The sequence below is a fragment of the Halosimplex halobium genome, assembly GCF_051414055.1.
Lineage (GTDB): Archaea > Halobacteriota > Halobacteria > Halobacteriales > Haloarculaceae > Halosimplex > Halosimplex halobium.
The window spans coordinates 1-96,055 of record NZ_JBLKNX010000020.1 but is presented as its reverse complement, the minus strand read 5'-3'; the positions used below and the strand labels follow the sequence as shown (position 1 = coordinate 96,055).

General features: G+C 57.2%; 83 protein-coding genes and 3 pseudogenes. 43 read left to right on the top strand and 43 right to left on the bottom strand.

What is annotated here, in order from left to right:
• Positions 1–222 (top strand): transposase (locus ACMGFG_RS19835; RefSeq protein ID WP_436932046.1); only part of this gene is annotated, 222 nt, incomplete at its 5' end.
• A gap of 14 nt (positions 223–236) precedes the next feature.
• Here ACMGFG_RS19835 and ACMGFG_RS19830 read toward each other — a convergent pair.
• A complete protein-coding gene (locus ACMGFG_RS19830) occupies positions 237–515 on the bottom strand; it encodes a hypothetical protein (RefSeq protein ID WP_436932045.1) in 279 nt (92 codons plus the stop codon).
• A gap of 222 nt (positions 516–737) precedes the next feature.
• Here ACMGFG_RS19830 and ACMGFG_RS19825 point away from each other — a divergent pair, with 222 nt between their 5' ends.
• Positions 738–1,082, top strand: coding sequence for a hypothetical protein (locus tag ACMGFG_RS19825; RefSeq protein ID WP_436932044.1), 345 nt, complete (start codon positions 738–740; stop codon positions 1,080–1,082).
• Between the two features lie 129 nt (positions 1,083–1,211).
• Here the strand turns inward: ACMGFG_RS19825 and ACMGFG_RS19820 are convergent, their stop codons facing one another.
• From ACMGFG_RS19820 to ACMGFG_RS19790, 7 genes are all read right to left on the bottom strand, one after another.
• On the bottom strand, positions 1,212–1,586 hold the full coding sequence (locus ACMGFG_RS19820; RefSeq protein WP_436932043.1) for an HNH endonuclease: 375 nt from the start codon (positions 1,584–1,586) through the stop codon (positions 1,212–1,214).
• Positions 1,587–2,088: 502 nt separating this feature from the next.
• Entirely contained in the window at positions 2,089–3,582 is a 1,494-nt protein-coding gene (locus ACMGFG_RS19815) for an AAA family ATPase (protein WP_436932042.1), read from the bottom strand.
• 188 nt (positions 3,583–3,770) lie between these two features.
• Entirely contained in the window at positions 3,771–5,654 is a 1,884-nt protein-coding gene (locus tag ACMGFG_RS19810; protein WP_436932041.1) for a hypothetical protein, read from the bottom strand.
• Entirely contained in the window at positions 5,654–7,954 is a 2,301-nt protein-coding gene (locus ACMGFG_RS19805; protein ID WP_436932040.1) for a VirB4 family type IV secretion system protein, read from the bottom strand. Before ACMGFG_RS19805 ends, ACMGFG_RS19810 begins: the two co-directional genes overlap by 1 nt.
• Before the next feature lie 6 nt (positions 7,955–7,960).
• Complete coding sequence (locus ACMGFG_RS19800; RefSeq protein WP_436932039.1) at positions 7,961–9,556, bottom strand: cell division protein CdpA domain-containing protein; 1,596 nt, start codon at positions 9,554–9,556, stop codon at positions 7,961–7,963.
• On the bottom strand, positions 9,557–10,012 hold the full coding sequence (locus ACMGFG_RS19795; RefSeq protein WP_436932038.1) for a PrgI-related protein: 456 nt from the start codon (positions 10,010–10,012) through the stop codon (positions 9,557–9,559).
• 211 nt (positions 10,013–10,223) lie between these two features.
• Complete coding sequence (locus ACMGFG_RS19790; protein WP_436932037.1) at positions 10,224–10,823, bottom strand: hypothetical protein; 600 nt, start codon at positions 10,821–10,823, stop codon at positions 10,224–10,226.
• A 332-nt stretch (positions 10,824–11,155) separates the two neighbouring features.
• Between ACMGFG_RS19790 and ACMGFG_RS19785 the strand changes: the two genes are divergently transcribed.
• The 4 genes from ACMGFG_RS19785 to ACMGFG_RS19770 all read left to right on the top strand — a co-directional run bounded on the left by ACMGFG_RS19785 (position 11,156) and on the right by ACMGFG_RS19770 (position 15,088).
• Entirely contained in the window at positions 11,156–11,524 is a 369-nt protein-coding gene (locus tag ACMGFG_RS19785; RefSeq protein WP_436932036.1) for a hypothetical protein, read from the top strand.
• 184 nt (positions 11,525–11,708) lie between these two features.
• The gene (locus ACMGFG_RS19780) at positions 11,709–13,973 is read left to right on the top strand and encodes a hypothetical protein (RefSeq protein WP_436932035.1); all 2,265 of its coding nucleotides are present in this window, start codon (positions 11,709–11,711) and stop codon (positions 13,971–13,973) included.
• 45 nt (positions 13,974–14,018) lie between these two features.
• Positions 14,019–14,522 (top strand): hypothetical protein, encoded by a 504-nt coding sequence (locus ACMGFG_RS19775; protein WP_436932034.1) that lies wholly within the window; start codon positions 14,019–14,021, stop codon positions 14,520–14,522.
• Positions 14,519–15,088: a DUF192 domain-containing protein gene (locus ACMGFG_RS19770; RefSeq protein WP_436932033.1), complete on the top strand. Its 570-nt coding sequence runs from the start codon at positions 14,519–14,521 to the stop codon at positions 15,086–15,088. Before ACMGFG_RS19775 ends, ACMGFG_RS19770 begins: the two co-directional genes overlap by 4 nt.
• Before the next feature lie 171 nt (positions 15,089–15,259).
• On the opposite strand, the gene ACMGFG_RS19765 is transcribed toward ACMGFG_RS19770, so the two are convergent.
• On the bottom strand, positions 15,260–15,655 hold the full coding sequence (locus tag ACMGFG_RS19765; RefSeq protein WP_436932032.1) for a CopG family ribbon-helix-helix protein: 396 nt from the start codon (positions 15,653–15,655) through the stop codon (positions 15,260–15,262).
• Between the two features lie 103 nt (positions 15,656–15,758).
• Here ACMGFG_RS19765 and ACMGFG_RS19760 point away from each other — a divergent pair, with 103 nt between their 5' ends.
• Entirely contained in the window at positions 15,759–16,553 is a 795-nt protein-coding gene (locus ACMGFG_RS19760; protein ID WP_436932031.1) for a hypothetical protein, read from the top strand.
• 132 nt (positions 16,554–16,685) lie between these two features.
• Here ACMGFG_RS19760 and ACMGFG_RS19755 read toward each other — a convergent pair whose 3' ends face one another.
• On the bottom strand, positions 16,686–16,946 hold the full coding sequence (locus tag ACMGFG_RS19755) for a hypothetical protein (RefSeq protein ID WP_436932030.1): 261 nt from the start codon (positions 16,944–16,946) through the stop codon (positions 16,686–16,688).
• 192 nt (positions 16,947–17,138) lie between these two features.
• Between ACMGFG_RS19755 and ACMGFG_RS19750 the strand changes: the two genes are divergently transcribed.
• The 3 genes from ACMGFG_RS19750 (at position 17,139) to ACMGFG_RS19740 (ending at position 24,509) form a co-directional block, all read left to right on the top strand.
• Positions 17,139–17,486 (top strand): TrbC/VirB2 family protein, encoded by a 348-nt coding sequence (locus ACMGFG_RS19750; RefSeq protein WP_436932029.1) that lies wholly within the window; start codon positions 17,139–17,141, stop codon positions 17,484–17,486.
• Positions 17,487–17,795: 309 nt separating this feature from the next.
• On the top strand, positions 17,796–21,881 hold the full coding sequence (locus ACMGFG_RS19745) for an ATP-binding protein (RefSeq protein WP_436932028.1): 4,086 nt from the start codon (positions 17,796–17,798) through the stop codon (positions 21,879–21,881).
• Positions 21,882–22,409: 528 nt separating this feature from the next.
• Complete coding sequence (locus tag ACMGFG_RS19740) at positions 22,410–24,509, top strand: phage NrS-1 polymerase family protein (RefSeq protein WP_436932027.1); 2,100 nt, start codon at positions 22,410–22,412, stop codon at positions 24,507–24,509.
• A gap of 45 nt (positions 24,510–24,554) precedes the next feature.
• On the opposite strand, the gene ACMGFG_RS19735 is transcribed toward ACMGFG_RS19740, so the two are convergent.
• On the bottom strand, positions 24,555–24,737 hold the full coding sequence (locus ACMGFG_RS19735) for a hypothetical protein (RefSeq protein ID WP_436932026.1): 183 nt from the start codon (positions 24,735–24,737) through the stop codon (positions 24,555–24,557).
• Positions 24,738–25,191: 454 nt separating this feature from the next.
• On the opposite strand from ACMGFG_RS19735, the gene ACMGFG_RS19730 reads away from it, so the two are divergent.
• Positions 25,192–26,796, top strand: a complete 1,605-nt coding sequence (locus ACMGFG_RS19730) for a hypothetical protein (protein WP_436932025.1) — start codon at positions 25,192–25,194, stop codon at positions 26,794–26,796.
• Positions 26,797–28,313: 1,517 nt separating this feature from the next.
• Here the strand turns inward: ACMGFG_RS19730 and ACMGFG_RS19725 are convergent.
• The 5 genes from ACMGFG_RS19725 to ACMGFG_RS19705 all read right to left on the bottom strand — a co-directional run bounded on the left by ACMGFG_RS19725 (position 28,314) and on the right by ACMGFG_RS19705 (position 33,443).
• Positions 28,314–28,754 carry a DUF555 domain-containing protein gene (locus ACMGFG_RS19725; RefSeq protein ID WP_436932024.1) on the bottom strand — a complete coding sequence of 147 codons (441 nt, stop codon included), beginning with the start codon at positions 28,752–28,754 and terminating at the stop codon, positions 28,314–28,316.
• Positions 28,755–29,165: 411 nt separating this feature from the next.
• Positions 29,166–30,992, bottom strand: a complete 1,827-nt coding sequence (locus tag ACMGFG_RS19720; protein ID WP_436932023.1) for a hypothetical protein — start codon at positions 30,990–30,992, stop codon at positions 29,166–29,168.
• A 454-nt stretch (positions 30,993–31,446) separates the two neighbouring features.
• Positions 31,447–31,977 carry a PIN domain-containing protein gene (locus ACMGFG_RS19715; RefSeq protein ID WP_436932022.1) on the bottom strand — a complete coding sequence of 177 codons (531 nt, stop codon included), beginning with the start codon at positions 31,975–31,977 and terminating at the stop codon, positions 31,447–31,449.
• Between the two features lie 9 nt (positions 31,978–31,986).
• Positions 31,987–32,721 (bottom strand): DUF7437 domain-containing protein, encoded by a 735-nt coding sequence (locus ACMGFG_RS19710; RefSeq protein ID WP_436932021.1) that lies wholly within the window; start codon positions 32,719–32,721, stop codon positions 31,987–31,989.
• 29 nt (positions 32,722–32,750) lie between these two features.
• Positions 32,751–33,443: a nucleotidyltransferase domain-containing protein gene (locus tag ACMGFG_RS19705; RefSeq protein ID WP_436932020.1), complete on the bottom strand. Its 693-nt coding sequence runs from the start codon at positions 33,441–33,443 to the stop codon at positions 32,751–32,753.
• A 288-nt stretch (positions 33,444–33,731) separates the two neighbouring features.
• Here ACMGFG_RS19705 and ACMGFG_RS19700 point away from each other — a divergent pair, with 288 nt between their 5' ends.
• Positions 33,732–35,468: a hypothetical protein gene (locus tag ACMGFG_RS19700; protein WP_436932019.1), complete on the top strand. Its 1,737-nt coding sequence runs from the start codon at positions 33,732–33,734 to the stop codon at positions 35,466–35,468.
• Between the two features lie 335 nt (positions 35,469–35,803).
• Here ACMGFG_RS19700 and ACMGFG_RS19695 read toward each other — a convergent pair whose 3' ends face one another.
• Positions 35,804–37,294 carry an orc1/cdc6 family replication initiation protein gene (locus ACMGFG_RS19695; RefSeq protein WP_436932018.1) on the bottom strand — a complete coding sequence of 497 codons (1,491 nt, stop codon included), beginning with the start codon at positions 37,292–37,294 and terminating at the stop codon, positions 35,804–35,806.
• 914 nt (positions 37,295–38,208) lie between these two features.
• On the opposite strand from ACMGFG_RS19695, the gene ACMGFG_RS19690 reads away from it, so the two are divergent.
• The 6 genes from ACMGFG_RS19690 to ACMGFG_RS19665 all read left to right on the top strand — a co-directional run bounded on the left by ACMGFG_RS19690 (position 38,209) and on the right by ACMGFG_RS19665 (position 45,461).
• Positions 38,209–38,736 (top strand): hypothetical protein, encoded by a 528-nt coding sequence (locus ACMGFG_RS19690; RefSeq protein ID WP_436932017.1) that lies wholly within the window; start codon positions 38,209–38,211, stop codon positions 38,734–38,736.
• 69 nt (positions 38,737–38,805) lie between these two features.
• Positions 38,806–39,792, top strand: a complete 987-nt coding sequence (locus ACMGFG_RS19685) for a transcription initiation factor IIB (RefSeq protein WP_436932016.1) — start codon at positions 38,806–38,808, stop codon at positions 39,790–39,792.
• A 256-nt stretch (positions 39,793–40,048) separates the two neighbouring features.
• Positions 40,049–41,059 carry a DNA polymerase sliding clamp gene (locus ACMGFG_RS19680; protein WP_436932015.1) on the top strand — a complete coding sequence of 337 codons (1,011 nt, stop codon included), beginning with the start codon at positions 40,049–40,051 and terminating at the stop codon, positions 41,057–41,059.
• A gap of 50 nt (positions 41,060–41,109) precedes the next feature.
• A complete protein-coding gene (locus ACMGFG_RS19675; RefSeq protein ID WP_436932014.1) occupies positions 41,110–41,979 on the top strand; it encodes a DUF6166 domain-containing protein in 870 nt (289 codons plus the stop codon).
• A 289-nt stretch (positions 41,980–42,268) separates the two neighbouring features.
• Positions 42,269–43,789, top strand: a complete 1,521-nt coding sequence (locus tag ACMGFG_RS19670; protein ID WP_436932013.1) for a hypothetical protein — start codon at positions 42,269–42,271, stop codon at positions 43,787–43,789.
• Positions 43,790–43,925: 136 nt separating this feature from the next.
• Complete coding sequence (locus tag ACMGFG_RS19665) at positions 43,926–45,461, top strand: AAA family ATPase (protein WP_436932012.1); 1,536 nt, start codon at positions 43,926–43,928, stop codon at positions 45,459–45,461.
• A 120-nt stretch (positions 45,462–45,581) separates the two neighbouring features.
• Here the strand turns inward: ACMGFG_RS19665 and ACMGFG_RS19660 are convergent.
• Positions 45,582–45,722, bottom strand: a pseudogene (locus ACMGFG_RS19660) (IS6 family transposase); the annotation flags it as partial.
• A gap of 179 nt (positions 45,723–45,901) precedes the next feature.
• Here ACMGFG_RS19660 and ACMGFG_RS19655 point away from each other — a divergent pair.
• Entirely contained in the window at positions 45,902–47,083 is a 1,182-nt protein-coding gene (locus ACMGFG_RS19655; RefSeq protein WP_436932047.1) for an RNA-guided endonuclease InsQ/TnpB family protein, read from the top strand.
• 33 nt (positions 47,084–47,116) lie between these two features.
• Complete coding sequence (locus ACMGFG_RS19650) at positions 47,117–47,542, top strand: hypothetical protein (RefSeq protein WP_436932011.1); 426 nt, start codon at positions 47,117–47,119, stop codon at positions 47,540–47,542.
• A 79-nt stretch (positions 47,543–47,621) separates the two neighbouring features.
• Here ACMGFG_RS19650 and ACMGFG_RS19645 read toward each other — a convergent pair.
• Positions 47,622–48,299 (bottom strand): annotated as a pseudogene (locus tag ACMGFG_RS19645) (IS6 family transposase).
• Positions 48,300–48,396: 97 nt separating this feature from the next.
• Between ACMGFG_RS19645 and ACMGFG_RS19640 the strand changes: the two are divergent.
• The 8 genes from ACMGFG_RS19640 (at position 48,397) to ACMGFG_RS19605 (ending at position 57,273) form a co-directional block, all read left to right on the top strand.
• Positions 48,397–49,653: a hypothetical protein gene (locus ACMGFG_RS19640; RefSeq protein WP_436932010.1), complete on the top strand. Its 1,257-nt coding sequence runs from the start codon at positions 48,397–48,399 to the stop codon at positions 49,651–49,653.
• Between the two features lie 143 nt (positions 49,654–49,796).
• A complete protein-coding gene (locus ACMGFG_RS19635; protein WP_436932009.1) occupies positions 49,797–50,564 on the top strand; it encodes a hypothetical protein in 768 nt (255 codons plus the stop codon).
• Positions 50,565–50,566: 2 nt separating this feature from the next.
• Positions 50,567–51,265: a hypothetical protein gene (locus ACMGFG_RS19630; RefSeq protein ID WP_436932008.1), complete on the top strand. Its 699-nt coding sequence runs from the start codon at positions 50,567–50,569 to the stop codon at positions 51,263–51,265.
• A gap of 343 nt (positions 51,266–51,608) precedes the next feature.
• A complete protein-coding gene (locus ACMGFG_RS19625) occupies positions 51,609–54,518 on the top strand; it encodes a VWA domain-containing protein (protein WP_436932007.1) in 2,910 nt (969 codons plus the stop codon).
• 137 nt (positions 54,519–54,655) lie between these two features.
• Positions 54,656–55,660 (top strand): hypothetical protein, encoded by a 1,005-nt coding sequence (locus ACMGFG_RS19620; protein WP_436932006.1) that lies wholly within the window; start codon positions 54,656–54,658, stop codon positions 55,658–55,660.
• 74 nt (positions 55,661–55,734) lie between these two features.
• Positions 55,735–56,037 carry a hypothetical protein gene (locus ACMGFG_RS19615; RefSeq protein ID WP_436932005.1) on the top strand — a complete coding sequence of 101 codons (303 nt, stop codon included), beginning with the start codon at positions 55,735–55,737 and terminating at the stop codon, positions 56,035–56,037.
• 73 nt (positions 56,038–56,110) lie between these two features.
• A complete protein-coding gene (locus ACMGFG_RS19610) occupies positions 56,111–56,425 on the top strand; it encodes a hypothetical protein (protein WP_436932004.1) in 315 nt (104 codons plus the stop codon).
• Positions 56,426–56,874: 449 nt separating this feature from the next.
• Positions 56,875–57,273 (top strand): hypothetical protein, encoded by a 399-nt coding sequence (locus tag ACMGFG_RS19605; protein WP_436932003.1) that lies wholly within the window; start codon positions 56,875–56,877, stop codon positions 57,271–57,273.
• Positions 57,274–57,454: 181 nt separating this feature from the next.
• Here the strand turns inward: ACMGFG_RS19605 and ACMGFG_RS19600 are convergent, their stop codons facing one another.
• The 5 genes from ACMGFG_RS19600 to ACMGFG_RS19580 form a co-directional block, all read right to left on the bottom strand.
• The gene (locus ACMGFG_RS19600; protein WP_436932002.1) at positions 57,455–57,853 is read right to left on the bottom strand and encodes a cupin domain-containing protein; all 399 of its coding nucleotides are present in this window, start codon (positions 57,851–57,853) and stop codon (positions 57,455–57,457) included.
• A gap of 57 nt (positions 57,854–57,910) precedes the next feature.
• A complete protein-coding gene (locus ACMGFG_RS19595; protein ID WP_436932001.1) occupies positions 57,911–58,918 on the bottom strand; it encodes an aldo/keto reductase in 1,008 nt (335 codons plus the stop codon).
• A 145-nt stretch (positions 58,919–59,063) separates the two neighbouring features.
• The gene (locus tag ACMGFG_RS19590; RefSeq protein WP_436932000.1) at positions 59,064–59,915 is read right to left on the bottom strand and encodes an aldo/keto reductase; all 852 of its coding nucleotides are present in this window, start codon (positions 59,913–59,915) and stop codon (positions 59,064–59,066) included.
• Between the two features lie 51 nt (positions 59,916–59,966).
• Complete coding sequence (locus tag ACMGFG_RS19585) at positions 59,967–60,644, bottom strand: helix-turn-helix domain-containing protein (protein ID WP_436931999.1); 678 nt, start codon at positions 60,642–60,644, stop codon at positions 59,967–59,969.
• Between the two features lie 379 nt (positions 60,645–61,023).
• On the bottom strand, positions 61,024–61,353 hold the full coding sequence (locus ACMGFG_RS19580) for a DUF7344 domain-containing protein (RefSeq protein ID WP_436931998.1): 330 nt from the start codon (positions 61,351–61,353) through the stop codon (positions 61,024–61,026).
• Between the two features lie 395 nt (positions 61,354–61,748).
• Here ACMGFG_RS19580 and ACMGFG_RS19575 point away from each other — a divergent pair, with 395 nt between their 5' ends.
• Positions 61,749–62,195: a hypothetical protein gene (locus ACMGFG_RS19575; protein ID WP_436931997.1), complete on the top strand. Its 447-nt coding sequence runs from the start codon at positions 61,749–61,751 to the stop codon at positions 62,193–62,195.
• 202 nt (positions 62,196–62,397) lie between these two features.
• The gene (locus tag ACMGFG_RS19570; RefSeq protein ID WP_436931996.1) at positions 62,398–62,748 is read left to right on the top strand and encodes a hypothetical protein; all 351 of its coding nucleotides are present in this window, start codon (positions 62,398–62,400) and stop codon (positions 62,746–62,748) included.
• Positions 62,749–63,227: 479 nt separating this feature from the next.
• Here the strand turns inward: ACMGFG_RS19570 and ACMGFG_RS19565 are convergent, their stop codons facing one another.
• Both ACMGFG_RS19565 and ACMGFG_RS19560 read right to left on the bottom strand, forming a co-directional pair.
• Positions 63,228–64,031 carry a DUF6036 family nucleotidyltransferase gene (locus ACMGFG_RS19565; RefSeq protein ID WP_436931995.1) on the bottom strand — a complete coding sequence of 268 codons (804 nt, stop codon included), beginning with the start codon at positions 64,029–64,031 and terminating at the stop codon, positions 63,228–63,230.
• Positions 64,028–64,954, bottom strand: a complete 927-nt coding sequence (locus ACMGFG_RS19560) for a helix-turn-helix transcriptional regulator (RefSeq protein ID WP_436931994.1) — start codon at positions 64,952–64,954, stop codon at positions 64,028–64,030. Before ACMGFG_RS19560 ends, ACMGFG_RS19565 begins: the two co-directional genes overlap by 4 nt.
• A 137-nt stretch (positions 64,955–65,091) precedes the next feature.
• On the opposite strand from ACMGFG_RS19560, the pseudogene ACMGFG_RS19555 reads away from it, so the two are divergent.
• Positions 65,092–65,343 (top strand): annotated as a pseudogene (locus ACMGFG_RS19555) (hypothetical protein); the annotation flags it as partial.
• Between the two features lie 50 nt (positions 65,344–65,393).
• On the opposite strand, the gene ACMGFG_RS19550 reads toward ACMGFG_RS19555, so the two are convergent.
• The gene (locus ACMGFG_RS19550; RefSeq protein WP_436931993.1) at positions 65,394–65,837 is read right to left on the bottom strand and encodes a hypothetical protein; all 444 of its coding nucleotides are present in this window, start codon (positions 65,835–65,837) and stop codon (positions 65,394–65,396) included.
• A 106-nt stretch (positions 65,838–65,943) separates the two neighbouring features.
• Here ACMGFG_RS19550 and ACMGFG_RS19545 point away from each other — a divergent pair, with 106 nt between their 5' ends.
• The gene (locus tag ACMGFG_RS19545) at positions 65,944–66,303 is read left to right on the top strand and encodes a hypothetical protein (protein WP_436931992.1); all 360 of its coding nucleotides are present in this window, start codon (positions 65,944–65,946) and stop codon (positions 66,301–66,303) included.
• Entirely contained in the window at positions 66,303–66,929 is a 627-nt protein-coding gene (locus tag ACMGFG_RS19540; protein WP_436931991.1) for a DUF8129 domain-containing protein, read from the top strand. The genes ACMGFG_RS19545 and ACMGFG_RS19540 overlap by 1 nt, the downstream gene beginning before the upstream one ends.
• A gap of 637 nt (positions 66,930–67,566) precedes the next feature.
• On the opposite strand, the gene ACMGFG_RS19535 is transcribed toward ACMGFG_RS19540, so the two are convergent.
• From ACMGFG_RS19535 to ACMGFG_RS19500, 8 genes are all read right to left on the bottom strand, one after another.
• On the bottom strand, positions 67,567–67,986 hold the full coding sequence (locus ACMGFG_RS19535) for a DUF8160 family protein (RefSeq protein WP_436931990.1): 420 nt from the start codon (positions 67,984–67,986) through the stop codon (positions 67,567–67,569).
• Positions 67,983–68,780 carry a ParA family protein gene (locus ACMGFG_RS19530; RefSeq protein ID WP_436931989.1) on the bottom strand — a complete coding sequence of 266 codons (798 nt, stop codon included), beginning with the start codon at positions 68,778–68,780 and terminating at the stop codon, positions 67,983–67,985. The genes ACMGFG_RS19535 and ACMGFG_RS19530 overlap by 4 nt, the downstream gene beginning before the upstream one ends.
• Before the next feature lie 421 nt (positions 68,781–69,201).
• Positions 69,202–70,335: a tyrosine-type recombinase/integrase gene (locus ACMGFG_RS19525; protein ID WP_436931988.1), complete on the bottom strand. Its 1,134-nt coding sequence runs from the start codon at positions 70,333–70,335 to the stop codon at positions 69,202–69,204.
• Between the two features lie 361 nt (positions 70,336–70,696).
• A complete protein-coding gene (locus ACMGFG_RS19520) occupies positions 70,697–72,094 on the bottom strand; it encodes a transposase (RefSeq protein WP_436931987.1) in 1,398 nt (465 codons plus the stop codon).
• A gap of 360 nt (positions 72,095–72,454) precedes the next feature.
• A complete protein-coding gene (locus ACMGFG_RS19515; RefSeq protein WP_436931986.1) occupies positions 72,455–73,363 on the bottom strand; it encodes a cation diffusion facilitator family transporter in 909 nt (302 codons plus the stop codon).
• 496 nt (positions 73,364–73,859) lie between these two features.
• Entirely contained in the window at positions 73,860–75,188 is a 1,329-nt protein-coding gene (locus ACMGFG_RS19510) for an AI-2E family transporter (protein ID WP_436931985.1), read from the bottom strand.
• A gap of 127 nt (positions 75,189–75,315) precedes the next feature.
• Positions 75,316–76,074 (bottom strand): mechanosensitive ion channel family protein, encoded by a 759-nt coding sequence (locus ACMGFG_RS19505; protein ID WP_436931984.1) that lies wholly within the window; start codon positions 76,072–76,074, stop codon positions 75,316–75,318.
• Between the two features lie 362 nt (positions 76,075–76,436).
• Entirely contained in the window at positions 76,437–77,765 is a 1,329-nt protein-coding gene (locus tag ACMGFG_RS19500; protein WP_436931983.1) for a metallophosphoesterase, read from the bottom strand.
• A gap of 570 nt (positions 77,766–78,335) precedes the next feature.
• On the opposite strand from ACMGFG_RS19500, the gene ACMGFG_RS19495 reads away from it, so the two are divergent.
• The 4 genes from ACMGFG_RS19495 to ACMGFG_RS19480 all read left to right on the top strand — a co-directional run bounded on the left by ACMGFG_RS19495 (position 78,336) and on the right by ACMGFG_RS19480 (position 82,743).
• Positions 78,336–78,806, top strand: a complete 471-nt coding sequence (locus ACMGFG_RS19495) for a DUF1269 domain-containing protein (RefSeq protein ID WP_436931982.1) — start codon at positions 78,336–78,338, stop codon at positions 78,804–78,806.
• Positions 78,807–79,105: 299 nt separating this feature from the next.
• Positions 79,106–80,764 (top strand): MFS transporter, encoded by a 1,659-nt coding sequence (locus ACMGFG_RS19490; protein ID WP_436931981.1) that lies wholly within the window; start codon positions 79,106–79,108, stop codon positions 80,762–80,764.
• Between the two features lie 61 nt (positions 80,765–80,825).
• The gene (locus tag ACMGFG_RS19485) at positions 80,826–81,710 is read left to right on the top strand and encodes a mechanosensitive ion channel family protein (RefSeq protein ID WP_436931980.1); all 885 of its coding nucleotides are present in this window, start codon (positions 80,826–80,828) and stop codon (positions 81,708–81,710) included.
• 412 nt (positions 81,711–82,122) lie between these two features.
• The gene (locus ACMGFG_RS19480) at positions 82,123–82,743 is read left to right on the top strand and encodes a helix-turn-helix transcriptional regulator (protein WP_436931979.1); all 621 of its coding nucleotides are present in this window, start codon (positions 82,123–82,125) and stop codon (positions 82,741–82,743) included.
• A gap of 201 nt (positions 82,744–82,944) precedes the next feature.
• Here ACMGFG_RS19480 and ACMGFG_RS19475 read toward each other — a convergent pair whose 3' ends face one another.
• Together ACMGFG_RS19475 and ACMGFG_RS19470 are read right to left on the bottom strand one after the other, a co-directional pair.
• A complete protein-coding gene (locus ACMGFG_RS19475; RefSeq protein ID WP_436931978.1) occupies positions 82,945–83,358 on the bottom strand; it encodes a DUF5518 domain-containing protein in 414 nt (137 codons plus the stop codon).
• Between the two features lie 1,078 nt (positions 83,359–84,436).
• Positions 84,437–85,012, bottom strand: a complete 576-nt coding sequence (locus ACMGFG_RS19470; RefSeq protein ID WP_436931977.1) for a hypothetical protein — start codon at positions 85,010–85,012, stop codon at positions 84,437–84,439.
• A 587-nt stretch (positions 85,013–85,599) separates the two neighbouring features.
• On the opposite strand from ACMGFG_RS19470, the gene ACMGFG_RS19465 reads away from it, so the two are divergent.
• Together ACMGFG_RS19465 and ACMGFG_RS19460 are read left to right on the top strand one after the other, a co-directional pair.
• Positions 85,600–85,818, top strand: coding sequence for a hypothetical protein (locus ACMGFG_RS19465; protein WP_436931976.1), 219 nt, complete (start codon positions 85,600–85,602; stop codon positions 85,816–85,818).
• A 192-nt stretch (positions 85,819–86,010) separates the two neighbouring features.
• Positions 86,011–86,355 carry a DUF7344 domain-containing protein gene (locus ACMGFG_RS19460; protein ID WP_436931975.1) on the top strand — a complete coding sequence of 115 codons (345 nt, stop codon included), beginning with the start codon at positions 86,011–86,013 and terminating at the stop codon, positions 86,353–86,355.
• Between the two features lie 96 nt (positions 86,356–86,451).
• Here ACMGFG_RS19460 and ACMGFG_RS19455 read toward each other — a convergent pair whose 3' ends face one another.
• The 3 genes from ACMGFG_RS19455 to ACMGFG_RS19445 form a co-directional block, all read right to left on the bottom strand.
• The gene (locus ACMGFG_RS19455) at positions 86,452–87,120 is read right to left on the bottom strand and encodes a DUF2238 domain-containing protein (protein ID WP_436931974.1); all 669 of its coding nucleotides are present in this window, start codon (positions 87,118–87,120) and stop codon (positions 86,452–86,454) included.
• The gene (locus ACMGFG_RS19450) at positions 87,120–87,722 is read right to left on the bottom strand and encodes a hypothetical protein (protein ID WP_436931973.1); all 603 of its coding nucleotides are present in this window, start codon (positions 87,720–87,722) and stop codon (positions 87,120–87,122) included. The genes ACMGFG_RS19455 and ACMGFG_RS19450 overlap by 1 nt, the downstream gene beginning before the upstream one ends.
• Positions 87,723–88,128: 406 nt before the next feature.
• On the bottom strand, positions 88,129–88,710 hold the full coding sequence (locus ACMGFG_RS19445; protein WP_436931972.1) for an HdeD family acid-resistance protein: 582 nt from the start codon (positions 88,708–88,710) through the stop codon (positions 88,129–88,131).
• 701 nt (positions 88,711–89,411) lie between these two features.
• Here ACMGFG_RS19445 and ACMGFG_RS19440 point away from each other — a divergent pair.
• Entirely contained in the window at positions 89,412–91,088 is a 1,677-nt protein-coding gene (locus tag ACMGFG_RS19440; RefSeq protein ID WP_436931971.1) for a transposase, read from the top strand.
• A gap of 271 nt (positions 91,089–91,359) precedes the next feature.
• Here ACMGFG_RS19440 and ACMGFG_RS19435 read toward each other — a convergent pair whose 3' ends face one another.
• Both ACMGFG_RS19435 and ACMGFG_RS19430 read right to left on the bottom strand, forming a co-directional pair.
• A complete protein-coding gene (locus ACMGFG_RS19435) occupies positions 91,360–91,749 on the bottom strand; it encodes a DUF8115 family protein (protein WP_436931970.1) in 390 nt (129 codons plus the stop codon).
• The gene (locus ACMGFG_RS19430) at positions 91,742–92,608 is read right to left on the bottom strand and encodes a ParA family protein (RefSeq protein WP_436931969.1); all 867 of its coding nucleotides are present in this window, start codon (positions 92,606–92,608) and stop codon (positions 91,742–91,744) included. The genes ACMGFG_RS19435 and ACMGFG_RS19430 overlap by 8 nt, the downstream gene beginning before the upstream one ends.
• Positions 92,609–92,936: 328 nt before the next feature.
• Here ACMGFG_RS19430 and ACMGFG_RS19425 point away from each other — a divergent pair, with 328 nt between their 5' ends.
• Positions 92,937–94,112: a hypothetical protein gene (locus tag ACMGFG_RS19425; RefSeq protein ID WP_436931968.1), complete on the top strand. Its 1,176-nt coding sequence runs from the start codon at positions 92,937–92,939 to the stop codon at positions 94,110–94,112.
• 56 nt (positions 94,113–94,168) lie between these two features.
• Here ACMGFG_RS19425 and ACMGFG_RS19420 read toward each other — a convergent pair whose 3' ends face one another.
• Complete coding sequence (locus ACMGFG_RS19420) at positions 94,169–94,756, bottom strand: DUF8102 family protein (protein ID WP_436931967.1); 588 nt, start codon at positions 94,754–94,756, stop codon at positions 94,169–94,171.
• A gap of 86 nt (positions 94,757–94,842) precedes the next feature.
• Between ACMGFG_RS19420 and ACMGFG_RS19415 the strand changes: the two genes are divergently transcribed.
• Together ACMGFG_RS19415 and ACMGFG_RS19410 are read left to right on the top strand one after the other, a co-directional pair.
• Positions 94,843–95,571: a DUF3800 domain-containing protein gene (locus tag ACMGFG_RS19415; RefSeq protein ID WP_436931966.1), complete on the top strand. Its 729-nt coding sequence runs from the start codon at positions 94,843–94,845 to the stop codon at positions 95,569–95,571.
• 276 nt (positions 95,572–95,847) lie between these two features.
• Positions 95,848–96,055, top strand: a 208-nt coding sequence (locus ACMGFG_RS19410; protein WP_436931965.1) for a helix-turn-helix domain-containing protein, incomplete at its 3' end; no start/stop codon positions are given.

Below are 96,055 nucleotides of genomic sequence, written 5' to 3'. Positions count from 1 at the left end.
TACTTCCAGGCGTCGGCCGTCACGGACCTGGCGGCCCGTGACGACCTCGCCTTCGTCACGTTGCCGGCGTATTCGCCGGAACTCAATCCTGTCGAAGAGTGCTGGCGACAACTCCAAGACGCTCTCAGCAACCGGTTCTTCGACTCGCTTGAGCAACTGACCACCGCGATCGATACCGCTCTCGACCAGCTGTCGCTCCCAAAAGTGAGTAATTACTTCTGACGAATACTATAGGATTAGAACAGCAGCTGGGTGACCGGCGTGCCGATATTCTCGTTGAGTTTCCACAGCCTCGGTTCCCTGAGGGCCGGGGCATCGGCGTCGAAGTACAGCACAAACACGAGGACAAGGATGTCGACGCAGTAACCGCTGAGTACCTCGCTGCAGAGTACAGCGTACTCTGGTTGGGAGAAGAGGACTTCTCCGGATTCAACGTCGATCTCTCTGGCATTCTCCCGACCTGGCCTCACGCGGTCCAACACGACTTCAGCGACGGGTATCACGGCGTCATCCACTGGCTCCGACAATCAAAGCCAGCCAATCCTTCGATAGACGTCGTCCTCCCGCGAGAATATTTAGCTGAACACAGCGAGGGTCTGCGTCGAGCATGGGAGTACGGGAAGTTCGATCAGGGAGGCCAATCGGACTGGAATGACCTCGGATTCTGGTGGTTGAGTGCCTCGTATGACCCGTACCAGAAGTGATTCAAACTCACCGAGACGCCTGACGGGAGGACGATGCTTCAACTCGGGAAGCAGGTCCGCGGTACTGAACATGTTCTCGCTCCAGTTCAGACTGGACACTCTCGGAATCGGGGGAAGGTTCACAGCTTGGCTTACGAGGTGGACTCAGCAGATACCTCCGCTGGCGAATGGGCAGATATCGAAAAGGCGTGGCTGGAAACCGGATTACAGAGCACTTCAGTTATCTTCAAACTCGTTGCAACCCCGAGCGGGGAGCTCGCTCTTTCGCTGGGAAAGTACAAGGAACACAGTGACGACGGCGAGTTTATTACCGTCTCTACGGAGAACAACCGCAACCTCAAGGACAACCTCCACGAACTCGCCGATCATCTAGGTTAAACCCACTATCCCGTTGTCACGATCTGTGGAAGTCGCTATAATCCCGACAGCGCCGCACCTTCCGGGAATGGTGAAACCAAACCTCCAGCCGAGCGCGTCTCAAGAACGCTCTCCTTTGATTCCCGACTTTCAGAAGAGCCAGCGAACAATGCGCATAAAGATGTTACCCGCCCTTCGAAGAATACGGATGCCGTTGTATCCGCGGTTCTCGTAGTTGCGCCCGGTAGGGTGGCCGTGGGCCCGATCATGACAGGATTGACAAACAGTCGCGAGGTTCTCAAGGTGATTCCCACCGCCACGATTTAGAGGGATCTGGTGGTGTGCATGAAGAACAGCGCCACCATCGCCGGCGTGCGGGCCACTACGAACCCCGCAGTGCTGGCACGTGTAGTTGTCCCGTTCATACACAGCCTTTCGGCGGAAATCCCAGTCAGGCGGATAATTACCATCGTAGGTTCCCGGGTCATCCCATCGAGCGCTCACTCTAGAGCCACGACCGAACATTACTCAGAACGCGTCTCCGCTTCTTTCGTCCCTGGCTGTACAGACTCGGCTTTCAGCTCCATGAGATGGTCTATGGCTTCGAGATACGGTCTGAGTTGTGCATAGTGGATTTCGTGTGACCCTCGGAGTACCTTCATGACGTTCAACAATACGCGGCGATCAGCCATAAATCAGCTATCGGAATCAGCGCCTCAGAAGCCTAACACGGAATTTTCCCACACATCACCCCCACATCCGAATCGGACACACCCATTATCGAAGCGAAAGTACATTCGGGGAGGCTGGGAGAATCGACTGATGGGGAATTAGGCCCTGTACGGCTTCCTGAAAATTCGTGATCGGACATCCTACGCTACGTTATACCAGTATTGCTCCTACTTGTAGCGTAGGAGAATACTGTCCGACGCTACAGAGCCTTCACCGAACGGTTCTGATGCAAGTCACGAGCTCAGCCGTGCGTGTTATACGGATTATCCATATAGTCCGAAGCGAATTTGCGAGGCTACTGATATCCTCGACTCTGATCGCCGAAGTTCGGAAGAGAAGATGTCTGCGATTGGTTCGACTCGGACTCCTCAGCAAGTCTCTCCCCAGGAGGAAAGTCTTCGCGAGTTATCGTCTCGGCATCCCGGGTGGCCGCGTTTCGTCGTGCCTCGAGTACGAGTTCTTCGAGTTCAGCTCCGGTGAGCCCTCTATTTTGAGCCCCAAGAGCAGCGAGTTCCTCTCCGGAGAGCGACGAGGGTACTCCTGCAAGATGGATCTCTAAGATAGCGTGTCTGGTCTCTTCATCAGGCAGGTCGATTTCGAAGTGAGTGGCGAGACGACCGGGACGAAGGATGGCGGGATCGATATCTCCCGGTCGGTTCGTCGCCGACACGACGATTGCCTCTCGGCCCTCACGACTCAGCTGTGCAAGGAATTCGGAGGTCACCTTCCTGTCCTCGACGTGGGAACTAAGGTCAGAGACGTCCCGTGCGCCGAACAGGTGCTCAGCCTCGTCGAGAAAGATAACACATCGCCCGATCGAATCCGCCTCATCGAACAGCGCTTTGATCTGCTCACTGCTCGCGTTGATCCAGCGGCTCGTGACATCACCAGGCGAGAGCTCGAGGAAAGGAGCACTCAACTCTCCAGCGAGTGCCCGAGCAAACATCGTCTTTCCTGTGCCAGGAGGACCGTAGAACATGATGCCTCGAGCAGGTTCGATCCCGAACCGAGAGAAGCGGTCGTCGTCAGCTCCGGCCGACCGGATCGGTTCGATCACCTTGGAATCTAACTCGCTCTTGATTTCGTAGTAGCCACCGATATCGGCGAATTCGGTGTTCGAGTATTGCCAATCGTAGGAATACTGATCGAGAGCGGCAGAAGAAAGCCGGTGATCCGACGCTCCGACAGGTGATGCAGACCGGTTGTGAGATGCGGATTCGGCGGGGTGATGAGTTTCTAGATTTCCCGTTTGGAGGGAGGGCGTAGCGGACTGATCCGACGAGTCCGGGGCGGGAAGTTCAGCGGGGACGGGGTCAGGTTCTTCGGTGTCGGTTTCTGCAAAGGCGTAGAGTGCAGACACGAGATACGCGCCGACGAACTGGCAGCCAACCGTTGCAGCAACGAAGAAGGGCCCAACGAAAGCGGGGATCTCCTCAGAGCTGGAACTGACGACCCCCATCGTTACGAGGGTGCCAAGAGCGACTACGATGGTAGACAAGGCAGCCCCCACACCAATTGGAGCAAAGAGGTAATGACCGAAATAGAGCAGAATGAGCGAGCAAACGACGAAGAGGACGCCATAGATGAAGAATCCCCCCATGCCCGACAGCTCTGAATTAAATACCTGTGGAGCCGCCCACCAGCCCCAGATAGCGACGACTACAGTAATTCCCAGGGCTTCGGTGGCCCGTCCCAGGCGACCGTACTCGTCGAGAGAGGCCTTCCCTTTGTAGTATAGATACGCGTAGTCGGCAAGCAGATAGAGCGCTGTGGAGGCGATGAGTGACATGAGGGCGTTGAAGGCTTTCTTGTAGGCGTCTTCTCGGGTGTCGGTCTCGTACTACAACGCACCGAGAGTAGAGATTCGTGTGATGTTCAGTATACGTTGTGTTGATATTTAAACTCGCGTAGAGAGGTGTGTACTGGCCGATATCAGGGGTATTCCAGTGGCGTCAGGCTCAGTTGCCCGTTGGGGCGCTATTTATCGCCTCCATCCACGAGATCACTGTTCGCCGCACCAGCTTGTCCTGAAGCGACCATTCCGAACTCGTCGAGAGTGTGGTTTGGACTTCGGGAGCGGCCGGTGCTGCCCCCGCTCGGGCCAATCAGCGGCTTTGCGGCGTTTTGACCGATCGAATACGCGAGGTAGGAATTTCCACTGGCGCCACCGACGAGCGCACCAGTTCCAGTACGGACCGCAGTCGAACCTGCTCGAGCCCCTACCGTAGTACTCGTTTTCACACCTTCTTTCCCGTAGTGAGCCGCTGTATGGGCCTTTTCGAGTCTATCGAGTGTAGACTCCTTCGCAGCGACGTCCGCATCTGCTTCCTGTTTCTCGGAGCCGGCCCTTTGGACCTCTTCAGAAAGGTTCACCTGGTGTTCCTGACCGCTCTCTCCCTGGTAAGAAGCCATCGTTGCGCCCGTCTCTCGGTCCGTGTAGACGTCCGCCTCTGAGCTCTCCGCAGGCGACTCAGGGAGGATCTCGTAATCGTTCGCCTGATCAAGGTCCAGCGTCTGTTCGTTAACCGCCTTCGTGACGAATTCGCTTTTCGCCTGAACCTGAGAGGCCACTTCTCTCGCCCCGTCGAGATTCGACCGAGCGGTACCGGTATCCAATCTCTTTCGGGCGTTCTCGACTGTCTTCTTGACAGTCCCGCTCCCAGGCATCTTCTGTGCCCCCCGGTTCACCGCTTTGGACGCAGCACCTTTCATCGGGCTTGCGAGACGGTTCGCCAGCCCAGAACCGCCAGCTCCAGGAGTCGCGCTCGCTGCACCACTGCCAGAAGCTCCAGCCGCACCTGACGCGCCTGCACCGGTGCTAGCGCCTGCGGCACCACTAGCCCCACCAGCACCGCCACTAGCTGCCGCGCTTCCACTGCCAGCAGCTGCACCGCCGCCACTACCTCCACCACCAGCGATCGCAGCACCACCGACACCACCAGTAACGGCCGCGCCGGCGAGAGCAGCTACCGCAATCGTGGCTTTAGAAGCGGCCTCACCAACGCCCAAGGGCTGTCCAGCCCAGGAGACCATCTTCCAGACGGTAATGATCAAGACGATCGGGAACATGAGGATAAGGACGAGCTCCGCAAACTGGAGCCCGACATTTCCGATAGCGCCGTTTCCTATCGTTTGCAGGATTCCGCCTTGTTCGAGGACCTGGAAGGTCAAGACGACGATCGCAATGATCGGGCCGCCAAGCAGCGAAAACAATCCCATCCGCAAGAACGTCGCCCCCACGTCTCCGGCCGCCTTGAGCGGACCACGTCCCAAGAACCAGATGACGGCAAAGAACGGAGTTCCGATAAACGCCATCCAGACCATAAACCACCGAAGGAGGAGGAAGAATATGGATAGGAGCAGCGCAAGCAGCGCCAAGATCGCGGAGACAACTGAGACTATGAACTCCAACGCGAACGAAGTCGTCGTTAGACTTGCCCCCGTGAGATCGTTCCCGTATCCGTAGTTGAGCGACCCTGGGTCTGGGTCGAGGTCCAGGATCGCGACCGTCACAGCGTTCGTCGCGTCAATCGCGAACCCCCATGCAGGCTGGGAGATCCCGACGAAGAAGATCACCATCACGACGCGAACGGCCATCTCCATGAGGCCCCCTTCACGGTCTTCGCTGAACGGCCAAGCGATGAGGGAGACGGCGATAGCGATAGGAAGAAGGACCATCGAGATCTCGAAGACGCCGTCCCAAGCGGCACCCGCGTTTGCTGAATCGTAGGGATTCGGAATCCGGAGGAGACCTTTGATTAGCTCGTCAGTCAGCGCCGTCGACAGCTCGTTTGCGATGTCCTCAGTGAGATGTTGGAAGAACCCCCAGAACGCCTCAGCGATGGCGTCGGCGAGTCCCATCACCGATCACCGGACACTGGCGCTTCGGAAGAATCCGATCCGGAGGATGGCGTCCCGAGATCGTCGAATTGCTGGGCGAACTTGCCGGAGAGTTCTATATCTAGGTCGCGGTTCGCCACCTCCGGCATGTCAGTGAGGTCCGGAGTCGAGTCACTGGTGTGGTCAGGTCGAATTACGTTCTCCGTCTTCTCGATGTACTCCCACGGGTCGAGGTTATTGTCGATCACATGATGCTCGAACTCACCCGAGTGGACCTCCAGACGACGTCGTCCGTGTCTCGTCGTCGAAAGGAGGCAGCCGGAGTAGCCGGACTCCTGGCCCCGTGGCGCCGATTGGAGGAATTTCACTTCGGCAGGCGAGAGGTCGAAGTACTCCTTCGTCACGTCGGCCACGGACTGCGCATAGAAGAGCATCTTGATGTCACAGTTTTCGTAGACCTCGCGACGCTCTTCGGTCCGGAGGAATTCGTGGGCTGTCTGGCTCATCAGCGTCAGACCGGCGTCGTAGTGGCGAGCGTGACGGATGAAGAGGTTGATCAGGTCGCGCGTCGACGCGCGACCAAGCAGGTAATGAGCCTCGTCGAAGGTAACGTCGAAGCGACTTGGGGAGCGTTTGGCTTCGAGATAGGCCCACTGGAGCATGGAGTGAAGGATCAACGGCATCTCACCCGTATCGGCGAAGGAACTCATGTCCATCACGACGAGTCGGGAGTTGAGGTCCAGGTTCGTCTGCCCGTTCAGGTTGTGGTTGATACCGCCAGGCTTGAACGACTCGAACTTCGGCTCAAGCGCCTGTGCCACCTCTCTGTGAGTGTCAGAGGGAGTGAAGACGGCCTTCGGAACGGAGACGTGCGTATCCGTGATGGGTTCTCCATCCTCCGAGAGGACGCCGAGTTCCTGGAAGTGGCCGATTTCGGCTGGGCTGGCAACACCTTTCTCGACGGCCTCGAACAACCCACCAGCCGAGATGACCTGGACACCACGGATCAGGTCATCGATGACTGGCGATTCATTCGTGTACGTGTCGTAGTCGCCGAGGACGACCCCCTTGGAGAGGTACGCATAGTGGGCTGCCTGGATCGCCATCCCCTCTTCGGCTGCTGGGAGTCCCCCGCGTTCTTCGTAGTGAGTATTGAGCATCTCGACGACAGACCGAACCGTGAGTGGATACGTATCCTCACTCGCACCGACTCCCTCTGCAGGTGGCTCGATATCCATCGGGTTGACCTTCTGAGCCCCACCGAACCGGATCACCTCTCCTCCCAGTTTTTCCGCGAAGAACGGATAGTCGTCGCCCGCGGGGTCGAACAGCACGCATTGTACATCAGGTTCCGCAAGCAGACGTCGATAGATTTCTAGCTTCCGGGCGTAGCTCTTTCCTGACCCGGTCTTCCCCGAGATCACGGCGCCGAATCCGGAGTGGGCATAGCGGTCGAGAATGACCGGACGCGAGGTGTCGTCGAACCCCAGAAGAATACCTTCCTCGTCGTAGATCGGTGGCTCGACGAGGTTGAACAGCGTCCCCAGAGCTTCGAGCTGGATGGGGTGGACGTTCTTGATTGTGTCTGTCGCGAGCGGGACGATACTCCCGTTAGCGTCGATCTGCTGGTGGCGCAGGACGGTCGTCTCGACGTCCTGTTCTGCCAGTATGCTGTCGACCCGCTCGCGCATCGCCTCTAGTTCGTCCCGAGAGTCCGCAACGAGTTCGATATAGATCGCGATGTCGTAGATTTTGGTCGTTCCTCTGATTACGTCCTGCAGGATTCGCAGGAGGTCATCGCGCTCGAGTTCATCCTGGTGCGTATCGGTTCTCCCTTTTCGAGACTTGAGCGTAAGGGCAGTCGTGGTTTGCGTATAGCGGCGTTGGAGTTGCTTGCGAACCTTCGCGGGGTCTCGAGGGTTAATGTGAAGCGAAAGCCGGAGGTTGACGTCCGCCAGGGTGAGCGGGACGAGCCAACCCAATCCCACTTTTCGCGGGAACCCGGTAACCGTCAGGATTTGACTCAGTCTTTCGTCCCGAACCTGGAATTCTGGGTGTCGATCCATCGCTCGAGGCGCGACGAGTTTCTTGTCGAGATTCTCGCGTTCTTCGAGAGATTCGACAGCTGAAACGAGCGGTAACTCGTCTGACTGAAGCTGATAGGCCGCCCACTCGATATTCCGCCGAGTGGCTTCTTGATCCAGAAGTTCGAGGTAGTCGATGGCCGTCTGCGTCTGTTCTCCGGAGAGATCGTCGATCGGGATTCGTTCAGACTCCTCGTCGGGCGTATTCGTTCCGAATAGTTTGTCTAATGGGTTCATGTGTCCTCAGATCCGCTCCTCGTCCGCGTCCGCCCCAGCGTCCGTCTCCTCGGTAGATTCCGATGCTGCCTGTTCGATGGCTTCTGTCCCGCTACTGTCGTCATCTGAGACGCCTTCATCGCTGCGTGATTCGGGACCTCTCGTTGCTCCAGACTGGTCACCTTCGTCGGGTTCGTCGCGATTGACGCTCTGGGCCTCTTGGCCGCCATCAGGAGCGACTTCAACAGAGGCCAGATGTGAGAGGTCGAGCTGACGACGGGAGCGGACCGCTAACCCGATCCCAGCGACCAAGAAGAAAACACCGACGGCGTACACTTCGACCGTAAAGGTGGTGAGCTCGGGATTCGAGAAGTTCCAATCGGCGGGGTAGGCGTCGACAAAGAATTTCGTCGCGACGCCGGCTATAACGAGCCCGACACCTCCGAGAATCTTCGCGACCCTCCCCGTGGGAAGGAGAATAATGAGACCCATAAATAACGCAGGCAGACTCGCCATGCCACCAGCGAACGCTGCCGTACGAACCACCCAGTAGGTGTCACTCCCACGGGTTGCTCCTTCCATCGTCCAGACGAACGCACCGAGAGATCCGAGGCCGATGGCGACACTCAGTAGCGACAGAAGTACGCCCGCGTATATCGACGCTGGAACAACCGGACGACGCCCGTATCCGACAGGACCGATGTTCCGAGCATACCAGCGGAGGATACGGTCCTTCGAAACTCTGTCTACGAGTTCCGGATGTGCATACCCGCCCTCTTCGACCGGCACAAGCGAGTCTACGTCGGAATCCAGCTCAGGTTCAGGGCAGGTCTCAGAGACGCGCTCGAACCTCTCTTCCTCGTCGACATCTTGCTCGTCCTCGTCAGTAGTTGCTTCTTCAGCGTCGATCGCAGCAGCGTCCTCATCTGGTCCAATGAACGCTCCTTGTGTGAACGAGATTGGCGGTTTTTCACCGTGATAGACCTCGTACAGAACTTCGAGAACCGACGCCCTGGTGTCGAGGATTGTCGTCGTCACCTGCGTCTGGGGGAGCTTCGAAGCGACGCGCTGGGCGCGTGCCTGGACCTCTTCGAGGAACGCTGGTTCGTCCTCGACGATCTCCTCCCCACCGCCAGGAAGCATCGAACGAATGGTGTCCATGAAACCGTCGTCGAAGTCCTCGTTCTTCGGGACCGAAACCGCGACGTAGAAGTCCCGGTCGCGAATCTCGGCAACCTCGATGATGTTCCGAAGCCACTGAGCGTGATAGTAGCGCCCGTAGTCCAGAAGCGGTGATTCGTCGAGGGAGTCGTCGTCATCCTGCTGTCTGTCGTTTGGTCCGATAACTGGGTCATCGTACCCCTCGAATCGGCTGAGATACGGCTCCGGATCGTAGACCGTCGTCATCGAGAGGATCTGCGTCGGGAACTTTAACCCCCGTAAGTACGTCAGGAAGGACACGTACAAGCTTTCGCGACGCTCTTCGGAAAGGATAAGCCAATCACGAGGCTCGACTTTGATCAGCATCGCGTAACTCGTCGGAGTTTCGACGATGCCGCCATCACGGACGTTTTTGAAGTCCATGAGATCGAGCGTCGACCCCGTTGAGTGGAATTCACTCATCTATGCATCCCCAGTCCCAGCTGGCCCATCGGGAGTAACGAGGTCCTCATCCAGTCCGAGCGGATCGGGGTTCGAAGGAGTGGCTCCTTCGGCCGATTCAGCGTCTTCGCTATCCACTACTGTGAGCCAGACATCTTCAGGTGAGCTGGTCACGAGTCCGTTTTCCCCCTCCTCGGGAGGTTTCCAGATGTAGTGCGTCTGCCCCCGGTAGTGCCGGAGGAGTGCGCCGGCGAATCGGAGCGGCTGTTGACCCGGTGGAGTCTGCTTGTAAATCACCGCGCCGATGATGACACCGACCACGACTAGCGGGAGGGTTATGATCAGCGGGAGTCCGATAGCGTAGAGAATCAAGCATGGGACGACGGGTGGCCCCATCGACTCGGCGAGTTTGCGAGCTGAGACGCCCAGAACCTTCGAGGCTAACAGGTGGGAGGCCATCGGGATGTCCTGCGTCATCGCTGTTCACCGGCCACGTCTGGTTGACTTTCAGCGGTCCTATCGCCGCAACCCGCGGTGGGCTCCTGCAGCCAGCCCTGCTCGGAAACCAGCAATCGCTGTTCGGCTTTGAGCATTAGCCCCCGCCAGGTCAACCCGAGATCGTCTCGAACAGCGTCCAACCACGCGTACTGGTCGCTGTCAGCGATCTTGATCCGAGTTCTGTGCGCACTCACGCGATATCCCCCTCGTTGGGTTCGAGCGCGTACTGGTCGTAATCGCAGTAAGGATCGACCGGATCTCCGCTACCTTGGGGTTCTACCTCTCCGGTCTGAGGGTCTTCCACGCGAGGGGGTACTGCTGCAGACCGGACCGGGTCTCTATCCCGACAATCGTTCGCTTGTTCGTTCCACCGTCGATACAGCCGATTTCGGGAGTGGTCTGATTCGATCTCAGGATCCGGCTGCTCGATTTCAGTTTGCCCGATACCTGAACTCGACCGAGTCTCTTCCTCAGAGACGGTGTCAGTTTCTTCCTCGTCAGATAGCCTGCTACTGAGCTCATGGTCGGAATTACTCCGGTCTATCGTCTGTTCACGCAGTTCCGAACGAAGTGAGACGCGTTCGGGCGCCATGCCCTCGTATTCGCCCGGAGTGTTCTGGTTCGCGAGTTCGGGGTTGAGTTCGAAGAGTGCCTGGAGCAGATCCAGGCTCTCAGCGTTTTTTGCGCCCTCTAGAAGGACTCCCCGCCATAGCAGCCCGTGCCTGTCTCGGAGATCCCGAAGGCGTTCGTATTCTTCTCTGGAGTGCCAGTCAATCTGGATTTCGTGCATAGGAGGGTGTCCTCTGTAGGCATGAGTGGGAAAGAACTCCCGAGCAGGACTCGCCAATCGAGGAGAATGGGTAGGTGCCTCTGAAAGGGGGTCCGCTACCACGTATTCCACCAATTGGAGACGCGAGAAACCATCTGTTCGAACAGAACAGTGGTTTTGCTCAGGGCTTTCCATCGGCGCTGGATACGCCAGTGTGGGATAAGCACTTTTCAGAATTAGAACATTTGAAACACTTACAACCGTTTCAATTTTGGAGTGTATATGGGTTCAGACACCGATTTTCCGGATAGCTCAGCCATCGCCAGAGTAGAAATGCGATGGAACCACCTCCTATGTTCACACCAGAAATTCTCGAGATTGGTGGGGTGTTCGTCCCTATCGGTGGGTCGATCACTCACACCGAACTCGATACACTGTGGCTTCTCGACGTAGCCCTTGCACAGTCTGTCGATATCCTGCTTCAATCGGGACTATCGAGTGACCTCCTCGATGCAGTCCAGGTTCCCGCCTGGGTCGGAATGGCTATGAAAAAACTCGGCCTCGTCGTCCTGATCCTCGGAACGATCGGGTATTTCATGAGCCCTAGTCTCCGCGGCCGTCGGCGGAGCTTCCAATTCGCAGTAAGCGGCCTGTTTCTCACTATCTTTGGAATCGCATTCGTCCCACTCCAGAACCTGATCGCATATGTCCTCAATGGGTGATTCAGGTGGGCGGAGAGGAGGAGCCAACGTCTGGAAGAGAGCGGGACGTATTCTCCCGGTTCTTCGGAACGTTGGAGCGCAGCTCGAGCCAAGGTCTACAGCTCTCCTGAAGTCGGTCGTTGGAGTGGGAGCCAGGAACCGGTCGCGGTGCGTCGATATCTTCGTGGCATCGGTTGTTTCGGTAATGCTCATCCTCGATTCGTTTTCGGCGGTCGTTTCGGCCGACGACATTGGCCCTCTCTATACCGTTCCGACCGCGAGCCCTGGAGACGACACTACCTACGATGAAACATATCGCGTGCTCGCGAGTAATGACGAGGACCTCGACCCGGATGACGTCAGCTACGGAGGCTACTTTGAGTCGGATTTCCCGTATGAACCCGTCTCCCTCGGTGTTACTGCGCACGATCCCTCGCAAGTGCTTCGCTACGCAGCTACGACTGACCTCTATCGTACACAGGCCTCTGAGCTCGAACACGTCCCGTATGCCGACCAATGGGTCCCGTATTCAGAGTGGGATCCCGACGGGTCGAAAATCAGCTTCTGGAGGGTTCACGAGCTCAACGCCTACGACGGGCCTCCCGACAATTCGGGGGAATGGTTCGTCCGGACGACAAACCAGTACGGAGACTGGAGACCCGTCTACAATGCGGAAGTGACCTGGAACTCGACGGCAGAGGAACCAGAACTCGCCAACCCCGACGAGGCCCTCGTTCACGACGTCCAGACGGAGTCGACCATCGCCCGGGTAAACCACGTGACCGACCAATACCGTGCATACTCGGACGATCCCACACGGGCAGCAGTTCCGATGAACCACGGAACGGAGCTCTTCCCGACGTTCAGTGGAGCATCGGTTCCACTCCGCTTCGGGCGAGGCAACGCTGATACCGTGAACGACGCGTGGGTCGGCGTTGCGAATGTCGCTGATGGTGCTTGGTATCGCGGTCGCTACGTGGTCGGAGACGCCATCATCGCCGCGTACGTGCCTCACGACTACCGAGCCGTCGTCCCGGAGGACTTCAGCCGTGACCGGACCTGTACCAAGACGCACACCCACACTCGGTTAGTCCTCAACGAGACCACTGGGAACTGGACCGAGGAGGAGTACACAGAAACACACCAATACCCGAAAACGCAGTGGGCAGAGTTCGAACTCGTCGACTCTGAAGCCGAGGTGACCAACGTCACGTTAGATGCCCCGTGGTTCAGCGGGAATTCGAGCTTCATCGACGTCGGGGACTCCGGAGTCTGGCTCAGTCTTGAACCGGGTTCGACAGGCTCTCTGGACTTCCCTCCGGGAGACTACAATCTCACCGCTCAGTACACCGTCAGAAACGAAATCCGGACCGACTGGGGCGTCACGAGCAATCGCTGCAACGAGTGGGACCGTACGACGACGAGAAACTACACCGTGTCCAGAAACTACACTGTGCCGGTGACAGTGACCACCTGGGATGCAGAGGACCTTCAGGTCGACGTCTTCGTCGCTGACAGCCCGGGCCGAGACCGCGTCAACATTTTCTGGGCCGGTAACCAGGATCTCCCAGCGAACCCCTGGGAAGAAATCGAGCTCGTGATCGGCGAGAAGGTCGTCACCATCAACTCCCCGTGGCGGTTCTACGACGTCTCACGGAACACCGAGGTGCAGGTCCGCACGGGCGATCCGGACGATTTGGAGACACATCCAGTCACGCATTCCTACAATGACCGCTGGCCGGCGATCCATCATTCGGTCGTGAGCGTGGCTAACGTCACGATACAGCACCCAGAAGCCTTCAGAAACCAGGAGTACCTGTTCTGGGAAGATATCGATTCAGCACCCGCGATGGGGATCCCAGCGACCGATCTTCCGGACGGGATAGACGATACGGACAACGCGTATCCAACCACCGTCTACAGTGGGCTCGTCGGCGACATCAGGAGTAGCGACCTCCACACAGCCGAACCCGTCTCGATGGATGTGACCAGTGTCTTCGGTGGAGGGGTTGGCTCCACTACCCTTACAGTTGAGCCGATGGCTACGGCGAGTTTGACCATCGTAGACTCGAGTCCTTCTCCAGACGGCGAGGGACACGAGATGACCGTCCGGTTGGTTGATTCGAGCGATGATCCCATCCAGGGCCGTGAAATCACCGTCGCAGCACGTACCGAACAGACCTACGTAACTGACTCTGACGGAGAAGTGACGTTCAGTTATGACGGCTATCTAGCTCGGGTCATCTACGAGGGCGATGTCTGGTACACCCCTGGAGAACCGTTCTACGATGAAGACCAGTTATTCTACGTTCCACCCGTGTCCGCCGAGGTTTTCGCGCCGGTCGGGACGATCGGGGAGTACCTAGCCGCCTCTATCAACAACACGCTTCTCGTTGTTGAGTGGATCGCTCTCGGGCTCTTCGCCCTCTGGTGGGTCCGGCGGCACAATGCATCGAGGAGAGGAGCGTGAGAGCTCCGATGCCGCAGCTCTCCACCCAGCTAATCGAGGACACTCATGTCTGATCCCGCTGCGTTAATCGACCCCGCATTCGCTCTCTACGAGCTGGCCGACGTCGCCGGTCGATACGGGACGCTAATCGCGATCGTCATCGGCGTTATCGGGTGGGCGACAGCCTCAGATAACCCACAGCGCCTCGCTCGGTTTCGGGGGATGGCTATCGGAGGCACATTCGGATACCTCCTAATCATCAGCGTCGACGTGATCTACGAGGTGCTGCGATTCATTCTGGGGACTGAGTTCCTCCCCTCGGATTGGCCCTACGGGGTCATCACCGGAACCGGATTGAACGACCTCACCCTTCTCTCGACCGCCCTGAGTGGAGTTCTTCACAGTTTAGGGCTGGCGGTCTTCATCGTCGGCGTCACTCTCTGGGCGTTCGGGAAACCAGGCTCGATGGCCGGGACAGGGGGTCGCCGTGCAACGACGATGGGCCTCGTACTGGTCGGTGCGAGTATTGGCGGGAACGTGGTCGGGGTATTCGCTGGGGTCATACTGTGATTCCCGAAGAACTCGGAATAGGACAAAGGTCCCAGAGGAGGCATATCTCAGCCCTCCGCGAAGCACTCACTGTTCGGCGTCTAGCAGTCCTAGCCCTCGTGCTCTTCGGCCCGCTGGCCGGAGTCGTCAGTCACGAGGTCTATCTCGATCTCACGATCCCCGGTCACGCTACCGCAACCATCGCCGACGTGGATGGAGCACCGCTCGCTCAAGTGAGCGGGAAGGTAGCGGGGACGTGGCACAAACGATACGTCGGTCTAAGCGATTCAGAATCTCTCGAACCCGGAGAAGGCCTGTTCTTCGCACATCCGAAACAGGGACAGCACAGCTATGTTATGCGAGAGATGGGCTTCCCAATCGATATCGTCTTCATCAACACCGAGGGAGAAATCACGACAATTCATCACGCCCCGATCGAGGAGCCGCCGTACACTGAATACACCGGCGTGGCCAAGTACGTCCTCGAGGTTCCATACGGGTGGACATCGGAGAACTCAGTGACTGTCGGCGACCAGATCGAGATCGAATGGAGACATCGCAGATCGTCACCTCTTTCGTCGATATGATGTGATTTTCCTTCCCTCTATGACATATACAAGTGGATTCACTCCAGACGGAGCTACTGCTTGATTCTAAGGTGCTATAGAACAGTTCTCATAGCCTTCGCCGCGAGCCAAATTCGCACAGTACAGGTGAAGAACATAGCGAATGTCCTTTCAGAGGATTCTGGCAGCTCGTCACTCCTCGCCGTCCCGGATGACCATCACCTTGACCCGGTTGACGCCGTCAAAGTCGCGGAGTCGGTAGGTGAGGGTGCGTACCTGCTCGGCTTCCCCCCGACAAAATAGTGATTCGAGGCACCACTCCCCTTGGTGCGTATGACTCGTGTTGAGGATAACATCTTGATATTCGTGTTGGACTGCGTGGAGTTCCTGTATCACCTCGTGGTGGCGATAATCGAACGCGATGAGCGCGACGATCTCCCCGCTTGTCGCTTCAAGTCGGGAGTGTGACTCGATGTACTCCAGCATCGCTTCTCTGACTGCCCGTGACCTGTTTTCGAGATCCTGTTCTTGCCAGACCCGGTCGAACTCTTCGACCACGTCGTCGGGGATACTGAAACTCGTTCGCATAGGTACTGGCTCGTCGTGGCTCTACAAGAGGGTCTCGTATGACGATGTACCTGTTTCGGTATTAACAACCGTTATCCACGTCGGTAGCAGATTCCTGGTCAGGATGTTACACGGCGAAGCACTCGGTCTCCTCCTCGGGGCAGTTGCCCTGGGCGCCGTTCACGGCATCGAACCGGGTCACGGGTGGCCCGTTGCTGCCTCATACGCCCTCGACCAGACGAACAAGTGGGCGTACGGGTTCGCCGCGAGTCTCATCATCGGCGTCGGCCACCTTATCAGCAGTATCGCGATGGTGGGAGTGTTCTTCTACGCGAAAGACTACTTCAACCTCACGCAGGTCAACGAACCGATGACGATACTCGACGGCATCCAGATCGGCGGGCCAGTCAGTCTCGTTGCGGGCGTCCTGCTCATCGGGCTCGGTGTCCGGGAGTACTCCCACGGACATTCCCACGCCAGTCACGATGCTGACCATCACGGCCACGATCATCAACACAACTCAGACGAGTATTCCAGCCATTCGCACGACGACGGGGTGATTTCCCGTCTGAAAGGTATCCTTCCCTTCGTCGGTGTCGAGTCTCACTCACACGATGACCCTGAAGAGGCCGCCGACCGTGGCCTTCTCGGGATCGCATGGTTCGCGTTCGTTCTCGGATTCGCCCACGAAGAGGAGTTCGAGATTATTGCGCTCTGTGCCGGGTCAAACCACTGCCTCGAACTAATGAGTGCGTACGCCCTCACCGTCATAGTGGGTATCGTCGGACTGACGATGCTGTTGATTGCAGGCTACCAGCACTCCGAGGAGAAAGTCAAGCAGTACACGCCGTACCTCCCAGCGTTTTCCGCGGCTGTCCTCATCATCATGGGTGTTGGTTTCATCATCGGAATCTTCTGACTTACCTGTTCAATTCACAGACGTTCTGAGCAGTCGAATCATTCCTTACCTTGTTGATAACAACCACCTTGTGAGCATTCTATGGCACCCTAATTTTATAGACTAGAACTGGGCCTTACACCCAGTTACACCTCAATCTTCAACAGGAGCGAGGTTCTTCTGGCCGAACTCGACGTTCGGCAGATACATGTTCTCGATCTCGTCGGCTTGCGGAAACTCAATCGCATCGAGGACCTCGTTCAGTGCCGCATCGAACGATTTGTCGACGAGTGGATTGAGATTCTTGAACGCGGTCAATCGCGCGTAGGTACATTCGTGGAGTGCAACGTTCTTGTACGTCGTAGCGGAAGCGCAGTCTTCCGGTTTGGAGTTACCGGGCTTGTTGGCTGACAAATCCATCACCTTTGGACAGCACCATTGGAGGGTGCGATTGTCCGACGATAGATACAACCCACTTTGATATAACCATTACCCCCGATAATCCACACACTCAGCGTATTTACCGCCCGGATTGAAACAGTTGTAAGGCTTGAAATCTACTTTTGTTTATACTCAGACAACACATACCCGGGAGTGGAGAAACCTATGCAAGGTAACACCCTCCGGAAGTACCTCCTGAACAAGAACAGCGCGACCCTCGTCACCGCACTCGTCGTACTCACAGTGTTCACGGGCCCTGCCGCGGCCCAGGGCAGTACCGCAGAGTTCGAGGGGATCATGAGCAACCTCTACGACGTGGTCCTCCTCGTGCTGAAGTACGCGGGTCTCGTCGCGCTGGCAGGAGGAGCCGTTATCTGGTTCACGGCCCGGAAGAACAGCGACCGGGCTGAGAACGGGATGAAGCTCCTGATCGGTGGCGGAGCGATGACCGTGTTCTACTTCGGCGTCACGGCCTTCGTCTCGATGCTCGAATGGATCGGTACCCCTCCGTGAAGGGCAGCCGGTACTGACGAGGGTTCGCCCTTGTTGGCTTGCTCGGCATGACGGGAATACAGTCTCACGGATCGTGTAGCGAGACGTTGTCGGTCACTAGCTCGCTTACGTCCGGTACCGAAGCTGGGCGTGATTTTCGTGAGCGGATTTCGAGCCTTCGAGAGCCGCTGCTCTCAGATTGACACACTAACGACATACTATGATCCACTACCAGAGTCTCTCAAACTCAGAAACGACCCAGCAGGACAGCCCGATGCCGCTCTTGGCACACGATCAGATAGAGGCGACGGTCCTCTGGGAGCGATCGCGATGACTGACCCATACTTCGGTGTGGACGACGAACGGAAGACCGAATCCGATACTGACGAGGAGGTCCCTCGAGGCAGTGTCTTCGACGGGAAGAACGTCGATGCCCGGCGAGCTGAAAAGCTCACCGAGGAGCCTGGAGAGAGCGGGTCTGGATCGAAAGGTATCCCGAATCCGGAATGCGTCGACGCTGTTACCGAAGACGACCTCCCAATTGAGCGAACTACGGAATCACAGGACCTCGCCTCATCCTCAGACGACCAGGAAGACGTCGACGACAGGAACGACGATATAGTCCCGCGTGACTCCGAGACAGAAACGGGTCCCGGGAAACGGCTCGGAGATCCCATCGAAGCCAGACCGTACATCCAGATCTCACCAGCTCGCGAGCAGACTACCCCAGGGAACGTCATCAGCGGACTCTTCGGGTTGTACCGTGCGGGAGTTACCAAGACGTCCCGATTCAACCTCAAGAGCCAGCTGGGGTTGAAGGACTACGACAAGACCTTCGAGTTCATCATTCACAAGCCGAGGGATACCAAGCGGTTCGATTTCTATCTGAGTGCGACGCCTTACGACGCGACTTCGTTCAAAACGCTCGCCGCGAACATCAGGGCCATGTATCCCGAGTCGTTCGAGTTCGAAATCGTCCCGTTCAACCCCGTAGCGGCATTTTCATCGGACTCGGGGAACGCCCGGGTCGGAGGCCGGCGGATCGCTGCGCTCGAAGACATCACCGACCTCGAACACCTCAACGGCTTCGAAGATCCGGAGGTGTTCGAAGACCACGACATCGGGAGTGGGACGGAGCCTACCCCGGAAGAAGCCAGCAACGAACTCGAGACGGAGGGCGTGACTCTTCGTCCAGAGGAGGTCCCACCGGAGAAGCGGCCGTCTCTCGTCCGATGGAAGGGTATCTCGATGAAGAACAACGATTGGATGACGCTGCTTCGTCCCTTCAGCGATATTGCCGTCGACAGGGATGAACAGTACCGCTCTCCGTTGAGTGTGCTACTCGAACAGGCGGTTCACACGGATTCCCCGTTCGTCTTCCAGGCTATCTTCAAACCCCGGAAGGACTGGACGAAGGAAGCAGAGGTCCACAAACGGAACCTGAAGATGGGAAATCACGGGACGCTATCCGCGTTCAAGAACGAGCTAGCCCGGCAGGCCTTCGGGACGAGCGAGCAGGAACGTCGGAACATCCATCGTGGAGACATCTCCGAACAGGTCGGAGGGAGCGTCAGCGACAGTGAGTCCAACAAGATCTCCGGGTCGAGGATGACCCAGATCGACCACAAGCAGCCCACCACGACCTTTGACCTCTCTCTTCGCGCTGCTTGTGACGAAGAAACAGTCCAGAGTATCTCGAACGCATTCACGAGCCTGAGCGGCCCGTACTATGGTATCGAGGGAGACATCCTCCTTCGAAACGACAAGGAGTTTGCACGGCTCTGTCACTCGCGGTTCCCGAATGGAAGCGGACTCACAGAGCGCTTCAAGAAGGGGGATCCGGTCATCTGCTCGTCACCCGACGAGCTCGCGAACTTCGTCGTGGTTCCACACACCGACGCGCTTCCTCGGGCGAGTCGAGGATCGTCCGGCGGGTCTCCCGATGCTCGGTCACCGCTCACGGCCACTGACGAGGATCTCCTCTCCCAATACAGTCGGGGAATGAATATCGGATACGCGGAGACCGCCGTCGATAACAGACCCAACATCCCGATTCGCCTCTCGGCCGAGCAACTCACGCACCACGTTCTCAGAGCAGCGACGACTGGTGGGGGGAAGACTACCGCCATGATAAACGACGCTCTCAGTGCACACGAGGCGTTCGACGGCCCAACATTCATCTTCGACAAGAAGGGCGGGTCGATGAGCACGGAGTACAAGCGGGCGCACTTCAAGAAGTTCGGGTCTCTCGACAACGTCGTCCACATCAAAGTTCCCGGGCCCGAAGACGAAGTCCTGGCCTTCCCGTATTTCGACATCCGACCCCAGCTGGCAGCGGGTGTCAGCAGGAGCGTTGCCATCCAGGAGAAGGTCGACCGGTACAACGAACTGCTGGTGTACGTCCTCGGAGACGAATTGACTCAGCAGGCATTCGTGGCCCAGGAGATCCTGAACAGTTTGATCAAAGCCAGGTTCGACCCGGCAGTCGGCGACGACGCCTGGAAGATCGAGGATCTCTTCGAAGACGCCAAACGGATGCAGGGAGGCGACGTCCCCTTCCTGAATGAACTGTCTGACAGGACCCTCCAGAAGATGCTCGAACGGCATCTGAACGCAGACCCGCAGCGGTTCCAGACGTCGATGGATGCGGTACTGAACCGCATCACAAAACTGGCTGAACGGGAATTCATCTGGAAGATCCTCAATTTCGTCCCGGACTGGGACGATGAAGCGGGCTGCTATGCTGAACAGTCGCCGATGTTCGACATCCAGGAGATCCTCGACTCCAAGACCGTCGTAATCATCGATACCGGGGACCTCCGACCCGCATCGAGTAACCTGTTCACCTTCATGCTCCTCGATTACATCTGGAGCGGTGCGCAGCTCCGCCACCGTGTCGGTGAGACGCCTACCGTCAGCGAGGACTACGTGATCAATCTGATCATCGACGAGGCCGCCCCGTTACTCCAGTCCGAACTCGTCCGAGACGATATGATTCCCGATGGCCGTGAGTTCGGTCTCTCGCTCGAGGTCATCATCCACTTCGCCGAGCAAGTGAAGTCGGATGCCCTGGACGTGTCCAGTTATAAAGAGATCCTCCGGAACATCAATACGAAGCTCATCGGCAAACTCGCCGTCGACGACGAACTGATCATGACCCTCTTCCACGAGGGGCTCGAAGACGAGGAACTGGTCGACCGGATAACGTCGTTACCGCGTGGGGAGTGGGTCGCTCAGCTTCCCGACACCGGGTTCATGACGGATATCCCCGAGCTGGTGACTCTCCTGCCGGTCGACATTCCCGAGGGACACTCAGATTCCGAGGATCCGGTGATGGATGATTTCGTTTCGCCACACGGCGTCCTCTTTAGCGACATCGAGGCCGAGATGGTTCGAGTCGCCAGAGACGACTACTGTCTGATCCCCGGAAGCAACACCGAGGGGTCTCCAGAACAGTACTACCAAGCGCAGCAAGGAGCGACTACACGGCGTACGAGGACGGAGGCAGTAGGCAACGAGGTAGGAACTCAACTGGGGACTGGAACGAACGTTTCCCGTCCTGCTCCCCAGCAGATCGACGATACGGCGCACACGGACCATCATGAAGGGGAAGACAGGGCAGTCCGCAACCACGAGGAAGTCGAGACCAATTCAGAGCCCTCCAGGCCCGATACGTCGAAGGAGTCATCGCCGTCCGAAAGTGATGAGACGGCCGAGGCAGGCATCGACGAAGATCTGACAGTTGAAGAGCGACACTTCCTCAGTGCCGTCGTTACGACCGTCAACGGACAGCACCCTTCGTTCGACCTGCTCGACTCGATGACTCACATCAAGAGTCGGTTCCCTGATATAGATCTCGAGGGGTTAGAGGAGCTGGGCTATCTCGAGAAACATAACGAGATCCGCCGCACCTACTATACTGTAACTCGGGAGGGTCAGCGGGCGTGTGGAGCGATGGTCGCGACCGGTGAGAATCAGGGGGACGTGAACGAAAAAACCTTCCACAAGGTTATGGTTGAAGCGTTCGCTCGGTCCATCGACGCCGACCCAAACAATCAGTACTTCGTCACGAAATACACGCCACTCAACGGGGGTACGTCGAAGCCAGATGTCGTCGCTTACGATGGAGACCAGCCCGCCATTCTGGGCGAAGCAATTTCGAATGTCCATCCCTCCCTCATCGTCAAACACTACGACGATTACCACGCAATCGACGCGGAGAGAAAAGTCTGGATCGTGCCACATATCTCAGTAGCGTGGGAGATAGCTCGAGCACTCGCCAACGAGGGACGGATTATCTCGATCCCGCCGAAACGAGAGGGGAAAACCTACGACGACCTGAACGCAGAAGTCTGGGGGTCGGGTAGCGAATGGGAGTTCATGAGTGCGCGGAAATTGATCCATGACCTCGAATAGTGGGTCACCTTCGGCCGTTAAGTGCCTGCGCACGCCGTGCGCGTGGAGTACGAGCGCTCTCCCGCCCAGATTCGGTTCGCGAGTAGAGAAGGCGTCAAGCTATTCGAGAAGGCGCAAAAACCAATTAGAAGTCCTTTCGGCCCACAATAGGCCTTCTCGTGGATTTCCCCACAGGTGGCGAGCGTCTGCTACGCGCAGATCTGTACAATCCGTCAAGCTATTCGAAAAGCGCGCAAATCTGTTTAGCTGGCGTATAAACCCGTCTAAACCCACCAAACACCAACCCGCTCCGTCAAGGTATTGCGCGTCCTCGAGAGGATATCTAGAGAGTCTATCGAGGGATCTCCTGGCTCGATTGGGACTTTCTCGAGTGACTTTACATAGTGTTGGAGAGGGGCAGTCTGCGCGGTCTGCGCGGACCGAAAGCCGGCACTCGATTGTCGGTATTCGATGCGGTTCCGAGGGTCGAGTTGTTTGTCTTGCCCCGGCAAGTGAGGCAGTTCGCTCTCCCCAATCGAGGTTCATCTGATGGTCAAAATCAACGTCATCGAAGAATCGATCCCTTCGGAACTCCGGCCGATCGAGCAGTGGATCTGCTGGCGCGAAGGCGAGCGAGATGGGAAACCTACCAAGATTCCAACAAAACCGTATCGGACCAGTGGAAGCCCGAATCTAGACGTCACCGACCCGAGCCAGCGCCGTGATTTCGAAACGGCCTGGAAGTCACTGAACGACTCCCGAGTAGATGCGGATGGACTCGGCTTCGTGTTCACCGACGACGTCAGTATTACCGGCGTAGACCTGGATAAGTGTCGTGACCCTGATACAGGGGCGCTCGAAGAGTGGGCCGACGAGATCGTCGAGCGACTGGTCTCGTACACGGAAGTCTCTCCCTCGGGAACTGGCGTCCATATTCTGGTCGGTGGTGAACTGCCACCGGGCGGCAACCGGAAGGGTCGGGTCGAAATGTACGACACCGATCGATACTTCACCGTGACCGGAGCACACGTCGACGGGACTCCCACTGCGATCCAGAAGTGTCAGGAGGAACTAGCTGCGGTCCACCGCGAATATATCCAGGGTGGAGTGGATTCCGATGGCCAGTTGAGCCTCGACGCCTCGACCGACCCGGAATCGTCAAAAAGCGGGGAGGAGGGACGTCGAGAGACCGAGTCGTCCGTTCGAGAGAGTTCGACCGCTCTTCGCGAACGATACCCCGACGGCCTCTCATCCGTCGAAGAACCTGCGGTCCGTGAAGCGCTCGAACGAGTAGCGGCTAAATATCTTCCGCGGGAGCTCCCCAAGACGTTCGACGACCTTGCCGGACCAGGCGTGGACCTCTCGAATGAAGAACTCCGCAAACGGATGTTCGACTCCAAGGGCGGGGATCGCAAGCGCCGCCTGTACGAGGGCGATGCGTCGATGTGGGGATCGCCGAAAGCGGATTACCCCTCTCAGTCCGAGGCTGATATGGCCCTCGCGCATAATCTCGCGTTCTGGACTGGGAAAGACCCGTCTCAGATGGATTCGCTCTTCAGGGAATCCGGGCTGTACCGTGAGAAGTGGGACCGCAAGCACTACGGCTCGGGTGCGACCTACGGCGAGGTCACGCTGGCCCGTGCATTACTCCGGGTCAGCGACTACTACGAACTCCCGTCCCGTAACGGTGGGAGCCACACGAACGGTTCGCCTGTGAGGACCCCGTCGGCGGGAGACGATCGAGAAGACCCGCCGCCCCCCTTCGAAGGGACGCCGACATCCCCGGCCTACGTTCCAGAGGCCAACAGCTGTGACTCTGCTTCGAGAAATGGATCGGATCCCGGGTCGAGAAAGAGATTGGGAAGTTCAGCGACTCCCCAGAGGGCGCAGGATGGCGCTGGTGACGAAGGGATGGGTCAGAAGGGGAAAGCCCCGAGTGACGAATCAACGACCGCTGAGAGAGCGGCAGCGTTTCAGGATGGTATTGTAGACGGAGAACGGCCCTCGGCTAGCGATGACGCCAGTGGGAGAGCGGCCTCGACGAAACCGGCGTCTCCCAGCGGCATCGATACGGATGGAGAGCTCAACGAGAGTACCCAGCGAGCGATGGAAGAAACCGCCACAAAGGCGGGGAGTGAATGGGAGCGGACCAATCCAGACCTCTGTGATTGCGAAAAGCACCCGAACGACTGGACGGTCCCTCGCGCGGGGCGGTCGCCGTCGGAACAGGCGCTTGACCTGGCGCGTGAGGATAATCGTGTCCTCGCCAGACGACTGAGACGTGAATCCCAGCGTCTCGAAGACTACCACGAACTCGAAGCGGAACGGGACCGCTTCGAATTCACCGCTGAGGTCTACCTACGGGCCATTGACGAACTGATGGGTGAGCGCAACCGGTACCGGACGCAGTTACGGCGTGCAGGGCTACTCACGCGTGAGGATCAACGGCTCCACGACGACCCGGTAAAGCACCTCAAGCAGATTCTCCGGCCGATGGTCCGACGCAAGGATACAGCGACGGCGAAGGAGACTCTGACCGGTCTTGATGCCATCCTACAGGAATACGAAGACAGGAACGAGCGTATCCAGACGAACGAACGCGAGAACCGCGGCAGTGTTCGAGAGACCATCTCGCGTCTATTCGGTTGACCAGTTCCGAGCCCGCAGGTATTGGCCCCCGAATGGGGTGAGGGTTCAGAGATGAATGACATCCACCCCAGCGAGCAGAGCATCGAACAGCAGCACCAGATCGGCCTCACTGACGGTCGCGATATCGAAGAACGTCCCCCGTACGTCGCCTCGTTCAAAACCGGCGACGAACCGATGTTCAAAAAGCCCGACCACGATCCGCACGGAGAAGTGTCCGCCAGGGCTCACTACTCGTCGACCTCGTGTGATTCGCCGGGCTGCGAGACGACAGGTCTCGTGGCGACCGAGATCCTCGAAGACTCGGCCGGTCTGACGGGACTCCCACCGTTCGACATCGTCTGCTCGGTCTGTGCCGAGTCCGGTGAATTCGATTCACCGTAACTCGGTTCCAAGGTCGAAGTTCGAGAAGCGCGACGTCGCTCGTGTTTCTTCCGAGTATTCCAGTGTTTTCCGGACGGTCGTGGCTAGAGTGCTAAGGCAGGACTTCGAAGTCCCATGTCGATACGGGATGTCCTGTCAGCCGCTTTCACGGATGTCCCGGCTCGCCTCTCCCGTGTATTGGCCCCCCAAGGGGGTGAGGGAGTTGCGAGCGGGGCGAGGCGCGAGAGATGGTAGTGATTGAGCTACTGTCGTTCTCGTGCTCCGTCCGAATTGTACCTCACATCCCTCAGAGAGTTCAGCAATGAGCAAGACTGCCAACATCAGCGTGGCGCAGCGTGCGGAGAACATCAGCGGCGAGTTCGGCGAGATGGGCGTAGCGGTCCCGTCGAGCAGTATCGAAGAGAAGATGGAGGCCCTCATGGAGTTCAAGGTCCCCGAGGGCGACGCGCAGGCAACAGTCGTCCGCCAGATCATCGACGAGCACGACCTCGACAACAGCGAGCTGCCGGAGGGGGTGAACGACCTCGTCGAATTCTCCGGGAGCAGTGGATCCCAGGGGTTCGACCGGACGCTACTCGGGGACATCGAGGACGTCGGCGACGAGGCGTGGGTGGACGTCCGAGCACAGGTCGTCGACCTCTGGGAGGTCAAGCACGACTCGATGGCCCAGGTCGGCCTCATCGCCGACGAGAGCGCCCAGATGAAGTTCGTGAAGTGGGCGAAAAACACCGAGTCTCTGCCGGTTCTGGAAGAGGGCGTTACCTACGACTTCGCCTCGGTCATCACGAACGAGTACGAGGGGAAGTATTCGATCTCTCTCAACAAGGCCAGCGAGATCTCTGAAGCGGACAGCCCGGTGGAACCTGCCGACGGAACGGTTCGATCGAGTGGGGCGGTCGTCGCCCTCGAGGACGGATCGGGTCTGATCAAGCGCTGCCCGCACGAGGACTGCACCCGCGTCGTGAAGAACGGCCGTTGCTCCGAACACGGTGAAGTCGACGGTGAGTTCGACCTTCGGCTGAAGGCCGTTCTCGATGACGGACAGTCGTCGATCCGCGCCCTATTCAACGCCAAGATGACCGAGCGCGTTACTGGAACGAGCCTCGAGGACGCCACGCAGATGGCCTCCGAAGCCCTCGACGCAAGCGTCGTCCTCACCGCATTCCGCGAACAGCTCGTCGGGCGGACGTTCGAAGTTCGTGGGCCCGTGGTCGGCGATTACTTCCTCGTCGATACGGTCGTCTCGACGACCTACTCGGAGGACAACCCAGGTCTGGAAGCATCGGCTCTGGACGCAGCGCGGACCCAGCGGCAACCCGCCAAGCGTGTGTTCGCACAGGAGCTCAACGGCGCCACCCACTCGTTCACTCGCGAGGAAGACGCCGACGATGAGCGGGCGCCCAACTTCCATCTGCTGCCGTCGGGAGAGGCGGCCAACCGTGTCCTCGTGGTCGGTGCGCTCTACGAGACGGCGAACGTGGGAGACGATTCGGAGTACTGGCGAGGCCGCGTGATGGCCGCGTCCGAGGCCATCAACGTCTACGCTGGCGAGTACCAGTCGGACGCGATGAACGTCCTTCGAAGCGCGGAGACGCCCTGCTACGTCGCTGTGGTCGGGAAGATCCACAGCTACGAGACCGACTACGGCGTCAACGTCTCTGTCCAACCCGAGCACATCTCGGTCGTGGACGACGAAGTTCGCAATTCGTGGGTCGCTGAAACTATCTCCCACTCACAGGACCGTCTGGGTGCGGTCGAAGCCGGCGAGACTGATGGTAGCGAGGCCGCTGCGTCTCTCTACGGCGGTGATGTCTCGGCCATCGAGGCGGCCCTCGACGAGGCAGCGATAGATCTCGTCCCTGAGGACCACGTCCCGGCAGAGGGTCCTGAGGTAGCTGCTCAGTAAGCCGGTTCCAGCTTCGACGGTTCTCTCTCCTCTCGTCTCGTAGTGCCGGCCTCGCCGTCGCTTCGCTCCAGCTCTCCCGGTTTCCGAGAGTGGAGCCCCCATCTGCGTGTAGCTGAGATAGGGCAGTTCAGTCAGTCTCGGCACTCTTGCACCTCATCTGGGAACGCTTTGAAAAGTGAGTTTGTTCACCCCAAAGGAGGTGAGGTGGCGGGAATCCTCTACATCCCTCAGCTCATCGATCCATCGCGAGTTGAGCAGCGAGGGTCTTTCCCGTTACACCTCGCCACTGTCCGCTGTCAGCTCCAACAGCGTGTCGTCTCCCCACACTCGCTGTGGAAGCAAACCGATGGACGACCCGATCGACCCAATCTGAGCCACAACCGACCCGAGCGAATCCAAACGTCAGTCGCTCTGCGGACGTCGGTCAGTATCGCCGTCCACGGATCGGCGCATTGGCTCACGCCAGTCTCTTTCAGATACACGAGAATCATGATGCGGGTTTTCGAACCATCTGAGGGCATCGGATTTCCCGCGCTTGAAATCCTACGCTACGCCTCGAACCGATGCTTCGATCGTAGCGTAGGAGCTTGTATCGAGAATAGAGGACTGAGAACTACTTGCTTTACCTTAGGGTGTCAGAGAACAGTTCGCGCACCCATCTTTTGGCATCGTGAATCGCTCAGTATAGTCTATGATTGTATCGCACCGAGAGAGTCATCAGGATAATAAATACGTTTTTATCGGTTGGTGTTTCTGGATTGATTATGAGCGACAGGAGGTTCATTTTGATTATTTCGCTGATAATCAGTTTGGGGTTGTTACTTGTACTAATGCTATCGCATGTTGGTAAACCGGTGTAACACTGGTTGAATGCTCAACCCGCACACTCTACTTATCGGCGTGTTCAGCCAGTTTTACAATGAAAATAACCCCTTCTGAATTGTTCTATGACACCCTCTTACCTGCGAGAGTTCTTCCCATCAGGTGCTTCTACAAAGCCAGAGATATCTCTACTAGGAATACAGAATGAGGGTGGCCACACCAAACCACTCAGGCCGGGTGTGTCCCTTCAAACATGGGTCCGACCGCGAGACTGGTTTTCCCGGAGGGTGTGTCGGCGGGCAGCCGACCATAGCCAGGGAGAGGACCAGCCTGAACGGCGGAGAACACCGAGACGCTACTCCACTGCAGTCCCAATGCTTGGAGATCTCTGGAGAGCCACAGCACGGCTCATCCAGAGAGCTGGAACTGCTTCGGATCGACTCCCCCATACAGGTGCGAGTCGATGACTCTCGTCCCGACGTTCCGAGGGCATCCGTGTGTTCCCTTTCCCATGTGCCCCCCTATTTCGGCGGAGTGCACTTGCACGTACCATCGGAGGGTATAGTTGGGGCGTGAATTACTGGCACACCACTCTACAATAAATGTTCCTCAACACTGCTTGAGTTTTCGGAGACGAGTCCGAGATCAACGAAGAGTTCCTGCCGGATCTCGACAGTGAGATACACTCACCTCGTTCACATCCGATTCGATTCTCGGTGCTGTTTAGATGACGCACCAAGGTCTGCTCGGCCCAGGTCCTGAGTGTCTCCAGTCTCCAATGGGGCGGCCTCGATTACCGTCAGCGGGATGTCTTTCATCCGCGAGCCCAGCTCCCGCTTTGCTACCGCTCGACTATCCTCGAGTGATCGAGCCGTCACCTCGACAGTGACGTCCAGGACGACCATCCCGTAACCCGTCGTACAGAGTGCGGCTTCCATTTCGTATCCGCATCCCGGACAGGCAAGATCCTGAACTTCGATATCGCACGAGCGGACGTTCGAGGCGGATGCTCGTTTTCCGACCTCGGCGACGCCAATGTTGATCGCGTCCTGAACGCCCGGTGCTCCTGGAACGACCCACGGAACCGTCAGTCGGACCTGATACCAGTCCTTCGAGCTCGCTGCATCAGGGTTCACTTCAGTCTACACCTCCGGCTCGTCGTACCAGTAGCGTCTGTCCACAGTGCCAGATCGTCGTATTGGGGTTCGTTTTCATGTGGTTGGAGGGAACGGTGAATCCACAGAGGCTGGAATGGGGTTCTTCGAGCCGCGTTTCGAGGTCCTACCACCCGGGACGGACGAGAGATTGACTCTCCTCTTCAGCCCTGTATCCACTGTACGTCGAAGAGCGATATTGTTGTTTCAGCATTGGAATCCATGTAACTGTTGCAAGTCCTGGGCCACTATACGGAGTGCCGCTTCGCTGGTGGGGTAGAAACGGAAAAATAGGATTCTGAGTTCGCGGTGAACTCGGGGGTTGTTAGGGTTCGATATTGTTCGGGGGTGACAGTACAGGCAGTACCGTCAACGCTGCTGATGCGACCACGGTCACGTGCGAATCATCTCCAAAGGCTCGCTGTCGCGGGCTTGGTTCTGATGGCTCGATTCCGTGGCCTCTCGAATCTCGTTCTGATCGGCGACGTCGGAGAGTTCGGTCGCGATGATCTGCTCCATTTGAGACGGGGCAGGCCAGCGGGTCGAAATTTCTCCTGAGTAATTCGCAGCTGGACTACGTGGAATGGGCGTCCCATCCTTCGCAGTGCTGCTCGACCGTCCAACACACTGTGGCGTTGCAGGACGGGGATTGGTCTCCGTCGACGATTCAGCAGATTCGAGGATGTGAATCTCGCTCTCCCAGCGTGAGTTCAGCGATGGTCGGTCCTGGAAAGCGGTCTTCCGGAAGTCAGTCAGACGAACCAGATCGCCTTCATTGGGTTCCATAAAGCACTTTCTCGAGACTATGACCTCACCGTCCACGTCGTTTGGATCCGACGTCGAGCGAGTGATTTCTCTCTCGCTGGGGTTCCAGATCGCGACGTACGCCCAGCCGGAATCATCCTCCAGTATGAATCCGAATTTGATCTTCGGATTATCCGGATAATACACGCGTTTCACTCTGCCTTGAGTGGTGACGTATCCGTTCGTCGTTTCCGTATTCGTGTACGTGATGTTCCCGATTTTGAGGACGTTCGTCGGGTCGTGTTTCTCCTGGTCAGCTACCGTGAAGAGTGCACTATCGAGGGACTGTCCGTCGAGCACACACCTGGCGAGCTGCGTAGCGATCGTTACACGACTCTTGTTGATCTCGTGAGCGTGGGGAAACTCGTCTGAGAGGATTCGCCGCGCTAGCTTACAGACGGGATCAACTTTGTCGGGGAACCACTCGTGTAGCGTCCGAAGCGGTTCAGCTCGGTCACGAACTCGCTGCATCGTCTTCTGCTTGGTCTCCTCGAGTTTCGCTTCCCGCCGTTCAGGAAGTGATGCCTCGTGAGCCATGCGGAACGCTGCGAGAGAGTCCATATGCCGATCTATGACTGCTGCTGCGCCAGTGGTGTAGCCGGGGCCGTTGATACTCTCGGAAACCTTCTTGATCTCGGCTTCGAGCGCAAGGCGGTTCTCGATTCCAGGAATCGAAGAGCGAGAGTACGCACCGGGGTCTGAAACTACGTGACTCAGAGGGACGCTGGTCCCATCGGGAAGCGTCACCTCGAGGTCGCGGGTTTCCAGTCCCTCAGCTTCGCACAGAATCTGTTCATCGTCCGGGATGAGCTTCATCTCGCGTAGACGGCGCGTGCGGCTATCCAGTGTCTCGAGTGACACGAGCGGAGAATAGTGCTGAATACGGGATTCCAGTCGTCCGTCGGAGATGGAATCGTCCGCACTGGAAGCAACGCCGACTAACTGATCGCCAGTCGAGTCGGTGAGCTTCGCTGCACTCTCGATGATGTAGTCGCTCGCAGACTGAACCTGGTCGGGTTCCGAGAGGGAATCCGCCGGCATACCAGTCTGATTCACGCTAACTCTCCGTTCGTCGCTCCGGGACGGTTCCATCGGTTGCCCGTCGAACCACCCGTAGCATTCCTCGGGATTCGTTCCAGTCTCCAGCCTGTCCGCGAACCACTCTGGTGGGGTGTCGTCGTCGACGCTGTCTGGGGAATCGAGACCCAGGTAGCGGCGGACGTACGGCGATCGTGGGAGATCGTCGTCGCTGACGGTGGAAACGTCGTCGGACGGTCCGGCGACGCCACGAATCGTATCGGACACCCAATTGGCCGTGCGGGTGAGACGGGACTGGGTTGCATCGTCGTTGTCGGTACTACCGATCGTGGTGTGGTCGTTCTCCGTAGAGCGGCCACTGTCGTCTTCGCTAGGCATAATGTTGGGAAGCAAACCGATTGCTTTCCGGCGTCTAAGACACGTGTAGTCAGTATAACTGTATCGCGTCGGCAACCACGCCGTACTACGGTTTCTGGCGAATTACCACACAAAACCCACACCTTCAACGCATCGAGCGAACCACAGCCCATCCGCTCAAGAGTTGTAGGAAGGAAAGGCGAGGTTTGCCTTTCCCAACATTATGCTGGATCGTTCAAGATCCACTTCCCTCTACACCTCTGGTAGATATAACTATATCGGGAAACCGCTACGCAGAATGCCTGGAAAAGGCATTTTTGGGAGAGCAGTCATACTGTATATGAGGACGCGGAGCAGGCCCGCTGGGTCGAACCCTCGAGACTGCTTCGGACAGGAACGTGGGGTAGTGGCCTACGTTCTGATGACGTCCGCTTCTACTGCAATAACACGTTCTGGAGGGTCGGTTTGTGAAGATCTAGATTAACGTCATCGAGTCATCAGGGTCGTCACCAATGATATCACGAACGCCGTATACCGACACTGCATCTGCGTACCCCTGGTTCTCAGCCGCGTTTCTAATTCCCTTTCTCGCCGGCCCATCGTCGGTCAAGACCACGATACTCCCAACCGAACGATCCCGAAGATACTGGATCGCGAGACCCGCAAGAACTGCATCAGCTTTCTCTACTTCGTGTTCTGGACGGTCAGTTTCGTTCGCGATGGTGCGGCGAGCAATGTCGCTTGCAGCGAGTGCATCGCCATCTTCCACATCGGGTGCGTCAACGATCTCGGCCCATCCTTCGTCAAGGGCTGTTTGGACCGGTGCCGTTTCTGATCCTCCGAGTTCACCGACGACCCGTCGCGGAAGTTTCAGAACCGTATTTGCCCGTTTGACTTCCTGACGGAATCGGTCGTACTTCTGGTTCGACGGTCGACCGATCGCGAAAAAGATGTTCGCATCTACGATAACTTCGTTCTCACCGACGAGAGGAGACTCATCTACCATCGACGCTACTTACTCGTCTGTCCGTTGCTCTGGTTCGGGCGCACCGTCGAGTGCGGTACTATCAGGAAGTTCCATCTCGTCGCCCACATCCGGGAAGAGGTGTCCGAAGTACGGATCGTGTTCGCGGCCCACCACGAGGGCTGGCTCGAGCGAGTTGACGATCATCATCGCCTCGGATTCCCGTACGTCGATATCGCTAGCGACCATTCGATAGGTAGTCTTCCCGGCAGCGTGGAGCCCAGCGCCTCGAAGTGCAGCGACGAGTTTTCCGACACCGTGACGATCAACGAAGACCGCGACGTCCTCATCGACCTCCTGCAGTGCGAGCGCGTGGAGGACTGTCGGCGTGATAACGATCGGGACGTGCTGTTCCACGACGATAACAGGGTCTGCAGTCAACTGTTGTGGTCGCACTGATTCATCCCGATCGACAAGACCGAGGTCGACTAATCGGTCGATGTACTCGTACGTCGTCGACCTCGAGAGGTCGAGCCGATCCATGACCGATGGTGGGCCGACCGGTCCCCAGTAACAGATATAGGTATAGACGCGCGCCAGCGATGGCTGATTGAGGAGTTCGACGACCGTCTCTAATCGGGGGGCGTTTCGCGCAAGCGTTGCTGGGTCGAGCGAACCCTCATTCAATGCATCGACCGGTGGCGGGTCTACCGCCCCGCTTCCCCCGTCGGTGCGTAGATCGTTTCGGTCCCGAGGCGTGGTCATATCTGCTTGTTCGAAGTCCATGAACTTTAGAATTTCGGAGCCATCTCGAGTCACCCATCGAGATCACCCTGGAAGACCATCTGCTGGACGGTCTCGAATTTCTCCGAGTTGTAGAGGACTATGCCGTCGCCCAGAATCTCTCGTAGTTCGTCGACGTAGTTCGGGACGGCTGGCAGCGTCTCGACGTCGATCTCGTACGCATACCGGCCAGTGTCGAACTCCCGCTCTTCGAGGTCTTGCCGAATACGGTTCGCAGTTCGCTGGTTCGTCATCCGGTCTTCTTCGACGAGTACCCACAGGTCGATGTCACTGCGTCTGTCAGCCTCACCTCGCGCCACGCTCCCGAACAGAACGACGCCGAGGACGCCATCGAGGTCCTCGCAGAGTGCTTTGACAGCAGCTCGGACAGGAGGCTGGAACTCGGCTTGCGGGACTTCGAGAACCGGGTCGTCCGGTCGGGAGAGCCGCCCACTGTTGATACGGACGTTCCGCTTGTTTCCTTCGCGCTTTTCGAGGACGAGGTCGTTCGCGACGAGGATGTCGACGGCTTTCGAAATACTGGGCTGAGAATACTCGACGGCGTCAGTGAGTTCCGTAATCGAGAACTCGTCGGTGTGATACCGACTTAAAAAATAGAGGAGGTCGTGAACCGCCTGACTCCGGTACAAATCCGCGTCTTTCGCCGGTACGTCGACTGATATTCGCGGTCCCGGCCCCGAGTTGGTATTCGTGCTCCTTTGCATGCACAACTAGAGCCATCCCCTTCTAGTTAAACCTTATACGTATCTGCAACCTCGTCTTATATGGTCGAGGAGGTCTGTCGCAACAGGACAGCCATTGTCTGATAGCGACCTCAGTCGTATCGGGAGAGGGGTTCGTTTTGTCCGACCATCGTAGAGAGTTTCCCTTTCGTGTACTCGAGGGGTTCTCCGATAACCACCCTTGTATTTGTCCCCGAAGGGGGTGAGGGAGTTCGGAAGTGGGGAAGCAGGCTGCCCACTCGCCGCAGCTCCCACATGGAGTTGACACCGATGGCTTCCTACTACCAGGACGGACAGCACCGACTCAAGAATACCGACGTCGAACAGGGTCGCCGGTTCGATGAACTCACGCTTCGCGGGCTCTACGAGAGTCCGCACCTCGAGAGCGACTGTCTCGGTACCCGCCTCGACAACGCCGGCGAGCTATTGATTGCTGCACGTACAGAACCGGAATACGACGAGTTCGGCCTCGAAGTCGAGGGCACCCGCGGGCAGGAGATCGACTCGTACTGGGTGAACGCAAGTCTCCGAACCACTCAAGCACGAGATGTCGATCCGATCGACCTGACTGAGGAGGATCTCACTGGACTCCCGCTCGAGTCCCAGGAACGGCTCCACGGGCTCCGCAACGAGCGCAAGCGCCAGCGAGAGAAGGCGTTGGCCGCATCTGTCGTCGGCGTTGACCGGGAGTCTCGCACTCGCGAGGACGTCGTCGCTGGTCGTCGCGAGCAGCGCCACAAACAGAACGACAGGTTGATCGGCCCACGAGGAATTACTCACCACGATCCACTCGAGGACGTCGGTGAAGACATCGCGGAGCAAGTTCGCGACGCGGCGGCCCGTCTCGCAGGCCACTTTTGTTCGGGCCCTGACGTCGACGTCCTCGAAAACGCTATCGGACGGAAGGTGGCACGCGGTCAGCCTGTCTACACGGCGCTCTCGAACGTCCAAGAACAATTCTACCAGGAAGCTGGAGTCATTCAACCGATTTCGACGGTCCCGGTCATCCCGTCGAAATACAACGTCGAAGCGGATATCCAGGGAGAGGTAGCGACGCTCTGGTACCCGAAGTCGAACAATCAGCAACAGGTCGGGATCATCAAGGACGATTCAGGAACGATCAAGTTCACCGTCTGGACCCGGTCGAATCAGAGCGTCATCCTCCACGAAGGAGACACCATCCGTATCGTCGGCGGCAAAGTCGGGAAATACAATGGTCAAGCGACGTTAGCGGCCGATTCGGAAGCACAGATCACGATTCTCGAGAGCGGGGATGGCCCAGCTCCGCGGGGCGACATCGCGAAAGTCTTCCAGGAGGAGTCAGGGGAGACTTCAACCGAGGAAGAGACTGACGGCCCTACCCAAGTCCATAAGCCGTGTGCTATCCCCGCGCCTGGTACCCCTGGTGTCGAGAAGGTTTCTCGACCAGTGCATGCCCCCGCCGATCGTCTCGACGAGTCGCAGAGTGACGAGTTCGAGGCAAATCACTGGTTGAAATCCACCGAGATCTACGAGGAGAACGGCGCCGTCCCGCTTCCAGAATGGTGGCGTAACCAGGACAACGTCGTCTCGGTCGTCGTCGACGAAGACGACGATCAGATTGCGATCAACGAGGCTATCGAGGACGTAGTGTCCACTACTCCACTTGGAACAGATGACGGTGAGCGCACGTCGACCTCAGAAGCAGTCCCCGACGGAGGGCGTCGATTGTGGGCGCTCATTCGTAACGAGGAACTGTTTGGAGCGGCGCTCGAGGATGATACAGCGAAAGACTCCACGCCAGAATCGCAGGAGAAGCTCATTGGGGTCTCGGGATCCAGCCCCATAGCGGATACCAGTGCGACGTCGGAGTTGGAACTCGGTCTCCCTTCGACGACCTCGACGTGTCCTGACTGCTCCCACGAACGAGCACACTATCGACTCGTGCAGTTGCGTTCTACAGACGAGCCTCCAACAAGGCTCCTTTCGTGTGTTAGTTGCGGTCGACGGTGGCGAGAAGACAGCTGAATGGACCAGATGAGGCGATCCTCACTTCTCGAAGAACTGGATCAACTCCCACCTCGGAAATAATACCCTTCACGGATACCCCCCTTTGTCGATTAGTAAATGACCGAGTTCTGGCGTACAGAGAGCTACAGAACTTGAATTGGGATCGAGAGACTTCTCGGCAAAGCTCCAGCGTCTCTCCAGAAGATGAGACGAGACACCCCCCGTTGTCGAGTTGTAAGCCTCGAGACCCCCTTATCGAGTTGTAAGCCTCGAGACCCCCCGTTATCGAGTTGTAAGCGTCCCAGAACACCCCTTCGTCGAGTTGTAAGAGGGGTCCCCGGGGAGAGGCCCTTCTAGTCGTAGAAGGCTTGCACCTTGGTTCGAACCACGCTTCTGAGCATCTCGTGATCGGACTCGATGTCGCCGATTCGCGAATCGCTCTCGATAGTCTGGATGATACTGTCGGCGCCCTCTTCGAGCGTGAAGAACATATGGACACCGCGCCCTCGTCCACGACCACGTCGTTCTGAAGAGAGAATCCCGTAGGTCTCCTGTTCGGTAACGTTGTTCACGTATGTTTCCCGGCTGTATTGATCAGCGTCGATCCGGTCAGCTACGAATTTATAGATCTCCCATCCGACACCAGCGGGAATTCGACTCAGATCACGCTTAGCAAAGGATTCGACGGCTGCAGTAGCGTAGAGCGCGAGTTTCTTTTGTGTTGCGAGGCCACTGATATGACGAAGAGTCCGATTCTCGTCGTACTTGTCTTGGGCCGAACGGACGTCTTCTTCCTCAACAGTTTCGGAGCCACGGCGTTCAGCGAACTCACCGGCCCAGCGAAAGAGATCGATCGCCTTGCGGGCGTCTCCGTGAGTTTGAGACCCAAAGGCTGCGACGAGTGGAACGACGTCGTCAGTTAAGGCGCCATCTTTGAAAGCGTCCTTACGATTTCTGAGGATCGCTCGGAGCTGATTTGCGTCGTAATCATCAAAGAAGATATCGTCCGGATTGTACGAGCTCTCGGCGCGGCTGTTCAGATCCTGCATGAAGTTCGTATAGTTCGTGAGCGCGGTCACCGAAACACTCCCTTCGATGTTCCCGAGGTTCTCAGCTCGAGAGAGTTGATAGAGGAGGGAGGAATATGCCGGATCGTCGTACGGTCCTTTGAGGAGATCGATCTCGTCCAGGATGAAGATAACTGCGTCGTAGTTTTCGTTGATGAGTTCGAAGAGTCGCTCGAATTTTCTGTCGGTGGAAACACCGCTCTCTGGAACACCAACTTCCGCACCGACGTCGTCGGCGACTTCGCCCACTAATCGATAGACCGCTCTGTCGAGAGATTTGGGCGCTTCGCAATTTAGCGATACGACCCCGAATGTGACGTCCTGTGATTGGCAGAGGTCGACGACTTGCTTACAAACGGCGTTGATGATGAGAGACTTCCCCGTCCCAGATGGACCGTTGAGCAGCATGTTAGGAAGCCCGCCTCCTTCCAGAGCTGGTCGGAGATTGTCGATAACCCGCTCGAGTTGCTTGTCGCGGCCGACGATTCTGTCTTCGTCGATAATCGTGGACGGACGGACCAGATCCTTGTCGACGAAGACTGAGGTAGAAGAAGATTCCTGAAACCGCTCCCGGATAGAGATAGAGGTATTCTCCGGGTCGTCAGATTCGGATTCGGCGGGAGTATGCTGAGCTTCTTGTGATGAGTACTCGTCATCATCATCCTGATCCTGTGCAGACGACTCCACCCCCTGAAGAGTGTCTTGAGAACTCCCGTCAGTCGCCATCGTTTCAGGCGAGTTCCCTCCAGTCTCGCTTTCTGGGGAGTCTTTTACCATGCTAGTGCCCCAACACCGCCTTGTATAAAAAACCACACCCCTAGTAGAATGTAAGACACCGATATCCCGACTTTCTCGAAGTCTACCGTAGAAATACGATTATGGAGAATTCACCGTTATCGACCTCTAATGGAACGGTATCCTCCAAGATTCGTCAAATAGAGAGTTGCCTCGCACCCCCCTTTATCGAGTTGTAAAGCTGAAGCAGATGATCCGGTTGGTTGGTTAGCTCCGTATCCACATGATGGGGAAGTATCCGTCCCACCCCCCTTTGTCGAGTTGTAAGTTGCTACCTGGGAGGAAGCCAAACCAACCGGACAAATACAGTTCACGAACAGCTCGAACAGGAGGAGCGGTGGAACGACTCGAACCTATAGACGGACATCTGCTTTCCCTCGAGCCAATGAGGTAGATTCTGTGCTTTTTAGATCCAAATGTGTTGGTGACGTTCTCACCCCCACCCCCCTTTGTCGAGTTGTAAGTCTACCCGGAGAACCGTGATCGTGCAGATCCGGCCGTCAGTAGAGAGGCCAACCCAGCGAGAAGAGGAGGTATCGACACGGTATTCTGACTTTGCTGTTTGGAGATCGCGATTTTCGTCTTATTCTAGAATTCCAACAAAACTTATAGAGACTATTCCTAGTGCGGATATGGTTTATTTGTGTTGGTGATAAAGGTTTGCATTGACTAGAATAAACTCCTATTTCTCGGGTGTGAGCCCTTCTCCTCCTCAAACACGGGATTTCCATCCGTAGAGTTCGTGTACCTCAGAATCACCCCGCCCCACCCTTTCCCGTTTACAACTCGACAAAGGGGGGTGGGGGTTGGAGGTGACTCTCCTTGTTTATCTCCTCCTGGACGCAGGAGAGGTGACGGACTGAGAGCACATCTCCGTCAGTTCTTATCCACTCACCATGAGCTTCTACGCTACCGTCTCGGGGTATCTCTCGTACAAAACGCACGACCATCTCGCTGCAACTATCCACCGTCTCACTCGAGGCCAATGGCTAAACCACGAGGAACAGTGGATTCTCAATGGGGATCCCGATCAAATTCGCTGCGAAGGAACCATCGATCACGACAGCAATCTGCTTGTGATCCCATTCGGGTTGTATCGAAACCTGGCACGGATCACTACCGAACTCTTTACTGGAGCCACAGAAGGGCAGCTCGTCATCTCATCCACAGACGGTTGTTTTGACGCGTGGATCGAGGAGGCCGTTCCGGCAGCTGCTGAAATCCCTCCTGGAGAAGGTGGTGAAGTCTCGGAAATCCAGTGCATCAATCTCATCGAATTTGCAGAGGAAAACGGATTTGGAGTGAAGGCCGTTTCAGATCCTGGTTACCAAAGCTGGCAGCACGACGTCCTCACCGCATTCCACAACGAGCATGATCCGGACGTCATCGGGATGCTCGATTCATCGAATACTCAGCGGTTCTAAAGCGCGATCTTAGAATTCAGTCCGTTTTGTGGCCCTTTCGTCAGTGAAGGCTTCTGGGCCGGATAATCCATGTCATCCGAAACATCCTCGATGAGCCAGTCTGTAACGGAATCGACTCCTTCAGCGCGTGAATCGGGAGACGAAAAGGAACGCCATCATCCGCATTTCTGCTCCGAGTGCAATACTGACGAATTTCTCGTTACAGAACACAGCGAAACCTACTGTAAGGAGTGTGGAGTGGTCATCTCAGGAGAACCACTCGATCGCTCGCGACGGTGGGTTGATTCACGATCTGGCCGGGAGCGGGAGCGAGGGGCTCCAACGACGCTCCGTCTTTACGACAAGGGGCTCTCGACCGATATCGGATACTATCGCGATGGGAACGGTCATTGGCTCCCGGATAAAACGCGACGACGTTTCTCCCGCCTGCGGAAATGGGACTCTCGATCAAAGACGCCGTCGAAGCGCCAGCGCTCGCTACGAGAGGGACTCGTGGAGATCGCACGATTGGTTAGCGTTCTCGAACTCGGCGATTCGATCCACGACCGGGCAGTAGCCGTGTACCGAGAAGCATGGTCGAACGATTTCCTTCCCGGCCGGTCTATTGAGGCCATCGCGACTGGTTCCCTCTACGCGGCCTGTCGATTGGAGCGACTTCCACGGCACCTCGAGGAGATCGCATCGGTTGCACGGGTCGATGAAGACGACGTAAAGGGCGCATACAAGACCCTAAATCGTGATCTCCATTTAGCGACGCCGCCACCCCTCCCACAGGACTTCGTCCCCGGTATCGCGAGCGCCGTTGATGCAAGTGACCGGGTCGAACACCGCACCCACCAACTCGTTAGACAGCCGGAGATCGGGGCGCTCGCAAATGGCCGATCACCGTCGAGTATTGCCGCCGCATGTCTGTACCATTCCTCGCTCCAGGGTGACCAAGACACGACACTGACCCAGGAATCGTTGGCTGAGGCGGCCTATACGAGTACGACTACCCTCCGGAATGTATGGTTAGACATTCAGGAACTCGACGACAACGGGGAGCTTCCTGAATAACAGGTCGACCTCCAACAATCCGATAATCAGAATGCCGAAGCCGATGGATCTCCTACGCTACGGCTGAATCAGTTGGCGATGCAATCGTAGCGTAGGATTCGTGATGTCTTCGTCGCCGAGCGCAAACTCAAAATTCTGTTTGTCTCCCCCGAGATGGTGAGGGGGAAGAAAGTGAAGCGACTCGTCGCTATTCGACGCTTGATCACTTATCATTACCCTGTTCGGCCGCTCTTCCGAGCGATTGACGACAAAATCCATGAGTTCGAATACAGAAGCACCAGCTGCGGAAGCACAGCCAGAGACGGCAAACGACGACGTCGACGAGGAAAACGAGACAAGTACTGGAGGGCCGACGGTCGAATCCACCCACTCGAAAGAAACAGGGTCTGACTTCGAAAGTGAAGGAGGGGAAGACGAGACTTCTCAGGCGAACCGTCGCGAGCGAGGAGATGCATCTGGCGACGAGGATCGAGAGGAAGTAGAGGACGAGGTGGATGGTAAACCGGTTTCTGGCCCTCCGACCCAGTTCCAGGCAGCGGTCAAGGGCGGTGCGATAAAGGACTTCGTCAGCACTCTTCGGGCGATCGTCGACGAGGCCAAACTGACAGTCACTCCAGGGGGAATCAGCTCCCGTGCCGTCGATCCCGCGAACGTCGCGATGTACGACGTTCAGTTCCATAGTAGCGCTTTCGAATCGTTCGATGCCAGTGATGGCCTTCTCGGCGTCAATCTCGAACGATTCGAGGAAGTTCTCAAGCTGGCAAAGAAGGGCGACCTCGTTCAGATGACTTTCGATACGTCGACGTCCAAACTGGTCATCCACATCGATGGAGTGGAGTTCACGATGGCTTGCATTGACCCCGACAGTATCCGCCAGGAACCGCAGCTGCCCGAAATGGAACTCCCGATCAGTTTCACGATCGACGAGGCTCAAATCTCTCGGGGCGTCAAGGCTGCAGACATGGTGTCCGATCACATTCGATTCAGGTGCGATGAGGCCACCCAAACCGTCTACGTCGAGGCTGAGGGTGATACTGATGATGTGAGTCTCGAACTGACTAGCGACGAAATCGATTCGCTAGTCCCCGCAGAAGGAAACGCTCTCTTTAGCCTCGACTACGTCAAGGACCTCTCTAGGGAGTTTCCGAAGAGCGGCAGCATCGCTCTCACCTTCGGTCAGGATTGGCCGATGATGATGGAATACGAACTGGCTGATGGGGAGTGCGACGTCCTCGCGATGCTGGCTCCGCGTATTCAGACCGACTAACCTCGCACTTCGGTTAGGGACCGACGTGGTCATAATCAACCCATTCATCTATGCCAGCCAAGACCGACTACTCTCGAAAGACGAAGTGGCAGACCGAACCGTATCGGGGTGAACGTGGAGTAGGAGGGAATCTCGTATATTCTGGCGATACCCTCCTGGATAAACACCTGTTCGTTCATTGCGTTTCACCCGCCGGATTCGATTGGGGGCCTGACGCATCATACGAGAAGGCTAGCCAGCTCGCGATAGCCCTCCTCGCACCGCACAAGGGCGTGGACTTCGCGATCGAAAACTACCATCTCTTCGCGGAAAACTACGTTCGTCGCGAACTCACAGCTGACTCGTGGGAAATCAAACGCCGTGACTACCGTTCGAAAGAGTATCTCAGAGCCATCGATGGACGCGACTATCCCGACAACAGTGCTCCTAGACCAAAAGACGTTCCCGACCTAGAGGACGTCGACCTGGACTCGATTACGTACGCTGAGGAACTCGCACTCGCCGAAAAGTACGACGGGGTCCTCTGGACGAACGGGAATCGACGCGACAATCTCCGCCGCCTCCTCGATATCTGGAATGGCAAAAAGGATCCGAGCACTGATCCCGTTTCTTCAGGAACGCTCTACAGACTGCATGGCCTCGACATCCCGACGAACGCTAGACGGACGCTCGTCAAAGAGTTCGATACGATGGGGGAATTGGCAGCTTGGGCCGTCTCTGAACGACATCACGCCCGTCTGACCGGTATCAGTGAAGCAACTGCGGAAACCATCCGCGAGGCCAGCATCGGGTTCGTTCAGTATTTCGGGGGAGCAGATCACATCCCCGAATACGATGGGAAGGAAATCAATCTCCCAGATGTGATCTCGAAGGACCAATCTCAGCAGACTCTCAGCGGCATCCACGACGATACCGCTTGAAATCCAGCTATCATTGTTCGTTTGTCTCCCCCTGGGCGGTGAGGGGTATGCTCGGTCAGGACATCTTCAACGATTTCGTCGTCAGTGGCAGGACGGCGTCCATAGTTCTGACCTGGGCCTCTCACCCCTTCCCTGGCGAATATGTCTTCTCTTGACTCTCTACTGCAGACTGTCTCGTAGTGTGCTGTGCTCCTGAACTCTCGTTCCCGGTATCCCGTCCCAGGGGTAACGCTCGTGTGCCAACACGTGCCCAAGACCCCTCCAGGGATGCCATTTCCGTACAATCACCATGTCCATCGAATCAACCTCGTCAAAAGAGTCCTCGAGCACCGGGGATGAGACCGAAACCGTTGCACAGAACCAATCGATGAGCTCTACCGATTCAGATCACACCGCAGTCCCCATCGCCGATCTCCTTCGGAAAGAAACTGACCTGTGGTTCGCCGGCCTCACCGAAGCAGATGCTCAAGTGTATCCCGCTGATATTTCAGCGGAAACGCGGTGTTGCAGCAGCGATCCTCTGAGTTTCAAAGAGACGATCAAGACTCTACCACAGGCAAATTCTGGCGAACTCTGGGCCACCAACGATTTCGTCACGACCTCGGGGGAGGTAGATACGGACGCCATCCGGCGGGTTCATGGGCTCGACGTAGACGCGCTCGAGTCGCAAGCAGGGACCAGTATAGAAGCACTCGCTTCGCGAAACGATGCCAATCCCGTCGTTCGGGTCCACGATCACAAGGACATCGTCGACGAGAGGAGAAAAGCGCTAAACGCGCTCGGCTACGATGTGAAGTTTCGATGGCAGATCGCCAGCGACTCGTACACGATCATTAACCCTCAGGAGGCGTATCTCCCTATCATTAGTGCGCTTCAGCAGCGTGGAGACACCGAGGTCTTCGGCTGGACCTCCTATCGAGACTGGGGCGGGCTGTTGAAAATGGTCGTAATCTGTCCGAGCCTTCGCCACGTCGTCGAACCTCCTGATCAGGACCTCGAGGACATCGACGAAGAGGGAATCACCTCGAATACTCAATGGAGGGAAGACTGCGAGACAGGCGAAATCGAGAGAGAAACCGTCGTCTACGGGGGGTTCCAAACCGGGTACGACTTCCGGGGCACGCAAACCCTCTGGGCGCGGCCGATCTTGTTCTTCCCGGATTCGGGAACCGTCCTACCTGACACTGGCGAACGGTACACACGAAGGCACTATGGCAAGGCGACTGACGCAGCACACGAGCGGGCAAATGACCGTGTTCCAATCAACGAGTGGTGGCGGTCGATCTACGACGACATCGATTTGCGGATGACAGACGTTGATGAAGCCCTTTACCGCACTCGTGCGATCACATACGATTTCGAGGAACTCCCATTCTCGCTGGATGAGTGTTACTCCTACTGGGGAGTGGCTTACAAGTACGCCGAGCGAGCCGCCGAACGGGCACGAGCCATCGCCAATCCGTCCTCTCGTCCGACTGTGTTCAACATCCAGTTATCCTTACTCATCGCGCTGTTGGAAGAGTACGAGGGGTCGATGGCGTCCAACTCCTATCAGGAGTATCTCGAAGTCGCCGGCGAGCTGTTTCGAAAACCGGCGATGATGATACAGCTCGCGATGAACGAACACGACCGCCGGGCGGATGACGATACCCGGCCAGTCCTTCCCGACGAACAGAAGACTCTCAGCGATTCACTGGAGGATCTCGTCGAAATCCCCGGTATCGAAGTGGGGACCGAAGTCGACCTTTCGGACCAGCAGGCACAAAGGGTCCAGAATCGGGTCCAGAAGCGGCTCGACGAATCGATCTAACTGGGTTTGTACCCCCTGAGTCGGTGAGGGGGCGTGTGAAGCGCCTCGATACAGCACTGCCATGTCTTCCAGATCTTCCACATCGGCCACGAGTAGTGATGCGCCTCCCGAGAGTCAGCTAATTCTCTCTCATCTGGTGAACCGGCTGCTCAAGCGAGAGGGTGGGAGCGTTCCGGTTGAGCGGGTGACCCTCCGGGTGTCGGATTTCACTGATCTAAGCGACCAGGAGGCTGCGGACCTCCTTGAGGAAGGCGCCGAAGCTGGGATATACTCTCTTCGGCGCTCGAATAGCGGGAGTTCGGCGATCGTCGGGGTCACTCCGCAGGGCGCAGAGCCGGACGTCATCACCGATGCGTTCGGTGAGCGCCAGAACGACGATGTGGACTTTCGCGTTCTGAGCGTCGTTACCGACTCGATCAACGATGCGCTCCACGACGCCGGCTACGCCGATTTCGCGACGCTAGCGAATGCAGGCCTCGACGATATAGCCGGCCTCACTGGGACACTGACTGAAAGTCGCGCTGAGGTTCTTATCGAAGAGGCACAGGCGCACGTCCCTGTCGGATACCGTCTCGCTGAGGAAGCCGCGACATACTACACGCGTCGAAGTGATCCAGAGACGAACTGCGGCGACGCACGAGTCCACGATCTCTCGACGGTCACCGATACTGTTGGAGAACCGCTCTATCTCTCAGAAGGGTGGAACCCCGAGGACGAGCGTGGGATGTACGTGTCTGATATCGGGCGGAACGCGGAGGATCCTGTCCCGACGGGGCTTCACATCCTCGATGACCCCGACTACCCGAGCGTCCCGAAAGCAGCGGACCATCCCGACGCCGGCTACGATGCACTTCCCGTCGACGAGTATGGAGACGTCGTACCCCCTGCCGTTCCGATCGACCCGCGTCTCCAGCTCCCGCTCGACGAACTGATCGCGAAGAAACTCGCCCGGGGGCTGGTCCCCATACGCGTGGTCGGGCCGCGAGGCTCGGGAAAGAACTACCTCATCAAGTACCTGTGCCACAAAACGAACCGGGGCTACCAGTCCCTCGACGTCGACCGAGCGACCGAACCCGAGGACCTCTTTGGCCCGCTGGTTCCGGACGGTGACGTGATCGTCCCCCGGAACGGGGCTGTGAAGCAAGGACTCCTGAACGGCGACACCATCGTCATCAACGAATTTCCCGTCATGCAGGCGGGTGCCGCGATCGCGTTACATCGCCTCCTGAACGAAGGGACGCTTCTCGTCAAATCTCATGGCGAATTCATCGAACCACACCCATCGGCCCGTCTCGTCATCACAATGAATCCGCCCACTCGTGAATACCGGGACTCAGAGCCGATGAACTCCGCGACCCGGGGACGGTTCCGTGCTTTCGAGCAACCCTACATTCAAGACGCCGAGGAGGAAGTCGGGACGCTTGACCGACAGGTGAACAGTAAGAATGTCGTCGTTGAACGCCCAACACTCAGAAAGATCGTTCAGTTCGCCCACCAGACCCGACAGAACGAGTCTTGGCCGACGTTGTCAACCCGGAATCTCATTATCCTCTGTGAACACATCGAGGATGGCGCATCACCGAAAGCCGCGACGAAAAACGAACTCTGGGCGGTTGCCGAACCAAATCAGTACCCAGAGGACGCCCACGAAACGCTCAACGACTACCTATAGGCACTGTCTATAGTAGAATCTGGAAGTCTTTGCAGAGTCCGGTGACGAAGACAACCGCTCTTCGTCGCCTTTCGATTGTCCGTCGAAGGAGGTGAGCAGAAACTTCTGGGAGTTACTATAGTTCTGAATCTCCTCGGCTGGGGTTCGGCCGTCGAGCGCCTGATTTGGTCGTTCGTGGTTGTAGTGGTGTCTGAAGCGACGTAGCCACTGTTTCGTTCTCCGCTGACTGCACCGCCAGAACGAGTGAAAGCGTACGAGTTTGCCCAGGGTATCGAAAATCGCAATCAATTCCCCGATTTATTACAGAGGTTTGAAAAGAATGCCCACGATTGCAGCCGTAGCATGAAATTGACAGGTACGTTGCGACCACTTTCACTCCGGATGGCAACCTGATATAAGAGTGTACTCCGTCAGTCAAACGCATAGACCGGATGGGAACGATGCACCGCGACGTCACCACGACGGTACGGGTCAAACTCCACTCGTTGACCGAGCGGAAAGCCCGACTCGTCGAACGCGAATACAGCGCATTCCAAGACGCCGTTCACGGTGACAACGCGAATCTCTACTCTGCCACCGAACAACAAGCGGGGAAAGTCCGGTCGACCAAGAACCCGCGTGAAGACACCGAGCAACCAGTCGTCCTTCGCAACGACTGCATCACCATCGAACACGACGAAGACACTGTTCTCTCGTCGTGGTGGTTCAAACTTCCCGTCTACAATCCCGAAAAAGAAAGAGGCGACAGCATTTGGGTGCCCGTCCGCGTCCCCGAGAAGGATACGCACCTGCTTATCGACGAGTACATCCGCGACTCGGAACTCGTCCGTCGGGACGGCGAGTGGTACGTCCACCTCGTCTGCAAACGGTCTGTGGCCATCGCAGACGAGTACGACGACGTTCTTGCCGTCGATATGGGTGCGACATGGATCGCCGTCAGCACGTTCCTCTCTGACCGGGACACCCAGTTCCACGGCGCAGAAGTCCGTCGAGTCCGTGAACATTACAAGCAACTCCGCAAGTCTATCGGGAAGGCGAAGGTTCACTCGGGCGCCCAAGTCATCGAGCGCCTCGGTGACAAGGAATCCCGAACGGTCGAACACGAGTTGCATCAAGTGGCGAACGAACTCGTCGCTCGCGCTCGGGAACGCAACGCTGTCATCGTGTTTGGTGATATGACCGGATTGCGCTACGACAACGACAAGGGACGGTACGTGAACGACAAGATCCACAAGATGCCGTATGCGAAGCTGGCGAACATCCTCACGTACAAGTCTCACCTCGATGGTCGCGAGTGTATCCCGGTCAAAGAGTACGACACCTCGCGGACGTGCTGGCGCTGTGGGTCTCAGAACACGAGTCGTGAGGCCCAGGGTCGTGTCGAGTGCCACGGGTGTGGACTGGACGATAACGCCGACAAGAACGGGGCGTCGAACATCGGCCAACGAGCCGTCGGTAAGGACATTCAGAGCCCGCTATCGACGGCGGGGGCTGTTGTGGCTCAGCCCGAAACGCAGGTCGTACTCAAAGGACCCAGCGGTGAGATGGAACCTGCGAACTCCCCAGCCGACGTGGGCCTGACCCTCAGTGAGGGAAGCCCACGGCTACAGTCGTGGGAGTAGTCACATCGCCTGCTCAACGAGGGGACACTCCTCGTGAAGAGCCACGGCGAGCTCGTCGAACCGCACCCGTCGGCACGGCTGGTGATCACGATGAACCCCCCGACCCGGGAGTATCGGGACTCCGAGCCGATGAACTCGGCAACCAGGGGCCGGTTCCGGTCGTTCGAACAACCCTACATCCAGAGTGTCGAAGAAGAGGTGGAGACGATCGATCGACAGGTGAACCACGACCGGGACGTTGTCGACCGGCCCACGCTCCAGAAGATCGTCCAGTTCGCTCATCAGACGCGTGAAAACGAGTCGTGGCCGACGATCAGCACGCGGAATCTCACTATCCTCTGTGAACACATCGATGACGGGGTGTCTCCCAAAGCCGCAGTGAAGAACGTCCTTTGGGGGGTCGCCGAACCCAATCAGTATCCTGAGGATGCACATGAGACATTGAACGATTTTCTGTAGTGTCTCAGTCGCGCCGAGGCTACCGTCACTCAAGGAATTTCGTAGCGATCGGATGACATAATCGTCCACTGGGCACTGTCTAGTTAACAGCCTCATCTGGCGTTCGATCATCTAGCGCTTGGTGCGGTCGTTGGAAATTGTAGTAATTCACAAACTATGCAAGCAACTGAGCGACAGCAGACCGACTGCCCACTCACGAGTGATGGAAGCGGTCAACTCTCATTTTGAGTGTGTGAAATTAATTTTCGATGAGGTTTCGGTCGACGTAGTCAAGGTAACCGTTAAAATCCACTCAAAAAAGGGCAGTTAGATAGCCGTAGCCGTCGACGAGAAACTCGGTTTTTGAGAGGTCGTGGTTCTCGGTGAGGTGTTCAAGAAATTCAGTTGTTGGGTCCGTTCCTCGTCGGTCGAAGAGTTCCACACCAAGTAACAATTTAGAGTCGAGGTCCATTGCAGCATACACCCGAGACTGCTCGCCATTGATCCGGGCAGCGGTTTCGTCGACCGCGACCCGCGTCGGCTGGGCCGACGGCAGGTCGGAAACGCTGTCAGCGAGTCGATGTACCCACTGTCAAATCGATTGATATGAGCGTTTTATGCCGAGGAGACGAAGAACTGCTTGTGTCCCTCTGAGCGAAAGACCGGCAGCGTGGAGGCGGACGGCGAACGCCCGGACGGGCGTCGTCGTCCGATCGCGCTGCCAACATTCAAGCGTAGCGGTCTCTAAGTTCTTTTTGAGCAGGTCTGAGAGCAGCATAGATCACTAGCTCACCTACCTGTTAATTTGTAAACTAGACAGTGAAGTGAAAATAAGTGCAGAAAGCATTTATATCCTAATGTCAAACAACGTGATGATGAAGAAGACAGATTTGGTATTTAAAGTTTTAAAAACACTCACTATCGTAGTCATACTGGGGGCCTTCTCTGGGAGCGTTGCGTCTTCAACCGGCCACCATAGTGTAGATAATAAATACCCGAACGGACCTATAGTCCAAAATGAATCGACAAACACATCACAGGTAGAAGTTTTTATTGCGCCCAAGGGTGACTTTGATCAGATCAATAGCATAAAATCAATTAACAGGGGACGGGAAAATGGGCGGATTACAAAAAGTAAGGGTATCGCAAAAGGAGATGTTTTGATACTCAAGTTTTACGACCCTGGGTTAAGTAATAAGACAAACACTGTGTCGGATGAGGATTCACTTGAGAACGCTTCACTATATGCAGTTGAAGTGAATCCTGGTCCATCATTACCGAAGAAAAAAATGTGGATGAACTCGAGTTCTAGCAAGATAATTAAAAACCACGCCGTTGATTCTTTCTTTATTGTATATAATACCTCGAACCCAAACCTAACTTGGATAGGTGAAGGTCGAGAATACAAGAGTATTAGGCCGGAAATTGAAAATAACGACATCTTCATCCCGCGATTATTTATTGATGGGGAAAATGAAATAAATCCAGATTACAGTGGTATAGCCCCAAAAGGAGAGAACCTGACTGGTAAGTTCACTTTCTGGGATAGAAGAGCACAGCTGGAGATTCAAAACAATTCTAACACCTATCCTCTACAGATTAGTTCAAATCCTATAATAAGTGGAGAAACACCCTTGGCCCCAGGCACTCGTATAAAAATACAAATAGATGCAACCAACACTGTGTATAAAAACATCTCCAAAAACGTGACGGTCTTCAGGGATCACGATGTAGAATCACGCCAAAATAATTCGTTATTTGCATTTGCTGCAAAGTTTAATTTGTCTAAAATGGCAGGTGGCACAAACTTAACTATTCGTACGATCGATGATGGGGAAGTTCTCGGAGAATTGACCTCAGTTATTAAACACGAGGACAAAACAACCAGATCTACGCCAGAGACCGACCAAGGAGTCACCGAGGCGACCACAATTAATGACGCTAAAACAACAACATCCGTCGATAACAACCAAAGCACGAAGTCAGACCGGCGTACTGAAACAACTCGACAACCAAGAGATCAGACGCCAACAATCAGCCCGAGTTCTACTCCTGAAATCGGACCCGGTTTTGGACCTCTTGTTGTAGTTGTGGCTTTACTTATACTATTGCTGTTGATAAAGAATAGCTAATATTGGGTTTCCCAATTAATTCAGGGTATTGGTTGACACGCTTGGAAGAGTGACTGGTATGTAAATGTAATTAAAAACAATTAATCCAGCAACATTCTCTGGTTAGTTTGTGATTAAGTTCACTCATAATTATCATAAGTTGTATGTCAGGTACATACACCGTGTTGAAAGAGAGAGGAAGCTTAGGTAGTAAAAACATGAATGTCTATGTGTATGCTGATACGAGTAATGAACTCTCTGCAATTACTTCAGGTGGTAAGGTAGCGACCGCTCTCGAGTCGGCACTAAACCAAGTCTATGATTTCGGTGGGATTGATTATTGTAAGCTAAGCAAATTCAATCATGAAGATCATAACTATATAAACTCGGATGAATCAACGTACGTGGCAGATTTTGACGGTTTCCTAGAAGATGGGTCAAAGTATGGGAATGGGAGTGATGAAGATAATTTAGAGTCTCGAAAAGGGGTTCATTTGTTCATTCATAGCTATGGATGTAACGTAAACAATGCCAGTGCAGAGCCCCATGACAGTAAATGCGGAACTGGATTCAGTGCTGGAGTAAAAGCCTGGTCCGGGGTAAACTGTGACGCTTCTGATATAGAAGAGACTTCCGCTATTCAGGAGGCCTTTCACTGTTTCATTCACTGGGGGAACCAAACAGTATATGATCTAACAAATACTCCATCTTCAGAAGAAGGAGATCATCTGAGGGAGCATGCGCTTGGGATGATTAAAAAACAAAGTAGCGATAATATCACCCCACTCTTGGCTTATCACGAATATGAATACAGAGGAATTGGCGAATGTAAAAACACTACAGACCGGACCCCGTATAAATGGTCAACTCAGTTAACATATTGCACAAAGAAAGCCATCCAAGCAACTGCGAACGCAGCTACTGATTGCTAACAATGACTGAAAACAAAAAATCGTTCAATCGGCGCCAGGTGTTGAAAGTTGCCGGAATCAGCGGTATCAGCTCGGTTGGGCTCTCAGGATTCACAGATCCTAGTGAAGCGCATCCAAGTGAATCAGTTAACGTAATCGAAGCAAATGTTTTCATTGATGAGCCTCAGGACCAATCTGCAGCTTATCTTGATATGGATGTTGGTAAAAAGTATCATGTCACGTCCAATTCTCAGCTGGAATTCACCTCTCAAACCTCTGAGCACGATAAAAAACTAATCCGTAATAGAGGATTTGTGACATTTGTGAATGATTTAATTAGCGACCCAGCCCCAATCCTCAAACCGATCGAATATCATCAGTTCCCAGTATCACTTCGGTCCCAGTACAGAACTTCGAAATCAGTAATTTTCAGCGAGCCAATTGTTGGAGAGATTGTGCAAGTAGTAGCGAAGAGAAATGAGCCAAGGTTGAAAATTAAAAACGAGATGCACGACCTTCCCATAGGAACTGAAAAAATATTCAACCTCTCATCCAGAGAAGCTCAAATCAAGACTAAAAAACTTACCAATGACGTTGCTGACAAGCCAGAAATTCCGGAGTCACAGCGGAGTTTGGTTGTTGAAGAAAGGAGTGTGAATGAGACAATAACGCCCAAAATAAAAATAAAAAACCGTGGAGAAATGAAAATCAATTCTGACTAGAGGCCGATGTTGATAATCAATCTGTAGGTCAGGCGTCTTGATATCATTCCAGTTGCGGTACCGCTAGGCTCGATTTTCCAGCGACTCAATCTATACAAGTGAGACGGAGAAACTGACTGAATTTGGGAAATAATATGATTGATAGACAACACCTCAATTATTGAGTGCCACTTCATTCATCTGTGCTGAACAATCCATGTCGATTGAATCATGCGCTGAACTGGGACCGATACGCGTTCATTATTTAGGAGTCCTTCTGAAGCTGCACTCCATTGAATTGTAGAGTGAATCTTGTGCCTGTTTATCGGCTCCCGTGACGGTGAGGGCGAGACGTTCTCCAATCATGTCGACACTCCATTCGAAGATCGATTACCGCAATGGTGACGACGGTAGTAGCGAATACACTGCCGCCAGGTCACGGATTTCTACGGATCGGGCGAATCGACTCCGGGAGTTCATCTGTGGACATCTCCCTAGCGAGGTTACCGTCGACGTCGTCATCTCTGCCGGGATCCAGACCGCTGCGGTCCTTCCCGCTGACGTCGAGGCAGTCCTCTCCTCGGACGCGGCCGACTTCGAACGGTCTCAGGTCGAACGTCTGCTCTCCGGCGTCGATGCCGATTACCTCGTTCTCGTTACCGGCACCGAAGCGGATCTTTCTCGCATCCCTCTCAACGACCAGCTCACTGCCGACCACGCTCATCAATTCGGCCTCGCCTTTCACGAACTCCTTCACATCCTCAAGACCGCCATCTCCACCATCGGCGAACTGATCGAAGCCGACATAGACGACGAATATCGCGAGAACGTCCACGACCTCATCAACATCATCGAAGACGGGGCAATCGAATCTGAGGCTATTCACGGCGAGAACTTCAGCGACAACGCCGGCGTTCGACTCGAACTGACTCGTCGGCTCCATTCTCAGACTCCTGCCGATAAACCTGATGGCGAGTCTGTCGTGTACTCGTTCTGGGACGCCGTCACCGCCTGTCTCTACGAGGAAGCCATCTATCCGACAGGGATCACGGAGGTCCTCGTCGACGACTCTGATGGCCGGATATCGTTCAAATCAGACTCTGACCGGGATGCGTTCCTATCTATCCACTCCGAGCTGTGCAACCTCAGTCGTCACGCGCTCGCGATCCGCAGCGCCGACCGGGATGATACGACGCATTCACACGATAAGACGGCCTCAGTTCGACGAGCGGCTCGAGTGATCGAAACCTGGAACGTTCACCTCCAACCGGTTCTCGACGCCGGCCAGCGATCGACACCGTCCCAAGATTCGAGCGGGAACGGGCATGCAGAGCAGACCGAAACCACCCGCTCTTCAGATTCAGAGAACTCAACAGAACCCGCCCAAACCGCCGATGATTCCACGAGAAATGGAGGGGGTGGGAGGAATAGTCAAGATGAGAGTGGCCACGCTGACAGCACCGGAGAAGAGGTGTCTACCCTTTCCGACCTCCCAGATGACTTCGACCCAGACAATATTTCTCTCGATCGCGAGTCGACGGCTGACCCGAACCAGAGCATTTTCGAGAAACCCCAACTGACGCCAGATCCCGAATCCGGCGATTTGGCCGTTGAGGATTTCGGGGGCGTCCAAGACTCTACGGAAGAAGGCACACCTACGTCCGATGGAGATCGGGACGGTCGTGAGCTGCCAACAGACGGTGACGCCGCCACTGTGGGTGAGAGTGCAGGCGACGTCGACGCTCACCAGAGAAACGAGAACGACTGTCTGACCGAACACCGCTCTCCCGAGGACGTCGGTAACGAGACCGTTCCTGAACCATCGAGTCGGGCGGAGGCAATCGCGCAGGCGGCAGACCGAGAGCGGCGCCGTGAGCAGGACCACGAGACGACCTCACCGGGCCGTGCTCCTCCAGAGTCGGGAGAGGCAGACGAAACTACTGGCTCGGGTAAAGAGCCACTCGATATCGCTTCTTCGAGTTCACCAGGAGCGCGTCCTCCTGAGACGCAATCGACTCTTAGAGAGTTTGAAACCAACAGCAGTGATGGTGGATCTTCCGGGGACCACACTGAGAGTGAACCGGACGACGGGGAGGGCGAGGATTCCACGGGGGAGACTACTCCTGACAGCCTGAGTTCCACGGATACTCCGGCGAAGGTGGCTCGCGAAGATACCCGCACTACCGCGAGTTCCGATTCGAGTGTTTCTCAGGAAGAGTTCGGCCGGAGTTCCACACCGGGGGTGGAAGAACAGGTTCCCGAGGGCCCAGCTCATGCTGCGTGCTCTGAAAGGGATGAGTCGGAAACAGAGGACACGTACAAGGACGCTCTCGAACACGATGAGCGGGCTGCTCACGACGAGGCAGAGCGGGAGGCTATCGACCAAGAGACGCTCGAGCAGGAACTTACTGCTCTCTCAGAGCAACTTGAACGGTCTAGTGACGAGCCCGTGGAAGCAGAATCGGCTCAAGGGGATGGTGGGCAGTCCGGTGGGCCTGGGAGTCTCGACGAACTCTCGATACTCCCTGCGGGTGACGAGGTCGTCCCTCCCAGAGAATGGGACGCCATCGAAGAAGGAGCAGAACAGGTCGGAGAGACGCTCAAAATGTACTTGCGACTGGATCGTCGAAAGAGCGTCCGTCGCGGCCTCTCTGCAGGAGCGTACGATACGAGGGCCGGCCATCGCCTTGCGATAGGCGATCCCCGCGTGTGTAAGAGCCGGACCCTGGGCAACGAGAAACAATACGCGCTGGTCCTCGTACTGGATCGGTCGAGTTCGATGCGCCATGGGTCGCCACGGAAGATCGAAGTCGCCACCCAAGCGCTCGCCCGATTTGCACTCGCTGCTGAGAATCTCGGAATCCGAGTCGCGGTCATCGACTTCATCGGGGGAGAGGCCAGACTCATCAAGCCCTTCAGCGTCCCGACCCGACACGTTCAGGCGGCACTCCTGGATGATTCTGTCGCTGGAGGGACGCCTCTCGCTGACGCGCTCGGACTAGCTCGGAATTTGCTCGAAACACAACGCGACGAGCCCATGATCATCACTGTAACCGATGGAGAGCCCAGTTCCGTCGAGGACGTGAAATCCCAGATCACGTCGTCGTTTGCACCTATCTGTTCCCTCACTATCGCGACCGACTCTCCCTCGAATACGCTCTCAGAGGACGCTTCAGAACTCGCCCGTTACTACGAGCGCCAGGAAGCCGTCTTTTCGCCCGAACGACTCGACGACCGGCTTGACCAATTCGCGAGCCTTCTCGCTGGCCTCTAATCGAGTCGGAAACTATCGCCAGATCAATCCCTACGCTACAACTTGAGTAATATACTTTTGCCGTAGCGTAGGACTCTCCACCAGAGCTCTCTTTCTCTCCCTCTGGGCAGCGAAGGGGATTCTCCCCAACCCCATCAATGACCACGAGAACAATCCAAGCAGCGGATGAACGCGTTCCACCGCTCACCCTCCCGCCAGGTGCGCTGTCGAACGTTGATCGGGAGTACGACTACGACGTCGACGCCGACCCACCGAATATCGAATCGGTTGAGCATCGAATTCGGGTCGATTTCATGCGTGGGGGTTCAATTCGTCGCGACCAACTTCTCGGCGGCTTCAATTTCTGGGCATACGATCCAGATGACCCCGCTACAGACCCGTGGACGGGGGTGAAACAGAAACCGGCCGGTCTGGAGTATGCCGAGGCCACCTGTTCCGATCGTATCCAGGAAGAAGAACGCTATTACGAGGGCTCAAATGACGATACCATACTAGCTGATGCGCCTGCGTTCTTGGCCGATCGCCTTCGCATTGCTCGTGCAAAGCAGGATGTTCGACAGGCGCTCGCTGAAGAGCGAGAGAGGCGGACGACTTGGTATCGGAAGCTCATCCCGGCGAATCTCTATCAGATTCTCAAGCAGTCTTCGTTCGGCTCCCTCATCGGGGAAACTGCGGGACCAACGATCGACGGCGATTCGCTGACAAAAGAGAACGCCTTCGTCGGGATGATTCTCGTCGACGACCAGACCTCTCCGAGCGATGTCGCTCGTGCAACCGGCCTCGATGCAACCTACGTCTGTAGAAAGAGCGAACTCAGTTCCGGATCACACGATGTAGCTCCGTTTCTCGGTGATTACGGAATTGAACTGCCCGCTCCAATCGTCGTCGGCGAATATGCGAGTGGTAGCCAGTATCCGTTCATCCCCTGGGGAGACGGGCTCACCTGTTCGTGTCCATACAAACACGAGAAGTCGTTCCGCGTCATGTGCAAACACGAACTCTTCGCAAGCATCGTTTGCAGGTCTCAGGACAGTATCTTCCTGCCGTTGACAAGAGGCGTCGATATCCCTCATCGCGCTCGGCGGTTCGTCAGTCCGGAGGTCGCGTCCTCTCATCGTGTCCACGTCGGTGAGATGCAATGACTGGACCTTCGCTGACCGATTGTGGATGAGATCCTCCGGATTTCTCTCTCCCAGGGCAGTGAGGAGTCCGAAACATGACCTCCGTCATAGAAGAAAATGCTCCGTCACGAGCCAGAGGAGAGGTCGAAAAGCTCCATCAACTCGCTGTCAACGAGTTCGGCTACCACACTGACCATGTCCTCTTTACTGCCCACGAAGATGGGACGATCAAGAGAAGGATCGCCCTCGACGTCGCAACGGAATTTTACGAGGAGGAGAGGGGCTCGACTTACAACTCGACAAAGGGGGGTGAGGACTTCGATCCAGATCCGCCAGCTATCGGTGTCGGCGCCTCTCCGTCGGATGCATCGCCTGCTGTGGCCGAGTCGGAAGTGTAGCTATTAGGGTTAGCCCTGTTGCAACTCATTCAATCTGTCTTCATTTATCTATAAAGGCGAGCAATCTTGAGACGTGAACTTCCCCTCCGAATATTCGACTCTGTCCCTTGCGTCTGAGGTTCCAGTAGATTCATTCGACGTCATCACAGTCATGGATGGCCCTGGAGTGAACGGGCTCGAGCGGTACTGGCTCGGGTATTTCGACGAGGATCTGCACGACGACGGGGGCTCGTTACTTGCACGACCTGTGGGGCACCATCTGCTCCCACATCCGATGAGTCTCCCAGAGATCGAGGAGTGGGCCCTCGAGAATCTGAGCATCCCCAAAGAAGCTCTGGTAACCTGTGAGGCGAATTTCGGTCGAAGCCAGCGAACCAGTGAGGCCTGAGGGAACTGGACACAGCATTCGATAGATTTCAGATGCCACTTAAGAAACTATCAGGCGACGAGTCCGACTCCCGCTCCCATCTTCCTCTCACTCGTCGAGCAGCACTCGCTAGTGCTGGAACAGTGCTCACAGCGGGGTTTACCGGCTGTCTTGGAATCATCGGAGCGGAGCCCCGTCCAGATCCCGGTCCCGACCAGGTCGGCTCTCCGACGTCCACGTCGACTGCGTCGGCGAGTTCGCCTTCACCGGCGGCACGCGGACCGGTCAATCAAACGGCGCCGACAACAGTAGCGACCCCCCCGAGAGGAACGGCCGAGCCAGCAGATGAACCTTCGGTCATGCCGCAGAATTCCTTGGAACGCCCTGGAGACGGGCCGATTTACAGCGGCCCTATCGAATCTGCATCCGTCAACAGCTGGAGTGATGGTGTTCGAAATCCCGCGCCGGGAATGAAGCTCGCAGATGTTACTTTACAGCTGTCACCGGTCGAAGAGTGGGAATATGACCCGAGACATCTGCAGTACACGGACGATCTCGACGTGGATGTGTCCGAGGACGGCGACACCTTCGAAATCATCGGGCAGTTCCACCTTCGAACTTCGTGCGACACCTACGGTCTCAGCCACGTTTTCGTCGAGGATCGTGTCGGAAACGTGGTCATCGATTACGTCGAGCAATATTCCTGCGACGGCAGCGATCGGGACACCTACGGTCACTGGTTCGCCCAGTACGTCGTTACGGGTGAGTTCGTCGGCGCGTTCGATTCAATAATCGTTTGGCACCGCAATGGCCACGTCGCTCACCCGGATTTCCCGAGCCCGATTCGGATCGAAACACCGGTACCCTAACATCGCACTGAGCTGTGAGAGCGTCATACAACAGTTCACACGTCGGTTCCTCTCTCCCCAGACTCGCTCAGTACAGGATGTGGATATAACACAAGGATGTTTCAGTTTCACATTCGCAAGACTATCCAGTGTAGATATCACTACGTTCTATTTCGGTTGAGCCGAGCGTCGCGTATTTCAGTCAGGGAGCCTCCTGGATTGTTAGCTCACCGTCGTCCGATTCGGCGAGAAAGTAGACGTGACTGAACTCCGAGTCGGCATCCTCGGCTGTCCCGTGCCAGTGCTCCTCGCCGGGTTCGAACACGATCAGATCACCCTCTGACACCTCGCGCTCCTCGTCACGATTCCCAACTATCCCGACGCCGTCGGTAACATACAGGATCTGCACGCCAGCGTGAGCGTGGAACTTGGTGCGCTCGCCCGGTCGGAACGTAACTTCTGCCGAACGGACGGTGACGCCGTCAAAGGTGCTCTCAACGCCCGCCGAGAGGAGCGGCGACCCGATCTGTACCGGGTGGTCCGTCTCGTTCCTGTCGGCAGACGGCAGATTGGTAACGTCCATAGTTCCCGTGACTGTCACTATGTGCTTTAGTTCGATACTATCTGGAAAACCAATTTAAATGCGCCAGGGCTCTCGTCACTCGTGACCGGCGATCGGCACTGGTTCGTACGGTTCTTCGAGGTATTCGAGGTCCGAGTCCGACAGGTCGATCTCCAGCGCCTCTACTGCGTCCTCCAGATGCTCGACGCTCGTGGTCCCGACAATGGGCGCGTCGACCGCATCTTGGTGCAGGACCCACGCGAGCGCGATCTGTGCCATCGTGACGCCCTTCTCGGCGGCGAGTTCCTCAACGCGCTCGTTTATTTCCTCGCCCCCGCCGGACCGAAAGATCTCATGGCGCTCCTGGTTGGAGTCGGCCTCTTCGCGCGAGCGCTCCGTTGTGGCGAACTCTTCGTGGGGGCGGGTTAGGAACCCGCGTGCGAGGGGGCTCCACGGGATCGAACCGATCCCCTCGCGCTCGCACAGCGGCAGCATCTCGCGTTCCTCCTCGCGATAGACGAGGTTGTAGTGGTTCTGCATGGTCACGAATCGCTCCTGTCCAAGGCGGTCGCTTGCGCGTAACGCCGCCTGGAACTGGTGGGCCCACATCGAGGAGGCACCGATGTAGCGGACCTGGTTGCGCCGGACCGCGTCGTCCAGCGCGCCCAGCGTCTCCTCGATGGGCGTGTCGTCGTCCCAGCGGTGGATCTGGTACAGATCGACGGTATCCATGCCGAGTCGGTCGAGGGAGTTCTCCAGTTCCTGCTCGATGGTCTTCCGGGAGAGTCCGGACGCGTTCGCGCGGGGATCGTCCTCCTCGGAGAAGAGGTTCGTAGGAAAGAACACCTTCGTAGCGACGACCTGTTCGTCGCGGTCGTACTCCCCGAGCACGTCACCGAGGATCCGCTCGGACTCGCCCATCGAGTAGGCGTTCGCGGTGTCGAAAAAGTTGATACCGAGGTCGATCGCCCGCTCGATGATCTCGCGACTCTCCTCTTCCTCTAGGATCCATTCATGTACCTCGTTTTCCGTCCCGAAACTCATGCCGCCGAGACAGATCTTCGAAACTTTCATCCCGGTCGATCCGAGCGTCGTGTACTCCATGTGCATTCGGAGAGAAGGCGGGCGACCCCATGGATTCGACGCTATCTGGAAAACGTGTTTATGTACTCTCGCATGCGCCCGGAAAAACATTCTGTGGCGTTCAGGGCCAGGAGAGGACGTTCTTGGGGGTGTCGGAATTATCGTCTCAGGTCTCTCGCTCCATCCCACACAGCCGTTCCACCATCTCGGGGTCGCGATGGTCGAAAAAGAGGCTCTCGCCCTCGTCCAGCGTCGCGATGGTATCCATCTCGTCGGCGGTGAGTTCGAAGTCGAAGATGTCGAAGTTCTCGTGGATACGGTCCGCGTGGACGGATTTGGGGATGGCAACTACTTCGCGCTGGACGAGCCACCGGAGCACCACTTGCGCTGCGGACTTGTCGTAGCGGTCGCCGATCTCGGTCAGCACGTCGTGCTCGAAGATGTCGTTCTGCCCTTCAGCGAACGGCCCCCACGACTGGTGCTGGACGTCGTACTCCGCTAAGAACTCGGCGTCCTCGGTCCGCTGGTAGAACGGATGGGTCTCGATCTGGTCGACCGCCGGGACGACGTCGTTGTGGGCGACGAGATCGACCAGTCGGTCGGGGTGGAAGTTACTGACCCCGATTGCCCTGATCGCACCGTCGTCGTAGAGGTCCTCCATGGCTCGCCAGGTGCCGTGGACGTCACCGAAGGGCTGGTGGATCAGGAAGAGGTCCACGTAGTCCAGCCCCAGTCGCTCACGCGACCGCTCGAAGGCCTCTTTCGTGGATTCGTAGCCGGCGTCATCGATCCAAAGTTTGGTGGTGACGAACACCTCCTCTCTCGGCACGCCGCTGTTCTCGATCGCCTCGCCGACGGCTGCCTCGTTGCCGTAGGCGGCCGCTGTGTCGATCAGTCGGTATCCCGTCTGAAGAGCTTCGGAGACGCTCCGCTCGCACTCGTCGTGGTCGTCGATCTGGTACGTCCCGAAGCCGAGTAGCGGCATCTCCACGCCGTTGTTGAGTTCGATTGTTTCCATGTTATTTTAGTCCGTCAAATACGTGTGGGCCGCGATACGAAGAAAAACACGTTATCTGGAAAGGGTGTTTAAGTGCGCATCGGACCCGAGTGCGGTCGTCAGTAGCTGTCGTTCGGCGCGGCGGAGTAGGTCGGATGTCGCGGGTTGGGAGATTCCTAATTCCTCGGCGAGTTCTTCGGTCGAGACCTGGCGGGGGCTCTCGTAGTAGCCGCGGGCGAGGGCGAGCGTCAGAGCCTCCTGCTGGCGGTCGGTCAAGCCGTACTCCGAGTCGTCACTATCAGCCCCGGACTCGGGCGACACCGAAAACAGCTCGAACCCGATGTCGTACTCTTGACACCGTTGCTGAAAGTCGGCGAATCCCTCGAAGGTCCGGAACACCTTCGTCTCGTGCCAGCCCTCGGAGGTGATAGTCGTCGGTTCGATCTGGGCGGCGTCGACCTGCTCGGGAGCGAACGCCTCCGAGATCCGGTCGTGGAGTTCGACCGTGAGCTGGAAAACAACCTCGCCGTTCGCCTGACCGAGGTGGGTCGTCTCGACGACCTCGTCAAGCGCCTCGAGGTCAGCCTCCGAGACATCGTCGTCTGGGTCGAACTTGACGGTATAGATCCGCGATTCGCGTTCCAGACAAAGCCCATGGACGCATTCGATCTCATTCGGTTCGAGTGTCTGAGGGATACTAACGAGCGGTAGCAACGGCGAACTAATAACGAATTCAGTCGTGATCGGCATGACGTGAGGATTTGCCCCGATTGTAGTTAAGTCCCTCAGGATAGAAATCATCGCGATAGTGGCGTGTAGAACTACTCTTTCGCAGATCCTCCAGTGTGGTGTTCGCAGCCGCACTGAACAGGTGATTTACCCTCGAAAGTCCTGAAAATCAACAACCTTGAGGACTGTTCTATGCTGTCTGCTGGGCTGTGTATCCGCGCTGTCTCTGTCGGTTTGTATCCCCCGAGACGATGCGGGAGAGATCTGCTCACCTCCCGTCTGTCGCTGTTCCCCAGAACGACGGCTTCGAAGTCCAGAGCGTGTCATAGAAACGTTCGCAAACCCCGTAGTGGTTATTGATGAACGGTCCGTACAGGACAAGGAGAGAACAGTGGTCGAATTACAACCAGTCAGCAGGGAGTTCATCTTCGTGGTTATCCAGTAGTTCAAGCAGTGGCCTGATTTCATCGAAGTTTGGCCCCTTCATCACTTCGTGTGTGTCCTCGTTCCATTCAATAAACCCGTAGTCGGCCAGCTTCGGCAAGTGAACGTGTTGCATCGAGACGAGACGTTCGACGGCATCAGATTCGCTTTCAGAGTCAGCGATAACGACTGGTGTATCATCTTGTGGATTATGCTCTAACAACGCAACTAATAGTTTCCGTCGCTGGACGTGAGCCAGCGTATCCACCATATCATCAAATGAGATTGTTACCGACGTATTCTTCATGTCTCTACATCGGTGGGAACACGGATAACATACTAACAATTTCACACTGCATAGACGTTTGATTAACCGAGTAACAAGGGCAAACAGCAGTTACTCTGCTTCAACCGGGCATGTCATAGACTCGTTCATGGGGTGCTTTTTTCACCTGACACTGGATTAAAATATCCACTCAGCAGATATGCGAGTGTAACGGAACGGGTGAACCCCTGGGTTGTTGGAGGCTGAACGAGACTCACAAACGGGGGAGAAAGTGTCATTGACAGAACAAACACGGAGTCGGCCCCCACTTTCCGTGGTTCCCTGTTTCGGACCGCTCGGTATCGCCTGTCCCTGCACTGGGTGGCACTTGATCGTCACGACGGGGTTTGCGAACGTTTCTATGACACGCTGAGTCCATGGCATCAGAAAAAGGCAAACAGTCAGAAGTCAGTAGTACCGCCCACTCGTTCTCAGTGCACCACCAAGCAGTCTTTTCCGACTCCGGGACTGCCCACGATGATGGGGACGAACGCACCTCAATCGACGAGAACGGCTTCCTCGAACTCGATGATACCCCTTTCGAGACAACGCTGTTCGATCACGGAGTGGACATCGATACGAGGGACCGGACCCCTCGTATCGAAACAGGCGGGAGTGACGAGCTCGTCGACGATCGTCCCGTCTCTGCCGTTCGCGAACGGTTAGGAGGAGATAGTCAGGACTCTGACGACCTCTCTCAGCAGGGGATGCTCTTCGCCAGTACAGATGCTGACCAGCGAACGCTTGACGGTGAGCAAGCGAGTGATCGTTTCATGTTCGGCCATCGGCGACAGCGGGATCGAACCGACGAGCAGGAGCACTAATCACGCTTTACGCCTAGTTGGACCAAACCGGAAATTGTGACTCTTTTTACCCTTGTTGGCCCATTTAAAATGTGATTGGCTTCTGCAACCGTGATGTATACAGAGCGCAAAACCGGTCAGAGAGTAAGTTCATGTGGGCAGGTGGAAAATTCGCTAAGTGCAGGCGAAATACCTATTTCTCACAGCAATATATTCTGACAAGATGCCAGGTATGGACCACGGTCTCGAACGAGGTTTCGGGATCATTGTCGAGACCGTCGTTGTTGCCCTTCTGATTAGTGAGCTCGTTCCTTTACTGGTTGAACAAGGTATGCTCCCATCAGGTGTCTTCTGGTGGGTGATTCCTGTTTCAATCGTAAGCGCGGTAATGACTGTAGATGCGTCCAGATACTGGTCGTTCGGCTACCTGGCAGGCGTCTGTATCGGAATCTATCTCGCTATCCCAATCTTCCTTGAAGCAGGATTACTGAGTACACTTGACATTCTGATTTACGGAGGTCTCGCACTTGCGGCAGTTGGCCTCCGAGTCAAGATTCATAGTTCGGGATTCTGACTAGCTCCCTGTCCAGTAGTTGCATAAACCCGGCTGATTCTTCCCTCGCGATGAATCGGACCACGCTAATCGCTCTCTTTTCTCTTCTTGCGACAGACTTTCTCATCGGCATTCCAACAGCTTCTGGTTTCGCCGAGTCCCTCCCTCGGCCGTGTTTAGACGCCGAAATTCGAGCGTTTACATGGTACTACGACGATCGTCGTCGTGGCCAGTCATCGAAACTGTCTCGTCGTCGCAGAAACTCGACGAGCTCGGTGCCAATTCCGGCCAGCTGATCTGCGATAGGCTCGATTCGATCAGCCGCTGTGGGTGATACTCGGCGTTCTGTCCAGAGTTGTCGCCAGGGGTTTGCACTCTTAGCCACTCTCGGTAGCGTCTAAACAAGGCCCTCCAAATCCGTACTTGCCACTTGCTCTCGGAGGTCGTATTCGTCGACAGAACCGGGATTGAGTACACTCTGAGAAGGGGTGGAGACCAGACTACTCCACCGGAATGACTGTGTCATCTTCTTGTCGAACCCGGTCGAATTCGGCAAGATAGGCGACCCTGTCTCGGACCTCCTCGATGTCCACTCCAAGCTCCGCGGCCAGTTCGTCGACGGTCATCGGTTCATCGAGTGCCTGGAGGACTTCGAGCCCCCGGTAGTACCTATTCGTGAGCTCCTGGACGCGGGCCTCGATGGGCGTGGTCACTCCGTATCGCTCCTCGAGTTCGACCAACGCCTCGTTCGCGAACGTGGCGAACTGATCGTCCCCCAGGCGTTCGATCTGGGCTTCGAGTTCTTCACCGACGACATCGTAATCGAGGCCGACCTGCACGAGCATATTCATGTCCTCGATGTCGTCGTCGCGGCCTGCGATCGCCTTGAACAGGAAGATATCCTCGTTGCTGACCAGCCGGACCGCCAGTCGATCCGTGTCGAGGAACGGCTCGCTGCGCTTTTGCATCCCGTCGGTGAGCACGAGCTTGTTCGCGACCTGCTGGTTGAAGATGTCGAGGCGACACCCATCGTCGTTTTCGACGCAGCTCGTCGCCCCCAGCGCCCGGTAATCTGGATCCAGCGATTGTACCTCCGCATACCCGAGGTCCATCAGGACGGCCCACAACTGCCCGTATGCGTCGCCATCCGGGACGACCAGGTCGATATCTTTCGTCGCCCCCTTGACGTCGCGCAGCGACATCGCGCCACCACCGATCAGATAGACCGTGAGCGGTTCAGATAGCCCGTCCCCGATTCGCTGGAATTCGTTCTCGATGTACTCGCGTCCGAATGTTGGTCTCATTGTGGTAGTGGCACCTCGTAGTCAGCCGCCAGTTCCTGAAACTCGTCCCACTCCGGGAGCCGGTCGTCGTCGACCTCGCCGTGCGTCTCGAGGTAGCGCAGCAAGGCGTCGATTTCGTCTTCGAGGCCATACTTCGCCCCCTGCTCTCGGAGATCCTCCTCGTCGACGTCAACGTGGCTGAGTAGAAGGAGACAGTACGAGCGGTGGCGGCTGCCGTCGTCGATTAACAGTGTGTGACAGCAGAGCTCCGCCGGCGAGACTGCGTCGAGGTCCTCGGAATAGACGTAGTAGCGGTGGCCGGTGAGCAGAAACTGGAGGTCGAAGGCCGCGAATCGAGCGAGGCCTGTTTGGTGGAACGGCTCCGCGTCGATCTCCGTCTCGGTCTGGGTGAGGAATTCGTCGTAGTCCTCCCAGAGAATCGTCCCCTTCGGGGCGACGGCTTCGAGGCGTTGACGATGCAGATGGTGTGCGAGTTCACGGGCGAACTCGTGGAGGCGGTCGAAGTCAGCGTTGAAGTCATAATGGCCGTCGGCCGTCCCGACGAGCCCACGGTCGCGAAAACGCTTGAGGACGCGGTTGACCGTGTTGCGGTAGTTGTCGCTCCGGCCGGCGATCTCGGAGACAGTTCGCGGCTGGTCGAGGTAGTACAGCACCTCGAGTGCCTTGCCGGTCAGCAGCTCGGGGAAGTCGATGTGGGAGTGCTGACGGACGAGGTCCTGATAGAGTTCGACGGCGCGAGCATCTGACGGGATGACTCGTTTTCGCCGCCCGTCGCGTTCCGTGTAGACGAGTCCCTTCTCGACGAGGTCGGCGACGGCACGAGAGAGGTAGCTCTCGCTGTGGTCGAGCTTCGTCGCGAGTTCGGAGATCGTGTCGCCGCGGTCGACCGTGGCGAGGACCTCGAGTTCGATACGCCGGAGCACGGTGTAACACAGTACGAAACTTGTATATAAAGAAGTTTCGAGTAGTGTTACAGTCAGGGGAATAGGAGCCAGACCTATCAGCTTAACGACTAAAACGATGGGTTATCGATATGTGTTGGTGAACACGAGAGCAGTCGATGTCCTACGAACCCCCGATCCCACCGGTGAATTTCCCAACAGAGATTGTCAATATGCTTAACGAGTCGAAACCGGAGCGTCTTCTCGAGGTCGCCAGTTACGCCGGGGAACTGGCTGAATACAAGGAACGCGAAGCCCGTCTTGAAGAGAGTTCGGACAAAAAGGAGGTTGAGAAAGAGCCCGACGATTTTCCCGACGACATCCCCTCGAAAGCGACGATCACGATCAAGGAGATCAACCAGAATTGCTACTCAGTCTGTCTGTAGTGAGGGGGTTAAAGAATAAGTCTACTATACGAGTTCTACGCTTTTCCCGCATATATTGAGACAGGAGTCCCCTTGCTGTTTCTCGTCTTCAGGTAGCGATAAGGGCCATGGGGGCAACCATCACACCCCGGCCCGCAGGGGATTTTTCTAACCTCGACGGTCCCATACCTCCGCAATTCTTCGTCGCTGAGCTCTTTCATATCCTCTTTCGATAACTGTTCGACCTCTTCTTGCGCTTCGCGCCGTTCTTCTGGAGACTGGTCTTTCTGGGGTTTCTTCTCGACAGTCGTTCCTTCTGTGTCGTCTCCGTCTTCGGCGACCGGTCTCGTCTTATGCTCGATCAGCTCTTCACAGTAGGCGATAATCTGGTCTAACGCCCCGACGTTCTGCGCTTGGAGTGGCTCAACGACCCAGTTTGCGAGATCATCTGGGGGCTCAGGTGGCATGTCACCCGTAGAGTCCGAGTCATCAGTGGTCATCGTTCTTCCTACGCTACGGTATGAACGTAGTCATCATAGTAGTAGCGTAGGAGACAGCTGATTCCCGCCGGTTTGTCTCCCCCCGAGAACGGCGAGGGTTCTACACATGAATACCGATACAGCAGCCTCACACCCGATTGAGACACTTTCGGGGATGGAGATGGAGGCTGCCGTAGCCGACGTCCGTCGCGTGCAGCATCTGAGCGCAATCGTCCTTGAGTCCCTAGGTCCAGACCCCGATCGTGAGACACTGGTGCGCGAGGTGCTGGTCGAACTATACGAAGCTCATCCAGCCGTTCGGTTGGAGGACAGCCTCGAGCTCGTCCATCTCATAGAGTGTCCCGCCGGTTGTTCAACGAACACCGCGATTCGCACAGTCATCGAGGAGGCGTGTGAATATCTCGTCGAATGGGGGCGTCTCGGTCACCATCAATTCGCGAGGCGGGCATCTCCTTCTGACAGCTAATGGCACACGATCAATCGGTCTTGGAGGATCTACCGCCCGAAAAGCTCCTCGCCGCAACGTCACTCTGCGTAATCACGCCAGCAATCCAGATGATGGACCAGGTGGAAACCCTCGAACGTTATCTGGAGTACGAGCGCGACCATCGGGATCGACCAGCAGTCGTCCGTGAACTCTCAAACCGGATCTCCGAATTACAGACGGCAAACGGAAAGAGTGGAGCTGACGATGAAGAATGCTCAGGGACTGATTCGAGAGAGATGGAACGTCTACCCGGGGGATCTCTTCGAGCTGACCGATCACGCGGTGGGTTAGATTTTGCGTGGCTCAAGAACGACTCCAGGAGACGAGAAGAGCGTGCACAGTCACAGGAAATGGACGTCGCGCTATATAAGCAAGGAGGTATCTACGAAGTACGCTCCGAGTCTGGCGGCGTTTACATGGTGGATGTCCTTGAGAAGGAATGTTCCTGCCCAGACTCGGTCGATGTCGGCGGCTGTAAGCATTATCGGAGGGTTCGTACGGATATCCTCGCCGGGCTCGTCCCTCGACCAGATGGAAAACTTCCCGAGACGACGAGCGGCAAACGGAAAAACGAACTATCCGGTGGAGGTATCCAGGCCATCTGAGTTACCCAGGCAGCAACTGTTAAACTGCAGGCCCTCAATGCCTTACTCTCTCGCCAATATGAACGACTCCGTCTCGGCAAGGAGCAGCTGGATTTCGAGTTCTTGGTCGATCTACCCCAGGAACTGAACATCGAACATGACTCTTCTGAGGAGTCGTAGACTGAGGGAGGGTCTTCGCTATTCGTGTCGGTATAGTGAACATGGATACACCGCTTTCCGGGGCACCCACATGGCGTGCTTGCACTCCTCCAAAAGTGCGTACACGTAACACCCTCCAATGGCTTTGAAGTGACTGCTGTCACTATCACATGTGAGCGCCCTTACCGGGCCGTGTAACCAGTTCGGGTATTCCATAAGATTATGACTCACTTAGCCTTTGGCCTCCCATTCTCACTCCATAATTGGCTACTCGTTTTTAAATGGACTATTTCCACCCATCTCATACTAACTGTCAAAACACGGTCATGGATGGTTGCGGGATAACACCTTGAAGATCCACCCCTCAGTTACCAGCGTTCAATATTCATGGCCGTTGCGACCAGTCTCGCAATCCGAGTGCGATGGCTCTGACTCTTCTAGGGTCTCGAACTCATACTCCAATACTGGGGCCTGTCGGACAAGGATTAGAACTTCGACGTTATCCGTCGCGCTGGTCTATGACGATTTCTTCGAGATTGTCGTTCTCGAGCCCTGCTTTGAGGAGACCCTCGTAGAAGTGCTTATGTTTCTCAAGGGGCTCCTCGCCATCTATCATCAGCTGGCCGTTGATCTTGTTGAATCGCTCTTCAACTCTGTCAACGAGTTCTTCGCTGACATAGAGGGCTGTATGTGGTCGATTTCGGCGGGTGTCCTCATTCGATCCCTCGGAATCGTCGGTCTTGACTGTCTGTTCGGATTGGTCCGTCTGCGCTGTGTTATCCGTATTATCCGACTTGTCCGTACTATCCAGACTATCCGGCTCATCCACTTGCTCTTCTGGCGTCTCCTCCTCAGAATCAGCATCGTCTGGATCCGGCGGGTCGAATCGGTCCATCATCGGGTTATCTTCGCCGCTCATAGGAACTCCTCCAGGTAGTTCGCAATGCGATTGTAGGAAGCCATGACGTCATTCTGAGCGTCTTCATCCCATGGGTAGCCCGCTTCGTCGGGGTTATACTGGAAGATGGACGTTCGGAACTCTATCGCGTGCTCGACGACGTCTCGCTCTGGGACTTTAAACACATAGTCTTCACCGAAGGTTTCGAAGAACCAGTCTTCTACCTCGCGTGCGACGTTCCCTTGAGACGGCACTTCGTTCAATACGGCGCCCATCGTCTTGATGTCGTACTGGTCGAATTTCGTTTCGATTGTATCGATCTCATCAAAGAGGATCTCGAGACTGTCCCTTGCAATCGTGTTCGGATGGCTGGGGAAGAGGACATTCTCGCTTGCTATGAGCGCACCATCTGATAGCGGCCCCAGGTTAGGTGGACTATCGATTAAGATGAGATCGTATTCTGTATCCAGCCGGTCTACTGCCTTCCTTAGAGCCTCGTGGCCCCCCGCTTCGGAGTAGAGGTACTTCTCGAGGTTGAAGTTCTTCAGGTGGGATGGGATGATGTCGAATTCATCGGTTTCTACGATGAGTTGATCCAGGTCATCGTACGTGAGCTGGCCCATATCACTCAGTATGTCGAAAAGGGCATGCTCTGAACTACGATACTCATCCCTCAAGCCCATCTTAAGTGTCGCGCCCCCCTGCGGGTCGGCATCGACGACGAGCACGTCGTGACCTCGATCGCTCAATGCACCGGCTATATTGATCGTTGTCGTCGATTTTCCGACCCCGCCTTTCTGCATCGCGATTGTCACTCGGAATGTCATGGATTATCCGGTTTAGATGGATTATCCGGGTTATCCATCTTACCTTCACTATCCATCTGGTACGCCTTTGCCAATAAAGCCTTGTCAGACGAAGGGGCTCGACCAGCTCGGATAATATGGATAATATGGGTTCTCTGAATTATATTGGTTACATATATTGTAGAGATAATCTGTATAATATGGGCTATCCGAATTGGCCGGACAACCTCTAAACGGCGTCTAACTCATGTTCTCCGAATTTTCCGGATTGCATAGAGAAGATGGGTGTGGTGGATAGTCTGGATAATACGTGTTATATGGAAATTAGGGATAATCTGGATAATGTGGATTGCAGGGGCCGTATGGGTTATCCCAACTATCTGCGTTATGTCTCTGGTGCGGATTATACTGGAATATATCCGGTACCGTATTACTTGTCTAGTAATTGCTCTAGACGTTTGCGGCGCTCAATGACGTTCTGTTCGCGGTAGGACTCGTGTGTGGTCTCGATGGACTCGTGTCGGAGCGTTTCCTGTGCCAGCTCGGCATCCTGGGCGTAGAGATCACTGCCGAAACCTCTGCGCCCTCCGTGCGGCTTCAGATACTCGCCGTCGATATGAATCTCAGCGCCCTCACAGAGTCGCTTCATCATGGAACGGGCACCGTTCTTCGAAAGCGCCGGTGGCGCGATCTCGTGCTCTCGGAGGAGTTCCATAGAGGTCGCCTCAACCACGACAGACTCGATGTCATCTTCATCCCAGCCGCGCCGTTTAAGCCCGGTTTCGACGGCATCCGCGAGTGAAGGGTGGTGGCGAGTCGGAAACACCGGCCAGTCCACGGTCGGGGGGTTGAGAACAGTTCGGTACCGCTTCAGGCTATCGACTACTTGGTCGGTCAGGGGAATGGGCTGCTGTTCGCGGGTCTTCCCGAAGACCTCGGCGACGCCACGGTCGAGATCCACATCGCGCCACTGGAGTCCGTCACGGTGTTCGTCGCGCGGGTCGTTGAACAGTTCGGCGCCGCGAGCGCCGGTGAGAGCGAGCATCGTCACGATTGCTCGGTCCCGAAAGGCTCGCTCTCGAACGTCGGCTGATTCGTCGAGTGCGGCGTGAGCCCGTTCGTTCACGAAACCGAGCAGTTCTTCGCGGGCCTCGGCGGACCAGAACTGGCGGTCGTGATCACCGTGGTGTTCAGGGAGTTCCTGTTTCACCCTGTTTGGACGAGCTGGGTTAGAATCGAGACGCTCGTCGTCGACGCACCAGCCGAGGAAGGCTCGGACGATGGTGAAGTACGGGCCGTTCGCGTGAGCTGAGGCCGCCGAGAGGTCGTCTTCGTCGTCGTGGACTCGTTCGCGGAGCCACTGGGCGTATCGGCGGCAGTCGAGGACGTCCAGCCCTTCGAGGGTCGTCACGCCGCGGTGGTTCTCTAGGTACTCGGCGAACGTACACAGGACGAGTCTGTTGTTCGCGCGGTAGTTCCCGGAGTCGAGGCTGGCGAGTCGCGCGTCGATCGCGGCCTTGATGTCGGTCTCGGCTCCTGAACCCCCAGTCTCGGCGGTCGTCATCGGTTCGGATGCGGAGACGGCGGCCATCCACTAATACTTACTGTGTCTTTGTGTTCTAAGACATAGTAAACTGGATATCCTACTATTCACCAGAATTCGGTATTTTGAGGGCCTGAAAACCCGAAACCCGAAGTGATAAACTATATCTCGCTATACGATTTCCAGTGGTTTGGAAGTTGAGACTACACCGGGTTTAGCGGGGCTGTAATGCGTGGTTTCGGGCGATTTTTTGAGGCGAATCTACTCCAGATCTTCTCTCGATGGTCTTCTCGTGTTGTACTACCAACTAGACCTGTGAATTTCCAAGAATCCCGACAGCGTTGCCACTCAGGAATCCGCATTGCCCGGACAGAGTACCGCCCTATCCAATTCCAGTCTCCTTCTTCAGCAGCGTCAGCGTATTGTCGGCCGTCACAATGGGGGAGTGCTCGTATTCACCGGTCAACTCGACTTGGACGAGTAGATCAACCGCTCGCCAGATCGAGTACAAGAGACACGCGAAAGCGAAGTAGAAGAACCGCAGTCCGAAATTCGTCGACGTCGTCGCGGCCATGAATCGCTTGATCGACCGATAGCCACTCTCAATCTCCCACCGGTAGCCGTACTCACTGAGAAAACCGCCACCCCGGTTGGACATGAACACCGAGTACTGTCGATAGTCGTCGTGCTCAGAGTTCTCTTTGCGTCGGTAGATCAGCGTCGTCTCATGCCACTCGTTCTTCCCGAGATGGAGTTTCCGATCGGTCTCGTACCGGTCTTGATGGCGCTGGAGCAACCGCTTGGCCTGGGCTTTCTCGCTCGTCTGCATCCGCTTCGGCACGACGTACGACAGTCCACGCTGGCTGATCATCTCCAGGACGTGCTGACTATCGAACTCCCGATCCATCAGGACGTTATCGACGTGAACGAGGTCCTCAGCGGAGTCAAGTAGATCTTCAACGATTTCCTTACGTGACTCGCCTTTCCGTACCGGGCGGGCATCAAGGACGAGCGGGACTGCGTTACCGACCAACTGGACCGTGGCCCACTGGTAGGCGTACTCGTCATTCTTCTCCTTCGTCCCGATAATCTCGTCCTCGTGGCCGGTTCGGTCGCCCGTGAAGGGATCGTCCTCGGTGATGTCGATGGCGACAATACCCGCCCGGAAGAACTCCTCCGTTTCTGCGAGCTCGTCGGTGAGCTGTCGAATCCCCTGTCGGTACATCTCGCGGATTTGCTCGATGGAGAGATCGCGAATCTGCTCGCGATGGCCGTGTCCGAGTGGTGTTCGATCACGCGTCGACTCATGAATGAAGCTGCGAGCGCCCTCGTTGGCCGCCAAGTTCTCACGGAGCCCCAAGTAGGTCTGTAAGCCCCAGTAGGCGTTCTCAGGAATCTCACAGCCCTCGCCACGGTTGAGCGAGAACGCGGGGAACACGACGCGACTGACGTGCTTTGTAATCGTCTCTGCCTTGTCAAGGATGGCCTGGTCGTCAGGGTCCGATTCAGTAGCGTCGCCGCCTCGATCCGGGAGGTTTCGCTCTGGGTCGCGTGGTACAGCGACACCCGCGTTCTGCGCTTTAATCAAGATTATTCGAGCCGCTTCCTGAACAGTCTCGAGAAGATCTCGCGTGAAGCGCTCGTTCCAAGTGCGCCACAGTGTCGATTGATCCGGAACCGTCCCCAACTCGAGGCGTTCACAAAGTTCGGGGTGGCTATCGAGGTACTCGACGAGAGATGTTTCGTGCGTCCAACCGTGGAGTTCCTTCAGCACGAACACACGAAAGAGGGTATCCATCTCGTAGCGTGTCGACCTTCCGTAGCGATCATGGGCCTCGAACCTGAAGTAGGCTATCGGAAGTTCGCAGACGAACTGTTCGAGTGAGTCATGATCTGGATGCGTAAACCAGACACTCGAGACGACTCGAACGTCCGATTCTAATCCACCAAGCGAGGTACGATCGTATAGCGGCGTCGAGTAATATTTGGGCCACTCAATGTGCTGCCGGCGTGCGATCCGGCGAAAAACACTACGCTGGGGTTTACTGGTCCCAGTCACTACGAGATCGTGGCTGCGATATGGGAAGAGCCAATCTAACTGCCCAACAGAAGGACTGTAGTTTGCAGTATCGAGAACAGCTCATGCGGGCGAAGTTGCCGAATCATCAGCGTCTTTCCATTCGCCGAGTCCAGCGGGATCAAGATGGACGTGGACGTCTGAAACTGATTCGACCTCACGGACACGTTGGCGAAGATCTGATTCGAGATCGTGTGCCTCAACCACAGTTAGATTTTTGTCTACTTCAGCATGGAACTCGACCTCGACCATGTGCCCGGAGTAGTACGCAACGAAATCGTGAATCCCGTGAACGGCAGCGTGCTCTCGAATCTGCTGTTTGATTTCTTCCTGTTCTGATTCGGGTGGTGCACTATCAGCAAGGTACTGAATATTCTCACGAGAGATGTCTACGCCTTGGTGGATGACGAGCAGACTCACAATGCCGCCCGCAATCGCGTCAAAAATTGGGTAGCCGACAGCCATACCCAGAACACCCACAAGCGCTGCACCGGTGGTATAGAGATCATTGAGGCTGTCAGCGGCAAGCGCTCGAAGACTTGGTAACTGGAGTTCTTGGTTTTTGTATTGCGTATACCAGTAACAGAGATACATATCACCTAGTGCGAACAGGAGTCCAAGTACGAGCCAGATACTGTACTCGGCAGAGACTCCAGTAAGAATCGAGTGACCTGAATCGTACAACAGTTTGAGTCCGAGAAGAACGAGGACGCCGCCAACGAAGAGCGCAGAGAGAGGTTCGAACCGATTGTGTCCATGTGGATGTGAGTCGTCAGCATCGTCGAAAGCGGATCGGCCCCAGACCAAGACGACACCGCTTGCGAGAAGGTCAGCGACGGAGTGCGCTGCGTCAGCGGTGAGTGCGAGGCTCCCCGTAAGCAGTCCGAGTGCGCCCTCGACACCGATTTTCAGGGCATTTAATAGCACATTGGCCCAAGAGACTTTGAGAAAGGCCACGCGTGAGTCCGACATAGTATGTCGATACTGCTACTCCCCCATAAGAGGCCTCATTAGTTGCGTATAATCGAGTTTTTGATTCAATCTAAACTTTGTTCAGCGGCACTGAGGGTGGTCGGCTAACAAAGATGCCCATCACACGACTGTGGCTACGTATGCATTGAGAAAAGCGGTCTCAACTACTGTTACAATCCAATAGTTGAGACTGGCCCTCCCAATGCATCGGCCGCAGAGCGAGCATGATTGCTGAGACTGTTTCTTTTCAATCGATGATCTCAACTCGAACTCAGCCACCCACGGAGCGGAGCCGCTACTCGCGAGAAAAAACAGAGTCCCTCTCCACCACAGCCGATCCCACCGCAATAATCCCGCCTACCCACCGAGGACCCGGAGCAACGACTGGGACGGTGAGTGATGCGCTCTCTCGAGAGATGTTCGAGACGGCGTCGGACTCGACAGCCGGGGACGCCGCGGAGTCCCGACACGGAGAGACGCAGCCACTGCACATCGACTACTCGCCCTTGCTCGACTTTGTCTCGTCGGCAATGCCGGGCGGTCGTCGGTCCGCGCAGGTGTCCCTGGGTCGTTCGTCGATTGCCTCGTCCGTCGAGGTGGTCTCCACTGGTTCCGTACCCTCTTCTGGCGGGTGGGGGGCAGACGGGGACGCAACTGAAGTCCGCTCGGAGTCGAGCAGCCACGGGAAGATTATCCGTCCGAACTCGAACGTCATGACGAACAGGAGCGGCGCCAAGAAAATTCCGTACCAACCGAACAGAAGCGGACCGATAGTGTATGCGAGCATCACGGCGCCGACGTGGAGTGTCCGTCCGCTGACGTAGGGCCGGAGCAGTTGGTCGGGAATGTAGTCCACGACGACGAACGAGACCAAGAAGAACACGACGGGGAACCAGAGAGCCTGAGGGTCGAGCCAGAGCGCGCGTCCGAGAAGGTACGCGCCCACAGGCCAGGTCACGATCTTGATGCCGATGACTGGAATGAGGCTTGCAACTCCCACGAGCAGACCGAGGAAGGCCGCCTCGGGGATCCGAGTCACCTGGGGGGCGACGACGTTGAGGAGCGAGTAAACCGTCGCCGCGAGCACCCCGGTCAACAGGGCGTTCAGGATATTTCCGAAATAGACGTTGTGGAGGTCGGCGTCGACTGTCGTGAAGTACGTCTCAAGTACCCCGCCGTCCTCGACGAACGTATCGCGTGCCCAGCGACTGATACGGTAGTCGTCCCGCAGGAGATAGAACACCAGGATGAGAACGATGAATCCGTGGATTCCCGCGTTGAACGCCACTCCGACCGACGAAAGCACCGAATCCGCGATCTCTCCCAGAGCCGGTCCGAACTGAATGTCGGCGAGTCGGGCAGGGTCTGCGACCACCGCTTCGAGATACTGCCCGAAATCAGCGAGCAGAGCGGTGATATCGAGGTATGGTTGCACGAGCGTCTCGAACTCTCCAAAGACGTCCGACTCCAGCAGGTCCGTCAGCGACCCGATGAGGATCGCGAACGCCCAGCCGATGATGAACAGTAGCGGTAATACCGCCGTCAGCAACGTGACGGCGACGGCGATGGTCCGTGACTGGAGACGGGTGTTGATGCGTCGGAACACCGGGCGCGTGACGTAGTAGATGAACAGTCCCATCACGACAGTGCCGACGAACCTCCACCCGACGTACAGGAGCCCGGCGACCGTCGCGATAGCGACGAGCCAGAGGACCGCGCGACCGGGATCGGACGGGATCCATCTCAACGTCGGCTCAAACTGTTCGACGGACGATGCGTTCGACGGGGCCGTTGCGTTCGGATCGTTCGGTGGATCTTCGGGCATTATATACTGCTAATACGGACAGTGGTCGGTGATAGGTGAGCGAAGACACGAGTTCGTCCGGTCGGCGAACGTCTTACGCCCCGACTTTGGACCAATCCCGAAGACGTTCGGGACGGTGTCGTTGAATTCAGTCGAGTGATTCCTCGCCACCATCGGTTTGGCCAATCGGGGACGGTTGGGTGTCGGGCGAGCGTCCGGGGAGCCAGTCACCGATGTTGGCGGCGACGTAGTCTCGGCCGCCGAGGCCGAACGCGATACCGACGGCGAGAGCGACGCCGGCAGCCAGGCCCCAGGCCGCGGCCTGTGCGAACGTATTGAGGATCTGCACGTCGACCCCCATCGTGCCCAGCCCGATAACGATTGCAACGAAGTACAGGAACACACGCATTCCATCGGCGAAGATGTCAGTGTAGCTGGTCTCCGTGATCGTTTTCGTGTGCGCGACGACGTCGGCCAGGAAGTCAGCGAGCACGAATCCGAGGACGATGACGAGCGCACCGGCGACGAATGCCGGCAGGTACGAGACGGCAACCGCGATCCACTCCGAGAGGAGTTCGACCGCGAGGGCGTCGGCCGCCGCGAGTATCGCCAGTGCGTACACGAAATATGCGCCGACGCGACCGATACTTCGCGAGACCGCTTTCTCAGTCCCACCCAGCGCACCGCCGAGCGGCGTTTTCATAACAAGTCGATCGACCTCGGTCCGGTCGGCGACGCGTCGGACGCCTCCGCCGACGAGGCGACCGATGACCCAACCGATGAGCAGAATGACTACTGCGCCGAGGAGCTGGGGCAGGAAGTTGATGACCCCCGCGATGGCCTCTTGGAGATAGTCTGGAACGCCCGGGGCATCGATCTGCAACACGAGGGTATTTGTGAATCCCATAGCCGTGACTTGGAGTTATAACTATATTGTTACTAACATCCTGTTTTTGGTAATTGTACAGAATTTTGTATTTACCGAACAGATACAGTATCCCGTTTTTGCAGAGACTATGCATTGTCAGGTACTGTCGAATCATCGTTCGGCCACAGAACTCGCTCTCAAGTGCGTTGGACGGACTATTCGGCTAGTAGACTAGAGGACATTCCGGCCCCCTGGAGACGTTCCTGATCGTTGTGTCACTGATTGTTCCGGTTTCGCGCAGATGAATATAGCTCCTCAATCTCTTATAGAATTATTTGTCAGATCGTGGTTCTTTCCATCGGGTATGGGGACCGGATTCACGAGGGGCATCGAAGCGCCACTCACTCCGTGACCTCCGACTCGTCCAGTTGCGAACCCCGCTCCCGGGGCCGGTTCACCACCGTCTTGTCGGGGAGTTCTCGTTGTCGTCGCAGCGATCGGGTGAGCAGCTGCTGGAGCCACGTCTCGTCGTCCGGATCCGGTTTCTCGATTATCTCGTACTCGACGAGGACGTCGCCGTCGTCGGCCGCGGAGAGACGGAAGTAGTTGAGCTGGTAGGAGGCGTAGTAGACCGGTGGGAGAACCCCGAGGAGCGGGTCGACTCGATGGAGGCGTTTCAGCCACGTCCCAGTGTTGATGACGAGTCGACCGTCGACTTCGGTCGCCGACGGCCGGTGCGTGTGCCCGTAGACGTACACGGCGACCCTCGGTTCGGACGCGAACACGTCTCTGGCCCGGTCGAGGTATTTCTCGACGGGTTCCCGGTCAGTTGGCGATCGGACGAGGCCGAACCGCCTGAGTGTCTTTCGCGCATCCCACACGAACACGGCGAGCGGGATGGAAATCGCCAGCAACAGCACGATGATGACCAGATTTCCGGCGAGAACGAGTTCGACCAGTTGCCCGGCCGGCCCGAAGAAGCCGAGTAGTTCCTCGACCAGGGTGAGTGGTAGCGACCACACGTCGAACCAGTCGAGCGCGAATATCGCGACGTACAGCAGACCCACGTTGAACAGGAGGAGGAACGGCACGACCGAGAACCGCAGCCACGAACTCATCTCCCGATAGAAGTAGTTCGAGATTAGCCAGTCGGGGATCTCGGTCATTGGCGTCACGGCCTGGATATCCTTCAGCCAGTTGTACTTCCCACGACCGGAGAGCTGCCCCGCGCGACTCGTTATCTGTCGGTTCACGAAGTAGCCCGGTGGGTTCGCATACGGATTCCCGAAGTCGGGGATCCGGTTGTTCGGATCCTCTTGCATGCCGTGTTCGACGTGAACGACCGAATCACCGACTGTCCGCTCGATCGACACCTCCTGCTCCAGTGTGACATTGTACTCCGCCAGTCGCTCCACGTACTCCGGGTAGGCCGCGAGTTCGTAGTCGTGGTTCCCCGGGATGAGCGTGATCGGTATCTCCCGGCCAGTCACTTCGAGTTGCTCGAACAGTTCGGGGTAGCGGTCGAGGAGCGCGTCGAACTTTGCCGGCCCCTCGACCTCCGTGAACTCCCAGAGCCCGAACGCGTCGCCGTTGATTATCAGTTCGGCGTCCTCGTCGCTGTGTTCGAGATCCTCGAGAAACGCGAGCAGTTCGTCGAGGAAATCCACCTGCTGGAGCTGCTCGTCCCCGCCGACGTGGAGGTCGCTGATGAAGTAGTACACGTCGGCCATATCGCTACTCGCTGCCCTGGTTTCTGGAGTCACAGCCCCTCGATTCGACCTGGTCGGTTACGATCCGTGTCTCTCCGGCGCGTCGAACGACCGGTCGCATCGGTTCGAACCGCATTGTGGCCGCCAGATACCGACCACCGAGGTGGATGACGTCGTGACGGCAATGCGGCCGGTGACATCCTCGGAGACAACGGTCTCGCGTCCCCGTCGTGTCGAAGGTCGATCTCCCGGACGCGGACATGCCGATGTCTGAGGGGTGTCGGATATAGTTATTACTACGTTACGCAAGCGGTGATCGAACCATCGGTGAGAAAGCTCGGCATATACGAGCGGGCGTCCGAGGAGTCCGCGCCGAAACCAGCACACAGCGAAATAGTCTTCCCCCCGAGTCGGTGCTCCTCTTTGTCGACATTCCGAGACCACGGAGATCGGATCGATTCCCTTCTCGGATCCTACTGCAGGACGCGCGGGGAGGTAAGCAAACCTTTCGTTCTAACGACTGTCTCTAACTAAGTCCTCTGACAGTGTAGTAGGGGTGTGAGTTCACTTGTTGTACTCAGATTCGGCGACATGGACGGCGCTGAAGCCATGCGCGACAGGATGTACGACCTCCAGAAACGAGAGTTGATCACCATTGCGGACGCGGCGGTCGTCAAACGTAACAAGAAGGGAAAGGCCAAAGTCAAGCAAGCCCGCAGTCTCGTCGGTGCGGGAGCACTGGGCGGTGCCTTCTGGGGCATGCTCATCGGGTTGCTGTTCTTCGCTCCGTGGCTCGGGCTGCTCGCCGGCGCCACCGCCGGCGCGCTCTCGGGGAAACTCGGTGATATCGGCATCGACGACGACTTTATCAAGGAGGTGCGGGACGCGATCGAGCCCGGAAACTCCGCTCTGTTCCTGCTGACCCAGGGCGGCAACCTCGACCGCATCAAGGAGGAACTGTCGGACTTCGAGTACGACTTCGAGATCATGGACACGAACCTCTCCCCGGAAGACGACGAGCGCCTCCGTGAGACCTTCGCCGCGGAAGAAGTCGCCGGGTAAATCGCTGACACGTAGCCCCACTGCATGCTCGGTCCCCGGACGGAACCCGGTTCCATTTCCCCGTTCCTGACGACCGCAGCCTCGACTGCTCACACTCATATGCCTCGAACCGCCTCGCCGATCCTCGAGAGAAGCCGCTCGTTCGCTCCTGGCTCCATCGAGGACCACGCCACCGCAAGGCACGACCACCCCTTTGTCGCCCGCATCGGATGGAGCAACTCACGAGTGGGACGCAGCCACGGGGGAGACCGACAGCGAGATCGAGGACGCGAGCGATCGGCCCGCTCGGGAACGTTCCGATGAGCACCGGATCGAGCGACTCCCGGGACGGAGTCGATGCCCCGGACCGACAGCAGGGGACGCTGGCATACTGGGGGCCGGCTATCGCGGTGAGCTTATCGATGTTCATCGCGGTCATCGACTCGACCCTGATGAACGTCGCCATCCCGGCTATCGTGTCGGACCTGAACACCACCGTCCCCGTCATCCAGGGCGCGATCGCGGTCTACTCGCTCGTGATGGCGGCACTGATGCTCCCCGGCGGAAAGCTCCCGTCAATTTACGGCGTTCGGCGGCTCATGCAGGTGACGCTCGTCGTCTACGCCGCCGGGTCGCTGCTGGCGGCCGTCGCCTGGAATCCCGCCGTCCTGTACTTCGGCTGGTCGTTCGTCGAAGGAGCTGCGGCCGCCGTGTTGATGCCGCTGACGTTCACCGTCCTCATCGTCACCTACGATGGGAAAGACCGCGCGAGGGCCCTCGGGGTGCTGGCGGGCGTGAGCGCGGCGGGCGCGGCCGTCGGGCCGATATTCGGTGGGGCGTTGACGACGTTCGCGAGCTGGCGGTGGGGATTCGCCCTCGAGGCGGTCGTCGTCGCCGTCGCGCTGGTGTTCGTTCGCTACGTGAGCGCCGCCCCGCTGACGTCCGATCCCGACCCGCTCGACGTCGGGGGGACCGTGCTCTCCGTCGTCGGCGCGACGTCACTCGTCGTCGGCTTCCTCCTCGCCGGCAAGTTCGGGTGGCTGGTCGCGACGCGCCCGTTCGTCGCCTTCGGCGTCCAGTTCAATCCCTTCGGGACGTCGCCGGCGCTGTGGACCATCGGCCTGGGCCTGCTCGCGTTCGCCGCGTTCGTCCAGTACGAGTACCGCCTCGAGCGGGCAGGCCGCTCGCCGCTCGTCCCGATGGGTATGCTCTCGAACCGCACCTTCACCGCAGGCTCGCTGACCTTCGGCGCCCGGGCGCTCGTCATGGCCGGGTTCATCTTCATCGTCCCGGTGTACCTTCAGTCCGGCCTCGGCTACACCGCCTTCGAGGCCGGGGTCGCGATGCTTCCGTTCTCCGTCGGGACGCTCCTCGTCTCGACGTTCACCACCGGCTGGCGGGCGTACGTGGCGCCGAAGACCCTCGTCCAGGTCGGGGCTGTGCTGATGGGCGTCGGCCTCCTGTTGCTGTTCCAGGACACGAGCCCGGACCAGACGGTGCGGAGCATGGCCGTCCCGATGGCGGTCGTCGGCGTCGGCATCGGGCTCATGACACCGCAGCTCGTCAACTCGACGCTGTCGGCGGTCCCCCAGGCGAACTCCTCGGAGGCCTCGGGCGTCATGAACGCGACTGGGATGCTCGCGTACGCGCTCGGGACGGCCATCGTTGGCGCCTTCCTGCTCGGGCAGTTCTACCGTGGCGTGATAGATGGCACGTTCCGGGCGACGGACGTCGCAGTGTCGGTGCCCCGACGCGACGAACTCGCCCTGGCACTCCAACAGGCCGCAGAGACGGCGACCGAGGCGACCCGACAGGCGTTCCTCGCCGGGTTGACCCCTGCAGAGCGGGCACTGCTCGACGGGGTCTTCGAGGCCGCATTCGTCGGTGCCCAGCGCGCGACGTTGCTACTCCTCGTCGTATTCGCGGCTCTCACGCTCGTGGTTTCGGCGTTCTTACCACGCAATTCCGGGAATGCATGAAGCGCCGCCCGCTCGTACGCTGTTACTTACTTAGCGCCAGCGGCCCTACCCATTAGCTGGTATGTTACCATTGCAGCAGGGGCCAGCGATCGACTTCCAGCAGTACGTCCCGGCACTCATCGATACGATAACGACGATCCTGACGTTCACCATCGTGTTCTTCGTCGTCTACCGGATCGGGCGATCTGTCTCGGTTCGGGCAGTAGAGAACAGCCTGCATCGTCGGGGCTTCGACGAGACGCTCATCGGATTCGCCTTGAGTATGACCGTCATCGTGACGACTGTGTTCGCAATCGCGATCGCTGCAACGATAGCAGGTTTCGGGACCGTACTCGCCGCGTTTGCAACCCTGGGTGGTGCGATCACGCTCGCGGTCGGTTTCGCCGCACAGGACCTCATCGCCAACTTCGTCGCCGGTGTGTTCATCATCCAGGACAAACCGTTCGCAGTCGGCGACTGGATCGAGTGGGACGGGAAGGACGGCGTCGTTCGAGAGATCAAGATGCGGGTGACGAAGCTGGACACGTTCGACAACGAACTGGTGACGGTGCCGAACAGCGACCTCGCCAACGCGGCAGTCGTCAACAACGTCGCGAACGATCGACGCCGAGTGTCGGTCGGGTTCGGCATCGGATACGACGACGACATCGACCAGGCACGGGACGCCATCGTCGAGGAGGGCGCTCGTATCGACGGCGCCCTCGCAGACCCGGAACCGACAGCCCCCGTCACGGACCTGGGCGACTCGGCGGTCGTTCTCTCCGGACGAATCTGGATCGACCCGTCGGAGCGTAGCTACGCGGTGATCCGTTCGCAGTTTGTTGAAGCGGTCAAGGAGCGCTTCGACGCCGAGGGAATCGACATTCCGTATCACAATACGGAACTCTCGGGGGGTATCGAGGTCACGAACGCCTCTCCCGTAGAGGAAGCTGCGACTGGAGACTGACTGAGGGCTGTTTCAACACATCCGTTGTGGGTTCATCGCACTATGACCGGGTAGATAGGTCGAAATCACTCGCGGGATTACAGCCAGCGTTCGCCGCGGTATGCTCGACCGGCGGTCATCGGTACTCACCCTCCCGGTGGCCCAGGCCTCGTGATCGCGCCGAGGGCTGGCGGGGTCAGGAATCCGACGGTCGGCGCGGTACCTGGACCGCGTCCGTATCCCTGATTGCTCGTGCTCGCGCCCCCGGTTGGTCGGGGCCCGACGTACATCGGCTTTCGCGCTCTCGGCGGGCCTGCTCGTATATGTCGATACTTCTCACCACTGACCCGTGGTCCACTCTATTAAGGGATGAGTAACTTTGTATGGCACCTTCTATATATGACACGTGAAGCCGAGACGCGATGGACAATCGGTGCGTCGAACGTCACTGGCTGTCCTCGTCGCCGTCTTGATGATGGTGCTCGCCGGCTGTTCTGGGTTCGAGGGCCTGCCCGGTGATGGAAACGGCAGCGCGACGCCACAGGTGACCGAAACCCCGACGACTCCAGAGTCGACACCGGAGTCGACCGAGGCACCCGCGGAGACCGAACCACCAGCGACCGAAGCTGGTGACGGCGACGAAAGCGCCGGTGGGAGCGGCAGTTCGAACAGCCTGCTCCCGTGGCTTGGACTGCTGCTGGTGTTCGTCCTGGGACTCGCGGCGTTTGGGGTCCTTCGCAGGCGGAACCGGTCCGACCCGGTGTCGGCGGAGGCGCCACGAGGCGACGGCGAGGAGGTCATCTCGCTCCTCCACCGGAACAACGGGCGCGTCTTCGAGGACGTGCTGGAAGAGGAGTTGGACTGGTCGCCAGCTCACACGCGACGGGTGCTCGACGGCCTCGTCGCGACGGGTGACGTCGAACGGACGCAGACCCAGCGTGGCGTGCTGGTCACGTTCACTGACCCGGACCGCCGACTCGAGAACGAGAGCGTGGGCGGGGGAGAGGACGAGGACGATGTGGAGTCGGGTGGAGACGACCGCGGGCATCGGTAGTGGCGACACGCTGGCGGACGGGTGCAGTCGCTTGGGAGAAAATCGCGTCGGGTGAGCCGCCTCGGGGTCAAGCCCCGAGGCACTCGCCCTGTTTTCTCTCTAGAACGATCAGCCCGCAGCGACACACCGGCATCCGACGAGAGTCGTCGAAGGGTTGTGGGCTCGGGCTGACGAGCGGCGGCCGCTCGGGTCTCGAAGCCCTCAGCGAGCAGACGATCGAGGGCGTTCGACAGCGCGGTCCCGCGGCGACCCTTTCAGCCACCCGCCGAGAGCACCGGCGATCCCACTCGGAATAGCGAACAGCAGTGCGACGACGGCGCCGAGGACGAACACACCCGCACCGGCCAGTATGCTTCCGACTGGCCCTGCGAGGACGCCGACCAGTACACCGACAAGCGATAGAAGGAACGCGCCGACGATTCCGCCGAATCCACCGGCGACCAGCCCGTTCCACGTGCCGTTCCATATGCCCCCGCCAGCGATGTACCCTGCGATGAAGCCGCCGATGATGCCCCCGCCGATGGTGCCGAAGACCGGAATCACGATGCCACCGAACGACCCGACGACGACCATGACGACGAACCCGATCAGGACGGCTCTCCAGTTAGTTGCCATGCCTGTTTTAGGCGGAGTGAAGGCTTAACATTCGTTATTCCGCCGGCATGTGTCGGGAGTGGAACTGAATCAGACGGCCGACTCGCACGATTCCGCGAGGAGAGGATCGCTTGCGAGGCACCTGCGTCTATAGTAGCCTTTGAATTGCCCAGTTGATAGATACTGAGTCACCGTCACAGCGACTCACACAGTGGTTCTATGTTAGTGAAGGGGCTCTACTGAATCGCCGGACAGCGACGTAACGGGTCGGGAAATCGAAGCAGTTGCAGCGGGAGAGTTGCGGTTGGTACGAACGTAACCTCCCGCTTCGCGGAGGGGATGGTCTCGCTGGCTAAAAGTTATTCCGACGATGCCGACGAAGCTGCCGCCCCGGAGGGCCCGCTGGGACGCTAGATCGGAGAGCAGCCGGTCGATCTGTTCGATGGTCTTGTCGGCCGAGTCGTAGAGCAAGCGCGGGTCCTCGCCGACGATTTCGCGCTGGCCGCCACAATCCGGGACGAACGGCACGACCCCGCTCGCGACCTGTTCCGCGACGGCGATGCCGAAGTGTTCCGGATCGCGCCTGTGGAGCCCCCAACGGTGCCGCCCAAGCAGGTTGACGAGGCGCTCGCTCGCCGGCCGCCCCGACTGCGGCGAGCAAGGGTCCGAACGATGTGTCCGCGATCGTCCGCATCGTGAACCTGTTGAGATCGGGGGCCGACCCCAGATACTCCCCGAGAGTCTCGGACGACGGGAACGAGCGGATGAACAGCGTAACCTCGTGATCGTTCTGGCGTGCCTCCAGCGCGGCCGTACGGACCGCTTCGGAACCGCCGAAGCGGTCGAATCGATTGTGGAAGACGGCGATCTGACCGGAGGGTATCGGTAGGGAGACGGCCGTTCGGCCGTTGTGGAATCGGGATTGGACCCGGTCAATTACCCGTATGCATCACCGTGCAGGCGGCAGACACCGAGTTCGACGACGACGCGACGTTTTTGATCGCCGGTCCAGTCCCCGCGGAAGGGAGGGCACTCGTCGTAACGGGTGCCCGGTCGGGCGTCGTCACCCTCGCCCGGTTGCAACTGACCCGGGATGGACTCAAATGAGTGCGACGACGATGGCGTACCCGACTGCGCCGCCGACAAAAAAGAGGAACCGGCCCTGTTGGGGATTAGGAAGCTCCTCTTTGATGACGTTGAGGATGATGCCGCCGGAGACGAACGCGAACAGCCCGGTAACGACGAGTGGTTGACCTACCGTGGCCAACCCGACCGTGGCACCGGCGAGGGTCGCACCCGCGAGGACCCACCGCCCCACGCGATCGTACTGTGTCCCGAGGTGGCGGCGCATCCCGTAGTCGGTGATGCTGAAGTGCAGTCCCATCGCGACCGTGTACAGCAGGAGGTTGACGACGCCCGGGAGCTCCTGGTGGAACAGTAGGTAGCCGATAAGGCCGCTGTAGAGGGCGAAGACAGTGATGTAGCCCCAGAACACGCCTGGCAGCGGGTCGGATCGCTTGGCCGTGGTTCGGGCAGCGAGGACCTCCAGCCCGTAGAACACGACGAACCCGGCGAGCGCGACGCCGTAGATCGCCCCCTCAGTGACGGAGCCCGCGGAGACCCGCGGGTCCTCGGCCGCGAAGTGCGCTATTTCTGGCAGAAGCAGGACGAACACGTACGCGACGGCCGCTCCCCGGCGGCCGACAGCACTGACCGGCCCACCCACGTCTTCGTGTCGGCTCCCTGGCCGACGAGGAGGTGGACGATCGCCAGCGCGAGGGCCGACAGGACGGGCACGATCGGGAGTGACTCGAACGCCACCCCCGGACCCTGTAACACGAGCAACATCTCTCCTAGTGGAGTCGTCGCCCCCGAGAATAGTCTTTTACTCCGTCCTCGGCCGGACCCCCACGCTGGGTGCGCGCTCCGGAGCGTCCGGAAGGTGGTTGTTTGGCTAGGTGCCGAGACTGCTCAACGAAGTCGAGGAGGTCGACTTCCATGGACAGGATTTGATTTTCTCGGCTTCACCCTTCTAACGCGGTGACATCGACCAATTAGACTGCTATTCAACAGAGCAGTTCGATTCGGCATTGTGCGACTGAAGCAGCCGATAGGGGCGTCCGCTCACGTGCCGCCGGGGACGGTGTTCGTTCGAAGCGAGACTCGTGGACAGCGAACTTTAAATACGCAAGACGGCTGTGGGATATACACGGCCGCCGGCAGTCATAGGTTCCTATCCTGCGGGTCGCGCCCAGTACGACAATGACCACATCGAACGACGGAAATTCAGACTCTTCCCCCGAGACCTTCGAGCGAGCCCTCGCTACGCTGTTGCGGGACTCTTTCGCAGAGGGTACCGAGATCGAAGACACATGGGAGATCACCTCTTCATCGGACCTGGTGCCGGACTGGCGGGTCGTCATCGAGAAAACCAGTGGCGCTGTCCCGCCCGAGAACGGCGGCGACTTCGTCGACCAGTGATGCTCTCTGTCGGAAACCCATCAGGTAGCGTATCTGTACCTGGCTCGAATATATTCTCTACACGTAACTTTAGCGGCGTATGTGGTACATATAATTAAGACACCTCCCCCCTGAGAGTCTGATGTACCTCCCATAGCCATACCAACAAGACCGGTTGGAAAGGCGAAACGAACGGAGAGGTAAGAAACTTTGATGACAATCAAAACCAACGATAACACTCCGGGGGATATCGACGCCGAGCAGGCGGTGTCAGGGGTGTTCAAGCTGCTGTCCCACCACCGCCGCCGAATCGCCGTTCAGTATCTCGCCACCCAGGTCGGTACTACCTCGGTGAGCGACGTGGCCGACCAGATCGCTCTCCTCGAAGGTGAGCACACCCACGACCGCTACGAGCGCATCTGCACGAGTCTCTTCCACACTCATCTCCCGATGCTGGCCAACGGCGGCGCCATCGAGTACGACCGAGACCGGCAGGTCGTCGAGCTGCGTGACCAGGCTGCGGGCATGCTCCCGTATCTGGAAGTCGCCGCCGACTAAACGATTTTATTGCCACATTCACGAATTGCCCCCGTGCGAGATACGCGCTGTCCATCTCGCACGCAACAAGGCAGTGACTGGGATGTGACGCGTGAGTCAGCGATCCGTTGACCCTGACTCAAGTCGGCCCCGCAATTGGTCGGAGATGCCGATCAAGTACGTCGTCCCGAAGATGGCGACCAGCAGGCCACCGATCGAGTTGTAGACGAGATCGAGAACAGTGTCATCGAGGCCGTACTGGGTGAGAACTCGAGGGATACCAAGCACCTGTGCACCGATAGCGACGTAGAACTCGATGAGTTCCCAGAAAACGCCGAAGGCCATCACGAAAATCAGGAGATACACGAGGGTGAACTTCGGGCCCATGTGGAGGTGTTCGGTATGTTCTTGAAAGGCTCGCGTTATTGCATAGGCCGATCCGACGACCAGCGACGAGGACAGCGCGTGTGTCATATGATCCCACCACCACGTCGCACCGTACAGACTCTCGAAATCGAGCCCGGGAAGCGGCACCGTTCCGAGCGCGTGTAGAGACATCGCCAGCGTGATCCAGAGGACGAGTCCCACGTTCATAGTAATCTCGTATTTTCGCTCCAGTACTGCCGGTAACTGCGTGACCAACAGGCCGATCGTGGCATTAGTCATGATCGAGGCGTCTCCAACGTACAACCCGATACCGAGGAGGACAACCATCATCAACTGAAGAAGCCTAACGAGTGCGGCTTGTGTGCGCCCGGAGACCAGCACCTTGGTTCTGCTGCTCATCAAGCGCTCACCCCTTCGCCACCGATACGGTCGAGATTGGCCCGGAGCCGGTGCCGGAAGTATCCTCTGAAGAGACCGCCGGCGACGAACCCCGCGAGCGTCGCGGCAGTGAAGATCATCATCAGGTCGTCGTTGGTCTCGACGAAGACTGTTCCGAGATACTGAGACGAAACCGCCGAGCCGACCGCCCAAAACCCCGCTGTCGCCAGTGTGGCAAGCACGACGAAAAACACGGCAAAGTTCGGCGTCATTCGAACCCGTCCCGTCAGCTGGAGCGAGACGACAACGAGCATTCCCAGCGCTGCGATGCTGAGACCGGTGACGAAGTCGGCGAGAAAACTGAGGCCGATGCCCCCGACAGACAGGGGAATCGTACAGATTAGCAGGAGCGGCCACGGGACCGTACGGGTCCATGCTCTGCTTACGAGCGCCGGGGCGATGGCGACGAACGCCGCGAGAGCCGCCAGTGCCATCCGGACGAAAAGGAGCTCGAAGAGCGCAGTTATTGCTACGACGACGAGCGCGATAACGAGCAACCAAGAGATAGCCGCGTTGATCCGACTGTCCCTGACAAACCATTCCTCGGGTAACTGTTGGCTCATGTTCGGTTTTCCTCCTTGACACGCCAGTCGCGAATCGTGCCGACGGGTGACAGCGTTTCGCACGACTCCTGTGGAACAGCCCCTAACAGCCAGCGAGGCTTGGCAGCGATTGCTACTGTCCGACTCTGGGGCGGGCGAGAGCGGAGTGGAACCCGTGCATTACCGCGCGGAGCGGTAGATTGAATGAGAGCCCCCTCTGGCGATTCGACGCCGGTGGTCGGGCTTCGGTGGCTTCGGGAGCGAAGGCCCCCCAGAAGTGCTCCTCGTTCTCGACCGGGAGGGTGGTTCAGATGACCGCCGGTTCGAGTTGTTTCAGTCCCGTTCTGTATCTGGCGAATCAGCGTGACCCCTGGGTCTACGTGGCCCACTATGTTCTGATCGTTACCGGCCAGAGTAACTGTCAGGGTCACCCCTGACTCCCTCGTGGAACGTCTGGCGCGATCGGCTCACCGGTTCCGCGTCCGACGAGGATCATCGAGACCCCCGTCACGAGCAGGTTCACGCCGAGGAGGACGCCGATGGCCCAGCCCGCGCTGCTCGGGAAGCCAAGCCAGAGGAACCCGGCGAGCAGGAGCGAGATGCCACCGCTGGCGAGAAGCCACGTGGTTCCGGGCTGTCCGCGACTTCGTAGCCCCCACGCGATCTCGACGAGGCCATCGGCAAGGAAAAAGGCGATGGCCAGGAGGGTCAACGTCGCCAGTCCGACGACCGGGTTCGCAATGAACGCAATCCCCGCGAAGCCGTAGAGGACGGCGAGTACCGCTTGCCCGAGCACGTTCCCAAGCGTCCCCGCCGAGAAGGCGTTCGCGGCGTGCACGAGCGCGCCGACGACGAGAACTGCGCCGAGCAAAATCGACACGGAGATTCCCGTAATTAGGGGAAAAACCACGGCGAGGAGTCCGAGTATCGCGATGATAACTCCGGCGGCCGTCGCGGAGCGGCCCCCAATGCGGTTCGGTTCGATATCGACAGAAGTGCTAGATTTCATCGCTCTCAGACTTTATTACGCCGTCTGAGGGCATAAGTGGGTTAGATCGTTCAGTTGAATTTCTTCCGCACTCGAGATACCATCATCCGGTAAGTATATCCAAATGTACAGTTCGGCTCGCGAATACGGCGATCTACCGACTGGGTATCGGCGCCGTCAGCGCACCAGTTTCGGACCAAACCGAACGTAACTGACTTATCGAGCACACCTCCAGTGGCAGACGACCAGCTTGGAAGAGACACGACGACTATGTATTCAGGGTCTGATTTTGCTGACGGCCGTGACTCCTTGACCGCGGATTACTATCTTCCTAGAATTTGCTTCCGTCATGTTCAACCGGAGTCTCGCTAGTTTTCTTCGAGGGGCCTTGAATAGAGTTGGCGTAGCTTGATACATAATTGCCGGTTGTGAATTCTCACTCAATGGGGTCCATAGCGGCGTTTCGCTCGGTCTACTATGTAATGACCTCCGATCAGAGGGGTGCTGCGTGGCAGCCCCCTTGGACGCGGTGCGCGACTAATACGCTGAATTCGCGGAGATTTCGGGGGCGATGATCGACTAGCGTTGTGACGGGAAAGCTGGTGCAGCGCATGTCGATTTGGAGGCAGAACTCATACACAGAGGATACCTGTAGTAGTCGTCTTCCGGATTTCCTCTAGATGTGGACGTGTTCTTGAGCGTGTACGGTTCAGTATCTCGTAGTGGCTTCGACTCTTATGTCTCGCCGAACTGTCTTTCGACGGATCGCCCAACGACAATACGGTGAGTGGCCGGCGTATAATTCGACACCACTATACGATCGAACGTCGCTCGCTGGACTGGAATCCGATATCCGGACAGTCTCAGAGACGTGGTTTGACCACGATAGTCACGAATCCGTCGAGGAGTTCGTCTGTGTACTCCCGCTAGCCTACTTCCGGTTCAGCGTCCACGATCGGTATGAGGGGTCGACCCGCTACCGTATGGACACCCTCTTTCGGGTGTTCGTACTGAAAGAACTCCACGGGTGGGAGCACGAAACAGCGCTCGTCGACTACCTCGGGACCCGTCCTGAACTCTGCGAGCAACTAGGTTTCGAGACGATCCCAGACCAGTCGACACTGTGGCGAAGCTGGCACGAGCGGTTCACCCCTGACCTCCGGGAGACGGCCGAGACGGCGGCTCGAACGATCTTCATCAAAGCCCAGAATGCGGGTGTCGAGACTCCGCGTGAACCGGCACGAAAGCTCCGATACTACGGGAACGTGTCGAGTGAGTCAGACCCGGATAATCAAACTAAGTTGAAGCAGGCAGAGAAGATTACCGACCACGTCAGCCGCATTGTTTTCCCGGCATTTTCGCTGGATCGTGGGGACGGCTGCGAGATCCACGAGAACGCCTACTGGGACTTACAGACGTATCTGGGGCTTCGCGAGCGGCTGGCTGCTAACGAGGGCGCTCGTAGCTTCACCTACGAGTCGACTCGAGAGCGGACACCGTTGGGTCACGCCCATCGCGAGCAGATTCGCGATTTCTCGATCGAACGGATTCGAGAGATGTACCGACAGGCCGTTAACAGGCTCCTGAACAAGGTCGCGGAGACGGAGCAGTGCTTTCGAGCGGGCATCGTCGCCATCGATATCACCGAAGCCAATCCCTTCACCGGCAACAGAACGGGCCATGAAGATAAGATCATCGGGACGAAAGAGAAGACCGACGAGTACGCCTACCAGTGGGCAACGGTCCAGCTAGTCGGCAACGCTGTCCCACTCGTACTTGATGCCCGCCCGGTACGGAAAGGCGAGTCACGAAAGGAGATCGTCGAGGACTTGCTGGATTCGGCTGAAGAGCTCGTTCACGTCGATAACGTCCTGATGGACCGGGAGTTCGATAGTCAACACGTTCTGGAGATGGTCAGCCGACGTGGGCTCTCCTACGTCGTGCCGAAGCGGATGCAGACTAGCGAGAAAGCCCAGGCAAAACGATTGCTCCAGCGCGATCAAGACCGGTACGAGACCGACCGCAAACTCCATCTTGGGAAGAACGAGTGGCACGAGACGACGCTGATCTACCGCCGGAAAAAAGACTCTGAGCACGACGATTATCGGCAGTACTCGGTGTTCATGACGAATGGGGCCAGTGGCCACCTCACCGAGTACGGCTACCGGTGGGAAATTGAGAGTGGCTACAGATCGATAAAGCGATTCATGGCCGCCACTACGTCGAAGAATTTCGGCCTTCGATTCTTTTATTTCGCGTTTGCGTGTCTCCTGTACTCGATTTGGCGAGCAGTCGATTTGTTGGTGCAGGTTGAGTTGACCGGTGAATATGAACATTCGCCGATCGTGACGGCCGACAATACGCTGACGCTGCTGAAGAAGGAGACTGGAATCGGGTAGATAGGCACTCTGTCTGGGTTAGCGCGCCGTCTGAGTGGCTACACTATTGGAAGTCTCGAATATTCACCCATACGATCGGAAGTGTGACAAGAATGGCCGCTTGGAGAGTGATCTGAGGTAGTTTCTACGATCGCATCGGTCAAATTCACGCATCACAGCCTCGCTAAACCCACTGTAGTCTCAACTTCCATACAATCGGCACGATATATCATATATCGCTATACGGAATGGCCAGGGGTGCTACAGGTTTCTCTATAGGGAAAGCTATAGCTTAAAGGCCCTTGGTAGCCTGTTCGCGGGCCGCCTCCCGAACTGCCTCGAACTCTTTGGGAGCTGCCTCCTGGAACCCGAGACGGAGTGCAAGGCGAAGGATCTCACTCCGGTCGACGTCCCCCTCCTCGAGATCGAGCTGACGCTGAAGCGCGTGGCCGACCTCCTCCAAACGGTCAGGATTCTCTTCAAGTGCGCGAATGAACGCCGCAAGATGTCCATCCCACACGCTGATGGTCTTCTGTTTGTCGCCGGCGTCGATAGCCTCTAACTCATCGAGGATGTTCTCGACGAGATCACGCTTCGCGTCTTCGGCAGCAGCTTCCTCGATCCGGTCACCGTGGGACGTCTGTTCGCGAAGCGCCGCAAGGTCGTCGTCATCTTCAGCCATGGTGCTCACCTCCAAGACGGGCAACAAGCGTTTCAGCTGCGTCGAGATACGCCTCACGAGCCCGGCGGGCCGTCGTCGACGGCTCCTGGAGCGCAAACGCGGTCTGGCCGTGTTCCGCCGCGTTCCGGATGTCCTGTGAATACGGGACGTAGTCGGGCGCGATGGCGTCCGGATACTCCGACTCGAACGCGTCCAGGTACTCCTCGGCGAGATTCGTTCGGGTATCGACCTTGTTCGGGAGCACGAGCGCGAGCTCGATGTCGACGGCGAAATTGTCGGCAATCTTCCCGAGGTCGCGACGGAGGGCATCAGCCTGCTCGGCCTCGAAGGGCCCCATCTCGACGGGCGTGATGACGTGACGGGCGGCCCACAGTCCGTTGTAGGCGACATTGTTCGTCATGCCTGGGAGGTCAACCAAGACGACATCATAGCCGAGCGGGTCGACGTACTCGTCGAGGAACTGTTCGAGACGACTGTAGCGCTCGCGGGCATCGTCGATATTCCCGAGTTCGGCGTCGAGGGTGTCGAGGCCGGGATGGGCCGGGATGAGGTCCGGTCCCTCAGCAGTCGGAACTACGAGATCAGCAAGGGCGTCATCGCCCAGCTTCTCGGCGATCGTGCCCCAGGCGTCGTCGAAGACCGTGCTGATGTTCGGCCACGCTTCGTCGGCCTCGATCCGCGCCTGGTAGTCCCCCCAGACGCCGAAGTGCTTCGCGAGATCGCCCTGCTTCCCGGCGAGATCAACGAGCAGGACCTCGTGGCCCAGCTCCTCGAGGGCGACGCCGAGGTGGGCGACCGTCGTCGTCTTCCCGGTACCGCCTTTGTCGAGAAACGCGGCGGCGCGCAGTGTATCGCTCATTGTGGTTTCCCTATAGTATCTCCTATAGTGAAGCCTGTAGGCTTAAAACCACGTCAGACAGACGGTTGTTCTAGACTATAGGAAATCATATAGATATTTCAAGCGGATCGATTGCCGTGTGTCTGCACCAACGAATGGTTCTACATCCCGCAGAGTCTTCGGCCCCAGTGGTTATACAAACCAGGCAGGCAATGAATTGATACGTAGATGAGCGACCGGAGGCGGTCACAGGTGTGAACTACCCCTCGAACCCGGATTTCTTTAAGAGGGTGGTGGGATGAGCGGGTCATCAAGCAGTCCGCCGAAACGGGAGCAACAACGCCAGTTCGTGGCAAACACCCTGGAACGACGGCTCGACGAACACCCCGCTTGGCCAGCCAATATCTTCAAATTAGAACTTGAAGGCGCAGATATCTACCAAGACCGCACTGGTGAGATCCTGAGCGATCTGCTCGACAACGGAGAGGTCGGCAAGACGAAAATCCCACTCGGTGGATCCGACATACCATTTGTTACCCGCCCAGAAGACCCACCGCCGGAACCAGATGCTGAAATTCGAGCAGCGACACGAGAGTTCAATCAGTTCTTACGTGAGAGCTCAGATTTCGCTGAACTCACGGCCTACGTCGCACTCTGCAAGGTATACGACGAGATCGGAGCAGACATCACCGCGATGGATGTTCTCCCGAAAGGAGAGCGACCACATCGACTAAACGGGATCGACAACGAACTCGACGGCTTCATGCAGCTGCGTAACGAGTACATCCCGGTCGAAGTGTACAACGGAGCCGATTATCTTTCAGCCGGCGGAAAGTACCAGCAGCTCTGCGACTACTCGATCGACGAACAGCCGATGAGTAACCCGCTCTTGATCAATAGACGAGCAGACTCCGATATCAAGAGTAGAGTTCGGGCAGAGCTTAATGGGATGGTGATTGACACGGACGTAATCCTCGGGTGTGAAGAGACTCATTCAGATCTCGATGCAGTCTTGGATTTGTTCAATCTCGATGGAATTGTACAGCTGCTCCCCCCAATGACGACTGACAGCGGTACAGACCTCGTAGGAGCAGACTATGACAACGCAGTAACGAACCATCCGGGCCTGATTCGACCGCCGGCTGAACTAGCGGTAGCTGCCGATACGCTTCCCGATCAATACGTACGCCGGATTCGCGGAGGGGTCCAACTCTTCTACGTTAATTCGTTCTATCGAAGTGCATCCGAGCGGACTGAGTGGGAAGCCAGCTTAGTGCTACAGGAGATTTACAACCTACTGCTTCGGATCGGCGGGATGACCCGACAGGTCGCTCTCGACATGGGCTGGGACGAGTTCACGGACTCATATGGGAACGTCAAAAGTGCAAACCAACGACAGGAAATGATCCTCGACCAGACTCGAGATTACATCCAACAGCTTCTCGAGGAGCGGGTTCTCGTCGAGCAAAATGATCAACTCCATGCTCGAAGAGCGACCCACCCGCAACAGACGTTCTCCTTCTAACAGACTGGTTTTCACGATCCTCCGCTTCTAAAATCAGGAGCCAAACCAACCGGCGATCACATATTCATCAATATCTTCTCATATTTTTCAAATGAAATCCGTCCGGTAATGGCTAACTGTCGGAGTTCCTCGGGACGTAGCTGTTCAAGATCCTCCTGAGCCATTTCATCAAGAGATTCGCCCAAATCCACGTCAAGACTCACATGTACCTGGTCCACGCTCTGTCCCCTGGAGAGGTACATTATCGTCAGAGCTTCTTCGAGAACGTCCTCCAATATCTCCTCGGTCTGTCCGACGGATTCGATGTCCTCACCCCGATTTTCGATTACCCCTTCGAGGAGGATCCCAAGAGCTGAATCAATATTATCGTGAATCGTCGCCGAAATCAGTGTTCCATTTGGATCCTCAAACGCCTTCGCTAAGTCACGATGTTCAAGATGTTGTTGCAACAGCCCTAAATCCAGAACACTCTGATAGAGCCGGTTTCTAATCCGTGCCCGTATGGCTCGTTCCTGCGCCGATTTGGCCTCAATATCCGATTCGCCGGTCAGATACTTCCGTTGATTCTCTGTCAGTAACGCGGACATCCCGAAATCCGGGACATCAGAACCGTTCTCCTGCTCCGGTGGATCATCTTCGGTCATCGTACTCTATTCTATTACGCCGTAGCACTTATGAGTATGGGGCGTGCATATCCATTTGAAGACTGCATTAACAAGTTCATCGCCCCATGACGAGGTATCTCTATATTTTTGTCGACGAATCTGGCAATCCAAGTTCGGGCGAGTACTACGTCGTCGCGGGGGCGTGGTGCATCTCTGACGAGCCGAATCCCACTCGAACGTTACAATCAACAGTCGACTCGCTGACGGAGATAGCGAATTCACTACGGAACAGTTCACAACCAATATCTGAACTCAAAGGTAGCCAGCTTCCCACAGAGGTCCTTCTCTCAGTGATCGAGTGTCTGGACGGCGGACCAGCCTATGATGATCCCTCTGTAAAACACCAGCAGTTGCCGTGGGCAGGCAGCCTCCCGCTCCGGGTTACGATGCATGATCTCAATCCCAATCTCGGGATTGAGATATTGAAAGAAACACTTGGAGGCTCAGATCTGAGTGCGGAATCGTCCCACCCCGAGGCTCTCCAATCGATTTCGCTGGCAACGATACTGAATCCGCTTGTCCAAGCAGAGATGATTGATCTCACTCGCATCGACCAGATCAAGGTCGTATTGGACGCTCAAGTATGGCAAGCGCCCACCGAACGGATCGAGGCAGGACTCGACGTCGTCGAAAACGTGCCCGAAAACCTCGTATTCGAAACCCGAGACAGTGCTCAAACACCAGGACTGCAGTTAGCGGATCTCGCAGCGTATACCTGGGCACGACAGCTCAGATTCGGTGACTCTGGCAGCGGAGTTGCACTATTAGATGACCTACGGCTTGCTGACGAATGATACGGCACGAAGGATCCTACCAGGCAACAGCGGGAGTCTCATGCCCCTTCAGGGAGGGATCATCGTCTCCCGTGTCACCTGCTCATACTCACCTACTGCGTCTAGCGAATTAAATCTTTGCTCTTTGGAGCGCTCTAGACACGTTCTAGTCCAAGGTTGCCCTGAATTGAACTAGAGAAGAGCGACACATTAGAAGGGAACAGCCATATCAAGGTCAACACTCGCCCACTATAGTATCCGATAGAATTATTTACTCAGAGTGCGTTGCAACTACTAGTGAATCATCTCGACGAGATCTCCGTCGAGGAACTGCAAGACACCCTCGACAACGTGGATGAAAAGAAACCGACACAACGGCTCTTAGTCGCAATTGCGTACAAAAACGGTGTTTCGCAGACTGAACTAGCCGAGTGGTACGACGTTCAACGACGGACGATCTACAGCTGGCTCAAGCGACTCGACACCGACGAGTCGCTTGAGCAAG

Bases quoted from the DNA above. Each gene is read 5' to 3' on its own strand.
- ACMGFG_RS19765 (WP_436932032.1), bottom strand. From the start codon at position 15,655: ATGCGAACGAGTTTCAGTATCCCCGACGACGTGGTCGAAGAGTTCGAC.
- ACMGFG_RS19715 (WP_436932022.1), bottom strand. From the start codon at position 31,977: ATGGTAGATGAGTCTCCTCTCGTCGGTGAGAACGAAGTTATCGTAGAT.
- ACMGFG_RS19710 (WP_436932021.1), bottom strand. From the start codon at position 32,721: ATGGACTTCGAACAAGCAGATATGACCACGCCTCGGGACCGAAACGAT.
- ACMGFG_RS19585 (WP_436931999.1), bottom strand. From the start codon at position 60,644: ATGCCGATCACGACTGAATTCGTTATTAGTTCGCCGTTGCTACCGCTC.
- ACMGFG_RS19740 (WP_436932027.1), top strand. From the start codon at position 22,410: ATGGTCAAAATCAACGTCATCGAAGAATCGATCCCTTCGGAACTCCGG.
- ACMGFG_RS19630 (WP_436932008.1), top strand. From the start codon at position 50,567: ATGACTGAAAACAAAAAATCGTTCAATCGGCGCCAGGTGTTGAAAGTT.
- ACMGFG_RS19625 (WP_436932007.1), top strand. From the start codon at position 51,609: ATGTCGACACTCCATTCGAAGATCGATTACCGCAATGGTGACGACGGT.
- ACMGFG_RS19415 (WP_436931966.1), top strand. From the start codon at position 94,843: ATGACGAGGTATCTCTATATTTTTGTCGACGAATCTGGCAATCCAAGT.
- ACMGFG_RS19445 (WP_436931972.1), bottom strand. From the start codon at position 88,710: ATGAAATCTAGCACTTCTGTCGATATCGAACCGAACCGCATTGGGGGC.
- ACMGFG_RS19810 (WP_436932041.1), bottom strand. From the start codon at position 5,654: ATGGGACTCGCCGACGCCATCGCTGAGGCGTTCTGGGGGTTCTTCCAA.
- ACMGFG_RS19670 (WP_436932013.1), top strand. From the start codon at position 42,269: ATGTCCATCGAATCAACCTCGTCAAAAGAGTCCTCGAGCACCGGGGAT.
- ACMGFG_RS19450 (WP_436931973.1), bottom strand. From the start codon at position 87,722: ATGAGCCAACAGTTACCCGAGGAATGGTTTGTCAGGGACAGTCGGATC.
- ACMGFG_RS19535 (WP_436931990.1), bottom strand. From the start codon at position 67,986: ATGAGCGGCGAAGATAACCCGATGATGGACCGATTCGACCCGCCGGAT.
- ACMGFG_RS19435 (WP_436931970.1), bottom strand. From the start codon at position 91,749: ATGGCTGAAGATGACGACGACCTTGCGGCGCTTCGCGAACAGACGTCC.
- ACMGFG_RS19570 (WP_436931996.1), top strand. From the start codon at position 62,398: ATGCCAGGTATGGACCACGGTCTCGAACGAGGTTTCGGGATCATTGTC.
- ACMGFG_RS19745 (WP_436932028.1), top strand. From the start codon at position 17,796: ATGACTGACCCATACTTCGGTGTGGACGACGAACGGAAGACCGAATCC.
- ACMGFG_RS19545 (WP_436931992.1), top strand. From the start codon at position 65,944: ATGAATACCGATACAGCAGCCTCACACCCGATTGAGACACTTTCGGGG.
- ACMGFG_RS19430 (WP_436931969.1), bottom strand. From the start codon at position 92,608: ATGAGCGATACACTGCGCGCCGCCGCGTTTCTCGACAAAGGCGGTACC.
- ACMGFG_RS19575 (WP_436931997.1), top strand. From the start codon at position 61,749: ATGGCATCAGAAAAAGGCAAACAGTCAGAAGTCAGTAGTACCGCCCAC.
- ACMGFG_RS19800 (WP_436932039.1), bottom strand. From the start codon at position 9,556: ATGAGTGAATTCCACTCAACGGGGTCGACGCTCGATCTCATGGACTTC.
- ACMGFG_RS19475 (WP_436931978.1), bottom strand. From the start codon at position 83,358: ATGGCAACTAACTGGAGAGCCGTCCTGATCGGGTTCGTCGTCATGGTC.
- ACMGFG_RS19460 (WP_436931975.1), top strand. From the start codon at position 86,011: ATGACAATCAAAACCAACGATAACACTCCGGGGGATATCGACGCCGAG.
- ACMGFG_RS19505 (WP_436931984.1), bottom strand. From the start codon at position 76,074: ATGGGATTCACAAATACCCTCGTGTTGCAGATCGATGCCCCGGGCGTT.
- ACMGFG_RS19760 (WP_436932031.1), top strand. From the start codon at position 15,759: ATGTTACACGGCGAAGCACTCGGTCTCCTCCTCGGGGCAGTTGCCCTG.
- ACMGFG_RS19495 (WP_436931982.1), top strand. From the start codon at position 78,336: ATGGACGGCGCTGAAGCCATGCGCGACAGGATGTACGACCTCCAGAAA.
- ACMGFG_RS19615 (WP_436932005.1), top strand. From the start codon at position 55,735: ATGACCTCCGTCATAGAAGAAAATGCTCCGTCACGAGCCAGAGGAGAG.
- ACMGFG_RS19420 (WP_436931967.1), bottom strand. From the start codon at position 94,756: ATGACCGAAGATGATCCACCGGAGCAGGAGAACGGTTCTGATGTCCCG.
- ACMGFG_RS19655 (WP_436932047.1), top strand. From the start codon at position 45,902: ATGCACCGCGACGTCACCACGACGGTACGGGTCAAACTCCACTCGTTG.
- ACMGFG_RS19775 (WP_436932034.1), top strand. From the start codon at position 14,019: ATGTCTGATCCCGCTGCGTTAATCGACCCCGCATTCGCTCTCTACGAG.
- ACMGFG_RS19700 (WP_436932019.1), top strand. From the start codon at position 33,732: ATGGCTTCCTACTACCAGGACGGACAGCACCGACTCAAGAATACCGAC.
- ACMGFG_RS19515 (WP_436931986.1), bottom strand. From the start codon at position 73,363: ATGTCGGACTCACGCGTGGCCTTTCTCAAAGTCTCTTGGGCCAATGTG.
- ACMGFG_RS19490 (WP_436931981.1), top strand. From the start codon at position 79,106: ATGAGCACCGGATCGAGCGACTCCCGGGACGGAGTCGATGCCCCGGAC.
- ACMGFG_RS19750 (WP_436932029.1), top strand. From the start codon at position 17,139: ATGCAAGGTAACACCCTCCGGAAGTACCTCCTGAACAAGAACAGCGCG.
- ACMGFG_RS19720 (WP_436932023.1), bottom strand. From the start codon at position 30,992: ATGCCTAGCGAAGACGACAGTGGCCGCTCTACGGAGAACGACCACACC.
- ACMGFG_RS19550 (WP_436931993.1), bottom strand. From the start codon at position 65,837: ATGACCACTGATGACTCGGACTCTACGGGTGACATGCCACCTGAGCCC.
- ACMGFG_RS19510 (WP_436931985.1), bottom strand. From the start codon at position 75,188: ATGCCCGAAGATCCACCGAACGATCCGAACGCAACGGCCCCGTCGAAC.
- ACMGFG_RS19675 (WP_436932014.1), top strand. From the start codon at position 41,110: ATGCCAGCCAAGACCGACTACTCTCGAAAGACGAAGTGGCAGACCGAA.
- ACMGFG_RS19540 (WP_436931991.1), top strand. From the start codon at position 66,303: ATGGCACACGATCAATCGGTCTTGGAGGATCTACCGCCCGAAAAGCTC.
- ACMGFG_RS19805 (WP_436932040.1), bottom strand. From the start codon at position 7,954: ATGAACCCATTAGACAAACTATTCGGAACGAATACGCCCGACGAGGAG.
- ACMGFG_RS19485 (WP_436931980.1), top strand. From the start codon at position 80,826: ATGTTACCATTGCAGCAGGGGCCAGCGATCGACTTCCAGCAGTACGTC.
- ACMGFG_RS19780 (WP_436932035.1), top strand. From the start codon at position 11,709: ATGCTCATCCTCGATTCGTTTTCGGCGGTCGTTTCGGCCGACGACATT.
- ACMGFG_RS19695 (WP_436932018.1), bottom strand. From the start codon at position 37,294: ATGGTAAAAGACTCCCCAGAAAGCGAGACTGGAGGGAACTCGCCTGAA.
- ACMGFG_RS19685 (WP_436932016.1), top strand. From the start codon at position 38,806: ATGTCATCCGAAACATCCTCGATGAGCCAGTCTGTAACGGAATCGACT.
- ACMGFG_RS19790 (WP_436932037.1), bottom strand. From the start codon at position 10,823: ATGCACGAAATCCAGATTGACTGGCACTCCAGAGAAGAATACGAACGC.
- ACMGFG_RS19730 (WP_436932025.1), top strand. From the start codon at position 25,192: ATGAGCAAGACTGCCAACATCAGCGTGGCGCAGCGTGCGGAGAACATC.
- ACMGFG_RS19795 (WP_436932038.1), bottom strand. From the start codon at position 10,012: ATGACGCAGGACATCCCGATGGCCTCCCACCTGTTAGCCTCGAAGGTT.
- ACMGFG_RS19690 (WP_436932017.1), top strand. From the start codon at position 38,209: ATGAGCTTCTACGCTACCGTCTCGGGGTATCTCTCGTACAAAACGCAC.
- ACMGFG_RS19680 (WP_436932015.1), top strand. From the start codon at position 40,049: ATGAGTTCGAATACAGAAGCACCAGCTGCGGAAGCACAGCCAGAGACG.
- ACMGFG_RS19785 (WP_436932036.1), top strand. From the start codon at position 11,156: ATGTTCACACCAGAAATTCTCGAGATTGGTGGGGTGTTCGTCCCTATC.
- ACMGFG_RS19465 (WP_436931976.1), top strand. From the start codon at position 85,600: ATGACCACATCGAACGACGGAAATTCAGACTCTTCCCCCGAGACCTTC.
- ACMGFG_RS19605 (WP_436932003.1), top strand. From the start codon at position 56,875: ATGAAGCTCGCAGATGTTACTTTACAGCTGTCACCGGTCGAAGAGTGG.
- ACMGFG_RS19500 (WP_436931983.1), bottom strand. From the start codon at position 77,765: ATGGCCGACGTGTACTACTTCATCAGCGACCTCCACGTCGGCGGGGAC.
- ACMGFG_RS19565 (WP_436931995.1), bottom strand. From the start codon at position 64,031: ATGAGACCAACATTCGGACGCGAGTACATCGAGAACGAATTCCAGCGA.
- ACMGFG_RS19455 (WP_436931974.1), bottom strand. From the start codon at position 87,120: ATGAGCAGCAGAACCAAGGTGCTGGTCTCCGGGCGCACACAAGCCGCA.
- ACMGFG_RS19705 (WP_436932020.1), bottom strand. From the start codon at position 33,443: ATGCAAAGGAGCACGAATACCAACTCGGGGCCGGGACCGCGAATATCA.
- ACMGFG_RS19620 (WP_436932006.1), top strand. From the start codon at position 54,656: ATGACCACGAGAACAATCCAAGCAGCGGATGAACGCGTTCCACCGCTC.
- ACMGFG_RS19635 (WP_436932009.1), top strand. From the start codon at position 49,797: ATGTCAGGTACATACACCGTGTTGAAAGAGAGAGGAAGCTTAGGTAGT.
- ACMGFG_RS19525 (WP_436931988.1), bottom strand. From the start codon at position 70,335: ATGACGACCGCCGAGACTGGGGGTTCAGGAGCCGAGACCGACATCAAG.
- ACMGFG_RS19590 (WP_436932000.1), bottom strand. From the start codon at position 59,915: ATGGAAACAATCGAACTCAACAACGGCGTGGAGATGCCGCTACTCGGC.
- ACMGFG_RS19825 (WP_436932044.1), top strand. From the start codon at position 738: ATGCTTCAACTCGGGAAGCAGGTCCGCGGTACTGAACATGTTCTCGCT.
- ACMGFG_RS19580 (WP_436931998.1), bottom strand. From the start codon at position 61,353: ATGAAGAATACGTCGGTAACAATCTCATTTGATGATATGGTGGATACG.
- ACMGFG_RS19595 (WP_436932001.1), bottom strand. From the start codon at position 58,918: ATGGAGTACACGACGCTCGGATCGACCGGGATGAAAGTTTCGAAGATC.
- ACMGFG_RS19815 (WP_436932042.1), bottom strand. From the start codon at position 3,582: ATGTCACTCATCGCCTCCACAGCGCTCTATCTGCTTGCCGACTACGCG.
- ACMGFG_RS19820 (WP_436932043.1), bottom strand. From the start codon at position 1,586: ATGTTCGGTCGTGGCTCTAGAGTGAGCGCTCGATGGGATGACCCGGGA.
- ACMGFG_RS19640 (WP_436932010.1), top strand. From the start codon at position 48,397: ATGAAGAAGACAGATTTGGTATTTAAAGTTTTAAAAACACTCACTATC.